88 protein-coding genes and 1 pseudogene (2 of these 89 cut by a window edge) are annotated in these 115,343 nt (G+C 43.3%); 33 read left to right on the top strand and 56 right to left on the bottom strand.

All coding sequences use genetic code 11. The features are described from left to right. The 4 genes from H4W00_RS04425 to pilG all read right to left on the bottom strand — a co-directional run. Window positions 1-143: the start of a methyl-accepting chemotaxis protein gene (locus H4W00_RS04425; RefSeq protein ID WP_209956414.1), read on the bottom strand. The gene continues 1,939 nt to the left of window position 1, outside the view; 143 of the gene's 2,082 nt are visible here — the first part of the coding sequence; the start codon lies at window positions 141-143; the stop codon falls past the left edge of the window. A gap of 157 nt (window positions 144-300) precedes the next feature. Further along, a complete protein-coding gene (locus H4W00_RS04420) occupies window positions 301-831 on the bottom strand; it encodes a chemotaxis protein CheW (RefSeq protein WP_209956413.1) in 531 nt (176 codons plus the stop codon). A gap of 3 nt (window positions 832-834) precedes the next feature. Then, complete coding sequence (locus tag H4W00_RS04415; RefSeq protein ID WP_209956412.1) at window positions 835-1,197, bottom strand: response regulator; 363 nt, start codon at window positions 1,195-1,197, stop codon at window positions 835-837. A 137-nt stretch (window positions 1,198-1,334) separates the two neighbouring features. Next, window positions 1,335-1,721: a twitching motility response regulator PilG gene (gene pilG, locus H4W00_RS04410; RefSeq protein WP_209956411.1), complete on the bottom strand. Its 387-nt coding sequence runs from the start codon at window positions 1,719-1,721 to the stop codon at window positions 1,335-1,337. A 637-nt stretch (window positions 1,722-2,358) separates the two neighbouring features. Between pilG and H4W00_RS04405 the strand changes: the two genes are divergently transcribed. The 7 genes from H4W00_RS04405 (at window position 2,359) to H4W00_RS04375 (ending at window position 11,458) form a co-directional block, all read left to right on the top strand. Further along, a complete protein-coding gene (locus H4W00_RS04405) occupies window positions 2,359-3,669 on the top strand; it encodes an efflux RND transporter periplasmic adaptor subunit (RefSeq protein ID WP_334684870.1) in 1,311 nt (436 codons plus the stop codon). Window positions 3,670-4,003: 334 nt separating this feature from the next. Beyond that, entirely contained in the window at window positions 4,004-4,726 is a 723-nt protein-coding gene (locus H4W00_RS04400; protein WP_209956409.1) for a response regulator transcription factor, read from the top strand. A gap of 105 nt (window positions 4,727-4,831) precedes the next feature. Further along, entirely contained in the window at window positions 4,832-6,991 is a 2,160-nt protein-coding gene (locus H4W00_RS04395; protein ID WP_209956408.1) for an ATP-binding protein, read from the top strand. A 399-nt stretch (window positions 6,992-7,390) separates the two neighbouring features. After that, complete coding sequence (locus tag H4W00_RS04390) at window positions 7,391-8,161, top strand: methionine ABC transporter ATP-binding protein (RefSeq protein WP_209956407.1); 771 nt, start codon at window positions 7,391-7,393, stop codon at window positions 8,159-8,161. A gap of 19 nt (window positions 8,162-8,180) precedes the next feature. Then, on the top strand, window positions 8,181-8,867 hold the full coding sequence (locus H4W00_RS04385) for a methionine ABC transporter permease (RefSeq protein ID WP_442793082.1): 687 nt from the start codon (window positions 8,181-8,183) through the stop codon (window positions 8,865-8,867). 335 nt (window positions 8,868-9,202) lie between these two features. After that, a complete protein-coding gene (locus tag H4W00_RS04380) occupies window positions 9,203-10,183 on the top strand; it encodes a MetQ/NlpA family ABC transporter substrate-binding protein (protein ID WP_209956406.1) in 981 nt (326 codons plus the stop codon). A gap of 426 nt (window positions 10,184-10,609) precedes the next feature. Continuing rightward, window positions 10,610-11,458: an aldo/keto reductase gene (locus tag H4W00_RS04375; RefSeq protein WP_209956405.1), complete on the top strand. Its 849-nt coding sequence runs from the start codon at window positions 10,610-10,612 to the stop codon at window positions 11,456-11,458. A gap of 308 nt (window positions 11,459-11,766) precedes the next feature. Here the strand turns inward: H4W00_RS04375 and ccmE are convergent, their stop codons facing one another. The 5 genes from ccmE to ccmA form a co-directional block, all read right to left on the bottom strand. Beyond that, on the bottom strand, window positions 11,767-12,267 hold the full coding sequence (gene ccmE, locus H4W00_RS04370) for a cytochrome c maturation protein CcmE (RefSeq protein ID WP_209956404.1): 501 nt from the start codon (window positions 12,265-12,267) through the stop codon (window positions 11,767-11,769). Window positions 12,268-12,537: 270 nt separating this feature from the next. After that, window positions 12,538-12,753 (bottom strand): heme exporter protein CcmD, encoded by a 216-nt coding sequence (gene ccmD / locus H4W00_RS04365; protein ID WP_209956403.1) that lies wholly within the window; start codon window positions 12,751-12,753, stop codon window positions 12,538-12,540. A gap of 34 nt (window positions 12,754-12,787) precedes the next feature. Further along, window positions 12,788-13,576 (bottom strand): heme ABC transporter permease, encoded by a 789-nt coding sequence (locus tag H4W00_RS04360; RefSeq protein WP_209956402.1) that lies wholly within the window; start codon window positions 13,574-13,576, stop codon window positions 12,788-12,790. A gap of 283 nt (window positions 13,577-13,859) precedes the next feature. Next, entirely contained in the window at window positions 13,860-14,636 is a 777-nt protein-coding gene (locus H4W00_RS04355; RefSeq protein ID WP_442966430.1) for a heme exporter protein CcmB, read from the bottom strand. A gap of 10 nt (window positions 14,637-14,646) precedes the next feature. Beyond that, the gene (gene ccmA, locus H4W00_RS04350) at window positions 14,647-15,282 is read right to left on the bottom strand and encodes a heme ABC exporter ATP-binding protein CcmA (RefSeq protein ID WP_209956401.1); all 636 of its coding nucleotides are present in this window, start codon (window positions 15,280-15,282) and stop codon (window positions 14,647-14,649) included. Between the two features lie 152 nt (window positions 15,283-15,434). On the opposite strand from ccmA, the gene H4W00_RS04345 reads away from it, so the two are divergent. The 3 genes from H4W00_RS04345 (at window position 15,435) to H4W00_RS04335 (ending at window position 18,473) form a co-directional block, all read left to right on the top strand. Beyond that, a complete protein-coding gene (locus tag H4W00_RS04345; protein WP_334684869.1) occupies window positions 15,435-16,535 on the top strand; it encodes a hypothetical protein in 1,101 nt (366 codons plus the stop codon). A gap of 73 nt (window positions 16,536-16,608) precedes the next feature. Further along, on the top strand, window positions 16,609-17,484 hold the full coding sequence (locus H4W00_RS04340) for a YbjN domain-containing protein (RefSeq protein ID WP_209956400.1): 876 nt from the start codon (window positions 16,609-16,611) through the stop codon (window positions 17,482-17,484). A gap of 74 nt (window positions 17,485-17,558) precedes the next feature. Further along, entirely contained in the window at window positions 17,559-18,473 is a 915-nt protein-coding gene (locus H4W00_RS04335) for a histone deacetylase family protein (RefSeq protein ID WP_209956399.1), read from the top strand. A 123-nt stretch (window positions 18,474-18,596) separates the two neighbouring features. Here the strand turns inward: H4W00_RS04335 and H4W00_RS04330 are convergent, their stop codons facing one another. Continuing rightward, window positions 18,597-19,370 (bottom strand): TSUP family transporter, encoded by a 774-nt coding sequence (locus tag H4W00_RS04330; RefSeq protein ID WP_209956398.1) that lies wholly within the window; start codon window positions 19,368-19,370, stop codon window positions 18,597-18,599. A 109-nt stretch (window positions 19,371-19,479) separates the two neighbouring features. Next, window positions 19,480-20,865: a bifunctional phosphopantothenoylcysteine decarboxylase/phosphopantothenate--cysteine ligase CoaBC gene (gene coaBC, locus H4W00_RS04325; protein ID WP_209956397.1), complete on the bottom strand. Its 1,386-nt coding sequence runs from the start codon at window positions 20,863-20,865 to the stop codon at window positions 19,480-19,482. A gap of 119 nt (window positions 20,866-20,984) precedes the next feature. Between coaBC and radC the strand changes: the two genes are divergently transcribed. From radC to H4W00_RS04305, 4 genes are all read left to right on the top strand, one after another. Then, the gene (gene radC, locus H4W00_RS04320) at window positions 20,985-21,668 is read left to right on the top strand and encodes a RadC family protein (RefSeq protein ID WP_209956396.1); all 684 of its coding nucleotides are present in this window, start codon (window positions 20,985-20,987) and stop codon (window positions 21,666-21,668) included. Window positions 21,669-22,009: 341 nt separating this feature from the next. After that, window positions 22,010-24,946 (top strand): acyl-CoA dehydrogenase, encoded by a 2,937-nt coding sequence (locus H4W00_RS04315; RefSeq protein ID WP_209956395.1) that lies wholly within the window; start codon window positions 22,010-22,012, stop codon window positions 24,944-24,946. A gap of 491 nt (window positions 24,947-25,437) precedes the next feature. Beyond that, window positions 25,438-26,814, top strand: coding sequence for a dicarboxylate/amino acid:cation symporter (locus H4W00_RS04310; protein WP_209956394.1), 1,377 nt, complete (start codon window positions 25,438-25,440; stop codon window positions 26,812-26,814). A 489-nt stretch (window positions 26,815-27,303) separates the two neighbouring features. After that, a complete protein-coding gene (locus H4W00_RS04305; protein ID WP_209956393.1) occupies window positions 27,304-28,680 on the top strand; it encodes a dicarboxylate/amino acid:cation symporter in 1,377 nt (458 codons plus the stop codon). A 118-nt stretch (window positions 28,681-28,798) separates the two neighbouring features. On the opposite strand, the gene H4W00_RS04300 is transcribed toward H4W00_RS04305, so the two are convergent. Beyond that, window positions 28,799-29,554, bottom strand: coding sequence for a TSUP family transporter (locus tag H4W00_RS04300; RefSeq protein WP_209956392.1), 756 nt, complete (start codon window positions 29,552-29,554; stop codon window positions 28,799-28,801). A 585-nt stretch (window positions 29,555-30,139) separates the two neighbouring features. Here H4W00_RS04300 and nhaA point away from each other — a divergent pair. Next, window positions 30,140-31,339, top strand: a complete 1,200-nt coding sequence (gene nhaA / locus H4W00_RS04295; RefSeq protein ID WP_209956391.1) for a Na+/H+ antiporter NhaA — start codon at window positions 30,140-30,142, stop codon at window positions 31,337-31,339. A gap of 142 nt (window positions 31,340-31,481) precedes the next feature. Continuing rightward, entirely contained in the window at window positions 31,482-32,864 is a 1,383-nt protein-coding gene (locus H4W00_RS04290; RefSeq protein WP_209956390.1) for an oxygenase MpaB family protein, read from the top strand. A 159-nt stretch (window positions 32,865-33,023) separates the two neighbouring features. Here the strand turns inward: H4W00_RS04290 and H4W00_RS04285 are convergent, their stop codons facing one another. Continuing rightward, window positions 33,024-33,821, bottom strand: a complete 798-nt coding sequence (locus tag H4W00_RS04285) for an NUDIX hydrolase (protein ID WP_209956389.1) — start codon at window positions 33,819-33,821, stop codon at window positions 33,024-33,026. 121 nt (window positions 33,822-33,942) lie between these two features. On the opposite strand from H4W00_RS04285, the gene H4W00_RS04280 reads away from it, so the two are divergent. Next, complete coding sequence (locus H4W00_RS04280; protein ID WP_327192382.1) at window positions 33,943-34,458, top strand: HPP family protein; 516 nt, start codon at window positions 33,943-33,945, stop codon at window positions 34,456-34,458. A gap of 534 nt (window positions 34,459-34,992) precedes the next feature. Then, window positions 34,993-35,556 (top strand): NUDIX hydrolase, encoded by a 564-nt coding sequence (locus tag H4W00_RS04275; protein WP_209956388.1) that lies wholly within the window; start codon window positions 34,993-34,995, stop codon window positions 35,554-35,556. Between the two features lie 788 nt (window positions 35,557-36,344). Here H4W00_RS04275 and H4W00_RS04270 read toward each other — a convergent pair. Continuing rightward, window positions 36,345-39,443 carry an insulinase family protein gene (locus H4W00_RS04270; protein ID WP_209956387.1) on the bottom strand — a complete coding sequence of 1,033 codons (3,099 nt, stop codon included), beginning with the start codon at window positions 39,441-39,443 and terminating at the stop codon, window positions 36,345-36,347. A gap of 353 nt (window positions 39,444-39,796) precedes the next feature. Here H4W00_RS04270 and H4W00_RS04265 point away from each other — a divergent pair, with 353 nt between their 5' ends. Together H4W00_RS04265 and H4W00_RS04260 are read left to right on the top strand one after the other, a co-directional pair. Beyond that, window positions 39,797-40,258 (top strand): universal stress protein, encoded by a 462-nt coding sequence (locus H4W00_RS04265; protein ID WP_209956386.1) that lies wholly within the window; start codon window positions 39,797-39,799, stop codon window positions 40,256-40,258. Between the two features lie 208 nt (window positions 40,259-40,466). Beyond that, window positions 40,467-40,934, top strand: a complete 468-nt coding sequence (locus H4W00_RS04260; RefSeq protein ID WP_209956385.1) for a universal stress protein — start codon at window positions 40,467-40,469, stop codon at window positions 40,932-40,934. A 497-nt stretch (window positions 40,935-41,431) separates the two neighbouring features. On the opposite strand, the gene H4W00_RS04255 is transcribed toward H4W00_RS04260, so the two are convergent. Continuing rightward, window positions 41,432-42,415 (bottom strand): LysR substrate-binding domain-containing protein, encoded by a 984-nt coding sequence (locus H4W00_RS04255; RefSeq protein ID WP_209956384.1) that lies wholly within the window; start codon window positions 42,413-42,415, stop codon window positions 41,432-41,434. Window positions 42,416-42,747: 332 nt separating this feature from the next. Between H4W00_RS04255 and H4W00_RS04250 the strand changes: the two genes are divergently transcribed. Further along, window positions 42,748-43,833: a YeiH family protein gene (locus H4W00_RS04250; RefSeq protein ID WP_209956383.1), complete on the top strand. Its 1,086-nt coding sequence runs from the start codon at window positions 42,748-42,750 to the stop codon at window positions 43,831-43,833. A 169-nt stretch (window positions 43,834-44,002) separates the two neighbouring features. On the opposite strand, the gene H4W00_RS04245 is transcribed toward H4W00_RS04250, so the two are convergent. From H4W00_RS04245 to H4W00_RS04225, 5 genes are all read right to left on the bottom strand, one after another. Beyond that, on the bottom strand, window positions 44,003-44,212 hold the full coding sequence (locus H4W00_RS04245) for a cold-shock protein (protein WP_062533834.1): 210 nt from the start codon (window positions 44,210-44,212) through the stop codon (window positions 44,003-44,005). Between the two features lie 274 nt (window positions 44,213-44,486). Continuing rightward, complete coding sequence (locus tag H4W00_RS04240; protein ID WP_209956382.1) at window positions 44,487-44,909, bottom strand: YbaN family protein; 423 nt, start codon at window positions 44,907-44,909, stop codon at window positions 44,487-44,489. 303 nt (window positions 44,910-45,212) lie between these two features. Beyond that, window positions 45,213-45,683, bottom strand: coding sequence for a hypothetical protein (locus H4W00_RS04235; protein ID WP_209956381.1), 471 nt, complete (start codon window positions 45,681-45,683; stop codon window positions 45,213-45,215). 673 nt (window positions 45,684-46,356) lie between these two features. Next, window positions 46,357-47,349 (bottom strand): hypothetical protein, encoded by a 993-nt coding sequence (locus H4W00_RS04230; RefSeq protein ID WP_209956380.1) that lies wholly within the window; start codon window positions 47,347-47,349, stop codon window positions 46,357-46,359. A gap of 131 nt (window positions 47,350-47,480) precedes the next feature. Further along, complete coding sequence (locus H4W00_RS04225) at window positions 47,481-50,447, bottom strand: valine--tRNA ligase (RefSeq protein ID WP_209956379.1); 2,967 nt, start codon at window positions 50,445-50,447, stop codon at window positions 47,481-47,483. Between the two features lie 322 nt (window positions 50,448-50,769). On the opposite strand from H4W00_RS04225, the gene H4W00_RS04220 reads away from it, so the two are divergent. Next, window positions 50,770-51,900, top strand: coding sequence for a formate/nitrite transporter family protein (locus H4W00_RS04220; protein WP_334684868.1), 1,131 nt, complete (start codon window positions 50,770-50,772; stop codon window positions 51,898-51,900). Between the two features lie 183 nt (window positions 51,901-52,083). Here H4W00_RS04220 and H4W00_RS04215 read toward each other — a convergent pair whose 3' ends face one another. The 7 genes and pseudogenes from H4W00_RS04215 to H4W00_RS04185 form a co-directional block, all read right to left on the bottom strand. Then, entirely contained in the window at window positions 52,084-52,998 is a 915-nt protein-coding gene (locus H4W00_RS04215; RefSeq protein ID WP_209956378.1) for a bile acid:sodium symporter family protein, read from the bottom strand. Between the two features lie 379 nt (window positions 52,999-53,377). After that, window positions 53,378-53,733, bottom strand: a pseudogene (locus H4W00_RS12560) (hypothetical protein); the annotation flags it as partial. 49 nt (window positions 53,734-53,782) lie between these two features. After that, window positions 53,783-54,256: a YbjQ family protein gene (locus H4W00_RS04205; protein ID WP_209956376.1), complete on the bottom strand. Its 474-nt coding sequence runs from the start codon at window positions 54,254-54,256 to the stop codon at window positions 53,783-53,785. A gap of 24 nt (window positions 54,257-54,280) precedes the next feature. Then, a complete protein-coding gene (locus H4W00_RS04200; RefSeq protein ID WP_209956375.1) occupies window positions 54,281-54,712 on the bottom strand; it encodes a YbjQ family protein in 432 nt (143 codons plus the stop codon). A gap of 67 nt (window positions 54,713-54,779) precedes the next feature. Further along, window positions 54,780-55,337, bottom strand: a complete 558-nt coding sequence (locus H4W00_RS04195; RefSeq protein ID WP_209956374.1) for a UPF0149 family protein — start codon at window positions 55,335-55,337, stop codon at window positions 54,780-54,782. A gap of 274 nt (window positions 55,338-55,611) precedes the next feature. Continuing rightward, window positions 55,612-55,848: a PA3496 family putative envelope integrity protein gene (locus tag H4W00_RS04190; RefSeq protein WP_209956373.1), complete on the bottom strand. Its 237-nt coding sequence runs from the start codon at window positions 55,846-55,848 to the stop codon at window positions 55,612-55,614. A gap of 139 nt (window positions 55,849-55,987) precedes the next feature. Next, window positions 55,988-57,475 (bottom strand): hypothetical protein, encoded by a 1,488-nt coding sequence (locus H4W00_RS04185; RefSeq protein ID WP_209956372.1) that lies wholly within the window; start codon window positions 57,473-57,475, stop codon window positions 55,988-55,990. 421 nt (window positions 57,476-57,896) lie between these two features. Between H4W00_RS04185 and serB the strand changes: the two genes are divergently transcribed. From serB to hemJ, 6 genes are all read left to right on the top strand, one after another. Beyond that, the gene (serB, locus tag H4W00_RS04180; RefSeq protein ID WP_209956371.1) at window positions 57,897-59,168 is read left to right on the top strand and encodes a phosphoserine phosphatase SerB; all 1,272 of its coding nucleotides are present in this window, start codon (window positions 57,897-57,899) and stop codon (window positions 59,166-59,168) included. Between the two features lie 145 nt (window positions 59,169-59,313). Next, window positions 59,314-60,318: a DUF368 domain-containing protein gene (locus tag H4W00_RS04175; protein WP_209956370.1), complete on the top strand. Its 1,005-nt coding sequence runs from the start codon at window positions 59,314-59,316 to the stop codon at window positions 60,316-60,318. Window positions 60,319-60,518: 200 nt separating this feature from the next. Then, window positions 60,519-60,902 (top strand): AciT family ciprofloxacin tolerance protein, encoded by a 384-nt coding sequence (gene aciT, locus H4W00_RS04170; RefSeq protein WP_334684867.1) that lies wholly within the window; start codon window positions 60,519-60,521, stop codon window positions 60,900-60,902. Window positions 60,903-61,088: 186 nt separating this feature from the next. Continuing rightward, complete coding sequence (locus H4W00_RS04165; RefSeq protein ID WP_209956369.1) at window positions 61,089-61,595, top strand: SCP2 sterol-binding domain-containing protein; 507 nt, start codon at window positions 61,089-61,091, stop codon at window positions 61,593-61,595. 254 nt (window positions 61,596-61,849) lie between these two features. Next, window positions 61,850-62,971: a biotin synthase BioB gene (gene bioB, locus H4W00_RS04160; RefSeq protein WP_209956368.1), complete on the top strand. Its 1,122-nt coding sequence runs from the start codon at window positions 61,850-61,852 to the stop codon at window positions 62,969-62,971. Between the two features lie 157 nt (window positions 62,972-63,128). Then, complete coding sequence (gene hemJ / locus H4W00_RS04155) at window positions 63,129-63,563, top strand: protoporphyrinogen oxidase HemJ (RefSeq protein ID WP_209956367.1); 435 nt, start codon at window positions 63,129-63,131, stop codon at window positions 63,561-63,563. A 208-nt stretch (window positions 63,564-63,771) separates the two neighbouring features. Here hemJ and H4W00_RS04150 read toward each other — a convergent pair whose 3' ends face one another. The 7 genes from H4W00_RS04150 to H4W00_RS04120 all read right to left on the bottom strand — a co-directional run bounded on the left by H4W00_RS04150 (window position 63,772) and on the right by H4W00_RS04120 (window position 71,296). Further along, window positions 63,772-64,638 carry a hypothetical protein gene (locus tag H4W00_RS04150; RefSeq protein WP_334684866.1) on the bottom strand — a complete coding sequence of 289 codons (867 nt, stop codon included), beginning with the start codon at window positions 64,636-64,638 and terminating at the stop codon, window positions 63,772-63,774. Between the two features lie 365 nt (window positions 64,639-65,003). Beyond that, complete coding sequence (locus tag H4W00_RS04145; protein ID WP_209956366.1) at window positions 65,004-65,495, bottom strand: hypothetical protein; 492 nt, start codon at window positions 65,493-65,495, stop codon at window positions 65,004-65,006. Window positions 65,496-65,581: 86 nt separating this feature from the next. Continuing rightward, window positions 65,582-66,298, bottom strand: coding sequence for a ribonuclease PH (gene rph / locus H4W00_RS04140; protein WP_209956365.1), 717 nt, complete (start codon window positions 66,296-66,298; stop codon window positions 65,582-65,584). A 261-nt stretch (window positions 66,299-66,559) separates the two neighbouring features. Next, entirely contained in the window at window positions 66,560-68,368 is a 1,809-nt protein-coding gene (locus H4W00_RS04135) for an AMP-binding protein (protein WP_209956364.1), read from the bottom strand. A 377-nt stretch (window positions 68,369-68,745) separates the two neighbouring features. Beyond that, complete coding sequence (locus H4W00_RS04130; RefSeq protein ID WP_209956363.1) at window positions 68,746-70,482, bottom strand: AMP-binding protein; 1,737 nt, start codon at window positions 70,480-70,482, stop codon at window positions 68,746-68,748. A gap of 294 nt (window positions 70,483-70,776) precedes the next feature. Beyond that, window positions 70,777-71,010 (bottom strand): hypothetical protein, encoded by a 234-nt coding sequence (locus H4W00_RS04125; RefSeq protein WP_209956362.1) that lies wholly within the window; start codon window positions 71,008-71,010, stop codon window positions 70,777-70,779. Between the two features lie 64 nt (window positions 71,011-71,074). After that, entirely contained in the window at window positions 71,075-71,296 is a 222-nt protein-coding gene (locus H4W00_RS04120) for a hypothetical protein (protein WP_209956361.1), read from the bottom strand. Between the two features lie 459 nt (window positions 71,297-71,755). Between H4W00_RS04120 and parC the strand changes: the two genes are divergently transcribed. The 3 genes from parC (at window position 71,756) to H4W00_RS04105 (ending at window position 76,692) form a co-directional block, all read left to right on the top strand. Further along, window positions 71,756-74,071 carry a DNA topoisomerase IV subunit A gene (parC, locus tag H4W00_RS04115; RefSeq protein WP_209956360.1) on the top strand — a complete coding sequence of 772 codons (2,316 nt, stop codon included), beginning with the start codon at window positions 71,756-71,758 and terminating at the stop codon, window positions 74,069-74,071. A gap of 95 nt (window positions 74,072-74,166) precedes the next feature. Continuing rightward, on the top strand, window positions 74,167-75,690 hold the full coding sequence (locus H4W00_RS04110) for a cryptochrome/photolyase family protein (RefSeq protein ID WP_209956359.1): 1,524 nt from the start codon (window positions 74,167-74,169) through the stop codon (window positions 75,688-75,690). A 153-nt stretch (window positions 75,691-75,843) separates the two neighbouring features. After that, on the top strand, window positions 75,844-76,692 hold the full coding sequence (locus H4W00_RS04105; RefSeq protein ID WP_327192364.1) for an HAD family hydrolase: 849 nt from the start codon (window positions 75,844-75,846) through the stop codon (window positions 76,690-76,692). A 270-nt stretch (window positions 76,693-76,962) separates the two neighbouring features. On the opposite strand, the gene H4W00_RS04100 is transcribed toward H4W00_RS04105, so the two are convergent. From H4W00_RS04100 to H4W00_RS04090, 3 genes are all read right to left on the bottom strand, one after another. After that, complete coding sequence (locus tag H4W00_RS04100; protein WP_334684865.1) at window positions 76,963-78,582, bottom strand: AbgT family transporter; 1,620 nt, start codon at window positions 78,580-78,582, stop codon at window positions 76,963-76,965. 670 nt (window positions 78,583-79,252) lie between these two features. Next, window positions 79,253-79,510 carry a hypothetical protein gene (locus H4W00_RS04095; protein ID WP_209956358.1) on the bottom strand — a complete coding sequence of 86 codons (258 nt, stop codon included), beginning with the start codon at window positions 79,508-79,510 and terminating at the stop codon, window positions 79,253-79,255. 167 nt (window positions 79,511-79,677) lie between these two features. Next, window positions 79,678-80,475 carry a 3-oxoacyl-ACP reductase gene (locus tag H4W00_RS04090; RefSeq protein WP_209956357.1) on the bottom strand — a complete coding sequence of 266 codons (798 nt, stop codon included), beginning with the start codon at window positions 80,473-80,475 and terminating at the stop codon, window positions 79,678-79,680. A 311-nt stretch (window positions 80,476-80,786) separates the two neighbouring features. On the opposite strand from H4W00_RS04090, the gene H4W00_RS04085 reads away from it, so the two are divergent. Next, window positions 80,787-81,929, top strand: coding sequence for an ABC transporter substrate-binding protein (locus H4W00_RS04085; RefSeq protein ID WP_334684864.1), 1,143 nt, complete (start codon window positions 80,787-80,789; stop codon window positions 81,927-81,929). A 107-nt stretch (window positions 81,930-82,036) separates the two neighbouring features. Here H4W00_RS04085 and H4W00_RS04080 read toward each other — a convergent pair whose 3' ends face one another. From H4W00_RS04080 to H4W00_RS04030, 11 genes are all read right to left on the bottom strand, one after another. Beyond that, a complete protein-coding gene (locus H4W00_RS04080) occupies window positions 82,037-83,272 on the bottom strand; it encodes an FUSC family protein (protein ID WP_209956356.1) in 1,236 nt (411 codons plus the stop codon). A 502-nt stretch (window positions 83,273-83,774) separates the two neighbouring features. Beyond that, complete coding sequence (locus tag H4W00_RS04075) at window positions 83,775-85,196, bottom strand: glutamate synthase subunit beta (protein ID WP_209956355.1); 1,422 nt, start codon at window positions 85,194-85,196, stop codon at window positions 83,775-83,777. A gap of 180 nt (window positions 85,197-85,376) precedes the next feature. After that, window positions 85,377-89,870, bottom strand: coding sequence for a glutamate synthase large subunit (gene gltB, locus H4W00_RS04070; protein ID WP_209956354.1), 4,494 nt, complete (start codon window positions 89,868-89,870; stop codon window positions 85,377-85,379). 845 nt (window positions 89,871-90,715) lie between these two features. Beyond that, a complete protein-coding gene (locus tag H4W00_RS04065) occupies window positions 90,716-91,825 on the bottom strand; it encodes a hypothetical protein (RefSeq protein ID WP_209956353.1) in 1,110 nt (369 codons plus the stop codon). 111 nt (window positions 91,826-91,936) lie between these two features. Then, a complete protein-coding gene (gene aroB / locus H4W00_RS04060; protein ID WP_209956352.1) occupies window positions 91,937-93,046 on the bottom strand; it encodes a 3-dehydroquinate synthase in 1,110 nt (369 codons plus the stop codon). A gap of 92 nt (window positions 93,047-93,138) precedes the next feature. After that, entirely contained in the window at window positions 93,139-93,705 is a 567-nt protein-coding gene (gene aroK / locus H4W00_RS04055) for a shikimate kinase AroK (protein ID WP_209956351.1), read from the bottom strand. Between the two features lie 165 nt (window positions 93,706-93,870). After that, the gene (gene pilQ / locus H4W00_RS04050; protein WP_209956350.1) at window positions 93,871-96,213 is read right to left on the bottom strand and encodes a type IV pilus secretin PilQ; all 2,343 of its coding nucleotides are present in this window, start codon (window positions 96,211-96,213) and stop codon (window positions 93,871-93,873) included. Between the two features lie 27 nt (window positions 96,214-96,240). After that, a complete protein-coding gene (locus H4W00_RS04045) occupies window positions 96,241-96,774 on the bottom strand; it encodes a pilus assembly protein PilP (protein ID WP_209956349.1) in 534 nt (177 codons plus the stop codon). Further along, a complete protein-coding gene (locus H4W00_RS04040; RefSeq protein WP_209956348.1) occupies window positions 96,774-97,484 on the bottom strand; it encodes a type 4a pilus biogenesis protein PilO in 711 nt (236 codons plus the stop codon). The genes H4W00_RS04045 and H4W00_RS04040 overlap by 1 nt, the downstream gene beginning before the upstream one ends. Beyond that, window positions 97,481-98,140, bottom strand: a complete 660-nt coding sequence (locus H4W00_RS04035; protein ID WP_209956347.1) for a PilN domain-containing protein — start codon at window positions 98,138-98,140, stop codon at window positions 97,481-97,483. Before H4W00_RS04035 ends, H4W00_RS04040 begins: the two co-directional genes overlap by 4 nt. After that, window positions 98,140-99,204, bottom strand: coding sequence for a pilus assembly protein PilM (locus H4W00_RS04030; RefSeq protein WP_209956346.1), 1,065 nt, complete (start codon window positions 99,202-99,204; stop codon window positions 98,140-98,142). Before H4W00_RS04030 ends, H4W00_RS04035 begins: the two co-directional genes overlap by 1 nt. Before the next feature lie 183 nt (window positions 99,205-99,387). Here H4W00_RS04030 and H4W00_RS04025 point away from each other — a divergent pair, with 183 nt between their 5' ends. Beyond that, complete coding sequence (locus H4W00_RS04025; protein ID WP_209956345.1) at window positions 99,388-102,036, top strand: penicillin-binding protein 1A; 2,649 nt, start codon at window positions 99,388-99,390, stop codon at window positions 102,034-102,036. A 159-nt stretch (window positions 102,037-102,195) separates the two neighbouring features. Here the strand turns inward: H4W00_RS04025 and H4W00_RS04020 are convergent, their stop codons facing one another. From H4W00_RS04020 to nusG, 8 genes are all read right to left on the bottom strand, one after another. After that, window positions 102,196-102,723, bottom strand: a complete 528-nt coding sequence (locus H4W00_RS04020; protein ID WP_209956344.1) for a DUF6586 family protein — start codon at window positions 102,721-102,723, stop codon at window positions 102,196-102,198. A gap of 205 nt (window positions 102,724-102,928) precedes the next feature. Next, window positions 102,929-107,158: a DNA-directed RNA polymerase subunit beta' gene (gene rpoC, locus H4W00_RS04015; protein WP_209956343.1), complete on the bottom strand. Its 4,230-nt coding sequence runs from the start codon at window positions 107,156-107,158 to the stop codon at window positions 102,929-102,931. Window positions 107,159-107,365: 207 nt separating this feature from the next. After that, window positions 107,366-111,484, bottom strand: a complete 4,119-nt coding sequence (gene rpoB / locus H4W00_RS04010; protein ID WP_209956342.1) for a DNA-directed RNA polymerase subunit beta — start codon at window positions 111,482-111,484, stop codon at window positions 107,366-107,368. A gap of 747 nt (window positions 111,485-112,231) precedes the next feature. Beyond that, entirely contained in the window at window positions 112,232-112,603 is a 372-nt protein-coding gene (gene rplL, locus H4W00_RS04005; protein ID WP_209956341.1) for a 50S ribosomal protein L7/L12, read from the bottom strand. A 125-nt stretch (window positions 112,604-112,728) separates the two neighbouring features. Further along, entirely contained in the window at window positions 112,729-113,256 is a 528-nt protein-coding gene (gene rplJ / locus H4W00_RS04000) for a 50S ribosomal protein L10 (protein ID WP_209956340.1), read from the bottom strand. A 557-nt stretch (window positions 113,257-113,813) separates the two neighbouring features. Continuing rightward, window positions 113,814-114,515 carry a 50S ribosomal protein L1 gene (gene rplA, locus H4W00_RS03995; protein WP_209956339.1) on the bottom strand — a complete coding sequence of 234 codons (702 nt, stop codon included), beginning with the start codon at window positions 114,513-114,515 and terminating at the stop codon, window positions 113,814-113,816. Further along, the gene (gene rplK, locus H4W00_RS03990; RefSeq protein WP_201556583.1) at window positions 114,515-114,946 is read right to left on the bottom strand and encodes a 50S ribosomal protein L11; all 432 of its coding nucleotides are present in this window, start codon (window positions 114,944-114,946) and stop codon (window positions 114,515-114,517) included. The genes rplA and rplK overlap by 1 nt, the downstream gene beginning before the upstream one ends. Window positions 114,947-115,040: 94 nt before the next feature. After that, a protein-coding gene (nusG, locus tag H4W00_RS03985; RefSeq protein WP_209956338.1) for a transcription termination/antitermination protein NusG crosses the window boundary here: on the bottom strand, window positions 115,041-115,343 show its 3' portion. It continues 228 nt past the right edge of the window; 303 of the gene's 531 nt are visible here — the last part of the coding sequence; its start codon lies beyond the right edge, outside the window — the gene reads right to left on this strand; its stop codon occupies window positions 115,041-115,043.

Here is a 115,343-nt window from a genome sequence, read left to right as displayed (position 1 = left end):
AATGAATGGATTAGCCAAATCAAACAGGCCACGCTCACCAAGGCAAAAAACCCTAATAAAACCTTCCATATATCATTAGGGCCTTTAGTATCTGGTGTTTTATTTTTCGTACCAGCTATAAGACTTTTCGTAACTTCCCTCATCGTGCTTATTCCCTTTCTAAACAGTCGTCTCAGTAGCGTTCTAAACGAATTTAACCATTACTATTATGCCAATAACAGCTGTCAGTAGCGCTTATATGCAGTACTATCAATTATTATTATAGGGTCGTTATAATCAACAATTTTTTATTATAGGTGGTTATATCGCAGCATCAATATAGCGAGGATCTCGCACCAGTAGACTGGGCATAAAGATGAACCAGTCTTGTTGGTTTTTAAAAAACTTACCATGACTATAAGGAGCAAATGGTGACTGACTGTCGATAGCTTCTGCTCGATACTGACCGCGATTAAACGGTTCAATACCCAACACTTGATCGACGAGTATTCCTGAAAACACGCTATCATTATCGATGACAATGACTTTACGCTGACTCATTTGCGGCATATGACTAGCAACCTGCAAAAACTGAGACAGATCGGTCAATGGCAATAAACGTCCACGAATATTAGCGATACCCAGCATCCAAGGCTGCACCAACGGCAAGGTAGTATACTCAGGCATCATCAGTATCTCTGATATTTCACCCATAGGTGCCACTAATCGCTGTCCACCAACCTCAAAAACCACACCTTGCCAATCGGATTTCTGCCCTCCTTGATGACCAGTTTTACGCGCGCGTGCCATGTCAGCCAAACGCAGAAGCTCAATGAATCCTCTGGAAGCCACCAGTTACTCCATAACTTTGCGAATAACGTTAATCAGAGCCAACTCGTCGACCGGCTTGGTCACATATTCTTTAGCACCTTGACGCTTACCCCAAACCCGATCAGTTTCCTGATTTTTGGTGCTGATCATGACCACAGGAATATGAGCAGTCGCTTGATCTCGAGTTATTTTACGAGTAGCCTGAAAGCCATTCATTTCAGGCATGACCACATCCATCAATATCACATCTGGTAAATGCTCAGCTGCCATCTGACACCCTTGTTCACCATTGCTCGCCTCTAACACTTGATAATTATTCTTAGCGAGTATGTCATGAAATTTTGCCATTTCAGATGGCGAGTCGTCAATGACTAAAATAGTAGTCATGAGTGTTCCCCTTATTTACGGATAATATCCGTCAAGATATATAATTCAAGCCGGCTAATGAGCTCATTTAGAACCATAACCAATATATTTTATAAATTTGTGCGGCTAATTTGCTACGCCCAGCCTAAGTGTCGTCTTTATATCTGTTGGCGATAATGACTAATGGCTTCAAACAGCTCGTCTTTGCTGAATGGCTTGGTCAAATATTCATCAGAACCGACAATACGCCCACGCGCTTTATCAAATAAGCCGTCTTTTGAGGACAGCATAATTACTGGCTTATTCGCATAATCAGGGTTATTTTTGATCAGTGAACAAGTCTGATAGCCATCTAAACGTGGCATCATAATATCGACAAAGATGATATCGGGGTTATGATCGACAATCTTAGCTAACGCATCAAAGCCATCAATGGCAGTAACCACTTCACAGCCAGCTTTTTGTAATAAAGTCTCTGCTGTACGACGAATGGTTTTTGAGTCATCAATAATCATGACTTTTAGGCCCGCAAAATTATTTTCCATTATTATTTTCCATTGTTATTTTCCATTATAGTTATCTTATGAACAATTATTTATTATTGTCACTATTTTTGATGCTTACTGTTGATTATTATTTTGAGCTGTAAAATAGCCCTTATTAAGATTTTGGTAGCTACTGGCTTTGCCGTATGAGCGGTGGCGCTAACTGTCATTACCTATTGCCGCTCTCCATGATAGTAAAATTTTATTAAACATCAAGTTATCATAGGCTACTATACGCAATTTATCATTAATTATCTTAGTAAACTCAGCAGTCAACATGACATTGCAGCCTAATAGCAGTGAGGCTTTATAGTAATATTACTTGGTAAAAATATGCTGAATTTAGGATATAAATACATCAGGCTATTTTGTAACGATGGTTTTAGCCCAACTCACTATATTTCCCCAGCTATTTAACGGGCTGAAGGCTAGAATTATCGTGTTCAAGACCAGGTTAAACCATCATTGAAAATATCTTGCTGACCCTGTTGCTGGTGTTTTCACAGTGTTGCTACTACCTACTCTCACTATCTATAGTGGCGCTTTAATAGTTAGCTATTGCGTTGTAGTTCCACCTGGTCTTATTTCACTATATAATAAAAAGACGTCTACGATGGTGATTGGTATGAAGTTCTTTATGTCTTGCAAAAATAGTGCTTATTTATTAAGTATTTTGCTGCTTGTTGCCTGCCAGCCACCGGCACCTGCTGATGAACGTCATACTATTCCTAAGAATGAGGCCATAGACACACCCTTTGTTATTAGTGCTGATAGCGTGACCATGACACCTGAGCATATTTTAAATATAAAGCCCTCACGTTATCAGCCAAGCCTTGGACTACAGGGCAATATTGAGCCTGTCAAACAGACACAACTTATGGCGGCACGCGCACTCAAGGTAGAACAAGTATTGGTCAAAAAAGGCCAATTGGTAGAAAAAGGCGCGCCATTATTAATGGTACGGCGCCAAATTGACACCAGCAAGCAGCTAACAGATACCAATGAAACAATCCTCAAAAAATCCGATTCCGTAAACGCCACTACCAAAAAATCAAACAACACTGCAGCTACTGATAACCAAGCAGCAAACCAAAATACTATAAATAGTGTCATAAGCAAAGACCACTCATCATCAGAACCATCGAAGCAGTTACCCAATACTGCACCAAACGATAAAAACAACACTAACGCCAACCAAGCTGCTGAACTAACAACAGACCGCAACCGTACTTCTGAATCCGTTAACCCTCAATCTACTCAGTCTAAATCTAATATTAGCCCCCGTATCACTGCAGCTGATAATATTACAGACGATGCGGCAAATTCCGAAAATTTATCTCAACTCATAATTATACGTGCCAGTTTTTCAGGGCGGGTGGATACCTTATATGCTCAAGCTGGACAGAAATTTGACCCTCGTGAGCCCTTGTTAACCCTTAGCGATGACACCGACCTACATTTTATTGCTACCTTGCCCCTCCAAGCTAAACCGCAGCTATCAGTTGGCCAAACAGTGAACTTCACTGCCCAAGGTTTGTCAGAGACATTTACGGGTCAAGTCAGTGATTTGGTGGCTAGTGATCGGCTGTTAGTCTATGTACACGTGGTGGAAAATGAGGCTAGCCGCAATACTCTCAAACCAGATATGTTTGTCACAGGCCGAGTCAATTATGGTCAGATAGAGGTAGGTGCTGTTGTTCCTGAACATGCGCTTCACGATGTCGACTTGACCACGTTACAAAAACCGCCGTATCAGCCTCTGACACCATTAGCCGCTAATGTATGGATTATTAAACAGGACCAACGCCTAGCGCGCCAACCTATTGAAGTGATCAATTATAATCCCAGTACAGGGCAGTATTTGATCGCAGGCATCAGCAATGACAGTCTGATTTGTTTGGCTGACTTGCCGATAGAGTCTGCTGGCAAAAAAGTCGTCGTTTCTTAATAAGTTTCGTTGTAGATTGTAGTTACAGTTACATTATGTAGAAACATTAACAAAGCAGGTCTTGTTTAATAAGGTCTTATTTAGGCAATATAGCTCTATTATTAGGCTATACAGTGAGTTACTGCCTTGCTAATCATTGAACCCCAGCTGTTGCTCACGACATAAAGAATAACAAGCGCCTATAACTATAATGCTTACAACGCTCAGCTCTTTGTTTAATATTTTACAAATAGCCACTTTTATATAATAATTGGTTTTACTTTAGCAAGAGCAGTTCTGTTTTGAGGTATAGCTAACCCTTTAATCCACTATAACGACCACTTGAGGACGAATCATGAGCAAGCAAATTCTACTAATTGAAGATGATCCAGATCTAGCAGAACTAATCAGTGATTATCTGTCCATGAATTACTACGATGTGCATCATGCCGGACTCGGACAAGAAGGTCTTGATATTTTAGAGACTAAAGAGCGCAATATTGATCTAGTAGTACTGGACTTAATGCTACCTGATATGGATGGCATGCAGGTTTGCCAAAAAATTCGTGGCAATAAAAACAACATGACCAATAAAGTCCCTATCATCATGCTTACCGCCAAAGGGGATACTACGGATCGCGTACTGGGCCTAGAGATGGGCGCGGATGATTATATGGCCAAGCCTTTTGAGCCACGTGAATTGTTGGCACGCATCAGATCAGTTATTCGCCGTCATGAGCAGCCCAATCAAGCTGATAGCCAATCAGATAGTTTAACTTTTGGCCGTTTGAGTGTCTTTCCTGATAGCCATGAAGTGACTATTGATGAGCAGTCGGTGCGTTTGACCACGCATCAGTTCCAGCTACTGCATTACTTTGCCACTCACTCGGGTAAGGTGCTGAACCGTGAGCAGCTATGGCAAGCGATGCCAAACGACGACAGTTCAGACAATATTGACCGCGCTATTGATGTCCATATTTCACGTCTGCGTGCCTTGATTGAGGACAACCCACGTCAACCAAAACGCATTATTACGGTGCGCGGGGTCGGTTATCAATTTGCGACGGACCAAGTTTAATCAAGCAAGAACAACTGATTAACAAAAGTTAGAATAAGTATCATTGCCACTATTGCTAGCCAATGGTATAAATTGATCTGAGCGTATGATAATAGAGATTGTTTAATGCAGCAGCTGGGTTTTCGCTCCGTATTTGCCAAGCTATTTGCCAGTGTTATGCTGGCACTTATTTTGTTCGCGGTAGCGATGGTGCTCCTCACGCAATTGGTACATGACAAAGATGCGGGTATACGCTCAGAGGTAGTCGCGACACAGATTTTGGGACAGATAGACCCTTTTTTACACGAGCTAAACATCGCTATTGGTAAGGACAATCGTCTACAAGCTCGCTTTATGCTAGCGGTAGTCAAAAAAAGCTTTGATATCTTTGATGAATCATTGCAAGCAAAAATGGGCTTATATGACAGTGAGGGTCATCTGCTCATGCAAACAGACAATAGTGATTTACCGCTAAAGCTACCAGCAAGCCCTTCTCTATTATCGCGTGTTTTTCCCTCGTTTTCAGACACCCCGACTATTCAGCAATCACAAGTATATAGTAGCACCGGCTATACCCTACTTTATGAATCACGCATGGTTCCCAAAAGCCCGGTACTGTCCGCTGCACTAAACCTATTTACCGGTACCTTGCTATTGCTGATGATTATGGCGGGTGTGCTGTGGTGGATTGCTCGCACCATGACTTGGCGTCTCAACCAGATGAGCCAGCAAATGACTCAGCTTGGCGACGGCGACTTTACCGTGCGGGTTAATGCACGCGGTAATGATGAAATTGCGTCCCTGGCCCGCGGGTTCAACCAAGCAGCACAAAAAATTGAACACCTTATCAATGCTAATAACTTGCTATTGGCGCATGCTTCTCACGAATTGCGCACACCCATCACCCGCATTCGTTTGCAAATTGAAATGATGGATATGCTTACCGTATCCATGCCTCTGGATACCAAGGCTAAATTCGATAAGCGAGCCCAAGCCGTTAATCGCGACTTGTCAGGACTCAATGACTTGGTCGAAAGTATTCTGTTGGTCAGTCGGTTAGATGCCGGTCATGTTATACAGCAAGTTGAGCGCTTAGATTTGTACGATTTGGTCAATCAAGAACGCCAGCACTATTCTGAGGCGACTCTAATCGGTGAGCATATTGCGATTGAAGGTCAGTCATCAATGTTGACTCATTTAATTCGTAATCTATTAAATAATGCCATGTTACATGGTGTACCACCGGTGACCGTCTTGCTCTATGGTGTACAAACTATGGATGAGGCAGGTATCGTACCTGATTATCTGTTGCAATCAATACTGTCCAGCAGTTTCGTTGATTACAATGACATAGACTATCATTATTACGATGAACTGATGAATGAGAGCAATCACTATGAAGTCGATGCTAACGGCCAACGGGTTAATATACAGTCTGATACTGAAGGTTTAGGCACCGTCGATTTAGAAAACTCAGACGAGGTAGCGGCACTATCCGCACCTGTTATTTATCGAAACGGCAAAACTTTAACCAGTGTTGATGATAATGATGACCACAAAGAAGCGAATGCTGCGACTGAAATGACTACTGAACAACATACTAAGAGCGATCAACCATCACTACCAGTCAATGAAACGCCCAAAACTACAATAGATATTTCACTTAGCAGAAATTATAATAAATTAACCACAGATTTGGCAGAAAAAATTAAAAAGGTCATTTGGAATGTGGTGCCAGATGCACCCACCGACGATCGCAACAACCACAACGCTCATATTAACCCAGAACCCTCTAATCCCATCAACGCGACCGTAAAACCTACGGATATTAGCCTCGATGATGATGATAAGAGTAGCAAGACCCCTCCTAAAAATGATAGTAAATCTAAAACTGATAGCAACTCTAAAACTGATAGTAACTCTGACAATGACAGTAATGCCAAAAGTGACGCAGCTACTGCTCCGCGTAGAGAAAACTTATTTACCAAGCATCTAAAAAAGTCTAAAGCTGAAACCTCGCCCGTGCTGCCGAAATATGCCGTACTGGCGGTAATTGATGAAGGTGACGGTATTCCTGAAGACAAACGCGAAGAGATCTTTAGTCCATTCGTACGTTTGCAGCAAAAAAATAAGGGCTCAGGCCTAGGCTTGTCCTTGGTTGCACAAATTGTTGCGACTCATCAGGGTCGTATCATTACGGATACTATTAACGGTCATACTAGATTTTTAGTTGTGATTCCAGTCAAATATGACGCTAATCGTAGCTACCAAGACAGTCAGCTGTAGCCAATAAACAGCCTGTATTGTCAACCGTTTGGTATGCTTGGTTCAACATGATCTATTCTTTCCGTACAGTTAGCTAAAGCAGACCAGCAGCGCACTCGTTGTTTACTTATTAAGAAAATTGGCGTCTTAAAATAACGGCGCTAGTATAGTTTTAGCCCCTATTTATGTCTCTGGAAGCCTCAGAAACTGGGCTCAAGTACCTCTCCTCTATAACATGACAATAATGCTGTTAGTGGCAATATTGTCATAAGCTTGTCACGGATGTGCATATCCAAAGCGCTTAATAATATGCTATATTACGGCCCCTTATTATATTGATATTGCCTTTGATACTGTTATCGCGCAATCGCATATTTAATTTTTCAACCGCTATTTTATTACTAATATTTCGAGCCTTCCATGAGTGACATGATCGTTCTAAATGACGTGACCAAAAGCTTTTTAAGCGACCGATCGATAAAAAACAAAGACGGTAAGCCACATCGGTTTACTGCTGTTGAGCCGACGTCGTTGTCTATACAGCAAGGTGAAATCTTTGGTTTAATGGGCTATTCAGGGGCAGGGAAGTCTACCTTACTGCGGCTGATTAACTTACTTGAGCGTCCTGATAGTGGTCAGGTGATTATCGATGGTACAGATTTGACCCAGCTATCTGCTAGTGACTTGCGTATTGCACGGCATAATATGGGTATGATTTTTCAGCAATTTAATCTAATGTCCAATCGCACGGTATTTGATAACGTGGCGTTCAATTTGACGGTTGCAGGCTATCCTAGCCGCGATATCCATAAGCGAGTAATGGACTGTCTTGAGATTGTAGACTTGATTGATCGTGCCAGCCACTATCCTGCACAGCTATCAGGCGGACAAATGCAGCGCGTGGGTATTGCACGTGCTATTGCGCCAAGCCCAAAGGTCTTGCTCGCTGATGAGCCCACCAGTGCACTCGATCCTGCTACGACCCGTAGCTTGTTAACCTGTCTGCGTGATATTAATGAGCAGCTTGGGGTCACTATTGTCATTGTCACCCATGAGATGAGCGTCATTCGCAGGCTGTGCCACCGTGCCGCACTATTGCACCAGGGGCAACTGCTCGAGGTCGCAGATATTCGTGATGGACTGATTCAAGCAACCACCCAGATTGGCCAAGGTTTAGTACAAGAAGACTAATGAGGCAGGAGAAATAAACATGTTGACTGGTGCTGAATTATCCGCCTCAATAGGTAAACTGATTGCGCTGCGTAAAGAAATTTGGCAAGCATCTTTTGATACCTTTATCATGCTCGGCATCTCGACCACAGTCGCTATTTTGATTGGTGGGCTGTTTGGGATATTCTTATTTTTATCTAGCGATCGGCAATTTTTACAGAACAAGACGCTATACGGTGTGCTCGGTAGCATCACTAACTTTATGCGCGCCTTCCCGTTTGTCATTCTAATGATTGCGATGAGCCCCTTTACTAAAATCCTCGTTGGCACCGGCATCGGACCTATCGCCGCCTCTGTAGTGCTAGCGATTGCCGGTTCGTTTTACTTTGCCCGCTTGGTGGAGCAGAACTTACGCGAAGTGCCACGCGGTATTATTGAAGCGACTGAATCTATGGGTGCGCGCCCTTTTACCATTATCAAGGTACTGCTAAATGAGGCGCGTTCAGGGTTGGTGCTATCGGTCACTATTCTTTGTATCAGCTTGCTGTCTTATTCCGCGGCCGCTGGTATGATTGGTGGCGGTGGTCTTGGTGATTTGGCGATTCGTTATGGTTATTATCGCTATCAGACTGAAGTTATGGTATTTATCGTCATTATGCTGTCAGTCATGGTGATATCGATCCAAGCCTTTGGTAATTGGCTGGCGACTCGATTGGATAAACGTTAACTTGTTAGATAAATGCCAAACACCACTATAGGCCTTCAGTCGCTTATATTCACCACTGATACCTATCAGTTACCTATCAGTTACCTGTCAGTTACCTATCGATTACCTAGTAATGGATACGATTGATGAATAAAACTCAGGATTCAGCGCCTATTATTCCTGTGTATAATGCTTGACTTTATAACTGACTAAGTTTACTTTTAACACTAATTTAGCATTACTTAACATAGCAGCATTACTACTGATAATGTTGCTTTTTTAATGGCTACCCTAATTCTATTTAAATCTAATACCCAGTACCCAGTACCCAGTACCTTTACTCTTGAGGAAACCCCATGAAATTAACAGATATCAGCCGTCAATTGGCGACCGCATTTGCCGCTGTTGGCGTATCAAGCTTAGTCTTAGTCGGCTGTAGCAACTCATCAGCACCAGAAGCGACTGCTGAAGAGCCAGTTACCGAAGGCTCGACTACCGAATCTTCTGCGACAACAGCAGCTAATGATATCGATCCTGATCATACTAAAATCATTATCGGCACTACCGAAGGTGACTTTGCAGACATGGTACGCAACCAAGTCAAAAGTTCACTTGAAGCTCAAGGCTACGAAGTGGAGCTAATCCCTTTTACTGATTATGTCCGCCCAAACCTAGCATTGGCTGATGGCGACCTAGACATCAATATTTTTCAGCATAAGCCATATCTCGACACCTTTAAAAAAGAAAATAATCTCGACTTGGTAGAAGTCTTCCAAGTACCTACTGCCCCACTTGGTCTTTATTCAGGCAAAAAAACCAGCTTGGATGAAGTTTATAAGGGCATGAGTATTTCTGCTCCTAATGACCCAAGCAACTTTGCCCGCGCCTTGGTAATGATGAGTGATTTGGGTTGGATTACCTTAAAAGATGATATCGATCCATTAACAGCTTCGAAAACGGACATCGCTGACAACAGCAAGTACGATATCAAAATCGTTGAGTTAGAAGCCGCCCAGCTACCACGTGCACGTGATGAAGTAGACTTTGCCGTTATTAATGGCAACTACGCGACCGATGCTGGTATCAAGCTGACTGAAGCGCTATTCCAAGAGCCAAGCTTTGCTTATATCAACTGGTCGGCAGTCAAATCTGCTGATGTGGGCAAAAAATGGGTTAAAGACGTTACTAACGCTTATAATTCAGAAGCCTTCAAAAAATATGCGCATGATACTTTCCCAGGCTATAAATATCCAAAAATTTGGGATCCTAAAGCTAGTGCGGCGACCACTACCGATGCAGCAGCTGCAAGCACTGCAACAAAAACTACTGCGCAGTAATTTAAATACCAGTCGCTTTTATTCTAATAGCTAAAATAAAAGCCACCTAGACACTGATAGCGCCAACGAGCTACCAGCGTTAAAGGGTTAGTATTTAGAAGTGTCAATAACGTCTATCATCAATCGATAATAGACGTTTTTTGTTGCCTGTATTTAGTGAAAACTTAGTCCCTTTTAATCCGTAAGATCAATTAATAAATGGGTTCGTGAAGGGTTTTCGTTACTAACAATGATGTTACGGCCTGTGTGTCCTTTGTAGGAAATCGTCACTCACCCTTTTGCTTGATGGTGATTTTTCTTATAGTAGTGGAGTTGAACTGAGTCTTATTATCAGATGCCAGTTCTTTTCATATATTCCATTATATTTATATAATCCATACATTCAACAATCAAACAAACTACTGCACTAATAATAAGGTTAATAATATGAATTCAAAAACCTATAATATTCGCACGGCTGGACAAGCTAATATTCCTGTACTCGGCCTAGGTACTTGGCAGTCAACTGGCCAAGACTGTATTGACGTGGTCAGCCAGGGCCTACAAATGGGCTATGAGCATATTGATACGGCACAAGCCTACGGCAATGAGAAGGAAGTAGGACAAGGTATGAAGCAATCAGGGGTTGCTCGTGACAAATTCTTTTTAACGACTAAGATATTTCCTGATGATTTAAAATTTCAGCCTGAAAAGCTGATTGCTGCTGCCAAGCGTTCGCTAGAAAATCTCGATACTGACTATGTTGACTTGCTGCTATTACACTGGCCTGATGATCGCGTGCCACTGTCTGAAACGATCCCCGCATTATGCGAGCTGCAAAAACAAGGTTTAACCCGCCACATCGGGGTATCTAACTTCAATATTGCGCATATTATTGAAGCAGAAAAGTATGCGGATGTCCCAATCGTGGTTAACCAAGTTGAGTTTCACCCGTTTATTAAACAACAAACGTTACAGACCTTTTTGAATAATCATCATATTTTATTACAAGCCTATTCGCCACTAGCACGTGGTGATGTGTTCGATAATGAAATCATCAAGGAAATTGCTGACAAACACGGTATTACTCCGGCTCAAGTGTCGCTTGCGTGGATCTTGTCAAATAAAGACCGCTTAGCCATTCCAAAAACCGCTAACCCTAAACATCTACAGGGTAATTTAGATGCTATTGATGTGCAATTGAGCGCTGATGAATTGGAAAAAATTAGCAGCCTTGCTCGTAGTGATGGACGAAAAATTGAACATCCTGACTATACGCCTGTATGGGACGATTGACCCTAACGGCATGATTAAAACAGTCTTAGTAGCTATTTGCTAAGCTAGTTACTAAGCTGGCAAATTACTAAGGTATAGTTAAAATAGCTTAAAACGCGACGGTACTGCTGGTATAAGCTTTTTGCAGCCTCTGTCTGTGTAGGCACAGCAAGCAAGAAAAACTTATGCCAGCAGTAGATTATGTATCGATATTACTTTTTATTGACTATATTTGCTAAGCTGGTAAATTACTAAGTTAGTAAATACAAAAACCCCACCGATATGATTGTCGGTGGGGTTTTATTTATTCTTCAACTTGCTAACGGTGATTATTGCTCTAGTATTTTGGTTTCATAAACAGGTTCAGCAGGATTATATTGCTCAGAGCTTGGCGTGGCACCCAGTCGGTTATTTTCTTTTAATGAATTGGCAACTTCTGGCGGCATATACTTTTCATCATGCTTAGCCAACACTTCACCAGCGACAAAAGTTTCACCTTGCATTTTGCCCGTTGCGACAATACCAGAATTCTCAGCAAACAAGTCCGGCAAAATTCCCTGATAGGTCACGGGAACAGTCGATTGAAAATCAGTGATAGCAAACTCGATGCTCAGCGGGTCATCTGGCGCACGCTGCACACTGCCAGCAACCACCATTCCACCAGCGCGTATACGTGTGTCTTGCGGGGCCTCACCTTCGGCAATAGCAGTAGGGTCAAAATAGTAGTCCGTTTTTTGCCCGATGGCATAAAGGATCAGCCCTACTGCGACTACTGCGCCTGCAAACGTAAACAGGACCCACATAAGTTTTTTGCGTCGAACGGCGTTCATACCCCTACCTCATTGATAAGTGATTGCTTTGCAAAACAGAAAAAGAGACTATCAAGGGCCCTTTTTCAGAATAAAATGTTTCAGAATAGATTAAATCGGATGTGCTTGTGATAGCTACATGGTGGCATTTTTTATACAAATCAATACGCCCATTGCATATTGAGTAAACTGAGTGGTACTCATATTAAAATATCCTGTGACCAGAAGAATGAATGCCAGTCTAATAGAGTTTTAACGGTCTTAAAGTCATGCTATGACCTTGGAATACCACTATAACGCGGAAGTTTTATTGCCCTTCTTGGGGACACGCTGAGCTTGTCTTACTTGCTGAATGGTCAGCTCTTTTATCAGTTTTCGTCTCTGCTTGCGGCTATAGCCAACAAAAATCAATACCATACCAACCGCAATTGCCCAGCACGACCAGACGAAAACCCCATGATCACCCATGGCAATAAACTCAGATATGCTATAAAAGTAGGGTTGCATGGCTTTCTCCTATCTGAATAATATTTTCTAACCGTTACTTATTTTGACTACGGATATACTCTTTCACCCACGCTTTGCCTTGATCCCGGTATAAAATCAAAGTATTGGTTCGATAAATAGCCAATGTTGCCACCAGCAGATAACTGCCAATAACCATAAATAGCAACGGCATCCACATATCAGCAGACATTTTTGGCGCTTCAGTCAAGGTAAATGTTGCGCCTTGATGCAAGGTGTTCCACCATTGTACAGAATATTTGATAATCGGTAGATTCACCGCGCCAACAATGCATAAAATAGCCGCTGCTTTACCCCGGTTGGCGGTATGTTCAAATGCGGCAAATAGTGCCATCACGCCGGCATATAAAAACGCCAAAATTAGCATTGAAGTCAGACGCGCATCCCATACCCAGTATGTGCCCCAGGTAGGTTTTGCCCAAATAGAGCCGGTTAGCAGACTAATCACGCACAATAAAAAGCCTATTGGCGCTAATGCTTGGGCAACAAGATTGGCCGTTTTAATTTTCCATACTAGATAAATCACCCCCAATACCGCCAGAGCAAAATAAATAGAAATAGCAAGACTGGCCGCTGGAACATGAATAAATATGATCCGGTAACTATTACCTTGCAAATAGTCAGGTGGCGCAAAAGCCAAACCCCAGACACTACCGATTATTAAGAAAATAGTGGCTAATATCGCCAGCCACTTTACCCAAGGCGCAAAGATACGAAAAAACTGTTTCGTACCGACAGTGACTAAGAAGCCTTGCCAGATACGCTGCCACAGGCTAGGAGATGAGACGTTATTCATATTGGGCATAGAAATGAACCTATTGCACAGCGTATTGGTTATAGCAGATAGACGCACGATTGTCTTATTCACTGGAGCTACTATCCGCGAACCTGCCGGCGTTAAACACTGGATAAAATCTATAAATGACTATTATAGCAAAATTGCCAATCTTCACCACGCTGTTAATGCGAAGCGTTTAAATAGCATAATTAGGTAATTAGTAAAGCTCAATAAATCGTTTTGTTTGCAGCTTCAAGCATTTATTTTAGCTTTATATTTATAAAAATATTATTAAATTATTATTAAAAGTCTAATTTAACCAAGCCATTTTTAAGGTGGTGGCAATGACCCACGGCATGACTAATACTGAAACAATGCTACCCGCTAATAATAACGCTAAAATAGGCAAACCGTTAAGACCTGTGGCAAATAAATCAACCGCGCCAGTCGCAAAAATTAATACTGGCAGTTGCATCGGTAGAGCAATCAGGGGCACAAGTACCGCACCGTTTTTGAGTGATAAGGTCAAGCTACTGGCCATAGCCGATAACATTAGCAACATCGGGCTCCCGGCCACAATAGAAGCCATCAGCACGCCAGTCTCAAGCCAGCTGAGCTGGAACAGAGGCACAGCAAGCAAGCTGAGCACCGCTACAATGCCACTACTAAATACCCAGTGAATAGCCAAACGAATCAGCACCCACAAGGGTAGCGATGCTTTTGCGACTACCAACTGCGCTAACGTACCATTATCAAGTGCTGGTTTAAACAAGTCATCGACGCCCATGACCAAGGATAGTAGAGCGGCAATCCACACCGCCGATACCCCAAGGCGCTGCAGTAATTGTGGTTCACTACCCACCGCTAGCGGGAATAAAGTAATAATGACCAAAAACAGCACCAAGGGATACAACCATTGTATCGCTCCTTGCTGCTTAACCTGCCATTCGCGTCGCCATAATTGTCCAAAGCTAATACTACGGGCAGCCGTATTTATTATGGCAGATTTACTAGCAATATTAGTATCACTAGCAGAACTATCACTAGCGGAACTGTCGTTTGCTACCTGTACTCGGCTGTCGGTCATCATCCGTCCCTTATACCACATAGTCTGACAAATCGAGCACTTGATTGACAACGGCCACTGACTGATGACTGGTCATCACTATCGCCCCACCCATACTGGCAAACTCGCGCAATCGAGTTTCCATTCGCGCCACCATATCAACGTCAAGCGCGGTAAACGGCTCGTCAAGTAACCACAATGGGGTCAACTGCGGGGTTAACAAATATAGGCGAGCAAGGGTAATCCGGCGCGTTTGACCCGCAGACAGATGACTTGAGCTGATGGTTTCAAAACCTTGCAACCCTACCCATGCCAACGCCTGATCGATATCATCATCATTGGGTGTGATACCATATAAATTCAGCAAAAATATCAGGTTCTGTGCTACCGTTAGACTCGGATGTATGCCCAGCTGATGCGAGACATATAATGGCTGGATGGGTAAACCTATTGTCCCTTGATAATAAACTGCACCAGTTGTTATTGGCAATAATCCCGCAAGTTGCATGAGCAACGTAGTCTTGCCCGTACCGTTCGCCCCAATTAAGTGGCAAATGCTACCAGCCGATAAGCTCAGTACTACCGCTTCACAGAGCGGTATTTCACCGCGCTGAACAGTCAGCTGGTCAAATTTTAGCATGGGTATAGACAAGGACGGCGCGGTCATCAAAACCTCTTATTATTGACTGAGCAGGCGGTAAATATCCACCAGAAACCCATATTGCGTTCGTGGCATAATACGCGATGCTCACTACGACATCACAGTATAACAAATTGTCGATTGTCATTATCTTAAAACAGAAGCAGACTTCAAAAAATATGCAAAAATCAAAAGACAGTCAACACTCAAAAGATGCCCAAAGCTCAGCGTCTGGTTCAGACTCTGCTATTACTGACCTATCAGCGACCTCCTCAGGCGCCGCATTGACAACAGACGGTTTAATTGAGGCTCAACTGATGTTCATGCAACACTGGTTACGCCAACAAGCTGAGCCTCTTGCTAATGAAGCATGGCAATGGTTAGGAGAGCAAGCACTCAGTCAGTATGTCAGTTGCGATGACTTGCAATACTTGCTTAATGACTGGTTACTGAGCCAGCCAATGAGCGAGGCCATGCGCACTGATATTCGTGATATTTTGCATACCCTCATTTATCATCCGATCAACGATAATATTCCCCTATCTGAGATTATTGACGACACGCAAGTTGAGACTATTACTAGCTATATGGGCAGTCACGAGCAGCAACGCAATCTTCTGATTCATAGTTTGATTGGCAACGATGCTTTCGCTGATTTATTAACTCAAACCCTTTATCACGCTATTAATGACTTTATGGAGAGCACGCTCGATAAAGCGGGCGGGGTAGGTAAATTAATGAAGCTTGGCCGCAGCTCTTTTGAAAAGGCTACCAATAAAAACCTCGATGACAAATTGCAGACTTACTTGCGACGTAATATCAAGGACCTCACCCATCGCGCAGAAGCCAATGCACAAGCCCACTTATCTAATGAAGAAGTCGCCCGTCTACTAGTGACTGGCTGGGCCGGTATCAAGGATCAACCGATTAGCCATCTACAAACGTACTTGAACGACGAGCCTGGCGATAGTAGCATCACTCATATCGAAGCCAGTGCGCAACAAAGTTATAACCGTTTGCGCGTATCACCTTATGTTCACAGCTTAGTGACTGCTGCCGTAGAAACCTGGTATGGCAACCATCAGTCTGATACCATCGCTACTGTCGCAGCGGGCTTAAATATCAGTGAGCAGGCCATGGCCCAATTGAGTACTGCCCTACTTCCTATTGCCCATGATGCCATCGATAGTCCATGGTTGGCCGCTCATATCCGCGAGATGTTAGAGACTTTTTATAACCAGCCTCATATTAAAGCAGGTTTGACTGTTAATAACCTCTAGTTGGCTAAACGCTCGCTTATTTATTTAGTAATAGCGTTTTAATATTTTCTATTTATCAGTTACCATAATCCTTATGAATAACAATAATAAACCCAGTCTATGGCAAAAAATTAAGCGGCTGCTGACCCCATCGGTAGCGCTTTCTGCTGCTGCAAAAACGCCGCAAGCTCATCGTGATAGCAAGCAGCCTAGTATTAAACACACTGGCAATGATTTTGATGCTCATCCTAGTGAAACTAGTAAGAATAACGCTCAGAATGCCAAACCTGAAGCCTTTATCGATAAAGGGCCTGTCAATAAAGCACCTATTAATAAAGCGCCTATCAATAAATCACCTATCAGTAAGGTCTCTATTAATGAAACCTCTATTAATAAGGGGACTATTAGTAAAGCGAATGATAAGGCGAACCCTGATAATGACGATGCACCAGCTACTAATTATCTAAAACGATATCTGCACGACAAACAATGGCACTATACCTATTATCGACCAAGGGTCAGCGATAGCCAGCAGACGCGCCACTTATCACTACGTATGAAACATAAACAACTGGACTGTGGCTATCTGTTTCGTATTCAAGAAGACAATGGCTTGTTAGCGCTGTATGGTATTTTACCGTTTTTGATCCCAGAAAGTCACCAAAGCGCAGCAATGCTCCTTATTGCTCAGATAAACTATGACATGCTGATTGGAAATTTGGAGATGGATGTCAATGATGGTGAAATACGCTATAAAAACGCCATTGATATTAGAGCTGTCGGTATGGACGACCCTATCATTGAGCATTTATTGCAAAGCGTGATTGCGATGACTACCGTGGCCTATGAGTTATTTAGTGACCTCATAAATACCCAAGATCCTGCACAAGATATGCCGACCTTACTCGGTGAGCTGCGTCAACAAGCTGATGATCGGACCTTCTTTTTACCGACCCAATTCGTTCAGTAAACCACATCAAAATATATCAACAAGCAACCTTTACTACTTTTACTAACATAGCCTTTTTAGGCGCGGTCAACACTATGCTAAAAATTGCCTACTCTGATATTTTTCGTTACTCGGTACCGGAAAAACATCGCTTCCCGATGCAAAAATACACCATGATTCCTGAGCGTCTATTGGCTGAAGGCACCATAAGCAGTGCTAACTTTTTTGCGCCATCACAACTAACCGAAGAAGAAATTCTAACCACGCATACTGCCGAATACTGGCACAAACTTAAAACCCAGACCTTGACCCCAAAAGAAGCACGTCCGATTGGCTTTGAGATGACCCCAATATTGGTTGATCGTGGTCGCTACATCGCCCACGCGACTTATGAGTGTGCCTTATACGCCCAGCAATATGGGGTAGCGATGAATATCGCTGGTGGCACACATCATGCGTTTGCCGATCATGGCGAAGGTTTTTGTGTGTTTAACGATGTCTGTATCGCCAGCAATTTGCTGCTGTCACGCGGACAAGCACAAAAGATTTTGGTGGTCGATTTAGATGTGCATCAAGGTAATGGCAATGCCAGTATTATGGCAGCTGAACCAAGGGTGTTTGTATTTAGTATGCATGGTGCAAAAAACTACCCTTTTCGTAAGGAAGTGTCTGACCTTGATATTGAGCTGGCGACTGATACGGGTGATGCAGAATATTTACAGATTTTAGCAGACACCTTACCGCGCTTAATTAATGAAGTCGCACCCGATATCATTTTTTATCAATCCGCGGTAGATGTATTAGCGACTGACAAACTAGGAAAGCTGGCAATGTCGCAAGAAGGCTGTAAGGCGCGCGATGAGTATGTCTTAAGACAAGCACAAGCGGCGAATATTCCAGTGGCAATTGTGATGGGTGGTGGTTATTCAGAGAATATCGAAGATGTGGTTGAAGCGCACTGTAATACCTTTCGGCTTGCCCAGCAGATATTTTTTAATCTAGCGATTTGATCTGTAATACATCATTGGAAATTAAGGCTATTTTTGTTCATAGCAATGAATATCTATGACTCACGCTTTTAACTGTCATAGTTTTATAAATATTCTGCTGTTATGACTGCCCTAATTCTATAACTACAATAGCCCCATAAATCCTTGCCAACCAACACGCAGGCCAAGCAAGGTTAAAATCAGTAAAATAAGCTGACGGAAGCGCGCTGGTGGCAGATAGCGTCGTAAACGAATACCAACTAATAACGCGACCACAGATATTCCACTTAATAGCGCAATCAATTGCCACTCGACATTACTGAGTGCCATGATGGGCTCACGCAAGACGATAATTTGTGCTATTTTCCCTAATAGATAACACATGTTACCGACTTTAGCGAGGGTGTTCTTATCATCGCTAGCAGACAATAGGTACATCATTAAGACTGTTGACATGGCATTGGTCGAACCACCAATAATGCCTGCACTGACCCCAACAATGATCAATACTGGCTTGGTATTGGGTAGACGAATTTGCTTGCCAAGTACCGCTGTTGCTACATAAAAAGCAATCACCGCGGCCAGTAACAATAGAATATAAGCGCTATCCACCCATAGCAATAACTTTGCACCCAAAATACTGCCCAGCAAACTGGTCAATGCCAATAACCAATAACGCCTGCCATAATAAGTAAAATTCTGCCAAATGCTACGCCCACCGCCAGTTAACCACGTCATCGCATTAAGTAATAATGACGGGAAAATCACCAGTACAATGGCGTGAGGTAATGGGTAAATACTGGCAAGCGCAGTAGTAGTTACCAAAGTCACACCCAGACCACTAATCCCATGTAATAGTGAGGCGAACGCGAAAATGACTAGTAGTAGCAATGTCTGGGTATCGTCGCTATAGGTCATGATATTTGCAGCTTAACATTTGGTATGTCATATTTATCATCGATTGCTGACTGCTAATATTAGGGTCATTGCCAATATGGCTTGTACCAGGGCGTATCCTCATACAGCATTAACTATCTTGGCGCTGCCATAACGTTTCGCCAATAATAGTTGCTAATTGTTGCGCAATCTTATTCTTACTGGTTTTCTCTAGCACTACTGAATCGTGTTCATAGCACTTAGCGAAGAATATTTGCATCGCATTGTCATCACTAGCAAAACCAATGTCCGCACGCGATACATCATTACAAGCAATCATGTCTAAGTCTTTTGTAATCAATTTTTCGCGGGCGTAATGCTCAACATCTTGGGTTTCTGCGGCAAAGCCCACTACGAACAGATCTGGATGCGCCAGAGAGACAGTTGCTAAAATATCTGGATTTTTTACCAAATCAAGCGACATAGTATCTTGAGTTTTTTTGATTTTTTGCGGTGCGGCCTGTTCAGTACGGTAATCGGCAACAGCAGCGGTAGCGATAAAGACATCAGCTGAGCGTATGCCTCTATAGTTTTCTAAGTGTTCGTCCGGCTCGCTATGATCGTCACTGCAGTCGCAGCCACCATGTTCATGATGCACGTGATGCACATGATCGTGCGACTCAGATGCAGAATGCTGATGCTCTTCAACCATCATAGTCGCTATAGCAGGATGAGTACCCGCTACACATTGCTGGGCAACGATTAGCATATCTTTGGCAGACAATACATTAATACGGGTGACATTCAGCGGGGTCGACAGTGATACCTTACCGCCCGCAATCAAGATGACTTCTGCGCCAGCCTCAACGCAGGCACGAGCTAGAGCAAAACCCATTTTTCCTGAAGAATGATTGGACAAATAGCGTACTGGATCAATTGCTTCAATAGTTGGACCGGCGGTGATCACTACCCTTTTTCCCGCTAGTAATTGCGGAATTGTGTGCTGCGCGCTAAATAAGCTTATTTCGGCCAATAGTTGCTCAGGTTCGGGAAGTCGTCCTGCGCCTACATCACCGCAAGCTTGCTCGCCACTTGCCGGCATAATAATTTGATAATTCATATCGCGTAGGGTTTGTACATTGAGCGTGACTGCTGGATGTGCCCACATTTGCTGATTCATCGCTGGGGCAATGATGACCGGCGCTGTAGTAGCTAAACATACCGTTGTTAAGAGGTCGTCCGCCATACCCATGGCTAGCCGTGCTAAGGTATTGGCTGACGCTGGCGCAATGACCACCAAGTCTGCCCACTTGGCCAGTTCGATATGACCCATACCCGCTTCGGCATGCTCATCAAGTAAGGACGTATGTACCTCGTTACCTGACAATGCTTGCAACGTTAACGGGGTAATAAACGCTTGAGCGCCGGTAGTCATAATGACTCGCACCTCGAACCCAGCTTTGACTAACAAACGAGTGAAAATAGCAGATTTATATGCGGCGATACCGCCAGTAATAGCAAGCACAATATTTGACATAAGCGGGGGCATCAATAACAAAAAGGAGATAAAAATTGCTCTCATAGTAACAACTATGAGATAAATTGTGTAAATTTTTCAGTATCTATCCGTAATAGACCTACTTTGGAGGAATCATAATGGCCATTAAAGACTGGCACGAAGATGACCGACCACGTGAAAAACTACTAAAATTTGGGGCGACTCACCTCTCTGATGCTGAAATTTTAGCGATATTTTTACGTACCGGTACCCAAGCACAATCTGCTATCGAGCTTGCTCGGCATCTGATTACCGAGTTTGGTAGTCTGGCTGAATTATTGGCTGCGCCTCAAGAAGTGGTGCTTGCTTGTCACGGTATCGGTCCTGCCAAATATGCGCAGATGTTAGCGTCGCTTGAGATGGGCACACGCTATCTAGACAGTAAGCTCAAAACCGGCCAGGCTTTGGGACGCTCACAAGTGGTCAAAGACTATATCAGCACTCAATTGCGTGGTGAACCACGTGAGGTCTTTGCCGTACTGTGCTTAGACAATGCGCTGAACCTGCTTAACTTTGAGATTTTATTTACTGGGGGTATATCGTCCTGTTCAGTTTGTATTAAGCATGTGTTACGGCATGCCATAAGCCACGCTGCCAGCCAGTTGATTATCGCCCATAACCACCCGCATACCGATTCACAACCATCAACCGCAGATAACTTATTGACCTATGAGCTAAAAAAAGCTTGTGATTTACTCGATTTATCACTGGTTGATCATATTATCGTTGGACGTAACGATACGCTCTCTTATGCAGAAAAATGCTTGGCACCTTTTGATTAATGGTGTGCGCCATCGTTACTGATACATATTATCGACACAGCGTAGCACTTTCACTCTTGATAGTTATCGAGACTCATTCCATATTAGTAGGTAGTTTTACGTCGGTAGTCCATAGCAAAATTTAAGTATACTGACTGATTCTTATCCTAATTTAGCTTACTATTAAACTTATTACCAAAAGGTGACGAGTAGCTTCAGTTTTTGTACCTCTACTCAAAATACTACGTTATTATTTGAATGTTGTTCTTTATAAAATATTTATAGATTGCTATAAGCTTAGTTCTCAGCATCTGTTGATTTGCATTGAAATTTCTTTATTCACGTTTTTTAAGGAGACAGTCATGACGATTGGCTTATTTATTTTAGCAATACTCATCCAGTTAGCCGTCGTCTTGGCCATTTTTTTAATGTCGTTATCACGAGTTAACGGTAGCATCGTTGCTATTATTACGGTGATAGTGACTGCCATCATTAGTCCTTGGTCGCTGATCTTAGGTATCCCATTAGCCCTGTTGTGCTTGGTGTTACTCATCGCACCTATTCGCCAGGCACTAATCACTAAACCCGTGTATAAGGCCTTAGGTAGCGCAATGCCCAGTATGAGCGACACTGAACGCGAAGCGTTGGATGCCGGTACCAGCTGGTGGGAAAAAGAGCTGTTTATGGGGGCGCCTAACTGGGATACCTTTGCCAATTATCCTTATCCGCAGCTGTCAGAGGAAGAACAGAGCTTCATTGATAATGAAGTTGAAGAGTTGTGCGCGATGCTTGATGAATGGAAAATTCATCATGAAGACCAAGATCTGTCACCCCAAGCATGGCGCTTCATCAAGGACAAAGGCTTTTTGGGTTTAATTATTCCAAAGGAATATGGCGGCCTACAATTTACCTCTTATGCGCAAAGTCGGGTCATGAGCAAGATTGCTTCACGCTCACCAACTGCAGCTGTCAGCTGTATGGTACCGAACTCGCTCGGCCCTGGTGAGCTGCTCATGCATTACGGCACCGAGGCACAAAAGCAGCACTGGTTACCTGGGCTTGCCAAAGGGGATGAGATACCTTGCTTTGGCTTAACGGGTCCTGAAGCAGGTTCAGATGCTGGCGCTATCCCAGATACTGGGGTGGTCTGTTATGGCATACATGATGGCGAGCAGACGCTTGGGCTACGAATGAACTTTTCTAAGCGCTGGATTACCTTGGCCCCTATCGCTACAGTGGTGGGATTGGCATTTAAGATGTATGACCCAGAAGGCCTACTTGGTGATACTAATAAAGTCGACTATGGTATTACTTGTGCCTTGGTACCGGCCAATCATGACGGGGTCATTATAGGACCACGACATTACCCCAGTGGTTCGCCGTTTATGAACGGTACAGTCGACGGCAAGGATGTGTTTATTCCGCTAGATTATATTATTGGCGGCGTTGAAAATGCCGGTCGTGGCTGGCGCATGTTGATGGAATGTCTGGGCGTTGGTCGCGGTATTTCATTACCTGCGTTATCAACCTCAGCCGGGGGTATGACTTATTTATCAGTAGGTGCATTTGCTAAAGTTCGCGAGCAATTCAAGATCTCAGTCGGTAAGTTTGAAGGCGTACAAGATGCCACTAGCCGCATTGCTAGCCAGACTTATATGCTTGAAGCCTTTCGTCATCTGGTCACTTGCGGACTGAACCAAGGTGGTACGCCATCAGTCATGACTGCTATGGCTAAATATTACGCCACCGAAACCATGCGCGACTTGGTTAATGACGGTATGGATGTGGTTGGCGGTCGCGCGATTCAAATGGGTCCACGTAACTTTTTGGCGATTCCCTATCAAGCTATTCCAGTTTCAATCACGGTTGAAGGCGCCAATATCTTAACCCGTTCCTTGATGATATTCGGTCAAGGCGCCATGCGTTGTCACCCGTATCTATTCGATGAGTTACAGTTATTACAAAGTGAAGATAAAGCTGGCGCACTGAAAGAGTTTGATGTTTTATTCTTTAAACATCTAGGCTACACCTTCAATCGTGGTGCCAAGGCCTTTATCGCAGGTTATGTCGGTGGTAGCAGTGATGCCCCAAGCTTTGCTGATACTTTCACCCTACCTTACTACAAACATATCAACCGTCTAAGTGCCAGCTTTGCCCTCACTGCCGATATGGCATTAGGCTTACTGGCCGGAGATTTAAAACGTAAGGAAATGCTCTCTGGTCGCTTGGCTGATATTCATAGCCACTTATTCATCGCTACTGCTGTACTACAATTTTATCAACATGGTAGTAAATCAGCAGCCGAACGTTTACATGCCGAGGTTGCGCTACAAGATAGCCTTTACACTGTACAAGAAGCTTTTATGTCGCTGTTTGCTAACTTCCCTAATCGGATGGCCGCCAACGTGGTTAGCTTTGTCACCTTTCCAAGTGGACGTATCTTTACCCCAGCCAGTGACGAGCTTAAGTGCAAATTGGGTGATGTCTTTATGGATGATTTTGAAGCCAATCCATTCCGCGATTACCTCAAAACTATGGTCTACTACAATACCGAGCCCGATGACAGTACTGGACGTATGGAGCACGCTTATCAAACCTTGCTTGCGGTTGAACCCTTATGGCAAAAGTTTAAAAAGGCCGAGCATAAAGGTAGTTTTGAAGGCTTAACCTTTGAAGACCACGTGGTGCATGCCAGCCAAAGCGGCGATATTACCGAAGAAGAAGCCGAACAGCTGATCAAGTACAATGCGCTACGTTTTGATTCGTTATTGACCGATGTGTTCGACGAGCATTTACTGCAAGCTCAAGAGCGTATCAATCCGCACAGTTTGGAGAATGCTGTCCATAAACTGACTGACTATGCACAAATCAAGCATGACGCCCAAGCTAGAGACGACACACTAGCTAAAGACGATAGGTTAACTGACAATGGAGAGACTGCCGCAGGAATTCATGAGCAAACTGGCGATGCCAATCCTGACCATGGCTACCAAACTGATGGTGACGTCAAAATGGTCGATGAGCAGCACACAACAGCAGAAATCAAAGCCCAAACCGATTTTTCTGCGGTCAGTCCAGAGGCAAAAGCACTGAATCCTCGCCACCGGGATGCTGAATCAACATTGAGCGAACGTATGAGTTACAACCATAGTCTTCGCACCCATGGTTCTGATGAGTTAAAAACTTCGGACTCGAACGCTATAGCGGATATCATGACAGAGGGTAAACCAGACAAAAGCTTGTCTGATAGCGCTAAGTTGAAAGATGGAATACGCCGTGAAGAAGATGATAAGGCATAAGACTTGACTGTTCTTATAGTTATAGGCTTCCCAAAACGTCGCCTTTGATAGTTTTATAGGCTTAACAACGGTTAGTGTAGAACTAAAAGCAAGATTGCCCAATAGCGGCAGTCTTGCTTTTTTTATGGCTGGTTTTTCTTTCTATATAATTTCCTCTATATAGTTAAAACACCTTAAAAACGCTAGGGTACTGCTGGTATAAGTTTTTTGCAGCCTCTGTCTGCGTAGGCACAGCAAGCAAGAAAAACTTATGCCAGCAGTAGGTCATATATCGATATTACTTTTCATTGACTATAGTACGGGCTTCTTTAATCATAAAAAATCTTACAGCATGGCCAACCGTCCTTTTATAGTGTTCTCAAAAATGTGATACTGAATAACAGTCCAAAAACTTATAAACGTAGCAGCAGTAGCATGACTAACCTGCATAGTCGCATTGATTTTAATCAGGTGCTTGCTACTGAGAATGGCGTACACCAAGGAAATACTTCATGTGGAAAAATATGGGACTGACGGGCAAAATTGTTATTGCCATGATACTCAGTATCATACTGGGTTTATTTTTAAACTATTCTGGACTAAATGGCGAAGGTAGCTTTGTTAATACTTATGTGATCAATGGTTTTCTCGCCATTGTGGGGACATTGTTTGTTAACTCCCTCAAAATGCTGGTCGTACCCTTAGTGTTGATCTCACTGATTTGCGGGGTATGCGGTATCGGTGATATTCGCTTATTGGGACGTATTGGTAGCAAAACTTTTCTCATTTATATGATGACTACCGCACTAGCGATTGCAACCGCGATTGGCCTTAGTATGCTGTTTGGTATCGGTAAAGGTATGACTATCGCAACCGAAGCGGTATTTGACGCCCAAGCAGCACCGCCACTGATTGATGTATTCTCTAACATCATCCCCTCCAACCCCATCAGTGCGATGGCGAACGGTGATATGTTGTCGATTATTTTCTTCGCTATCTTAATCGGTGTCAGTATTTTGATGGTTGGCAAACCAGCTCAAGGTTTGGTGCAGAGTTTGGAGCTTATTAATGAGGTCATCTTAAAAATGGTGACTATCATTATGAATCTAGCGCCATATGGTGTATTCGCGCTATTAACCAAAGCGATGACGGAGCTGGGTTTAGACTTGATTTGGTCACTACTCGGTTATATGGCGGTGATGGTCGGCGCACTTATATTCCACTTTTTTATTACTATGATGATTGTACTTAAACTGTTCTCAGGATTGTCCATTAAGACTTTTTTGGTCAAAATGCGTGAAGTGCAAATTTTTGCCTTTAGTACCGCAAGCTCGAACGCGACTATTCCCATTACTTTACGTACGGTAACCAAGCGCATGGGGGTCGATAACTCAGTAGCCTCATTTACCGTGCCTTTTGGCGCTACCATCAATATGGATGGTGGCGCTATCTTGCAAGGGACAGCGACTATTTTTATTGCCAATATTTATGGGATAGACTTAGGCATCACCGAGTATCTAACGGTCATTTTGATGTCAGTGTTGGCGTCTATCGGTACGGCAGGTGTCCCTGGTGTCGGCTTGATTATGCTGGCGATGGTGTTTACGCAAGTAGGCTTGCCCATCGAAGGTATTGGTCTTATTTTGGGAGTTGACCGTATCCTCGATATGTTACGTACCACAGTCAACGTCAGTGGCGATGCGGCAGTCACAGCTATTGTGGCAAAGTCTGAAGGTAAAATGGACTTAGCCATCTATAACGACCCCGATGCTGGTACAAAAGATGTGTTTGATGGGCATATCGATGAAAACAGTGAGCGTGAATTTTCGAAAGTCTTTAGCGATGATGTTATGGGCAGTGAGTACGATGGTGTTAAGCGTCGTCCCTAGTATTGAGGAGTGCGTATGCACGGATTGCGTAGGCTGCTTCTGAATCTCTAGAATCTTCACTATTGGCGGCTACAGATGCCGATAACAAACCTATTGGTACAACAGAATCACCGGCGGATAATGCTAAATGGGATGAGGGTCTACGCCGCGAAGAAGATGACAAAGCGTTATAGTTACCTTAGCTTTTAACGTTTTATAAATATAGAATGGTAAGCATAAAAATAACAAGCAAGATTGCCCAGCGTTGGCAATCTTGCTTTTTTATGGCTGATTTTTTCTCCTTTATGGGGTAAATTTTCTTAATTGATAAAAAAATCTTGCAGCATCCCTAACAATTATTTTATATTGTCTGCGAAAATGTGACACTAAGTGAAAGATTAAAGAATTCTATAGACGTAACAAGAGCAGTAGTACCGCTAATGGTCATAATCGCATTGATTTTAGCACCGCGCCTACTACTGAGAGTGACGTACACCAAGGAAATATGTTATGTGGAAAAATATGGGACTGACGGGCAAGATTATTGTTGCCATGGTGCTCGGTATTATACTGGGTTTATTTTTAAACTACTCTGGATTGAATGGCGAAGGCAGCTTCGTTAACACCTATATAACCAATGGTTTTTTTGCCATTATTGGCAAGTTGTTTGTCAACTCCCTCAAAATGCTGGTCGTACCCTTAGTGCTAGTCTCGCTGATTTGTGGGGTATGCGGTATCGGGGATATTCGCTTATTGGGGCGTATTGGCGGTAAGACTTTTTTAATTTATATGATGACTACCGCCTTGGCAATTGCGACCGCGATTGGCCTTGGGATACTATTTGGTATCGGTAAAGGTATGAACATCGAAACCGAAGCAACATTCGAAGCAGCATCAGCGCCACCCCTTCTCGATGTATTTTCGAATATTATTCCCTCCAACCCCATCAGTGCAATGGCGAACGGCGATATGCTGTCCATTATCTTCTTTGCAATCTTAGTTGGCGTTAGTATTTTAATGGTTGGCAAACCTGCTAAAGGTTTGGTTCAAGGCATGGAGTTAATAAATGAAGTCATCTTAAAAATGGTGACTATCATTATGAACTTGGCGCCATACGGTGTATTCGCTCTGTTAACTAAAGCGATGGCAGAGCTGGGTTTGGATTTGATCTGGTCACTGCTGGGTTATGTGGCCGTACTGGTTGGCTCATTGGCATTCCATTTTTTCATTACTATGATGATTGTTCTTAAGCTGTTTTCAGGCTTGGGCATCAAGACCTTTTTGACCAAAATGCGTGAAGTACAGATTTTTGCGTTTAGTACCTCAAGCTCAAACGCGACGATTCCTATTACCTTGCGCACCGTCACTAAGCGTATGGGTGTGAATAACTCAGTAGCTTCATTTACTGTTCCTTTTGGCGCGACCATTAACATGGATGGTACGGCCATTATGCAAGGGACAGCGACCATTTTTATTGCCAATATTTATGGTATTGATTTGGGCGTTACCGAATACTTAACCGTTATCTTAATGTCGGTGCTCGCCTCTGTCGGTACAGCGGGTGTTCCGGGTGTGGGTCTGATTATGCTGTCTATGGTGTTTGCCCAAGTCGGTCTACCCATCGAAGGTATCGGTCTTATCTTAGGTGTCGACCGTATTCTTGATATGTTACGTACCGCGGTAAACGTCGGCGGTGATGCCGCTGTTACCGCTATTGTGGCAAAATCAGAAGGTAAGATGGATTTGGCAATTTATAACGATCCAGATGCGGGTGCAAAAGAAGTATTCGATGGTCATATTGATGAAGATAACGAGCGTGAATTCTCGAAGGTCTTTAGCGATGGTGTTATGGGCAGTGAATACGATGATGTTGATCGACGCAAATAGTTAACGCTTAATACCTATTTGTCAGAAATCAAACAAAACCCCCAGCCGCTAGGACTGGGGGTTTTGTTTGGGAACAGGGTTTATAGAGGGTGTTTTACTTACCGATAATTTTATTGTCTTAACCAAAGACGTATTTAGTCACCATTACTAGGCATACCAATACAATCATCGGACGAATCAGCTTACTGCCGCCTTTCACCACCATATGTGAGCCAAAGTAAGCGCCGATAGTCTGTCCAACCATCATCGCCAAACCCACTTTCCAGAGCACATTACCGCCTAAGATAAAAAATATTAGCGAGCCCACATTAGTAGATAAGTTCAGCACCTTGGCTGCGCCCGTGGCTTCAATAATTTGCCGACCACGCAATGCCACATTACCAAGTGCAAAGAACATACCGGTTCCTGGCCCCATATAGCCATCATAAAAACCGATTAAAGGTGCCGCAATTTTTTGCCACACGCCTTCACTAATACGCGGCGCCGCTTCTACTTCGCCAAGTCTGGGCGCAAACAAAGTATAAATACCAATGGCCGCAATCAAAAATGGGATCAACTTTTCTAGCAAATCAGGCGGCGATAATTGCACCGCGATAGAGCCAATAATGGAACCGATAAAAGCGGCAATAATAGCCATTTTAATTTTTTTGGGCTGTACCACACCCTTTTTGATCATGGTAATGGATGCCGCCAACGCTCCCGAGGCCGCTTGTAATTTATTGGTACCCAAAGTTAAGATCGGTGGGATATTTGCCAACAACATGGCTGGAATGGTCAATAGGCCGCCGCCGCCAGCAATAGCGTCAATGAAGCCAGCAAGCGCTGCCACCGCGGTCAGCATTAAAATAATCTCTAAAGAGAGTGATACGTCCATGAAACTGACCTTGTAGAGAATCTATGATGAAAGTAGTCGCAGGCGCTGAAAATTTATTTCTGTAGTATAAACCTCTAATACCCTCATCAATGGGTAAAATATTTTTTTGAAAAAACACCTGTAAAACTATTAAAAGTGGCTCATTATAGAGTTAAAATCATAAGAAAAGATAAGAAGGTAACAAAGTCTGCTACATTTGTCATGAATACATAGCTACTATTAATGGACATTAGCGTGCCAGCGCTTTATATTCTATGATAATGATTGTCAGTAGTTTTAGGCTATTAAATAAATCAGCAAAGATTATTAAGTAGTAATCTAGAATGCGACACATCTTGTAGCAATGATAAATCCTTTAGAGAAAAAAGACTTAGCAGTAAGGATATTGAACCAATCACGACCGTGTTATCATCTATTGCCTCACCTTTAATAATACTGCGCAGTAGGCTAATAGATATTTTTTAACGCATTTTATTATTGATAGTAATGGGATTATGAGAGACTGAAGCCAATGGTCAGCGACATCACGGAGATGTGAGCAGACGATGGCTGAAATCTACAGTATATTTAACCAACGAGGATGACATGGCAATACGAAGAATTAAGGCATTTTTTGAGTCTGAGTCGGCAGGCGGGATCGTTTTAGCATTGGCTGCCGTTGCTGCAATGATCATTGCCAATACCCCACTCAGCGTTTGGTATAACAGTTTTATCCATGCCCCTATCGCCATACAATTTGGTAGTTTTGAGATTGCCAAAGACGCCAGTCACTGGATTAATGATGGTCTGATGGCAGTTTTCTTTTTTTTAGTGGGACTTGAGCTTAAGCGGGAAGTCTTAATTGGTGAGCTGTCTAATGTCAAGCAGATCATCCTACCTGCCGGGGCGGCAGTTGGTGGCATGGTCGTGCCTGCGATCGTCTACATACTCTTTAACTTTAATAATCCTGAATACTGGAAGGGCTGGGCGATTCCAGCAGCAACGGATATTGCCTTTGCAATCGGTATTTTAAGCTTACTTGGCAACCGCGTACCGAACTCGTTAAAAATATTTTTAGTCTCGATTGCAATTTTTGATGACATTGGTGCGATTTTAATTATCGCTTTGTTTTATACCAACGACTTATCTTTAGGCTCACTAGCGGTCGCAGGTTTATGCTTACCGTTTTTATTCTTACTTAATCGCCGAAACGTTACCAGCATTACCCCTTACCTGCTTATTGGCGTGATTATGTGGATTGCGGTACTCAAATCTGGCATTCATGCGACTCTAGCGGGCGTGGTCCTGGCACTATTTATTCCCATGTTTGATCGTACTGATCCTGAGCACTCACCGCTTGAAGAGCTCGAGCACGACCTACAAAACACCGTGTCCTTTGGTATTTTACCGCTATTCGCTTTTGCCAACTCTGGTATTTCATTGAAGGGTGCAGGTGTCGCTGAACTGTTCCATTCCGTACCGCTTGGTATTGCCGCCGGCCTATTCCTCGGTAAGCAAATAGGGGTCATGCTGATGTGCTGGCTCATCTTTAAGCTTGGCATTTCAACCATGCCAAAAGGTATGAACTTTAAGCAAATTTATGGTGCTGCATTATTATGCGGTGTGGGCTTTACCATGAGCTTGTTCATAGGTGGCTTGGCATTTGGCGGTGATACCCCACTATTTGATGAACGTTTGGGTATCATTATGGGTTCTATCGTGTCTGGTATTGCCGGCTATATTATGCTGAAAGTGACGCTAAAAGATAATGTTGCGAACACCTCAGTAGACCTAACACGTCACTAATAAGTAGCATAGACCTCTCAGGAATGAGTCTCAAGCTATAAGTTGAGACTCATAACCTCCTGCTAAAATATGAGCACTACCAGTCTGAATGCTAACGGTTATAAAATCTAACGCTCATTACCTCTGACTATGATGGTACATTATGGATATGAATCCAAGAACCCCTTCTCAAAGCGCCACGATAGACAGGCTGGCACATCATAGGTCAGGTCTAGCAAACTATCAACGGCATGGGCGTACTACCGACATTAATGACCATAGCGACTTGCAGGTACTGCGCCGTATTAAACGCTACTTATTGCCCAAAAACTTTACCATCTCACCGACTCTATTGGCTGAGATGGTAGAGGGGTACGATATTGGTGATCCGCTGGCCGACCAGTTAGCGGCTGATGGGGTACGCTTTGCCCGCCCTCTACAGCAATCAATAATGAAGGATGGCTTACTGAGTACAGCTACAAGCCACATAGACATAAGCTCTGAGACTAGCAGTCACCCAGCATTTATTGCGATGCAGGCACAGTTTAGCGAGCATCCTGACTGGTTCGATCCCAAGCTGGCACAAATTGGTGCTGTGGCCTATCGCCGTTATCCCTTAATGTTGATCTGGCTGTTACGTAACGTCGCACTGATGGCAGGCTACAGTATCCCTGCGTTGTCATTGCCACTCATTCAGACTGGTGCTTTGATGCACGATGCCTTGCCACGCCTGATGCGCACTTATGCTTATATTCTAGCAGTGTCTGAACACCCACAGCTGGACGCGAGCGTTCATCATCAACGCCAACCCATTTCTCAAGTATTGGCGATTGGCTCTGAAGGTTGGCGTCAGTCTATCAAAGTACGGCAAATCCATACGCTGGTACGACAAAATTTACTTAAAGGTAAACTATCTGCAGCGAATGGTGTCATACCCAATAGCGATCAGCATCACAATCCAGATGGCAGCTGGAACACCGCTTATTGGGGTGTTCCCATTAACCAAACCGATATGATCGCTACTCATTTACAGTTTTCGTTATTGATTATGCGTGGCCTAAGACTGCTTGGTGCGCGGATTAGTCCTGAAGAAGCTGAAGGCATCCTGCATCTTTGGAATCTAGCCAGCTACTGGATGGGAGTGGATTTAGAGCGCTTACCTAAAGATGAGGCTGCGTGTTGGGAGTGGTTATATACTTACTTGTCTATTCAGCAACTCGATTTTAAAATGGGCCAACCGCTAGCCAAAGCGTTGCATGACCTTCCCCGTCAACTGATGGGCGAAGACAATCGCCGCGGACGCTTTGTGGAGTTAGTCAATGCCAGCGTCACACGTACTTTGGTGGGCGACGATATTGGCGATGGTTTAGACTTACCCAAGTCCAAGCTACGTTTTGGGGTATTGTCTTCAGTGCCGATTCTGTTTGCCTTGGATACTGCGCGCCAGCACAATAATGTGGTTGCCGACAAGCTAGAAGCCTTCCGCGCCAAACGCCAAGATAATATGAACTGGTGGCTGAAGAAAAATGATGACTATTATAAGTAGCGTCTATTAAGAGACGCCACTAGCAATAAGCCCGACTATGATAAGTAGTAATCGGAATATTATAGCCAGTTACCAACTGCCCTAAACATATCTATAATAAAGCTCATAAGGGACATTGTAAAAAGTTACTCTGTTTTGGCTGTTATTAGCCAATGGTTATCAACGTGCCGCATTTTGTATACGATAGTACCATTCGAGCTGCCGATCAAAGCCAGTCTCTAGTAAGCTGGCCAACACCTTCCCTGTTAATCCCCAAACGGTCTCACCGTCGATCTGCCAACTGGGGGTTAATAAGGTCACCATCTGCTCTTGTAAATCGTCTTGCATGTTGTATTTTATCGCATACTCTACGGTAGGCTGGGTAATTAGAGTCTCAAAGTCTGCCCAAAAAATACGTGATATTTCTCCAAGCTCAGGCACTAATATCAGATCCGGTGCAATCAAGGCCACGATTGGACGCACACTCATGCCACTTTTTGAGGTCTGTATCGGTAGCTGACCGAGTAACTGTACTTTATTTGGCGGCAGTGCCGTCTCTTCAAGCGCTTCACGCAAGGCGGTGAATACGTTATTACCATCGCCTTCTTCATATTTACCACCCGCACACGATACTTCGCCAGCGTGGCTACTTAAGTGGACAGCGCGACGAGTCAGTAACAGCTTAGGGCGCGATTCATTGGTAATAGCCACTAATACTGAGGCGTCAGCAATCGGTGTCTGATATAGACGGTCTAAAATGCGGGCGCTGTGGGAGATGTCATCGATGCTGTCTACATTATTGAGGTTAGCGGAACTATCACGGTTATCGGGATTGTGAGTGATTGGTGATATCATTGCTTCCAGTAATAACTGAGTCTGCATTCGCTCAGCCAGCTGCCTAAGCATTGGCTGATGAATATAAGACGGCAATGCAACTTTTAGTTGATCGAAATGTTCAAAATGCCATGGTCTTACCATTATAATAATCCTGTATTTTGGTCTATGCTACACATGATCTGAGTTAAACATCAGTATTGAATATCGTTATAATGAGGCAAATATTCAGACTGATTATTATTATATTATTTAGGAAGCGATAGTGGATAAGATTTTTTCATTGAACAAGATGCAAGGTAAAACCGATGATTGCCCCCAGAGATTGCCATTGTTGATCATTGCAGTCGCCTGGGTTGGTGGTACGCTGGCAACAGCAGCACTCGCTCTAATCGGCGACTGGCAAAATATCGCTATGATTTTAGGCTCCTTTGGTGCCAGTTGTCTTCTTATTTTTGCTTATCCAGCAAGCCCTTTTGCGCAACCAAGAAACATCGTTGGTGGTCACATGATCACCACTTTCACCGGCTTATTATTCATGACTGTATTCGGTATTGAATGGTGGAGTCTGGCATTAGCGGTCGGTACCGCTATTGCGCTCATGTTGTTTTTTCGGGTACCGCATCCGCCTGCAGGTTCAAACCCACTAATAGTCATGCTTGGCGGGGTAAAATGGCACTTTCTAATCACGCCAACCTTAATTGGCGCAGTCTCTTTAGTGGTGGTCGCCTTGATTTATAATAATATCGGTAGAGGCAGGCATTATCCCAGGTATTGGTAGGCTTAGTTTTAAACAGCCTTGCTAAAACGTATATTGGCTTTTATCATAACCTAGACTAGCGCAATCTAGCCATAGCTGCATGTTCTTTATGTGACTGTCTATCTATAACCATTAACCATTATTATTTATCAATGGGTTAGCGTTAAACAAATCTACGCGAGAATAATCATAACGCTAGCATATTTTATGCTCGTTGACAGATAGTTTATTCTTGAGGAATAATGTATTGCTGTTATCACTACTCAGCATCGGACAAATCTGTGCTATCTTAAGGTAAAGGCTATTAATGATTGTCAGTGTGGCCACCTGTTTAAATGAATGGTCTTATTTGACTAGGCAACTTATTTAAAGCGATAATCACTACGATGTGGTAAAGATGACAACAAGCGCGCGAATCTGCACGTCTGAGAATAATGAATTACCCGTATTCTTTAATATGTCTACGCGTCATTATGTTTATGTCGTAAAAATAATGATGCCTAGATTACCCAAAGTTTTACTCTCTACTCCTTTCCATAAAACAAGGCAGTTGATATGCGCTATTGCTTAGAATGCGGTCACGAAGCTGAACGCAAAATACCCGCTACTGATAATATGCCGCGCTTGGTATGCCCAAATTGCAACTATATCCATTATGAAAATCCAAAAGTTATTTGCGGCTCGTTAGTGGTTTATAAAGATAGAGTACTGCTGTGTCGCCGTGCTATTGAACCACAGTATGGCTTATGGACAGTGCCAGCAGGCTTTATGGAAAATGGTGAAACTATCGCTGAGGGCGCTGCCCGTGAGAGCTTTGAAGAGGCTGATGCTGTAGTTATCAATCCGAATTTATACTGTGTTTATGATATTCCAGCCATTGGTCAAATCTATGTCATCTATTTGGCTGATCTAAAAGATGGTACCTATGGCATAGGATCTGAAAGCCTCGATTGCGCCTTATTTAGTGAAGAAGATATTCCTTGGGACACTATTGCATTTGAGGCAGTACGGCGCACGTTGACCAGTTATTTTGCTGATCGTAAACAGTTCGATAACCATGCTGATTTCCCTATTCACCAAGACCAAATCGGTAAAGACCAAAGTATCAAACGTTACTAAACCTAGGCTATTAAGTCTGAGTCGTTCGACACAAGCGCTTTACAAAAACTATAGTAAAAACCGTTTATGATAATTTCTTATAAACGGTTTTTTATTGCCTGAATTTAAATATTTAATATCATTTCTAAAGGCTCAAGATGACCAACGACAAGACCGCAAGCACTACAATCATTAGGTTTGAGAAGTCTGATAACGTTAGCCGTTGGGCTGGTGAGCGTAAGCGGTCACATAGAAGACTATGATGACCACGATGTTAAATACCACGATGATAAATCTTATTAAGAAAGACACCCAAGCATAAAATTTAGCTCAGTTAATAAATCTGGTAATGACATATACAGTCAATCCAATTTAAAAACAATACAGTGCTGCTGTTATAAATTTTTAGCAGCCTCTGTCACGCGTGCGAACAGCAAGCAAGAAAAACTTATACCAGTAGCACGCTGATACAAATGCATCTATTTCATTTTAGACCAGCTATAGCTAAAAGTATAAGGCGACGCGTAAAACAGTCAGCTTTTGAAACAATGACTCTACTCGGAGATATGAAGGACATGATCATTTGACACATTGATTGCTAGCAATAGCGGCTATTTACTGGTTGATACAATAGTCATCATGCGCCAAACGAACAAAAGCCGGCCATACCTAACATTAGGTATGGCCGGCTTGGTTAACTCTCGAGACTATGGCGCTGATAGTATTTAACTTTACTAAAAACTATCAGCGCTACCTTATTATCTATACGATCTTGTTATCTACACTAAGTACATGGTTTAAGTACATGGTTAGCTTTTAACTTTACAGACCGTAAAGCCTAGATTTTTGACCTCATCTTCTTTGTCATACGGTGCAAGTACGGCGCGTACATGCACTTGGCCTTGCAAGTACTGCTGGGCTACCCGCTGTAAGTCAGCAACAGTGACCTGTAAAATCTCTGCACGCATTTTACGTAACCAGGCTTCACCGCGATGATGAAGATTGGCAAAGCAGGCCTTGATAGCCTCGCCAGCTGGAGAGCCGGGTTTATCCATACCAGAGATGATACCTAAGATTGCTTCCTCTAACTGTTCATCCGTTTGCGGCTCATTGAGTAGCCATTCAATACTGGCATCAAAGTGCGCAAAAGTCTCAGCACAGTACGGATCGCGGTAACTAAAGAACTTAAAGGCACAAGCATTGGCATCGTAGCCCGCGCCGCCGCCATAAGCACCGCCGCGCTCACGGATGGCACTGTGCAGGTAACCATTACGTAAATAAGGCGCTAATACCATCAATGCTGCTGTGTCTGGATGATCTGCCGCAGGAACCGTATAAGCACTAGCATTATGATAAACGTTAGTCGCGACCAGCCATGCTAAGTCTTCAAAGTCGTCTTCAACATCGACCGTTGCACCACTTTCAATAGCTTTAGCCGTATTTTCTTCACCATTTAAGGCAGGATCTAGGGTTAGATCTGCAAATTCACTCGGGATATTTTTTGCAATGCCGGCTTCAGTACTAGTACCAATACTGGCAGCTTTCGCCGCTAACTCTGGTGCACGACTCTCTTGCCAGCTATTGACAATCAAATCACTTAACCGTTCAGTTTGCTCGGATTCGCAAATGATCACTGCATGTTTTGGCAAGCTGATTAGGCGCTGATGTAGATCCATCAAGCTGGTTGCCAGTTGATCCCACTGTGCTTCATCAGTTTTAGCATGGGTTAAGAAGTCTTTAAGCGCATTGAGTGCAGGTAGACCGCTACGTACGTACTCTAGCTGCGATTGACGACTCATACCACGACTGGCAGTTTGCATCGCATAAGCGTGCCCTGAACCGGCAAGATTCGACTGCCATCCTGATTGACGCTGCTGCAAGATTTCTTTGATACGGTCATGCTCAGTGAAGACGCTATGCTCCATCACCTCTTGGACCAAATCAATCGCTTCAGGCTTACGATTTAGCGCACGTGTTGCCACCACAAAGTAGCTGCTGATCGCTTGGCTATCGTCAATATTAGTACGTTGACTAACTCTAGCTGTCACACCGGATGAATGCGCGGCTTGCTTGGCTTGCAATTCATGGGCACTTAATGAGTCCGTACCCAGCTCAGACAATAAGCTTAGATAAATAGGCAGTAGTGGATGATTAATCACATCATTTGCCGGTAGCTGATCGGTATTTGCACTACCGATCGCATCGGTTAATGGCACGATTATTTGATAATAATATATACCGTTAGTCCCCGCTTCGTATTCAAACAAGGTACTGTCTTGACCACTTAAGCGTATTTGTTTTTGTGTGCCTTGCTTGACGCTAATATCAGCAGGCACGTCTTCTAAACCAACCTTTGGCAATAAACTTAAGTCATCAGGTGCTGCTTGGCGCGCTGCTAAATCTAAAGCTTGCTGTTTTAAAATAGCTTTATCGTCAGCAGTGAGATCCATCGCCATGGTATCTAAGCGGGTCTGTTCAGCCGCTGCCAAACGAGCCGTTTTTTCACTATCTGGCGTTAGGGTCACCCGTACCCGATGATTGTTATCTAGTAAATGCTGCTTGATTAAATTAGGCATCCACTGCGGATCTTTCACCTGTTCACGTAGCCAGACGAGATGCTCATCGACTTCCCAGATATCGATAGGGTTGCCATCATGAATCGCCGTGCTAAAGCCCTCTAGCATCAAATTAAGACCATAAGGGATGCTATCACCACCAATGTGGCGCTGATCTATCTCGATTTGATGCAAGATGGTTTCAATAGTCTCATCAGCAATGGGCTTATTAGCAACGTCGGCGAGCAAGTCCATAATGCCCTGCTCTACAGCTTCGGCATGTTCAGGTTCAGAACCGCGCAAACCAGTATAGAACACCATTTCATAATGGCTGTCATCAAGACCTAATAATGGGCTTGGTGCTTTGCCCAGTGGATGGCTGTCTAGATAGGCGCGTAATGGCGAGCCTGAATGTTCAATCAATACCCCTTCGAGTAAGCGTAAGGCCAAACGCTGTTTGGGATCAGTAATAGTCGGTAGTAACCAAGCAATCACATGATGGGTTTGATCCGGGCCTGCTTCGTCAGCAGTATAGGTATCAGTCGCCTGAATCGGTGCAGAGAGGCGCTGCTCAGGACGCGAAACATGTTTCTTACCACTTTCAAACTGTATAAGAGCATCGTCATGAATCTTTAATTGAGTCTCAGCTACTGGAATATTACCAAAGCTCATGATCACACTGTTAGACGGGTGATAATGGCTTTGATGAAACGCTACCAACTCAGGATGGGTCAAGTCTGGAATATCAGCAGGATCACCACCTGAATTATAATGATAGGTGGTGGTTGGGAATAAATGATGGGCAACCGCATGATACAGCTGATCAATCTCACCACTCATCGCGCCTTTCATCTCGTTAAAAACAATACCTTTAAACTGCGGCTTATCATCAGCATCTAGTTCGACCCGAATGCCTTCTTGAGCAAAATCGAGTGGATGAATATTGGGGAAAAATGACGCATCAAGATAGATAGCAAGTAAGTTAAAAAAGTCATTTTTGTTTTGGGTCGCGTACGGAAACGCAGTCCAATCGGCAGCAGTCATGGCATTCATAAAGGTATTTAGTGAGCGTTTAATCATTGAAAAGAACGGATCACGTACTGGAAACTTCTCAGAACCGCATAATGCCACGTGCTCTAGGATATGTGCCTCACCTTTTGAATCCATCGGCTGGGTGCGAAAGCCCACTAAAAAGGCATTTTCGTCACTCGGGTGCGCCAAGTGATAGTGCATTGCTCCCGTTTTAACATGCTGACTGATCAGCACATCTATCGATAGCGCGTCAATATGGCGATGTTCAAGCAGCTCAAAGGCAGGATGCAAAGTTAAATCAGCGGTAAATGTATCAGTCATAATGATCCTTGGGGCTTATTATATGGCTTATTTTTTATAAAATGTCGTTACCGCTAGATGGGGTTTATGCTTGGATAAGTCAAGGTAGCAAGCACGGCTTAGGCGCGGTTAGTCATCGTTTATTATAATAACCATTTATCAGTATTTTAAAGATGACCACGCTCCAAAGCTCTGAATATAAAACCCCTAAAGCACAATAATTTTAAAATGTCCTAAAATATAATAACTTAAAAAAATAACCCTAATTAAGTTATGGACTTATCCCTTAACAAAGCGTAGCAGCACTGTTACTATGGAGTTAAGAACTAATGAATTTAAAACCTTAGAGAATTAACTATAAAAAGGAATATCTTATGAGCTACCAACATATTTTACTAGTCACCGACCTATTACCTGATGCTGATGTCGTCGCACAAAGAGCCAAACGTGTTATAGCTGGCTCACCAGACGCTAAATTATCAGTGCTGCATATCGTCGAAGATGACATGGTACGCTTCGGCTATGAGCTAGTCCCCGCCTCTAGCCTATCCGGCGCAAAAGATGGTGAGCAGTGGCAAGAAGCACGAGCAAAGCTAGCCGAATTCCTAAATCGTAACGGCTTACATGCTTTCAATTCTGAAGTCACAGCAGCTATCTCCAATGACAAAGGTATCGTCAATTACTGCCACGAAAAAGAAGTTGATTTGCTTATTATTGGACGCCATGAGCGTCGCGGTATCGCCGCATGGTTGGTCGGTGCCACCGTGGATAATATCTTGCCTAATGCGCCTTGCGATAGCTTAGTCGTCAAACTCGATATGCCAGTGCCAACATAAAATGTGGCTCGCGTAAGTTAATGGCTGAAAGTTGATAGTTGATAGTTGATAGTTGATAGTAACGAGAACTATTAAAGATCTTTTCAAAACTCAAAACTATTATTCAAGCTACTAGCAAAGATGATGCACCTTTAACAAAGCATACTTAACAGCAACCATCGGTAGTGCTATAGTTAAGACTATCTCTATCTACTGCGAGGAGTCCCTTATGAGTTACCAACATATCTTACTGGTTACCGATTTACTGTCTGATGCCGATGTGGTCGCACAAAAGGCCAAACGCATCGTCCATAATCGCCCTGAGTCCAAATTATCTGTACTACATATCGTCAAAGACACCATGGTGGGCTTCGGCTATGAGTTAGTACCCGCTTCTAGCCTCTATGATGAGATCGATGATGAACGCTGCCAAGAAGCCCGGGTAAAGCTGGCACAATTTTTGGATCGCAATGAGTTGAATGTCGTGAATTCGGAAGTCACTACTGCTATCTCTAACAGCGAAGGCATCGTTAATTACTGCCATAAACATGACGTTGATCTGCTGGTTATTGGCCGCCACGAGCGTCACGGTATTGCAGCATGGCTCAGCGGTGCGACTGCGGATAATATCTTACCCAACGTCCCCTGTGATAGCTTAGTCGTTAGGCTTGATAAGCCCGTCTCAAAACGCAGTTAAGATTATAGCTAACTTATCAGGGCTATTTATTATTAGAACCTTGACTATTAGGCTACTTGATTACGCTGTAAAAACAAACATCGGGCGCATCCTAGTTATTTCTCTATGATGCGCTTTTTTAGTGCCAGGTTTTAATAATACCGCTAGTTATTTATGGGAGAGTTTGAGACTGCAATTTTATAAAGATACTGTTTATTTAACTTATTAAAATTATTCGAAAACCTTTGATCTCATTGTTTGTAAAACCTCAAATCGTTAACCAAGTTTCACCCAATCCTATAGTTAAAACACCTGAAAAACGCGACGGTACTGCTGCTATAAACTTTTCGCAGCCCCTATCTGCGTAGGCACAGCAAGCAAGAAAAACTTATGCCAGCAGTAGGTTATGTATCGATACTACTTTTCATTGACTATATCTGTAATAGATTTGCAGATTGCTTACTATAAAGCCTTCGTTCTATAGAGTCCTCGCCCTTTTGAATTTAGTTTTCTTGAATTTAGCCCGCTTGAATAATATCAATAAAAGTCTGCCAAATCGGACTTTGGTGACGGGCTTTGTGCCAAACCAACCACCAAGTACGCGCCAAATCTATCCCTGCTACTTTTACCTGTACTAACTCGCCACTGGCTAACTCTGCATCAATCACATGTTGTGACAAACAACCGAGCCCAATATCTGCACTGACCATGTGCTTAATCGCCTCTGACTGCTGAATGGCCATGATGACCTCAGCATCAGGCATATGTTGTAATAACTGCTCATCGATAATTTGCCGTGTCCCCGAGCCTGCCTCACGTACCAATAGCGGTAGCGTTGCCAATTGGGCGATGCTCAATCGATAACAGTCTGCACCGTCATCATGACCGTCATCATAACCATCAATATTACTCTCAATATTACTCTCAATATGAATGCCAATGCTGTCTAGCCATTTACTATTGCGCTTGGCGAAGATCATTAAGGTGTCCGTACGCCATGCACGCTGTTCGATAACTTTAGTATCGAGTGGCCGCGGTTTACCCTCCACCAGTGCAATATCAATATTTAACCGCTCAACCTCGCTGACCACTTCTTGGGTATTAGCAATATACATATCGACGTTAGCATCAGGAAGTACACCGTATAGCTTAGCCAATAATGGCGGCAATACGTAATTACCAATAGTCGTACTGGCGCCGATATGAATTTGCTCAGCATGGTGCTTATGATAGTGCTCAAGCGTTAGCGACTGTCCTAGGATGGCTTGGGCCTGGATGTAAACCGGATGGGCGTTAGGATGTTGGTTAAGTCTACGCCCGACCCGTTCAAATAGCGGCATTTGTAGTCGAGACTCTAGCTCTGTTAAAGCACTACTGACCGCCGACTGTGATAAATGTAACTGCTCACTAGCGCGGCTGGTGCTACCCGTTTGGTAAATACTGACGAATACCGCCAGCTGCTTCAAGGTAATCTTCGGTAAGGTCTGAACTGCTTTTTTCATTATTTTTATTCTTCCTTTGTTATAGCCTTATTTTTTGTAGCTTCCTTTTTATAGCACCACTTATAGCACCACTCTGCGACTCGTGAACTCATGCAAAATACTATCATTTAAGTAGATAAACTGGCTATTCAACCTAAATAATCGATAGTTTATATCTTATTAATCTGTTTTTATTATAGATTGACTTGCCCTATAATGTCCATTCATAAGCTTATGCACATTTAAATGACCTAATGATGATAGGTAATAATGACTTCATTAAGGTCTTAATAAATACTATCACTACCTTGCCAGTCTACAATCGAACAAATGCGTCAATAGGATCGTTAGTCATGAACGCTTTTACCCAATCAGTTGCCAGTTATTTTCCACGAGGTCAGCATCTTGCAGGGCTTATTGTCGTATTGCTCGGCAGCTTGTTTTGTTTGTGGCTAAATACTAGCTTAGATACCTGGACAAATGGCCGCATCGTTGGGCTATCTTCATTAACCTTAGCCATTTTGATTGGCATGGTACTGGGCAATACTATCTATCCTAAGGTCGCTGAACGTTTAAATGACGGGGTTTGCTTTGCAAAAGGGGAGATTTTACGGCTTGCCATCATGTTTTACGGTTTTAAGCTGACCTTTACCCAAGTCGCTAGTGTTGGCATGCCAGCGGTGATGAGTGATGCACTGGTGTTAACTTCGACGTTTTTATTAACCTATTGGCTGGGCACTAGATGGCTAAAAATCGATAAGAAAACCACGCTATTAATTGGCTCAGGCGCTAGTATTTGCGGGGCAGCAGCGGTCATTGCCGCAGAACCGGTCGTCAAGGCAGAAGCCCACAAAGTAACCATCGCAGTAGCAACCGTCGTAGTATTCGGTACTATCGCTATGCTGCTCTATCCATTCTTATACAGTCTAGGCTGGTTGCAGCCCTGGCTCAGTGCTCAAGACTATGGGGTCTATACCGGCTCAACCATTCATGAAGTCGCCCAAGTCGTCGTCGCGGGTAACGCGATCAGCCCTGAAGTTGGTGATACCGCGGTAGTCACCAAAATGATTCGGGTCATGATGCTCGCACCGTTCTTACTTATTCTATCGTTTGCGCTAACCCCTAGTGGCGATACTAAAGGCGGCAAAAAACTGTCATTTATGGCCCGCGCCAAACAAGTCAAGATACCTTGGTTTGCCTTTATATTTATCCTGATCGTACTGTTACATACCTGGCTAAATATATCTGTAAGCTTAGAGCGCACTATGGTGATGTTGGATGATCTACTTTTGACCATGGCCATGTTTGCCTTAGGCTTAACCACTCATCTAAGCGCTATCAAACAAGCGGGGGTTAAACCGCTACTATTAGGCGCGATCATGTTTGGCTGGTTAATTATTGGTGGTGGTCTGATTAACGTCGGTATTGGCTTTATTTAAAAATTTTCTATTCTACTTATGGACCTAACCTACTTGATCAACTTAACCATCGAGCACAATACTCTACGTAAATAGCAGACGAAAAAAAACGAACCCGGAGGCTCGTTTTTTTTCGCATATTGTAGTTGTCATTTACTTGTTGTAGTAAGCGATAACCACATTTTGCTAATTAGATAGCAACGATGTTATGTGCTTGTGGGCCTTTTTGACCTTGAGTTACTGTGAACTCAACTTCTTGGCCTTCAGCTAAAGTTTTGAAGCCTGAACCAGTGATTTCGCTGTAATGAGCAAAAACATCAGCACCGCTTTCTGGAGCGATAAAACCAAAGCCTTTAGCTTCGTTAAACCACTTAACTGTACCTTTCATAGTATCTGACATATTCATAATCCTAATTTTTTAATCTAATAATGGTCTAATGACCGACAACGCTTGCAAATAGCTACTGAACAATAAATATTAAAACGAAGGATTATAACTAATACTACGAGGTAATGATTTGGTGCAGAACTGCTCTTAAGCTTGTGCGTATTATAAGGGGCTTCTACCAATAGCGCAAGCCCTATCTGGCAATTAAGGTAATAGGTTACAAATGTACACCTGTTTTCACCCCTTTTAAGCCTCTCAGATGTCTAAGAATTGAAGGAGTTCTTGACTATGCGTCAGGTAGTCGGAACATGAATATTGCTACTCCAGTACAAATTACTGCGACCACCCAAGCCATCCACAGCGTGGCGTCTGGCAGTTTATAAAACAGCATACTGGTGGATATAGTCATCATAATCGTCGCTAGCCACTTAGCATAACGAGGCACAGCACGCTTATCTTCCCAGTCACGTACAAACTTGCCAAAGGACCGATGATTAATGAGCCAAAAATGAAAACGACGTGAACTGCGTGCCCAACATCCTGCCGCCAGTAGTACAAATGGCGCGGTTGGCATTACTGGCAGCAGCACGCCAATTATTCCTAATGCAAAAAATAACCAGCCTAATAGCAAGAACAGCCAACGCACCGTAGGGTTATTGGATTGGTTGGTCTTAGGACGGTAATAGAAGGTGCGTTTTTGTTCAGTCATGGCTGCGGTATCAAAAGGTGATAAATGGTAGGTAATGTTTATTACCTATATGAGTAGCTTAGCATGCAGTAGTTGACAAAACCGTGCAATACTGAATTTGAGTCGTTTTGCTATACAAGCGTATTATTGTTGAGTAGTTAAGTAAGTGACATGTCTTACGAAGCAGCTAATATTTACTGAACAACAAGTGTATCAGCTCAGGGGGAAACTACTATTTGATACGCTTGATTAAGTAAAAAAACCGCTTGGCATTCAACCTAGAGCGGTCTTCTATAGCAGGAATAAAGCAGTTATAAATATATTTTATACTAACGAAAATACGAAAACAATAAACGATAAGAAGTAACTGAGCATTATGACCACAACATATTTTTCATTCATCTGTTTGTCGTTAATATTACGTTTTCCTAGGGTGATACCAAGCTTTTCAATCGCTACCCCAAAAAAATAAACGGCCAACGAAAATAATATAACTTGGAAAAAGACACCAAGAAGAGTATTCATCACAGGAAATAAAACTTTAATCTTAAAAACTAACAGTAATAAAAAAGCAATTAACCCTGATATAGAGCCCTGAAAAAATATAATATCGTGCCAAGTTGCATCAGTTTTATAAAAGCTATTTTCGATATCAAAGCTACCAGGTATGGGTTTTCTAGCAATAGCCCCTCTTCTAACCACGGCCCTATAGGCATTTATCTTACTTACCGTAATAATAAGTAAAGAAGATGTAAGAATAACCCACAAAAAAACGTATAGATTTAGGATAATCATTGCTCCATGATTCGATGAAAGAACGGCTCGAATATACTACCTATATTATTGCTCTATACATTAACAAATTTTAATGCCTGAGTTCTAATTTGAGTAGACTCAAACGTCTGGATTATAAGGACTTACTTATCTGGTTAATCCAAGTTTTTCGTTAATACAGAGCTACTAGTCCGGCCGCTTTTACTGTAGTGACACTGTCGCTTACTGTACGAGCTACTACTATGTCGCTCAACTTATTTGCGACAGTTATTTGTTTAGTTTAACTGATACAAAGCTATTAATCTCTACCTCTATTGGACTTCTACTTCTGACATTCAATATTTTCAGTACTGTATCGTCGCTATTAGCCCAACTTAACAGTGAGCATGGCTCGTTGATGAGATAACTAGCGGCCATTCTATGCCAGTTGAAATATTTAAGAAAGCATACTTTGTTTACTGGTATAAAAAAAACGCTCACAATGCTATCTGGAACGGCTTTTGTATGCAAACCTTAAATTTACTAGGTTGGATTTGAGCCAAGTATCAACGGTATAGCTTTATCATAAGCGAGTATCTATATTGTTATCGCAATTCATTGCCTTTATAACTTAATTAACTTGTTTGATTCAACACCAACCACTTAAACAGTCGCTTTACTAATAAAACATATGTTTGGTGAAATACTTCAAATTCTAACCCAGTACCGAACTAACCGCCACCTCTCCTCTTAAATCATATACCAACACACTTATCCTTTTTACTAATTGCTGCTCTATCTCCGTATAAGCCTCTTTTTTAAACAAAGCCTTCGATCTCCTAGCTGCCTTAACATAGGCACTATTTTTATATAGAACCTCAGTTAGCTCATGATTGATAGTCGCTATCTCATTGAAGTAAACGTCTAATGTATGATTGCTAGCTTTAAGAGATGCGAGTATGTCTTCTAGTTTTTGCGAGTTATCTAGAATAGATGTTATCTTCTCTATGATTAACGTATCTTGATATCCAAAATTTCTGATATTAACGCGAGATTGTAGTGCAGAGAGGATAACTAAAGGTATGATTAACATGATTAAAACGATAACGTAGCTCATGAGTGTTGTACCCGCACCGCCCAAGGCTAGTATTAAGAACCAAATGACTAATATCGTTAATAACCCAGCCATAACACCGTTAAATATTGATATGGATGGCAACCACTGCCGCAATCGCTCTATTTTAGTAAAACCAAGACTATCGATCTTCTCTACTTCGATATCTATCTTGTCGGTAGACTTTATTTCTTCTATTAATATTTTTATATTTTCAGCATCATTGACTAAGCGGCTACTGTTTTTTAATTCTTTTATTATAAGAGAGATATTGGCTTCTAACTTAGCAATGCTAGCGTTGACCTGCTCTTGTAATTCAGTGACTTTGTTAAAAATAAAGCTATATTGCTCATAGGTATTATCATAGGAGCTTCTACTTTTTGTGGATTGCTCATGACTACCGCAAGTCAATAACAGCAGCATCGTACTTTTAAATTGACTCTCACAATACTCTTCTCTAGCAAAGGCTATAGTAGAATAAGTCTTTAGTTGTCTATACTTTGGAGAATCTTGTCGTGTTTTTCGATATAAGAAAAATATAGGGATAGCAAGTAGTAAAGCGATAATGACAAGCTTAAAAAAAACACTATCCATAAGCGTATTCCAGCTCTAATAAATTTATAAGTATAGTTGATGGGTTACCACTAACAAACATGGCTTATGATAACGCTCATCATAAGCCATGTTTTTATAAGGACAGTAGCTACCTGCAAGCTACGTACAACCTATAAATTCTTTAGCTGCTCCATCTGCGCCGTCATCGCGACCAATTGCCCTTCTAGCTCAGTCAATTTTGCCTTTTCAGCGTCAACGACTTCGGCAGGTGCTTTACTGACAAAGCCTTCGTTACCTAATTTGCGCGAGATACCTTCGGCTTGCTTTTGTAGCTTTTCATACGCTTTATCCAAACGAGTTAGCTCAGCAGTTGGGTCAATCAGTCCTTTCATCGGTACTAATACGCGCAGCTGTCCAATCATACTAGATGACGATAGAGGCACTTCATCGCCTGCTTTTAGAATGGTCAAGCTCTCTACTTTTGCCAGAGCTTTAAACTGATTGGCGATACGCGATAAACGCTCATCTTCAGCTAGTGAGATATTTTGTAGTAGAACTGGTAGACGTACCGCGTTGCCCAGTTTCATCTCGCCACGAATATTACGCACGCTAGCAATCAATTGTTGTAGCCAGGCCATATCAGCTTCAATCTGCTTACTGATTTGGGTAGTGTCAGTTTGCGGATAGGCGGCGATAACGATGCTGTCAGTGTCTTTACGATCTAATAGTGGCGCGATAGTCTGCCAAATTTTCTCAGTCAGATACGGCATAATTGGATGAGTAAAGCGTAGAGCAGTTTCTAGTACATGTAGCAGTACGTAGCGTATTTGCGCTTTGCGCGCGTCCGTCACCGAGTCATCATTTAGACTGGCTTTAGCAAGCTCAACATACCAATCACAATATTCATTCCAAATAAACTCATAGATATCATGGCTGACCATGTCCAGACGATACTGGGTAAAATGCTGATGAATATTGGCAACAGTAGAATTCAGACGGCTGATAATCCACTTTTCAGGCAACTCCCAAACTTCTGGTTTGGCCATTTGGTCGATAGGTAGCGCATTGCCTTGCCCTGCTTCAGAACTATCCACACAGTTCATCAGTACAAAACGGCTGGCGTTCCAAATCTTGTTACAGAAGTTACGATAGCCTTCAACCCGTTTGAGATCAAAGTTGATATCGCGTCCCGTGCTGGCTAAAGAGGTAAAGGTAAAGCGTAGCGCGTCAGTACCAAAGGCTGGAATACCTTCTGGGAACTCTTTACGGGTTTGCTTTTCAATTTTGGCCGCGTCTTTAGGGTTCATCATATTGCTAGTACGTTTAGTGACCAAGGCCTCAAGATCGATACCATCGATGATATCGATAGGATCAAGCACGTTACCTTTAGACTTAGACATTTTTTGCCCAAAGCTGTCGCGTACTAAGCCATGCACATAAACAGTTTTAAACGGGACTTGCGGAGTACCATCTTCATTTTTGACGAAATGCATGGTCATCATGATCATGCGAGCGACCCAAAAGAAAATAATGTCAAAGCCAGTGACCAAAACACTGGTCGGATGGAAGGTTTCCATTACTTTTGCATCCGCATTCTCATCTGCCCAACCTAAGGTACTAAACGTCCAGAGACCCGAGCTAAACCAAGTATCAAGCACGTCGTCATCTTGGCGTAAGCTGACCTCAGCGCCTAGGTTATACTTGCTGCGTACTTCAGCTTCATCACGCGCCACATAGATGCTGCCTGCGTCGTCGTACCAGGCTGGAATACGATGACCCCACCATAGCTGACGGCTGATGCACCAGTCTTGTAAACCATTCATCCATGCCATATACATGTTTTTATATTGCGCAGGGACAAACTCGATACTGCCATTTTCTACCGCGTCAATGGCAGGCTGAGCTAGTTTTTCAACCGCCACATACCATTGATCGGTCAACCATGGCTCGACGATAACCCCACTACGGTCACCGCGTGGTGCTTTGAGCGCATAGTCTTCGATATTTTCTAGCCAGCCTTGCTCTTGTGCTTGCTCGACCATCACTTTACGTGCCGCAAAGCGCTCCAGTCCAGCATATTCACTTGGGGTAGTTTCAAGCTCAGGGTCGCGAGTTTGCAGGTCAGGATAGACTTCCATTGCTGGCAATATATTGGCATGAGCATCAAGAATATTAATCAAAGGTAAATCATGACGACGACCAAGCTCATAGTCATTAAAGTCATGAGCAGGTGTGATTTTGACGCAACCGGTACCAAAGTCGCTTTCGACATAATCATCGGCAACAATAGGTACGACTCGACCAGTAATTGGCAAGGTAATGGTTTTGCCCACTAGATGCGCGTAACGTTCATCGCTTGGATTGACCGCAACTGCTGTATCGCCTAATAAGGTTTCAGGGCGGGTGGTTGCCACCACTAGATAGTTTTTGCCATCTTGGGTAGTAATGTCTTTATCGGTGAAATGATAGCGAAAATGCCATAAGCTGCCTTTTTCGTCATGGTTTTCCACTTCTAGGTCTGATAACGCCGTTTGGAACTTTGGATCCCAATTCACCAGACGCTTACCACGATAAATCAATCCGTCATCAAACAGGCGCACGAACACTTCTTTTACCGCATTAGACAGACCATCATCCATGGTAAAACGCTCACGTGACCAATCTACCGAGCTGCCTAAGCGACGGATTTGAGTGGTAATGTTATCCCCCGACTCTTCTTTCCATTCCCAGACTTTATCGATAAAGGCGTCACGTCCTAAATCATGACGCTTGATACCTTCAGCATTCAGACGACGCTCAACCACCATCTGAGTGGCGATACCCGCATGGTCCGTACCCGGCTGCCAGAGCGTATTGTCACCATCCATACGGTGATAGCGAGTCAAGGCATCCATGATAGCATTGTTGAAGCCATGGCCCATATGTAGGGAACCGGTAACGTTCGGCGGTGGCAACGCGATAGAAAACGACTCTTCTTTATCAAAGGTCGGCTGAAAATAGCCATTGTCTTCCCAGCCTTGATACATGCCGGCCTCAACCTGACTTGGATTATAGGCATTTTCAAGTTGAGTTAAAGCAGCTTGGATAGAAGTGGTTAAGTTAGTTTTGGTGTTTTGACTATTAGGGGGGTTACTCATAGGGCTCTCAAACTAAAAAGTGAATTGGTACAATAGTATGGTTATAAAAAAATGGTTGTATGAATGGTCCTTCATAGCAGGACCATAAACTGGATAGCTACTGCCAATCTCATACAATTTACCAACGCAAGCAGGCTTAAAAAAATAATACTTGCGATAGATAATAAACAGGATACTAATGAAATATACTGGTAGAAAAAAGATAATGAGATGATTTTATCTTATATAAGCAAACTTTGTTAGCTTCGGATGATTTTTCCTCACTCTATCGCACAAAGATCGTTTAGAACGACCCTTAATCACCTGATATAAGGAGATCATTATGTCTAATTATAAAGATAGCCTCACTTCTGACGCTACTCACAAAAATCATCAAGATATCGTTGACGGTAATGCTAACGGTTCAAATCACCAAATGGAACAGAAAAAATCATCAGTCGAAAATGAAGTTAATAACAGTGCAGAAGAAAATAACAACGACGAGATTGATGACAGTAACAATCAGTCCTCGGCCGACGTTACCAAAAACTTAGCAGACGACGATTTTTCTGAAGTGGTCAGTAACGAAGACAAAGAAACCATCAAAGAAGTCGCCAGTGATGATAACTTTAGTGCACCCAAAAGCTATGCCAGCATTTTGGTTGAACAATTCATGGATGCTAAAGAAACTTTTAATCGCTCGCTGGGCTCGTTATTTACCAGTGCTTTTACCGCAGGGCTGGAAATTGGTATCAGCTTATTTGTTATTTTAACGGCATTTGCGCTACTCAGCGACGTGTTACCTAGCCAATATGCGATAGTGTTGTCCTCCCTGTTATATCCAATAGGCTTTATTATCGTGGTCATTGGTCAGTCATTATTATTCACCGAACAGACCTCTTTATTAAGTTTGCCAGTGCTCAATAAAATCGAGCCGTTATGGAAGCTGCTACGCTTGTGGGGCATCGTTATCGCGGGAAATATTGTGGGTGGCTGTCTGTTTGCAGCGCTGATGATTGGCTTAGGTATTAATATGAAGTTGTTCAGCATTGCAGATGTTGACGCTTATGCGCAGCATGTTTTAGGCTATGAATGGTGGGTCATTTTTGGCAGCTCAATCTTAGCGGGCTGGATGATGGGCGTAGCCGCATGGCTAGTGACCTCAGCACGCGATACCATTAGCCGTATCGTACTGGTGTCATTAATTACCGGTAGTATTGGCTTTTTGGGCTTGCACCACAGTATCGTCGGCAATATTGAGGTATTTTCTGCCTTACTGTATGGCGATAGCGTCAGCTTAGGCAGTTATTTGTTATTTTTGTTGGTGGTACTAGTAGGCAATACGATTGGCGGGGTGGTGTTTGTGGCAGTGCTTAAAAACCGAATTTTTTTGTTTGAGATTAAAAAAGTTAAACAGCAAACCGAGGATGGTAAGAATGACAGCACAGCGCGGATGAATGCACGTCAACGGTAGTGTGTGGTTCTTAATTACGTGATAGTTGATTAACAACCATTTGATAATTGATTCTCACGTAATCATCAAGTAGTGTTCAAGATATTTATGCAAAAGATGCTCTAGCAACTATTAAAATATATCCCATAGCAAACTTTGCGAGGCTAAGTTTATTATGGGATTACTGTCATGGTTAACCAATACTTAGAGCATGCCTGCTGCCAAAGTATCACTCTCTGTTTGAGCTTTCTTATGCTTGGCGCTGAATATTTTTACTAAGATCCCGGCAGTAAAGAACATCACTAAAGTATAGATAGCTGGGGTCATTGACATGTCATAGTTGGACAATAAGGTTAATGCCATAAATATCGATAACGTACTGTTCTGTAAGCCTACTTCCATAGTGATTGAGGTTCTTTGTGCCAAGTTTAAGCCGAACAACTTACTTGAAAGATAACCAAGCGCCATAGTTGAGACGTTTAGGAGTAATGATACCGGTCCGGTCTCAATAAAGGCAGCAACGACGATATCTCTTTGGACATAGACCAAAAAAACAACCAAGAAGGTCAAAAATGTAACGCCGAATCTAGACACTAGTACTTGTGAGCTATCAGCTACCCTTGGCGCAAAACGTCTAATCAGCATGCCGATACTAATAGGCACGATGGTAATTACTACTAAGGAGACCATTGTTTTGACGATAGGTAACTGAAATTCGCTACCTGTGCCCATAAAATAAATCAATGAAAAGCTCAAAACAATAGGAATAGTAAAGACAGTTATAACACTAGCAATCGCAGTCATAGTTACTGATAACGCGACATCGCCTTTGGCCAAATAGGTAAACAGGTTTGATGTAGTGCCACCAGGACAAAGCACCAATAACATGACACCTACCGCATATTCGGGTCGTAGTGGCATGATGTTAGCCAGTGCAAAGCCAATGAGCGGTAACATGATCAACTGATTGGTTAAACCAATACCCACTGCTTTAGGATATTTTGCAACTCGTTTAAAATCGTTTGTGACAAGGGATAAACCCATCCCCATCATAATCAAAAACAGACAAATGGGAATAACGACTGAATTTACTAAGGTGACTAGCTGAACACTTTCCATAACTACATCCATGTAGATAGGACCTTTATATAGGTCAATAAATAAAATTTTAGTTAACACATGTTACTAAGTATTTAATTTAAGTACTTATTTGCAACCTATAGTAAAATTATTGGTCCTACAAATGTTTTCTGTGGGCTCTATAGTTTTTACCAGATTATAAAGGGGAAATGCGCGGAAGTGTGTACATGGTCATTTTGACGATTGCTTCACTTAATCCACATTTAAACTTGAGCTTATACCATTAAGGAGTAGTAAAAAAACCTTGTGCTTAGTGCTGGGTGAATTTTGGTGCGGATGGGTTTATTGATATCGTTATATAGAATTATTTCTATGCGAAATAATAAAGAGATTTTTAAGGAAATGAGGGTGAATAGCGGATGCGGCGACAATACTGGAGTCGCGCGAACACGTTTTCTACTAAATGGCGTAACTTGTATGAATAACTATCAGGTCTGGATTGGGCGGTGTGGCATTTTTTCTTGTAAGGATGACTGGTATCATACCGTACATACAATCTTGGTTTCTGATAGCGTCTGAATAATAACCTTTATCAGCATCACAGGATGAGTGGATTTGCGTAGTTGCTGCGTCACAGCTTCGTCTAATTGCTCTATACTCACCAAGCCTAGCTCCACTTGCATGCTAGTGACATAGCAGATAGCAACCATGGTCCTTCACAGTCACTTGTAGCGACTCCCAGAGATTATCGGTTAATGCGTGTCTTGCTGATATGCCTCATATTTTCTAGAATACTTGCTTGATTTTAGGCGATACCTGAAGGCTATTTAGCTTTTTCGATGTTTATTACCGCCGTACCATAAGCGATGGCTTCTACCATGCTACCCATCTGGTTAATATTACTGACCTCTAAACGCAAACCATAAATATGGCTGTAGCCTTTCATATGAGCTTGCGTGCGCATACGTACCAATGCTTCGCGCCGTGCTCGATCCAGCAGGGTCTCATATGTGGTTAGATTTTTGCCAAATAAGCTAAGCACTCGTGCAATCACCATTTTAAAATAATCTTGGGCGATAACCACGCTACCGATTACCAGCTCACCTTGGCTATTAGCCGGCAGGGTCGGTCGATAAAAGCGCTCGGTAGAGACGATAATATGGTTGAGCTCTTTTTCTGAAATACTCAACTGCGCCAGATGTTGACGCTCATGCCGCGCGCCAAAAAACCAACCGACCACAAATAATATAATGAGCGGCGCATAGTTAAACAGCATTTGGGTTATAGAGTTATTCATGGCAGGTCTCTTATCATAAAAAACTTAGCCAAAGGGATTGAAGCGCGGCAGATCTGCGGCTGGCGTTGGCGTTTGACTCTGTTGTTGTTCATATGGCGCAGTGGGTGGTTGATTTTGAAAAGAGTGGTCTTGCATCCGTACAACCTTGACCGCGGTGCCATAGACAAAAAGCTCAGAGGCACCTTGAGCAATACTAGAAGTCGAAAAGCGCAGGCCAACCACGGCATCAGCGCCCAAGGACTCCGCCTTTATGATCATCCGGTCTATCGCTTCTTGTCGCGATTCTTCTAACAGTTCGGTATAGGCGGTCAGCTCCCCGCCGACAATGTTTTTTAGACCAGCAAACAAGTCCTTACCGACATGCTTTGAGCGCACGGTGCTACCATAGACCACATCCAAACGCTCAGTGATTTGATAATTGGGTAAGTGTTCAAGATTAGACAGTTGCACGGTCATGGTATTACCTTATCAGTGATATTTAGGGTTCAAAGATAACGATTAGAGACAACAGTAATCTTTGATACTAGTCATTAGTATGGAACAATAAAAACAGCTCGGTTAAATTACCTTCGATACTATTGGCCATTTGTGCCAGTTTATCTTGATCAGCACGCATTTCTGCCAACTCTGGATCTTCATCATCAATGCCACTGAGTACAATCATTGGCAAGGTTAGTATGGCAACGTCTTCGGCAGTATCTTCAGCTTCGAACCAGTCGCTAGCGTCATCGCCATACATAACATCCACAAACCCAATCGACCACGCTACAATATCTGACTCATCAGAAAAATCGACTGCGATTTCTTCATCGCCGGCGTCTTCACCAAATGGTAGCTCGATGGGCTTCTCATTTTTGAGCTCATCCATAATGAAGGCACGCCAGCGGTGAATACCATCGATGACATTTTCTGGAATTTCTTTTACATGGCCTTCAAACAACGCATCTATCCAATTTGGTAGTGGTCGCCCAATGATAGTAGCGGTCAAAAAACCGTGAGTCGCGACACTATCGAGCACAAACGGGCTCTCTTGGTTGTCTAAAAAATCCAGTAATTCGTCAAAGCTCAGCGGGTTGCTCATGGGTCACTTGTCCTTGGTCGATAGCTTGCGTCGTGCGCAACAGACTATCTGTTAAATGCAATATGGTAAATAGTATACTAATAAAAGTTATTTTGATTAAACAGATGACATTAAATAATACTGTTAAGACAGTGGTTGTTATAAGGCTACCATTAAGAACCAACACTCATTGAAAATTAACCACGGAGTCTAACAAGCTTAGCACAGTTCAGTAATGACGCTCTGTTGAGCGCATGGTCAACATTGGTCTAACACTTAAGTATCATCTTAAGACTTAGATATCGTCATCATCCCAATCATCGCCATCAGCATCAAAATCATCTAAATCGTCTAGCTCATCTTTTAATTCTTTCGCCAAACGCTTCTCTTCTAATAAATTATCAATCAAACGTCGTTTCTCAAGGCTACTTAAACGTGTACGCACGCTCGTTTCTGCCTCTTCTACCATTTTGGCGTCATCATCATCAACAAAGTCACCATCAAAATCATCATCAATATCAGCGTCACTCATGACAAACTCCTGTTATTTAGGCAAAGGTGTAAAAATACGTCTTTATATATATGCCTTATAGAGTCTCTATAAAGCCTTGTCAACCTTTTTATGACAATCTCAATTTTAGTCTTAATTATGGGGGTGGCTATAGGATTATTTACTGGTTGTCACTTTCGGTCATTAGCACCGCATTCCGGACATCAGCCAGTCGCTGAATCATAGCATCATTACCACCATCAAATACCGCACACTCACGCTCATAGACAGTTGTCGGGCGCTTTAGGCTTTGTACTTGAACGTGGTTACCTATTTGCTTGAGTCCAGAATTAGGCAACAAGATGAGCATTTGCTCTTTTTTGCCCACACTTTCAAGCAGTTGGGTCATGGCATCGGCCTGAGCGCTGTCGCTAACCCCGGCTTTAACTGGTAACGCAAAGCGTGACAGCTCAATATGCTTATCATGGATAATCTTATTGAGCATTAGATACAACTTGCCCAGCATGACGCCAGCTAGTGCTACTTTAGCATGGCTATTATCAGCTTTGAGCTCTGCATAAGCCCCTTTTTCGTTAAAATGTGGCTCATTGATGGCGCTGACACCAAGCAGTAATGGCTGCTTGAGCAATTCAACGAGCGCTTGATTGAGCAGCTGAGTACAGAGCGCAAGATAGGGCATGCGCATCTCAGGCGCTAAGCGTTCCAGCATATTATATTCATCGTGAAATACAATATGTACGTTAACACTATCAAAAGCTCGGGTAGCAGATAGCTTAGAGGGGTTGCTTCTAAACCCATAAGCAACGCTATCAGTACCCGGTATCTGATCTTTTTCACCACTGGCTGCAGTACGATTAGTATCGTCGTCAACTGTATTAGTAACAGAGTCCACGATGTTAGAGTCAGTCAGACCTCCATGAGTCTGTTGTTCCTTTAAATAGGCGTTGAGCTCACTATGAATCGTAGTCGTGCTGACAGTAGCTTTATTATTATCATTAGCAGTAGTTTGACTGCCAGCCTGGTTGCGACCATCATCTACCCTGCTATGTTCGTTGTCCATCATACTGGTACCAGCTGACTGACGATCTTGGGTACGTTGCCCCTCTTGTCTAGAATGCTCGCGGTGTAAATCTTGAATATCATGACTCAGCGCATTGATTTGCTCTTTGGTTGGACGTGCAATATAACCATAAAGCAACCATAATAATAAATGTAGGAACAGTGAGCCGATAACAAATGGCCACTGCATAGCAATGATTTCACCTTTGCTAATATCCTTCAGGGTCAGTGACACACTACCAATAACGGCATCACCCTTGGTAGCTATTTGGCGGATAGTAGCACCTTGCTGCATGGGCGCATTCCCCACAGGCACCAGTACATCGTTATTATTATCTTTAATCAGTATCCGCGCGACATCTTGTTCAATCGTATAACGATTAGCAATGACACTGAGACTAACCCGATCTTTATTCTCTAAAGACAGGCGCGCTTCATCAATGAGCTGAGCGACCATTTGCTCGCCTTTTTGTGCGCGGCTTTTGGTCAGCTGCTGGTCGGTGCTAATTACTAGTAATAAGGTCTGTAAACAAAAACTAACCAAAACAATAATGGCAAACAACCCTTGCCGCGGCGCTAAATACATCATGATATATTAAACTTTTTTAGATAAAAGGAATTAAAAAACGAGACTGCTGCTCATTTTTTGGAAAAGTGTGCTGCTACCAATGTGCTGCTATAGTAGCTCAATTTAAGATGGCTTCATTGAAAGCTATGAGGGCTGACGTTGATGAAGCATACTCGAATCGGCTTTACTCGGCCCAATTGCGCCGTTAATAAATGGCCAGTTACTATTATCCACTATATCACCATAGAGGTCATCATAGGTTTAGCGGTTATCATAAATTTCATCTAATCGTTTTATTTTCACGACTGTAGGGTAATCACTTTTTTAGCTATAATTACAGTTAATATGCGTCTGTTGTACTTTGGCGGTCGTCTATAGGCGCTGCACGGTAAAGCTGTTATTATTCCTAATCTTATCTGAGCACACAAGGGACAATTGAGCCATGCCAAAAAATACACCTTATTCGTTACCAAAAGACAGCAAAGCATGGCAACAAGCCGTCGACTCTGTAGCGTCACTATTACCTGATGATACCAATTTGCAAGATTTTGACGCGCTGCAATCTCTGCCAGTCTTTGCTTTAATTGTGGTATTACCTGCACACGTGTCAGCACTTGATATCCATCAGTATATTCAGTCATGGGTCGATGAGCAGCCAAGCTGGCATCTAGTAACCGTAGCAGAAGATACTGAGGCGGCCTTTGTCAATATCACTATCGACGTTAAAGACGTTGATCCTGCTTATGTTTCTAATGCCACTACTAGCACTGACTCTACTAGCACTGACTCTAAGATCGCTGACAGTCAATCTAAAACTATAGCTGAACCGCCATTTGTGCCGGCGCAAGTATTTCGTTATCTATTAGTGCCCGTTACCGATACCCTCATGCACCCTGGCAAAAAAACCGCTGCCGCTCATATCATTGATGATCAGTTGACTACCAGCTTACGTCGCGACTTGGCCGAAAACTATAGCAAAGACTATCCTGATAGCAAAAAAACAGCCCTTGATGATCGTAATCTAGTCGATTGTCATATTTTGTCTATTGGTCATATGCTACGTACCCATAAGCTAGTCTGCTTTGATATGGATTCAACCTTGATTGAACAAGAAGTCATCGTTGAGCTGGCAAAAACCGCTGGCATCGGCGAAGAAGTCGCCGCCATTACCGAAGCCGCTATGCGTGGTGAAATTGAATTTGACGAGTCTTTTGCCCAACGTGTGGATTTGCTAAAAGGCATTCCTACTACTGTCCTTGATGAAATTTGTGCCCGTTTAACGTTATCAACCGGTGCACGTACGACTATTAGCGCCTTTAAGGCCTTAGGTTATCATACCGTATTGGTTTCGGGCGGCTTTACTTATTTTGCCCGTTATATCGCTGAACAGCTGGGTATTGATGAAGTACACGCCAACCATTTAGATGTTGAAGGCGGCGAAGTAACCGGTCATGTGCAGCTGCCGATCGTCAATGGCGCAAAAAAAGCCGCCATCGTGACAGGTATTGCCGAACGTTTAGGTATTGAGCTATCACAAGTGGTCTGTGTCGGTGATGGCGCTAATGATTTACCAATGATGGCCATTGCTGATTTAGGCGTTGCCTATCTTGCAAAGCCCATTGTCCAAGCGCGCGCGGATGCAGCGGTCAACGTCACTGGGCTTGAAGGTGTGCTTTATACGCTTGGCTACCCTGCGCTGATTCCCGCACAATAACCCGAGCAATAAAATAAAGACAGTCTATTTATCCACACCATAAGCTAGGTTAATGTTTATTTCGTTAGCTTAGCTTTTACGACTGGTGTACGCAGTGGCGCTAGTCTTTTATAACTTTTACGACTTTTTAACACAAGGAATGTCCATGACGGCATCACCCTCCCCACGTCCAGATTCGCCGTCGCCGAATCCTCAAGCCGAGACTAATCCCGTGCACAACGATGGCTCACAAAAAGACAGCCCTAAGCAGCTGCTAGGGGTCTATGTTAAAGGCATAGTAATGGGCGCAGCTGATATTGTACCAGGCGTCTCTGGCGGTACGATTGCACTGATTGCTGGTATTTACGAGCGCTTGATCAATGCGCTTGGTAGCATTGGCCCTAGTCTTTGGGGCGTATTTCGTCAAGATGGTGGTATCAAAGGCTTACTTGCTGTTTGGCGACGCGTTGATGCCACGTTTTTATTGTGCTTAGTATTGGGTATTGCGACCAGTCTAGTAACTTTAGCCGGTATTATTAAACATTTATTGGACAATCAACCACTGCTTATTTGGTCGTTTTTCTTTGGCCTAGTAGTGGCTACGGTCGTTATATTATTAACTGAGATTAAACGTTGGAATACCGCACGTGCCAGTTTATTTATTATTGGTATGGTCACAGCCGTTATTATTAGTAGTATGCCCATGCTGGCTAGCACCCCAAGCTTACCGTATTTATTTTTTGCGGGGGCGATTGCGATTTGCGCTATGATCCTACCTGGTATTTCGGGGTCGTTTATTTTACTGTTATTAGGCGCTTATGATACGGTGCTGGAAGCCGTACATACTTTTAACCTGACTATTATTTTGACTGTAGTCGCGGGTATGGCAAGTGGACTACTGTTATTTACCCATATGCTTAAGTGGCTGCTATCACGCTACTATCAAGGGACACTTGCGCTGTTAACGGGCTTTATTGCGGGCTCATTACTTAAAGTATGGCCGTGGAAAACGGATGCTTTAGGTACGTTAAATAGCGATGCAATAAACAACGTTGCACCATGGCAATATCCTACTGGTGCGCATTGGCTGACCACTTTGGGGCTGATGCTGTTGGGCGCCGTTTTAGTATCGTTGCTGTCTTGGTGGGGTCACCGCAGCAATCGCAGTTAACATATCGCTATGATTAACCCAATTTAGAAACAGCACGGTGCTACTGCGATATTTTTTATAAAAAATCCGAAGAAATTTGTACTAAACCAAACGTCAACTGTTGTCGCAAAGTCGCCCTGACCCCCTTTAGCTTTATTCCTTGAGCTTTCATAATGGTGTTATTGGAATTCACCTTATGAATAGCGAGATGAATGATGTTTATGACTGTATTTTCTATGGTAGGTGTGGGCACCTGGAGTGCTGGCGCGCTGCTTGGTTATGGCCTATTAGCAGGATTAATTGTAGCGCTCGCCCTATCACCACAGCGTTGGTTACTGTGGTATCTGTTTGGCGGCATGGTCTACTGGTTGGCAGTTGAATTTATGCAAAGTGTATTGCTGCAGTGGTTCACGCTGTCAGAGTGGCACAGCTATGTAACCGCAATGGGCATCAGTTGGCTGCCTTTAGGGGGTTGGGTCCTATTTCGAGCCATGCGTTATGATGATCTCAGTCAAACCGTACAGCGGCAGCGCGAACTAGAGGCGGCACGCTATATTGAGCATACCCCTGTGTACGATGACGACTATCAACCCCGTTTTCACTAGTTGCATCATAAAAACATCATAGGCTGGCGAGTGTTACACAATACTCAACGCTCTCTACGTAATTACTAAAGAACTGAAACGGGCTCATAGTTTATAATGCGGCTATACAAATGCGCCTATATAATTGTCGTAAAAATTGCTATAGAGTAGACTCTATTTCACTTCTCATTTTTTAGGAGTTCAACTATGTTTACTATTCCTGTTTTAGATGTCAAATCTGATCCATTAGATGTGTTACTGACAGTCATTGGCTACAGATTGTCAATGCTGACCGATAGTGATAACGAAGAGTTCAAATCACTATTGGCTGATCGTACAGTTATCATTGAGTTTGCCAGTCAAGAAGCGGACGTCGCACGTTACTTTAGCTTTGACAATGGCCAGTTTAGCCAACATAGTGGTCACGCTGATAAAGCGAATCTAACCATAAGTTTTAAAGATTCTATGACTGGTGTTAGGCTGTTGACTAAAGGCAGTCTTCCGGCCTTTATGACGGCAGTTCAAGAAGGTAATTTGAGTATAGAAGGCGATTACAGCCTGATGATGTGGTTCAATAAACTTGCCAAACACATCGTACCAGTTATTCCTGAAGAGCTTAAGCCTTATATCACCCGTGCCAAACCTTATGCTTATAAAGCGCAACAGTTTGCTGGACATTGGATCGGTATCGCTAAGCATAAGCTGGGTAAATAAGCGATTAAATAACCAAGAGTCTAAACGGTGAATGTACTCATAACTACTTGCCAGAACACCCCTGCTATTATTATTAAGGTTGCGGTATACTACGGTTACCGTAACTTTTTTTATGCATTAAATTCAGAGTTTATATAAGTTTGAGCTTTTTTAATTTTCAACTTATATAGATTCCTAGTTGATCATTTATTCATATTTTCTGTTTTTCATGGTATTTATTATACCTGGCACTTATTATAAAAAGGATTTAGCTCATGGCAGGATTGCTTTCAATCACAGAGCCTACTACCAGTACTACTCACATCGCAGCTGACTTTTTCGCGACAGCAACGTTACCATCTACATCTAGCGTACACAGCCGCGAACAGATTGCGCAGCTGTTTGATTTGCCATTGATGGATTTGTTGTTACAAGCCCAAACCATTCATCGCCAGCATTTTGTGGCCAATGAAGTACAAATTAGTACCTTACTATCGATTAAAACCGGTAACTGTCCTGAAGATTGTGGCTATTGTGCACAATCCGGTCATCACCGCGACAAGACCAAGCTACAAGCAGAAAAGCGCATAGACGTTGATAAGGTAATTGCTGCTGCTAAACGCGCAAAATCTAGTGGCTCATCAAGATTTTGTATGGGAGCCGCATGGAAGCATCCGAGTGCCAAAGATATGCCCTATGTGGTCGAGCTGGTCAAGGAAGTTAAGGCATTAGGGCTGGAAACTTGTATGACCTTGGGCATGCTTGATACCAACCAAGCGACCCAGTTGGCCGATGCAGGATTAGATTATTACAATCATAATCTGGACACCTCAAGACGCTACTATGAGCAAGTAGTCAGTACCCGCAGCTATGATGAGCGACTAGATACTATTAGCAACGTACGCAACTCAGGTATCAATGTCTGTAGTGGTAATATCGTTGGTATGGGCGAGAGCCGTGATGATCGGATCGACTGGGTACATGAGTTGCTAAAAATGCCGAAGGCACCTGAATCTATTCCCGTTAACTTACTGGTTCCTGTTTCAGGTACGCCCATTGGTGACAAAATATTAGCAGAGGGTGAGTTGTCAGTCCTTGAGTGGATTCGCACTATTGCAGTCACGCGTATTTGCTGCCCGAGCAGCTATGTAAGACTGTCCGCTGGGCGTGAGAGCTTATCGGATGCCGAGCAAGCTTTAGCCTTTATGGGCGGTGCTAACTCGTTCTTTTATGGTGATAAGCTGCTAACGACTGGTAATGCCAGCCAATCAGGCGACGACCGATTGATGCGTGAACTGGGCTTAACCAAGCAATTTGCGGCGCCAAGAGCACCTAAACAATTACCCGTCATTGATGCAATGAATGGTCATGAGTCACAAATGGTGTTAGCAGAATAAATTAAAGTGCGCTGATGGTATGCTGGCAGACTTTTATCATTTGCCAGTGCCAATGCCAATATAAGGTAAGCTTGCCAGCGTTGCAGCGGTGACAACATAGGTTTAGACTGGTCAGCGTTTATCGATAGTCAGAAACCGTATATTAAGAGATCAAGCTATGGCAGATTATTTCGACTGGATTAAAGCGGCGCATATTATTTCAATGGTTACTTGGTTTGCGGCAATTTTTTATCTGCCTCGCCTATTTGTCTATCATGCGATGAGTGACGACAAGATCAGTCACGAGCGTTTTATTATTATGGAGCGCAAGCTATATCGCGGTATCATGACTCCCTCGATGATAGCGACTTGGGGTTTTGGCTTGTGGATGGTGTTCTTGGGTTGGGACGCCTACAAAACCCAAGGCTGGCTCCACGTCAAGATTTTGTTAGTGGTTCTATTATCTGCCTATCATGGTGCTTGTGGTTTTTATCGTAAAAAGCTGGTCGACAAGCCACAATATAAGTCACATGTTTTTTGGCGCTGGTTTAATGAAGTACCCGTTATTGCCTTAGTGATTATCGTCATATTAGTGGTGGTTCAACCATTTTAAGACTGCCTTAACTTTAAGCTAACCTTCATGTTTTAATCTAAAAAGCGTCCATAACTTATTAGTTACGGACGCTTTTTTAACTCTGTTTTTTAACTCTGTTTTTTATATTTGTGTTTTATAGATAATGAGGCAGGTATCGCTGACTTACTACAGTAATATACACTTAATACGTCTAATTCAGCTGTCAACTCAGATTTTCTTGACCCTATTAGACACTAGGACGCATGATTTGATAGACATTGCTTAAGTCATAAACGCGATAACGTGCAGGCTCACGGCGCTGCTCGCCGGCATAACTCAATATCAGCGCCTGCTTGGCTGCTTCATCGACCCAGCCAACAAACAGTCCACTATGCTCAACACCATTGTAGCCATGATTAATATAATATAGCCAATCACCCACTTCGATATCACTACTATTGGCATAAGGCCCTTGTTTATAAGCACCTTTGTGCACAGTATCCTTGGTTACTCCTGCCCGATTAAATACTGCGTTGAGATAATCCCAACAGCCGCCCTGAATAATGGTGCGCTCATTTAGTGCCATAGTACGTGCGGTGCTGATGACCTCACGAGCGGCAATACTACTTTGGATCTCAGCGTTACTCAGCAGCGGCAGATACTCACTGTCAACGTTGTCATAGCTACCGGATAAAAACGCAGGCAGTACAGTTGCAGGCTGTCGTTGTACGTTCGGATAACGATAAGAGTTAGCCACAGCTGGTTTAGTGGGCGGCTCATATGCATACCCATTAGCAACTGGCTTGGCGGTGTTAAAAGTAGTAGTACTATCAATGCTTGGATAAGGGATACGCGCGCGTTGAATGGTTGAGCGAGTACTGATTCTAGCAGAAGGAACAATTGTCTGCGATGGGTTATAGCGAGCAGTTGATACAGTCTGGGTAGATTTTTGTGTAATCAGTGCACTCATACTATCGGCATGGACGTAACTCGTACTACCTAAAAACAGGGTTAGTAGTGCGACAACAGGTGCTTTTTTTATAGTAGTAAATGTTGTGATAGCAGACTGAGCAAATAATACATTACGCGAGGCAATAACCAGCAATGGTGGCATGACTAGATCCTTGTCAACTTGGTACATGGTACATGGTACATGGTACATGGTACATGGTAATCCAATTATCAGCTTGTAGTTATAAACCATTTAGACAAGCGACTGCAAGTACTATTAATAACTGTCGAAGGACAAAAGGTGGGTAAATCGAGGTAGAAGGTAAAATGCGAACACGGTATATCAAGAATAAAAGATTTAAATTGAAAGGATCTTATTGAAAATAACAATTGAAGGAATCTCATTGACATAGGCTGGGCGCTAAACCTAAAGTATAAAAGGTAGCGGTCAAAAAATGATCTTTGGATGTTAAGCTTTCAGAACGAAAACGTAACCGCTACTTATCTGGCTCGCTACTCATCTTAATCTCAATCACTACTCATCTTAATATTGGCATGACGCTTATTAAGCGGTTGACCTTGTAAGATAGCTTTAGTGGCCTGCGCTTCTGGCACGCTCTCAAAGCCGCTGATAGAGTATTTACGGACACTGTCGGCACCAAAAATCTGTAGCTGCTCTCCTTCTAGCGTTACTTTGTCGCCTTCTAGCAGATGAATATGTTCACGTTTACCCTGATTGTCATGTACCAGCTCACCGTCTTGCACCCATAAGATACCGCTACAGATATGACCAATCATGGCTTTTTTGTGCAACTGGCGTTTGCGATTAAAAATAAAACTACCAATAATCAGGAGAGCAAGTGCGCCAATAGACCATCGTACCGGCAGCAAACTCATCGCCATCGCTACCGCAACCGCGCCTACTAATAACGCCACGCCAAACCAAAACAGCCCATTGTCTAATGCTTGGGGCTGCCCTTGCAAGGTGATTTTTGCGCCGTCATCAGTTAGCTTGAGCATGGGTTACTACCTGTTACGGGGTAAATAGAGAGGGCTAAAAATACTATTAAATAGCCGTCGACGATGGCATTACCGATATTGCAAACCTACCAACCGAGCGCCGTCTTTTGCATAGCGATGAGCTCGGCAATACCTTTTTCGGCCAGTATTAACATGTCATCAGCTTGGGCACGAGTGAATGGCTTTTCTTCAGCAGTCCCTTGCAACTCGATAAATTCGCCTTTTTGGGTCATTACCACGTTCAAGTCGGTATCACAGCTGGCATCTTCTTCATAATTTAAATCTAAATAAGCGTCGCCATCTTTCATACCCACAGAGACTGCAGCAACTAGACCAATCAGAGGATCTGCTTTTAATTTTTTAGTTTTTTGAATGCTTTCAAGCGCATCGATGAGCGCAATAGCCGCCCCAGTAACACTGGCAGTACGGGTGCCACCATCCGCTTGTAAGACATCACAATCAAGATAAATAGTGTTTTCGCCAAGTTTACTCAAGTCAATCATGGCACGTAGACTACGGCCAATTAAACGTTGAATCTCTTGGGTACGACCGGACTGCTTACCGCGGGCTGCTTCGCGTTGATTACGGGTGTTGGTCGCGCGTGGTAACATGCCGTATTCAGCAGTAATCCAGCCTTTGCCTTTACCTTTTAACCAACGCGGCACGCCTGACTCGACACTGGCGGTACACAATACTTTAGTGTCACCAAAGCTGACCAAAACTGAGCCTTCGGCATGCTTGGTATAGTGACGCTCAAAGGTAATCGAGCGAAGTTGGTCAAGCTCACGGTTATCAATACGCATAAAAATTCCTAGTACGGTGTGGTAAAAGCGGTATTATAAAAACCAGCAGTTTGCGAGTTGAAGAATAGGGTGAAGAATAGATCAGTAAGTAGTTTGATATATAAATATCAGAGCAATTAATCGACTCAAAACTTGAGATATCCTAACGTGACAGCTGCGTAATAGCAAGATAAGTGCTTACTATTACGCAGTATTTTTGGCAGAAATTGACGCTAAAGAGCAGCATAAATAGGGTGGTAAAAATAACAACGCTACATTTGCTTAATCTAAGCCTTCCATCTTACGCAACTCTTTACGCAGAATTTTACCAACGTTTGATTTGGGTAATTCATCAACGAACTGTACGTGGCGTGGACGCTTATAGCCAGTAAAGTTCTTTTTACCAAAGTCGAGCAGCTCTTGTTCTGTTACCTCGCCTTTTTTGACCACAAAAATCTTAGGATCTTCGCCACGCTTTTCACTTGGAATACCAATTGCGCCGCACTCTTTGACCGCAGGATGTTCAGTCATAATTTCTTCGATTTCATTGGGATAAACGTTGAAACCGGAAACCAAAATCATATCTTTTTTGCGATCAACAATTTTGATAAAGCCTTTTTCATCCATGATGCCAATGTCACCTGTTTTTAGGTAACCATGCGCAGTGAAAGTCTCTGCTGTTTCCTCCGGACGATTTTGATAGCCGATCATGACTTGTGGACCTTTAACGCAAATCTCACCACGCTCACCAGTGGCCACTTCGTTCTCATCATCATCAATCAATACCACATCAGTGCTGGACGCTGGAATACCAATTTTGTTAGTAAATTCAGCGATAGTCATCGGGTTAAAAGCGACCACAGGTGACGTTTCAGATAGCCCGTAACCTTCGACAATAGGCAGGCCAGTAATTTTGTGCCAATCTTTGGCCACACTAGGCAATACCGATGTACCACCACCAATAGCGGCTTTTAGGTTAGAAAAATCTAATTGTGCAAAGCTGTCTTTATGTACCAAGCCATTAAATAGAGTATTTACCGCTGGGATAATCGAGGGCTTGTATTTACCCATTTCTTTAATCAGGCCGTCAAGATCGCGAGGGTTAGGAATCAATAAACCAGCATAACCTTGGTACATCCCATACATACCGCAGACCATAAATGAGAACACATGATACAGGGGTAGCGCAGTTAGAATAACATCCTCCGCATTAGCATCGTCTTCAAAAGCACTGTTTATGACAGCGCCAATCTGTAGCATATTAGCAATTAGGTTGCCGTGCGACAGCATCGCGCCTTTGGCCACACCGGTCGTACCACCCGTATATTGTAATAAAGCCACATCACTTAAATTTAAGTCAGGGCATTTATATTTGCTAGCCGATACCGCGTTTAGCGCCTGCTTAAAGCTGATGCTGCTCGGCAAGCTATAAGAAGGAATGATTTTTTTGATATGACGCGCGACTAGGTTGACCACCGTTCCTTTTACCAGTCCTAACATATCACCAAGATTACAGACGATGACCTGTTCGACTTGACCTTTGCTTTTCGCTTCTTGATAGGTCTTGGCAAAGTTCTCGACGATGAATAATGCTTTAGTACCGCTATCATCTAGCTGATGCGAAAGCTCACGGCTGGTATATAAGGGGTTAATATTGACCAAAATCATACCTGCCCGGATAATCCCAAGAGCAGCAATCGGATACTGCAAAAGATTAGGCATCATTACGCCTACCTTGTCGCCTTTGACCAGTCCTAGCGACTGTAAATAACTGGCGATTTGACGGCTATATAGATCCAGTTGCTTATAGGTAATCGACGCGCCCATACAGATATAAGCAGGTTTTCGCCCATAACGCTGAAAGTTACGCTCAAACACCTCAAGCAAAGAGGTGTTGTCATCTGGCATATCAATAGTGGCACTAATACCATAACGCTCATAGGCATTAAGCCACGGTCTGTCGCTAGGTATATTCGGCATGGTAGGAAATGCGTTGGTCTCAGCCATTGATTGTGCCTCTTTGGGCACTTTATCACTGTTGCTGTTGGCTGAGACACTGTCTGCTACTGCTTTATTGATATTGTCCGTCATAACTTTCCCTAAATGTTACCCTTGAAAATATAGAATAGTCTAATGCAGATGCAAATACAGTGTTCGTTAGTGACTGTTCGTTAGGCGAAAATCGTTTGCTGGCTTAAAAAGCCATTACATCCGCCACTAAACGGGTGGTTAATCAAGCACTACACGCAGCTCATCGAACAATTTTGCCAGGGTTATTGCAGCTGAATAGTGGCTAAATCGATAACCTTTTTTATTGAATGGCCAACAATATTCGCAGGCACTATAGCAGTTTTACCAAAAATTCTCTATATCTACCCTTGTTCCTCAGCGAAAAACGATAATAAAAATGACAAGGCAGCACTCAAGCCACCTTGTCATTGTTGTTATTAGTAATTCAGCTCTAACGATTATTTAGCCTGTTTATTCTCTTCGAGTTCACGCAAATCTTTATGTAAAATCTTACCAACATTGGTCTTTGGTAGCTCATCGATGAATTCAACATGACGTGGGCGCTTATAGCCAGTCAAATGCTCTTTACCATAGGCGAGGACTTCCTCTTTAGTAAGACTGTTATCTTTACGCACCACATAAATCTTCGGGGTCTCACCACTTTTTTCGTCTACGACACCAATGACACCACATTCTAAAATCTTCGGATGTCCAGCCATGACTTCTTCGACTTCGTTGGGATAAACGTTAAAGCCAGAGACCAAGATCATGTTTTTCTTGCGATCAACGATGGTCACATAACCAGCATCATCCATAATACCGATGTCACCAGTACGGAAAAATCCATCAGCCGTCATCGACTCAGCGGTGGCATCGTCACGTTTCCAATAGCCTTTCATTACCTGCGGACCACGGATAGTAATCTCGCCACGCTCGCCCAGTGGCACCTCATTACCTGCCTCATCTAAGATAGCAACATCAGTCGCTGGCAATGGCACACCAATAGTGCTACTAAAGGCTGGACTACTAATAGGATTGGCCGTGGCGACAGGAGAGGTTTCAGATAGACCATAACCTTGGACAATAATATTATTAGTTATTTGGCGCCATTTTTCTGCTGTCGAGCTAAGCACCGCCATGCCGCCACCCATCGTCACGCGCAACTTGCTGTGATCTAAAGCCTTAAATTCTTCATTATTGGCCAGGGCATTAAATAAAGTATTTACCGCTGGGAAAAGCGCGGGTGGATGACCTTTATACGCTTTTATTAAGCTGCCAAGGTCGCGTGGGTTGGGCACTAATAATCCAATACAACCACGATGAATACCGAACATACCGCAAAGCGTAAATGAGAAAATATGATAGAGCGGTAACGCAGTCATAATCACCGCCTGCTCACCACCTTTATCAAACTCATCAAAGGCACTACCTAAGAAAGTGTCGCACTGAATGAGGTTGGCCACTAAGTTCTTATGAGTGAGCATCGCACCTTTTGCTACGCCAGTGGTACCGCCGGTATATTGTAAAACCGCAATATCATCGAGCTCAATATTAGTTGGACGCTTGTATTTACTGGCAGGGCTTTGCTTGAGCATCGCTTTAAAGTCAAGACTGTTAGCAATCTTAAAATCCGGTACCATTTTTTTGACATGGCGAACCACGGTATTGACCATAAAGCCTTTTAGGGTACCCATCAAATCACCCATACCGGTGATGACCACGTGATCAACCACGTTACGACCGATGTCTTGATAGGTTTTAGCAAAGTTTTCAACTAAGAGTAGCACTTTGGCTTCAGAGTCAGTTAACTGGTGTTCGAGCTCTTTGGTAGTGTATAGAGGATTGACGTTGACCAAGGTGAAACCTGCACGCAGTACACCCAGAACAGATACGGGTAATTGCAACACATTAGGCATCATGACCGCGACTTTATCGCCCTTCACCAGTCCTAGCGACTGCAGATAAGTAGCGACTTGACGGCTGTATAAGTCCACTTCATGAAAACTCAGTTCAGAGCCCATGCATACAAAGGCCGTTTTATCGCTATTCTTCGCGAAACTTTTCTCAAAGATATCAATAAGCGAAGTATTGTCAGCAGGCATATCAATATCGTAAGTTAGTCCCAACTCGTCATAAGTTTTTAACCAAACCTTGTCATCGCGACGGGTTAAATTGTCTTGGCCTTGATTGTCCATAACCTTGTTTCTCCTGATGAATTATACCAATTTTAGTAAACTGTGCTTTGCCACTCAACATACACACTTTATACAAGCTACTCAACGTAAAAGATTGGCACTTGAGTTTCTAAAGTCACTTGACGCATAATAAAAATATTTATATCAACTACTTAATCTAATATTATAAAAATATATACTACTATTTTTTATTACCAAATAGCTATTTATCGTCTGTTGACTTTGTAACAATTATTTATCTAGAGCGCTTTATATTAGTGTTTACTGTAGGCTCTAGGGTATCAGCAAGTTTCGCTAGCTGTACAAAACCACGACGCAAAGTATTCGGGTCACTTGCGGTTTGAAGGTAGCGATAAGCTCATCACTCAATACCTTTTTGGCCTCTAAAAAACTGTCGATATAGCTGTAATTACCATTGCCACTATCGGCCATTTGCTCCATCATGTAATCATTCAGATTACCGCGACCAGACCCGATAGTGGATAACGAGATACCACGATTGCGATTGATCTTTACCAAATCTAGCATCTCATCAACAGCACTAATACCAATATTAAAATCATACCAATATTAAAATCACCATCGGTCAGTGTCAAGATACGCTTGATACTGCGTCTTTTAGTGACTTATTGGCTTCATTATGAGCGATCTTGAGCGCGTCTTCACCATTGGTATCACCGTCAGCTTGTAAGCCGTTAATCGCTGCTTGGATAATAGGTTCAACGTTGACTTGGCCAGGGGCAATGTATCTTGCGACTGCATCGACCCTGACGTATCGGCTAAAAACCATTAAATTAACTATACTTAACTTCATTTATAAAATCTATCAGTAAAACTGTAATTGTCGCGTCATACTCTGTCGTCTACTATATCGAGCACCTTTTTAATTACTGCGATTTCCTTTACGATAGCGTTATCTTATTTTTATAATCGTCAGGGCTATTAATCGCGCCATTATGTGGCATAAGTAACTGCTGGTGCGGCCGTTATATAGTGCTGACTGTTTATGCGATTTACTATTTATTTAATGCTAGCCACTTTTTATGCGATCCTATCATTAGCCTATTTTAAAACAGATACCGCATAGCTGAAGCAATGGCCCTAGCATTTAGAATAGCGAAGCCTTGGAGTAAGCGAGAAAATTTGCCAGTCGCGCGAATTTATGTATTATGATTATTCTATCTAGTAGTCAATACATAACTTTATAAGCGTCGCCCTATTTGCATTACCTATTTTTTAGTACCTATTAAAATTAATAAGCGAAAATTATTTTATGCCTGATGTCATTGATAACACCATTAGCTCTACCGTCCCTAGTGAACCTATGGACAGCCGTTCTGTCGCGGAGTTTGCCGAACAAGCCTATCTAAACTATGCCATGTACGTGATCATGGATCGGGCGCTACCGAACATTGCTGATGGTCTAAAGCCAGTGCAACGGCGTATCATTTACGCCATGAGTGAGCTGGGCCTTAAATCGACTGCTAAGCCCAAAAAATCTGCTCGGACAGTTGGTGATGTCTTAGGTAAATATCATCCACACGGTGACAGTGCTTGCTATGAAGCGATGGTGCTAATGGCGCAGCCGTTCAGCTATCGCTATCCACTCATCACTGGTCAAGGTAATTGGGGCAGTCCTGATGATCCCAAATCCTTTGCAGCAATGCGCTATACCGAAGCCAAAATGTCGGCCTACGCCAATACCTTATTGGCAGAATTAGCGCAAGGAACAGTCGAGTGGCAAGATAACTTTGACGGCACCATGCAAGAGCCGACTACCTTACCTGCGCGCCTACCTAATATTTTATTAAACGGTACCACAGGAATCGCTGTTGGTATGGCAACCGATATTCCGCCGCATAATCTTAACGAAGTGGTACGTGCAGCCATTCGTTTGCTCAAAAATCCTGAGCTATCAGTTAAGCAATTAACCCAATCGATACCAGCACCTGACTTGCCTACTACCGCTGAAATCATTACTAGTAAAAAAGACTTACAAGCAATCTACGAAAGTGGACGCGGCAGCTATAAAATGCGCGCCACTTACCATATCGATGATAAAGAAAAGAATTTAGTCATCATCGATGCGCTGCCCCATCAAGTATCGGGTAACAAGATCCAAGAACAAATAGCTAAATTGATGACCGATAAAAAACTACCTTGGGTCGTCGATATTCATGATGAATCCGATCACGAAAATCCGTGCCGTATTGTCCTAGAATTGCGCTCAACTCGAGTTGATGTGCAACGAGTTATGAGTCATTTGTTTGCCAGCACGGAGCTTGAGAGCAACTATCGCGTCAACATGAATATGATTGGGCTCAACGGTAAACCACAAGTCAAAAACCTGAAAGAGATATTAGAAGAATGGCTCATTTGTCGCCGTTCAGTGGTCATGCGTCGGTTGCAATATCGTCTGGATAAAATTGATAAACGCTTGCATATCTTGGCAGGTCTACTGGTTGCTTATCTCAATATTGATGAAGTCATTCGTATTATTCGAGAAGAAGACGATCCGAAATTAGCTTTGATGCAAGGTTATGATTTAACAGACATCCAAGCCAATGCCATTTTAGATATACGCTTGCGTCAACTGGCAAAACTTGAAGAGTTTGAGCTCAGACGCGAGCAAGATGGACTGGCAGCTGAGCGCGCCATTATTCAAGAGTATCTCGATAATCCTGATAGCCTCACCGGTTTAATCATCGATGAGCTTACCGAGGATATGAAGACCCACGGCGACAGTCGCATGTCACCACTGGCAGAACGTGAAGAAGCGCAAGCGTTAAGAGAATCAGACTTGGTACCCAGCGAGCCGATTACTGCGGTACTATCCAAAGCGGGTTGGATACGCGCAGCCAAAGGCCATGAGGTTGATCCTACCGGTATGAGCTATCGTTCAGGCGATGCTTACCAAGCGTACGTCCGTGGTAAATCGAATGAGAGAATCTATGTACTCGACAGTACTGGACGCAGCTATAGTATTGACGCGCATAGTCTTGCCTCGGCTCGTGGTCAGGGCGACCCACTCACTAGCGTATTAAAACCGCCTTCAGGGGCTACCTTTGAGCAGCTACTTACTGGCGATAGTAATCAGCGTATTATCTTAGCAAGCTCACAAGGCTATGGTTTTATCAATACTATAGGCAACCTTGATAGCAATCAAAAGGCAGGGAAAAACGTCATTAACCTTGCTGCTAATAGTCGACTATTACCTATCACACGCATTGATGCTCAAGTTGATGGAAATACAAATTCGGAGAACGGCAGTACGCCTTCTATTGAAGGTAATTCTACTCCCGACCATATTGCCGTCGTGACCAATGCTGGATATTTATTAATCTTTGCCCTGAGCGATTTACCTGAACAAGCTCGCGGTAAAGGCAATAAGATGATTAATCTAAAAGATAAAGAAGAGGTGCTAGTCATCACACCACTACGTAAGCAAGACAGTCTGGTTATTACAGCTGGCAAGCGCCATGTGACCTTAAAGCCGATGGACTTAGCCAATTACACTGCCAAACGTGGCAGTCGTGGTGGTCAACTACCACGGGGCTTTCAGAATGTGACGAGTGTTGAGGTTGGGTAGGTGAGTGTTTTAAGTCTTAGAAGGCTGAGCTAAAAGCCCAGCCTACAACCAATTCCTCTAAATAAACATTACCTTTAAAAAATCAGAGTCTGCCAATGAACAAAAAAATCAGTCTAATCTTCCCGCATCAACTGTTTGCTGATACCTCTATTTGGCAAGAGGACTGCTACCTGATCGAAGAAGATCTATACTTTACTAAATATCCCTTTCACAAGCAAAAGCTGGTACTGCATCGTGCTAGCATGAAGGCCTATGAGCAGACCCTGATTGCTGCGGGTAAGCGGGTACATTATATAGAATCAACCCATGAGCACAGCGATTGTCGTAAACTGATTGCCAGCTTTGTCAGTGCAAATGATGAACCTGATAATAAAGAGGCCATAGAAAAGATCTATTGCATCGACTTTGTGGATGACTGGCTAAGAATGCGGATTCAAAAAGTCATATTAGACGCAGATATCGGCTTTGACGTTTCCCCTACACCAATGTTTTTAAACCCTCTTCCCGTATATTGCGACTTCTTTAAAAACAAACGCCTGTTTCATCGTGACTTTTATACTCAAGCACGTAAACGAGAGAATATACTATTAGACGATGAGCAAAATCCTGTCGGTGGACAATGGTCATTCGATGAAGACAACCGCAAGAAGTATCCGCGTAAACAAACGCCACCTTCCCTAACTTTTCCAAAGCTTAACGATTATTACAGCGAGGCGATGACTTATGTTGAGAAGCATTTTAGTAAGCATTATGGCGAGATAAATCCTGACTTTCGCTATCCAACTACTCACACGGAGGCGGAAGAATGGCTAGAGAATTTTTTATCCAAGCGCTTTAAGGACTTTGGACCATTTGAAGATGCCATGGTCGATAGCGAGCATGTATTACATCATAGCGTACTGACTCCAATGCTAAATACGGGTTTATTAACCCCAAAACAAGTGATCTCACGCGCCTTAGAGGTTAACGAAGAGTATGATATTCCTCTCAACTCTCTTGAGGGCTTTATTCGGCAAATTATTGGTTGGCGCGAGTTTATGTACGGCCTGTATGAATCGGTCGGCCACCAGCAACGTAGCACGAACTTTTGGGGCTTTACCCGCAAAATACCAAAGAGCTTTTATACTGGTAATACCGGTATTGTCCCTATTGATGAAACCATTAAAAAGGTGCTGAAAACTGGCTACGCGCATCATATTGAGCGTTTGATGCTATTTGGCAACTTTATGCTATTGTGTGAGTTTGAACCTGATGAGGTGCATCAGTGGTTTATGGAGCTATTTATCGACGCTTATGATTGGGTAATGGTGCCCAATGTCTATGGTATGAGTCAATTTGCAGATGGTGGATTGGTAGCGACTAAGCCCTATATTAGTGGTAGTAATTATATTAATAAAATGAGTAATTATCAGGTCAAAGTAAAAGGTGAGTCTGTCGAATGGGCGCAGATATGGGATGGGTTGTTTTGGCGCTTTATGCACGTACATCGTGACTTTTTTAGTAAGAACCCGCGCATTGGTATGCTGCTAGCCCTGTGGGATAAGATGGATAAAGACCAACAGCAACAACATCTCGATAATGCCGAGCAATTTTTGACCAAGCTTGATGCTGGCGTTTAACGAGTGAACAGTCCTAAGATAGATTGTTAGAAGTCAAAAATTATTGCGCAGTAAGTAAGGAAAATTTTACCAATCACTCGTTACCCTATAGCCATGTATTTCTCACGACTTGCTGTAGTAGTATTTGGATCAATAAAAAATAATAGGATCATCATGTTTATTAAAGATAAAGTTGCCCAAGAGCTTATGAATAGCTCATTTCCTACGCCTAAAATCATATTTTTTGACATTGACGATACGTTGAGTCGTCAAGGTGTCATTGCTGAGCATAATAAAGCAACGTTGGAGCAGCTGGCCAAGACTGACATTAAGCTGGTGATTTCGACTGGACGTTCCAAGGCAATACTACCTGCTGATATTTTGGCTTTGCTTGAAGCTGAGGTATTAGATGCCATCATTTGTATGAATGGGCAATATAGCTTTAATAACGATGGCATGATCAGTCATTACCCATTATCAGAAGCTCAGACCAGTAAAATTGTGCAGCTGTGCCAAAAAAGCGACCTCATTCATAAGTTTGACTCGGCGACTCATATTGCATGGTCAGACGAAAACGAACGACTGCGTGAATACAACGCTATAACACCCAACTCTATCTTTGACCCAGAGTATTATAAGTCAAACACTATTTATCAGTGTTCGGTATTCTTTAACAATCAAGAGGATAAAATGCAGGATGTTGATTTTGCCCAAGATGATTTAAAGCTGGTTCATTGGCATCATATTGGCGCAGATATATTACCAGCCGAGGCGTCAAAAGCCCGCGGTATTATAGATCTATGCCAGCATTACGCCGTAGATGCTAGCGATTGTATGGCATTTGGTGATGGTATGAATGACTTGGAAATGTTCGACTTGGTCGGTTATGCCGTGGCAATGGGGGATGCTCAGCCTGCTCTTATAGAGCGTGCAAATTTTGTCACCGGTACTATTGAAGAGCATGGTATACAAGCGGTACTCAACCACTTACATATAGACCAAAGCTTAGATCAAAAATTATGAAAAAAGGCGCCAACTAAGCTGTTGAAGCTTTTGTCCACTTATAAACCAAAAACCCTTGCCAGTATCTAGCAAGGGTTTTTGTCTGTTTAAGATTCAGCAGCTATAGTTAAAATACCTTAAAAACACGACGGTACTGCTGCTATAAGCTTTTTGCAGCCTCTGTCTGCGTAGGCACAGCAAGCGAGAAAAACTTATGCCAGCAGTAGGTTATGTATCGATATTACTTTTCATTGACTATATTTATCTAACTGTCTATCCAACTATAAATGACTATCTCGCTGGGTAAAAAGTCTCTGAACCAGGTCCGACTGGCAGACCCAATACAAATACCCAAATGCTGAACAAAATCACCCAACCAATCATAAACGCTATGGAATAGGGCAACATCATAGCCATTAGTGTCCCGACCCCAGTATCTTTTTTATACCGAATCGCTACCGCCATAATAAGCCCAAAATAGCCTAGCATTGGCGTGATGATGTTAGTCGTTGAGTCACCAATCCGATAGGCTGCTTGAATCATCTCAGGCGCATATCCGGTCAGCATGAGCATAGGCACAAAAATAGGTGCGGTAATTGCCCATTGTGCAGATGCCGACCCTAACATTAAGTTGACGACCGCACAGATTAAGATAAAACCAATCAATAGCAAAGGTCCAGTTAAGCCTATATCAGTGAGGAAGGTCGCCCCCGTTACTGCCACCACTGAACCAAGATTCGACCAGCTAAAAAAGGCGATAAACTGTGCCGCAAAGAACACCAACACAATATAAATACTAAGCGAGCTCATTGCATGGCTCATTGCGTCAACCACATCTTGATTGTTTTTCAGGCTACCAGTAATTTTGCCATAAATATAACCCGGTACCGCAAAGAATACAAAAATAAAGACCACAATGCCTTTTAAAAATGGCGAACCTGATACCAATCCAGTCTCGGCATTACGCAATACGCCATCAGCAGGTACAATGGTCCATGCCAGTAATAAACAGAATACCAGCATGCTTATGCCAGCCCAGATTAACCCCTTTTTCTCAACTGACAGTAAGCGCTCAATTTTAGTCTCTAATACTGAAGGATCGCCAGCACTATCAGGATTATATTCGCCAAGACTAGGCTCAACAATTTTTTCAGTCACAAAGTAACCAAGACCAGTGATCAAAAAGGTACTGACCATCATAAAGTACCAGTTGGCCTCTGCCCCAACGGTATATACCGGGTCAATGATGCGTGCTGCCTCTTGGGTAATCCCTGATAACAAAGGATCTACCGTACCAAGCAATAAGTTGGCACTATAACCACCGGATACCCCAGCGAATGCGGCTGCCAATCCCGCTAATGGATGTCTACCAAGCGAGTGAAATATAACTGCCGCAAGTGGTATCAATACCACATAACCAAGCTCAGAAGCAGTGTTTGACATGATGCCCGCAAAAACAACAGTTAGAGTCACCATCTTTTTCGGTGCATTCATCACTAGCCCGCGTAAGGCTGCTGATATCAAGCCAGAACGTTCGGCTATACCCACTCCTAAAAGCGCCACTAGCACCGTACCGAGTGGCACAAATCCAGTAAAATTGGAGACCAAGTTCTCGACAATACGCGCTAAGCCATCACCGTTTAGCAAATTGACCACTTGAATAATGCCATCTTCACTACGCCCTTTTGCCCCTTCTGGTCGTGGGTCAATCACTGACACTCCTAGATAGGAAAGCAGCGCCGACAACACCAGTAAAAACACTGACATCCAGAGAAATAAAATCACAGGATGCGGTAGCAAATTACCCAGCCATTCAACCCCCTTTAAAAAGCGCTGCATGCGAGAGTTTTGGACGTTTGCTTCAAAATTATTGTCTGGTGGCATATCGTTCGGTGAACTGTCTTCTTGCATTGGTCATTATCCCTATTGCATATTTTGGTAAATTGACTGCATTGCAAGTACTACAAAAATTACAGGCAAAAGTTTAAATTCAAACATCAGTCTATAGTAAAAACAAACTTTTAAAATGAGTTGTAGCAACTATTAGTAATATTTAATAAAAAACTAAAAGCTTATAAAAAATATAAGCCTTGAAGAGTAAATTAAGCGGGGCTGTTGTTATAGAATATCAGCTGACTATAGAGGGCTATCGCTGTGGATGATATTACTAAGGATCAACTATAATCAGAACGATATCCTCACCATTTTTTGAAAGTCATGTTTAAAGGTGATGTGTTAAAGATGTTGTTTTAAAAACATGTGCTTATTAGCTGTACTTTTAGATACTATATATTACCTTAACTGTGATATGAGGTTATGGTAGCACTACCCTATACCTTGAATAGCATTCAAATGAAGACTATAGATAAGCTATATTTGCTATTGACCTTGTTTGGGTCGTACAAAAAAACGTATTGTGAAATACACTTTATAAGACGTCTCTTGCGGGCTTGAGCAAGGGCAGAAAAATAGTAATTGTTTTAGGGTTCTCGGATTTTATGTCATTACGCCCAGGCTAAAACTTAATTATGAGCCTTTTTTTACTGACCTCGTTTTTTTGTTGACCTCCTAATAGTCAACATCAACCTGCAACCCGACCATATACCCAACCGCCAAGCTTATAAAGTGCGACAGCAATCAAAATAAAGATTAAAGCAGCAATGACACAAGCTAACCATACTGGAACGCCAGTCATAAAAACAATCGTAAAAGCCACGCCCAAATAGGCTTCTAACGGCCAGCTTATAATAGGGACGGACATGCCCGCATTGAATAAGGCCATAACGGCAGACAAGCCTATAGCAGCAGTGATAATTCCAGCGATTTTGCGGTTGTTCATCTCGTATCTCTTATACAATGATAGTGAACCAACTCAAAGCCATTGCGGTCTCATAATCAGTTGATGCGCTGATTGTATAATTTTTACTCGTTTGCCTTGTATCATATTTATACTTGATTCATTAAAGGTCTCATTGGGTTAGCGAGTACTTATCCTTTAATGCATTGCTACGGCATGGTCAAACCGCCATCAACTGCAATAGATTGTCCGGTAATAGCTAGACTCAAGTCAGACGCCATGAGCAGTACTGAATTGGCAAAGTCTGCGACAGAAGTCGCTTGCCGTAGTGGCGTGGTGGTGGCGATATAATCAAAGACTTCTTCCGTAGTCAGGCTACTGGCATCAGTAGTCTTCAGTAGTCCACCTGCCAGCAAATTAACGCGAATGCCATATTGACCCAGCTCCGCAGCTAAGTTACGGGTCAAACCTATCAAGGCAGATTTTGCGGTAGTATAGTCGTAATAAGTCACTACTGGGTTATAAACCAGGTTGGTTGAAATATTGATAATCTTACCCATCTGCTGAGATTTCATTTGTGGCAATACCGCTTGTACTGTATTGACTGCACCTTTGACGATGCCGTCTATTTGCTGGGAGAAATGTGCCCATTCAACGGTCTCAATACTGGTGTAATCAGCACTGGGATTAAACTGATAGTGGGGCAAAGCATTATTGACTAGTACATCAATACGTCCGAAACGCTCGATCACTTCACTAGCCATTGCCTTCATTTTTGATAAATCGCTAACATCGCCTTGATAAGAAAATGCTTGTCCACCTGCCTTTTCAATGCCAGCCACTACCGCCTCGGCAGCCTCGTTACTATTAAGATAATTCACACAAACCATCGCCCCAGCTGCCGCCATTTGCTGAGCAATCTGCGCGCCAAGCCCACGACTTGCACCAGTGACAATAGCAACTTTACCCGTGAGAAGTGCCGGAATAGAAAAGTCAGTCTGACTCATAATGTTTTATCCTTTATGTGTTAGTAGCAAAAATTCCATTTAAATAGCAATCACTGCTCATTCTAAATCAAGCAGTAAATAGCGCTAATCATAGCATGGTTCACCGATATCATTGACGAAGGTAGTCTGCACTACCCTATATACTTATTACTTTTGATATATGGTCAGCGCTATGGTGTTACTCTAGAACAAAGCCAAGCGGTTGCCCTTTAAATTATCTAGCGGAATAACCATAACAGTATGGTCAGTAATGACCTGCCTGTACCATCTGCCCATTTTTTACTCATTTGTCTTATTTTAGGAGAGACGTTTTGCCCCGTTTATCGTCCCATCTGCCTACTACTAATAATAGTAGCGCCTCTCGCAACCCTATCCAAATGTTACCCAAAGCCCTGTTATGCGCTGCTATTGGCATGACGCTTGCCAGCTGTAGTAACTCTGACAATATAGCCACCGATGGTACGACTGCCAGTGCTGAGACCCTGAATCTGTATAACTGGTCAGAATATATGCCGCAAGAGATTCTCGATGGTTTTGAAGAAGAAACCGGCATTAATGTTAATTACACTACCTTCGACTCTAATGAGGCCATGTACGCCAAGCTAAAACTGCTCGATGATTCAAGCCAATATGACCTTGCTATTCCTTCCACTTATTATGTTGAAAAGATGGCAAAAGAGGGCTTGCTTCAAGAGCTGGATAAATCAAAATTGAGTAATTTCAGAAATCTTGATACCTCGTTCACCAACACCAAGGTTGATCCTGAAAATAAATACTCAATCCCTTATATGTGGGGCAGCACCGGACTTGCTATTAATGGCGATTCGATCGATCCTGCTACCGTCAATAGTTGGAATGACCTATGGCGTCCTGAGTATAAGGGTCAAGTCATGCTGATGAACGATATGCGCGAAGTGTTTGGCATGTCGCTACTAACGCTTGGCTACTCGGGAAATAGTACCGATCCAGACGAAATTGAAGCAGCCTACAATAAGCTCATAACGCTAATACCGAATGTTAAAACCTTTAATTCAGATGCCTCGCGCATGCCCTATATTGAAGGCGAAACTACCATTGGTATGACCTGGAATGGTGAAGCGGTGATGGCTAATAACGAAGGTCTGACCAGCTTGGTTTATAAATATCCAGCTGAGGGCGCAATACTATGGATGGACAACTTTGTCATCCCCAAAAATGCCAAACATGTGGACGCGGCGCATAAGTTTATCGACTATCTAATGCGCCCTGAAAACGCCAAAATTGTGAGTGAGGAAATTGGTTATGCCTCCCCTAATCTGGCGGCACGTGAGTTGATGACTGATGATGTCAGAAATAATCCAGTGATTTATCCTAGCAAAGAAGTTCTGGCCAAAGCGGAATTCCAAGAAGATGTCGGTGATGACGCGCTACAAGTGTATCAGCGCTATTGGGATAAGCTAAAAACCAGTCGTTAATCACTATTATTTCTGAGTGACTGGCTGACAAATAACTGGTAATAAGATTCCAGTCAAAAAGTTACCAACGAAAAACGCTGACAGTCAACTGCCAGCGTTTTTTGCATTTATAAGTGTAAATCAGTCTCACCGCCATGCTCATTGATTCGACGCTGTTCGCGGCGCTGATAACGAAGGCCCGAGGCCGCAAACCAGCTCGGCTTGGTGGTTTGTAAGAGATCACTCAGTAGCTGTAACTGAGCTTGCAAGGTTTGAGTTAACCAAAAATATCCTTGCCACTCAAACGCTAAATGCTGCACGCTCGGATATTCAGATACCGCAATACGGGTAATAGGCCGAAAAACTTCATCACTAGGACTACGTAGCACTGCCGCCATATTTTGCATGGCTTGGGTCAGCTCATTTTGATAGTGCATCAATAAAATGTGATTGTCGTGATCAAGCTCAATACTAGCCAAGCGTGGCGCGGCGCTCAGTAGTAAATCAATCGTGCCAATAATATTGCGATGAGTACGCTGGATGGTCTCTAGCGTCTCTTTTTCGATCCCTGATTCACTCGCCGTAGCATCGATGTGCGGGCGCACCGCCAGCAGCCGCTTATTAATCTTTTGTAACGCTTTAACTAAGGATTTATTAACCGGTACGTCAGGTATAGAGCTGTTCGCAGGATAAATGAGACTTGCCAAACTAGTGGCCTTGGTGTACTTAAAAGGCTTAGGGATGAGCACCTCAGCATCAATATGATTGCCGACGCCTGCATATAAGTTACTACAGGTCTCAAGGTTGCTAGCCAATAAAAATCGCCACATTAAAGTAGACTTCAGCGGTAAAATTAAAGTCGCCGCTACCGCAATGCCAGTACCGAGTAAGATATTAAGGGCGCGGTATAGACCGTCTTGACCAATATTACTTCGGTCAGGACTTGAGACAATCATCAGCATCGTGATGCCAGTGAGCAGGCCGATATAACCCAACTGCTTGACCGCTATATAACCTATGATGCCACTTATCAGGCCAATGAGCGCATAATCTACCCACAACCATGCGCCCACATTTTGGCTAAATAACAAAACACCAAGTGCGGCACCAATACCTAGTAACGTGCCAAGTACGCGCTCTTTCGCCTTGGTGTAGATGGCACCTTGATATTGTAATAGGCCCAAAATGATAAAGACAGTAATGGTCGTCCATTCGCCATGTGGCAAACCAGTGACTTTATTGATCGATAGCGCGAGTATAACGGCTATACCCAAACGTATAGCATGCAAGACATCAGCGTGCTGATAGCGCGCATAAGGCTCAGTAAGTGGAGCAGTAAATCGTTGCCAAAGGGTCAGTTTCACGCAGGTCTACTCTTTTTTTAAGTGAGTTTTAAGTGAATTTTAAATAACGGTTTTAAGTAACTGTTTTTAAGTAATGGCTCTTAGATGATGTTTTTTAAGTGAGAAACAATTCAAAAACTAAATATTTTTGCGAACGGATAACATGCTGGTAGAGCCATGACTCTCAGAGAGTCACTATTTTGGCACAGCAACTGTTTTAACAGAGCCGCTATCGTTAAAATACCTTAACAAACGCGACGGTACTGCTGCTATAAGCTTTTTGTAGCCTCTGTTTGCGTAGGCACAGCAAGAAAAACTTATACCAGCAGTACGTTATGTATCGATATTACTTTTCATTGACTATAGCTACGGCAAAGTAACTGCCTTTGAAAAATGACTAACAAAAAAATAACGCCTGTTACCTATTAAAAGATAAAAGACGCTAAAAATCAAAGCATGCTAGCACATAATACAAAAAACTTGCTCATTCGCTAGTGGTTTGGCTGACCCTAGCGAATGAAGGTTATACCTCTAAAAAGTCTAGTATGCCTTCGGCAGCTTCACGACCTTCCCAAATAGCAGTCACTACCAAATCAGAGCCACGTACCATATCGCCACCGGCAAATATTTTAGGGTTATTGGTTTGGAACTTAAAAGTCTGTTCTTCCGCGGCTAATACCCGGCCGGAGCTGTCCATCGACACTTGCTGTGTGTCGAACCAATCGGCAGGACTGGGGCGAAAACCGAAGGCCATAATTACCGCATCACAAGGAATAATCTCCTCAGAGTTAGCAATCGGCTCAGGACGGCGGCGGCCACGGTTATCAGGCGCACCTAAATGAGTAGTGACTACTTTCACCGCATTAACCTTGCCGTTTAAGCCAATGATTTCGGTTGGTTGACGATTAAATAAAAACTCGACTCCTTCTTCTCGAGCATTGACCACTTCACGACGTGAGCCGGGCATATTTTCTTCATCACGACGATAGGCACAGGTTACTTGCTCCGCACCTTGGCGAATACTGGTGCGGTTACAGTCCATCGCCGTATCACCGCCGCCAAGTACTACTACTTTCTTACCTTTGAGGTCGATATAGTCTTCTGGATCTTTTTCCCAATCATTACAGCGATTAACATTGGCAATCAAAAAATCAAGTGCGTCATAAACACCGTGCAATTCCTCGCCAGCAAACCCACCACGCATATAAGTATAAGTACCCATACCCATAAAGACGGCATCATAATCAGCTAATAGCTCATCGATACTGACGTCGGTACCGATTTCGGTCTCAAGGCGAAACTCAATGCCCATACCTTCGAAAATCACTCGGCGATTGCGCATGACGTCTTTTTCCATTTTGAACTCAGGAATACCAAAGGTTAATAAGCCGCCAATTTCAGGACGCTTATCAAAGACTACTGGCGTGACACCATTTCTAACTAATATATCTGCACACCCTAAACCTGCGGGCCCTGCGCCAATAATAGCGACTTTTTTGTCCGTCCAAACCACGTTAGACATATCTGGACGCCAGCCCAGCGCAAAAGCCGTATCATTGATATATTTTTCCACATTACCAATAGTCACTGCGCCAAAGCCATCATTAAGGGTACAAGCACCCTCGCATAGACGATCTTGAGGACAGACGCGGCCGCAGACTTCAGGTAAAGTATTGGTGCTGTGGCATAACTCTGCAGCTTGGAATATCTGCCCTTCGGTCGCTAATTTCAGCCAATTGGGAATATAGTTATGTACCGGACATTTCCACTCGCAGTACGGGTTACCGCATTCAAGACAACGATGCGATTGCTGCGCAACTGATTCACTTTCAACCGGTTTATAAATCTCAACGAACTCGGTGGCGCGGGTGACGATATCTTTTTTGGTCGGCTCAAGCCGTGGCACGTCTAAAAACTGAAAATCATTATCTAAGCGTTTTGCCATGATGAAAATCTCTTCTATAGTGGGCGGTGACCAGTAGCAAAGGCGGCATTTATCAGAGCAGTTATTGACCATAATTAATCGATCGAAAAACTATCTGCCACCTTTAATACTCTCACTTACCTGCTTAAAATATATGAACGGCAACTGTGCCTTAAAATATTTGGCCTGTCAGCACCAGTACTATTGTGGGTCTGCCATCGTGCTCTTCAGCAAGCTAACAATGCTCGCCGCCTTGGGCTTAACCAGATAGAACTTGCGCACATAGTGTTCAAAGTCAGCTAATATAGCTTGACCCCATACACTGCCAGTTTTGTCCACGTGACTTTCAATCACTTGTTGCAAATAAATACGATGCTCTTCGGTCTGCTCGCTTGAGATACGATTGAGGTCAATCAGCTCATGATTACAGCGATCAAAGAAGTCGCCTTCCATATCGAGCACATAAGCGAAACCGCCGGTCATCCCTGCACCGAAGTTAAGCCCAGTACGCCCAAGTATGGTAATAATGCCGCCCGTCATATATTCGCAGCAATGATCGCCCGTGGCTTCGATGACCGCATGCGCGCCCGAATTACGTACCCCAAAGCGCTCACCGGCAGTACCAGCTGCGTATAACTTGCCACCAGTAGCGCCGTATAGACAGGTATTACCAATAATGGCGGTGTCTTGAGCCAAAAAGCTCGAACCTTTAGGAGGATAAATGACAATCTCACCCCCTGCCATGCCTTTACCAACATAGTCATTGGCATCACCTTCCAGCTCAATATTTAGGCCACCCGCATTCCAAACGCCCAGACTTTGTCCTGCAGTGCCAGTCAGGCGCAACTTAATAGGCATCTCGTTCATACCCAGATTGCCCCATAGCTGAGCAATCTCGCCGGAAATACGCGCGCCAATAGAGCGGTCACAGTTACCAATATTATAGCTATAATCACCACCATTTCCTTGGCGAATATTCAGTAGCATATCGCTAATCATACGCTCAGCCAGCAACCCTTTATCAAACGGTTCATTACGCGCCACTTGACAGGTCTGCGATGCACCGGCACTTGCTGGATGACTATATAATAATGGGGTCAAGTCAAGATGACGCTGCTTATCAGTGGTGCCTTCTAATATCTCAAGCAAATCGGTACGACCGACTAGCTCTTCCATACTATGTACTCCCAGTGCTGCTAGCCACTCACGGGTTTCGGTCGCGACAAACTTAAAGAAGTTAATCAGCATCTCCGCTTCACCAATAAAGTGCTCATCACGTAGCTTGGCTTTTTGAGTGGCCACTCCAGTAGGGCAGTTATTAAGATGACAAATACGTAAATATTTACAGCCGACGGCAATCATTGGGGTCGTACCAAAACCAAAACTTTCTGCACCTAGTATTGCCGCTTTTACCACATCAAGGCCAGTCTTGAGACCACCATCGGTTTGGATACGTATTTTGTGACGTAAGCCGTTAACTCGTAGCGACTGATGAGTCTCAGCTAAGCCTAACTCCCACGGCGAGCCAGCATGATGGATAGAGGACAGCGGTGAGGCCGCCGTACCGCCATCGTAACCTGAGATAGTAATCAAGTCAGCATAGGCTTTTGCCACACCAGTAGCGATAGTACCTACTCCCGGACGTGAAACCAATTTCACCGACACTAAAGCATCAGGATTGACTTGTTTTAAATCAAAAATCAACTGTGCTAAATCTTCGATAGAGTAAATATCGTGATGCGGCGGTGGTGAAATTAAAGTCACTCCCGGCACTGAATAGCGCAAACGTGCGATCAAGGCATTAACCTTACCACCCGGCAGCTGACCACCCTCACCGGGTTTGGCACCTTGAGCTACTTTAATCTGCATCACTTCAGCCGAGCGCAAATAAGCCGGTGTGACCCCAAAACGACCTGAAGCCACTTGCTTGATTTTTGAATTGCGTAAGGTGCCATAACGCACAGGATCTTCACCGCCCTCGCCTGAGTTTGAGCGGCCCCCAATGGTATTCATAGCCATGGCAATGGCTTCATGGGCCTCAGGTGATAGCGCCCCTAGCGACATACCAGCAGAATCAAAGCGCGTTAGAATCTTTGCAATGTCTTCGACCTCATTAACGTCGATGGGGTTGTCGGTCTTCAGCTGCAATAAGTCACGTAAAGTGGCGACGGGACGACTATTTACCAAATCCGCATAGTGACGGTAGTTATCATAATTGCCGGTCCGTACCGCAGTATGTAAGCTATTAATTACCTCAGGATTAAAAGCATGATATTCTTTATTAAAGATAAACTTGAGCAGGCCCCCTTGATCAAGCGGTGCCCGGCGTTTAAAGGCATTGGCAGCGAGTTGCGCTTGGTCGGCTGCTAAATCCGCAAAAGTTGCGCCCTTAATACGACTTTGCACCCCTTTAAAGCACAGCTCAACCACGGGCTCAGACAGACCAACCGCTTCGAATAATTGCGCACCACGATAAGACACAATAGTAGAGATACCCATTTTTGATAGGATTTTCAGCAAGCCTTTATCTAAGCCTTTACGGAAATTCACCCGAGCTTGAATTGGATCACCTAGCAGTTCACCAGTAGCCACTAAATCATCAATGACGTCATAAGCGAGATAAGGATAGACGCAGGTCGCACCAAAACCGATCAACACGGCTATTTGATGAGAATCACGCGCCAATCCGGTCTCAACGATTAGGTTGGCATCAGTACGAATGCCTTGAGCGATCAAGTAATGATGTACTGCGCCAGTGACCATGATGGCGTTAGCGGGTACTTTGTCAGCACTAATCTCTTTATCAGACAATACAATCAGCGCATGACCAGCACGAATAGCACTGGCTACTTGCTGACAAATTGACTCGATAGCGGTCGCTAAGTCTTGACTGGACTCATAATTTAGATCTATACGTGCCATTTGAAAAGCAGGATCATCTATGGTCTCAATCTGCTGCATTTTGCTGGCGGATAATACCGGCGATGATAAAATCAGACGATGCGCATCTTGGGCAGAAGGCGAGAATACATTGGTCTCAGCGCCTAGACACGTTTGCAGTGACATAACGATAGACTCGCGTAGCGGATCAATTGGCGGGTTGGTCACCTGCGCAAACTGCTGACGGAAAAAGTCACCAACGTGGCGAATCTGCTGTGATAGCACTGCCATTGGCGTATCATCGCCCATTGAACCAACTGGCTCTTGACCATTTTCAGCATTTGGACGGATGATTTCAGTACGTTCTTCATTAGTGATGTGATACATCTTTTGCAAGGTTTTAAGCTGATCGCCGCGACATGATTGTGCTGCTAGCTGTTCTTCCAAACGCTCATCATCACGGATACGAGTCGCTTCTTCACGCAGCCATTTACGATAGGGATGGGCATTTTTAAGTGAGTTACCTATGGCCTGGGTATCTAGAATTTGACCCGTTTGAGTATCAATAACCAACATCTGACCAGGACCAACTCGGCCTTTGGCTAGCACATCTTTTGGCTCATAATCCCAGACACCAACCTCTGAGGCAACAGTAATGTAGCCGTTTTTGGTGGTAACCCAGCGCGATGGACGCAGACCGTTACGATCAAGCATGCAGACTGCATAGCGACCATCTTGGATAACCAGACCTGCCGGCCCATCCCAAGCTTCCATATGTTGTGAGTAAAACTCATAAAACGCGCGTAAGTCCATATCCATACTGTCAACGTTTTGCCACGCTGGCGGCACAAGGATTGACATAGAATGAAATAGACTCATACCGCCAGACATCAGGACTTCAAGCATATTATCTAAGCTTGATGAGTCCGAGCCGCTACTGTTAACCAGCGGATGCAGCTCACCGATGTTAGGTAGTTTGGCTGAGGTTAATTTTGGCGTACGGGCCTCAGACCAACTGCGGTTACCAGTGATAGTATTGAGCTCACCATTATGCGCAAGATAGCGAAACGGCTGTGCTAATGGCCAGCGCGGCAAGGTATTGGTCGAAAAACGTTGATGAAATACTACAATATGTGAGGCCAAACGCTCATCTTGTAAGTCGGTGAAAAACGCCGGCAAATCTGACGGCATGACCAGACCTTTATAGATAATAGTCTGGCAATTCAATGAACACACATAAAATAGCTCATCATCAACCAGGCGTTGCTCTGCTTTTCTGCGTGCGACAAATAACTTACGGTTAAAATCATCGGCGCTTAAGTTTTTATCACCAGCACTGTCAGCATTTGAGTCGGCAGGTGCACTGACAAATATCTGCTTAAAAGCGGGCAAGGTTTCAAGACCGATCTCGCCAACGATGTCCAGATTAACGGGCACGTCACGCCAGCCAGCAACCATTAGGCCTTGGGCAGTAATTTCTTCGCCCAGTACCTGTTGACTATGCTGCGCTTTGGCATCATCTAAATTGGTGAATACCATGCCAACGGCAAAGTTATCGGTGATGTCTAATTGCTGCTCACTAGCAATAGCTTTAAAGAAGTCTCGCGGTGTGGACAATAATAGACCACAACCATCGCCCGTCTTGCCATCAGCCGCGACGCCGCCGCGGTGGGTCATGCAACTTAAACTATGAATAGCGGTCTTTACTAGGTCGTGGCTGGCTTCTCCCTCAATGTGAGCGATTAAACCAAAACCACAGTTATCAGAGAAGTCGTCTGGGGTCGCCAGATGGGTGTGGGATGAGATCATTGACATAGCTAGTCCTTTTAAGTGAGCGGGCAGCCTATATATCCAATGCGGACAATAAACTGAGCACCGCAAGCAGAACGGGCTGTTACTTAATATTCGTACAAACGGATTAATAAATGGTACGCTAAGCAATAACTATTTGCGCTTTGGGACTGTTAAAATAATTACCACTCTCACATTTATTTAAGTGTCAACGTACTAACGGAACATCAGTAATAGCGGTTGGAAAATAAATGACCGACATACTACTGATTTAAGGCTAGTGCGGTAATCATCGACTGTCATTTTTCAGTAGCGCAAATCAATATGACACGCGTGGCAAACGACAACCGAATAATTGAGTACCTAACTCTTGACATCAAGCCTAGTACGGCACTCGCTTACGTTTGAATATTAGACGCTCTATATTCAAGCGCTTTAACCACTCTGAAAAGAGGAATAACAAGAGAGGTTGTGCTACTTGCGGTGTGTTTAATCCAGACTGCAAGTGGCAGCGCATGAGACCACAACACTATAGTTATAACAGTTATAATGAAACCATAGAGAGTAAAAACAGAGTCTGCCTATTGTACTTCTAAGAAAATTTACTATAACTATACAGAGCGTCGCCCACATCCATACTAATTAATGATTAACGAAAAATCTAGTCTTTTTTCTAACTTTCTCGTCATATGTATCACTACACTTTTTATTTATTTTATCTAGAGAACACTTAGTCGAAGCTTATTTTTCGCCATAAAAAGCCCAGCAAAAGTTCTGTTTGATGGGCTTTTATCGTTGTTGATGCTGGTGTTTACACTGGTTAAGACCTAGCGATATTAGCCATCATATTAGCTGCTTAATACTACTATTTAATTGGCCTTTTCTTGTATCAACTCCTTAATACTGTCGCTATTATTCTTAGTAGCTGCAGAGTTTGCAGGTTTATTGCCTGAGGTTGCGCTGTCGCTTGAGTTACTCGCATTACTAGGCGGTTTAGGGGTAGCGACTGCTGGTGGCTTTTTCAGCGTGCTATTATCAGTCCCAGTTCCTATCGACTTTTTACTTTCTTGTTCAGATTTGCGCGAATTATCATTATTTTTAGGGGTAGATCCAGATGAATTTTGCTCATCAGGCCCAACAGTACGCTCTTCAGTAAGCGACAAGGTTTCTGACGTATCGTTTGACTGACGAATACTTTCAATACCACCGCCATTATTGTTGGTTTGTTGATTACTAGGGTTACCGTCGTTATCTGTCGCTACGCCATTAGCATTGTCTCCAATGCTAGATTGTGCATTTTGACGAATGGGTACTTCACGCTTAGTGGGTTGCAAATTGACAGAACGCGTGCGTCTAGCGCTTAAGTCTTTTACAGGATCTGGGCGTTCGTAATTATCGATAATTCCGACGTAGCGACTGATTTCTTCAGGTAGCACACGTACATTATCAGGCAAGCCAAAATCTATTAGTTTGGCGGCACCCACGGCCTCCTGCGGACTACTCATCAGGCCGTAAGTGAGCATGTAACGCAGCTGATCGTCATCATCACGATAACGGAAATAAGAGAACTTTTTACGATCTTCACGACCTTCTAGATAGTTGGCAATAACTTCGTTTTCACCGACATTCATTACCTGTACTGTCCAGCTCCCCTTATTAGCCAGTAGGTAGCGCTTATCTTTGAACTCATCAGGATAATTGCGCAGATCACGAACGGTGGTATCAAAATTAAGCGGTTGGACATTGGTATCAAGTTCATGCAGAGCTGCTACTGATAAGGGTTGTTCAAGCTCAGTACCTATCATTTGCGGTGTGGAGATCGGTGCATTTTCGATTTTAGCTCCCATCGCTGGGGTCTGACTAACCATCCAAATTAAGGCGGTAATAACACCCAACAACAAGGTCATTATTAGCCAAAGTAGTGCTTGACGGCGATATGACTGACGATCAGAGTGAGTCGTCGAGCGTGATGCTGCCATGAATGTATCCTTGGTAATAGATGATTAAGCCCACTAATAAAAAATACTAAGACAAGTAATGATAGCAACACTGCTAATATATCTACTTTACCTCCCTAGCATTCTAACGCTTTATGAATGCTGCTGAGACAATACGTCAGTAAGTAGTTGCTCATCAAAGTCGTTGGTTAACACCGCATTTCCTAGTGATTTTAACAAAATTAGACGGATTTGTCCGTGTTTTACTTTTTTATCATGGCCCATCAAGTTCAGGGCAGTTTGCACCGCGATAGGTGGCGGTGTAGTAGGCAAGTTAGCCAAGGTTAAAACGCGCTTAATGCGTGCCACTTCATCGACACGCAACCAGCCCATTTTTTGTGACAGCTCAGCCGCCTGTACCATACCTGCAGCGATCGCTTCACCATGTAGCCAATTTCCATAGCCCTCATGAGTTTCAATCACATGGCCAAAAGTATGACCAAAATTCAATAACGCTCTTACACCAGCTTCTCTTTCATCTTGTGCCACCACCGCAGCTTTATACTCACAACAGCGCTTCACCGCCTCGCCCAGTACAGTTAAATCTAAAGCCATCATCGCTGGTAAATGCTGCTCTAACCATGCTAAAAAATCCACGTCCATAATCAATGCGTATTTAACCACTTCAGCAAGTCCTGCCGATAGCTCACGTGCAGGCAGGGTTTGTAAGGTACTCATATCAGCAAGTACCATTTGCGGTTGCCAAAAAGCACCAATCATGTTTTTACCTTGCGGATGATTGATACCGGTTTTGCCACCGACGCTTGAGTCTACTTGCGACAATAAGGTGGTTGGAATTTGAATGAAATTGACCCCACGCATAAAACTTGCTGCCGCAAAACCTGTCATATCACCAATCACGCCGCCACCCAGTGCGATTAGCGTCACATCACGGTTGAAATACTGCGCCATCAGTTCATCATAAATCTGATTGATACTGGCTTGGTTCTTATGTTGCTCACCATCTGGCAGCACACAAACCCTGACTGTGAAATGCTCTGACAATTGCTCTTGTAGCGGCTGTAAATATAAAGGCGCAACCGTAACATTAGTAACAATTAATACCTGTTGACCTTTAATATAAGGCGCAACTTGCTCAGCCATAGTACTTGTTGCACTGCTGCTTTTTTCAGTAATGATAATTGGATAGTCATGACTTTGAGAATGCACTGTTAAGCCATCATGGAGCGGTGGGGTTGCCATGAAATATTCCTTAAGCATCGGTAATGGGGTAGCTTTAATAAAGTGATTTTAACTGAGGATCTTTGTTAATCCAGTTTATGGTTTCTTTAAAGTTATTCTTCAACATTTTGTGGGTCTATCATAGTAGGTACTGATCCACAAAATGATCCGAGCTGCTGCAATAATTGATTCACCATATGCCGGGGATAAGTATGGCCAGTAGGCATAATAATATGCGCTATCTGCCGGTACAATGGATCACGAACAATATAGAGCTCTTGTAGTATTTTTCTGGGATTAGGCTGCTGTAATAGTGGGCGTGACTTATCTTTAGCGGTGCGCACCATTTGTACATCAACTGGCGCGTTGAGATAAACGACTATACCACGTTGCTGCAAAAATCCACGATTGTCGGCACACATCACTGCACCGCCACCAGTCGCTAATACAATGTGCTTTTTTTGGGTCAGCTCATCTATAGCTCGGGTCTCGCGTTCACGAAAACCTACCTCGCCTTCTTTAGCGAATATCCACGCGATATCAGCGCCCGTTTGCGACTCGATATACCAATCACTGTCTACGAACGTGCGCCCTAACTGTTTGGCGAGCAATCGGCCAATGGTAGTCTTCCCTGCTCCCATCGGTCCTACTAAAAACACCGACGGCAATTCCTCAACCATAATACTCACTCAGCTAAATTAACTATCATACAACGTCATCAATATTCTGGCTAGTAATGAGCCACGATTATTATCAGTAAAAATTGACTCGTAATAAAAATCAGCTCAAAAAAAGCAAGCACATAGGCTTACTTTTTTATTCTACTAAACATCAACGGCCTCACATCAGTCTAAACGACTGACACCGTCATTAATGAGTTTGGGTGTCACGAATATCAGCAGCTCTTCCTTAGCATTATTGCGTACATCCCTGCGAAACGCACGGCCAATATAAGGTAAATCACCTAAAAACGGCACTTTATCTACCCCGTTATTGGTACGATTCTTAAAGACCCCACCAAGGACGATGGTCTGACCATCTTCTATAATGACATTGGTTGAGATAGAGTCTTCGGCGATAGCAACCTGATTGTTAATGATAGTTGGCGTGCCGTTGGTAATCACCAGTTTCAAACCAATTTTACCGTCAGGTGTAATATTTGGAGTCGCTTCTAAGCTCAACGCTGCTTCTTTAAAGCTAGTGGTGGTCGCGCCACTGGCTGAAGCCTCTTGAAATGGAATTTGTGTTCCAGAAGAGATTTTTGCTGTTTGTTTGTCTGCAGTCAAAATTTTGGGCGTGGAGATAACCTCACCGCGATTGTCCGCTTGTAGTGCTGATAATTCAAGATCTAGCATGACATCTGACAAGCTAAGAAGGCCAAATGCTATACTTCCTGCAGGGTTACTGACGCCAAGATCGACGTTTAAGTTGTCAGGACGAGTGATGTCGTATTTCGGATAAGACACCGTTTGACCGTTAACGGTCGTAGTCTCTATATCAAAATCTTTTAGGTCTGTTAAAGTTTGATTACTACCACCAACCAATAAGTTACGATTGGTAGCTGCACCATTAGATAAAATACCCCAACGTACCCCAATCTCTTTACTAAAGCTATCGGTGGCGCTGACAATGCGCGCTTCAATCATTACTTGGCGTACAGGGATGTCTATTTTGCTAACAAGTTTATGAATATTCTCAATACTTGCTGCCACATCCTTAATAATCAAAGTATTGGTACGATTATCGATGGTTACCGTACCCCGATTCGATAGCAGCGTATTATTGTCATCAAGACGATTGGTGGTCGTGCCAACACCACTATTACCAGCGGGTCCACTACCATCAGAAATGAGGTTCAGCACATCTGCCACTTTAGCGTAGCTCAAACGGATATACTCCGTTCGTAGCGGCTCAAAAGCTTGCACTGCTCGTTGAGCTTCTAGCTCCTGCGCTTCTTGTTGCGCAAGTTCAGTGGTTGGCGCAATTAAAATAACGTTGCCGTTCTCGCGTTTGTCCAAATTCTTACTTTTTAGAATAATATCAAGCGCTTGATCCCAAGGCACATTAATGAGGCGCAAAGTGATATTACCCGCTACCGAATCACTGGCGACGATATTCGTGTTAGTGAACTGCGCTAAAATATCTAAGACACTACGAACTTCAACATCTTGGAACTCCATAGATAATGCTTCACCGCTATAGACTTTTTCTTCAAGTGTCGGTTCACGTAGCAACTCAGGCTTACTGATAGCAATGTTGAGCTGATTGCCTGACTGGTAGGCTTGATACTCATAATCACTGGTCATATTAATAGTGACCACCGCATTTTGTCCCTGGTTTTTAGTATCAATACTAGTGACAAGACCACTATTAATATTCAGTCGACGTAATAAGTTCCGAGGCACCGTACTACCAGTCAGGCGCACTACTAGCTTATTACCTTGGCGTTGGACGTCCACTGGAATAGCTTCATTAGCAAGAACGATACTGACATTACCGCCACCATTACCGCCGCCATTACCCTCTGCTACAAAATTAAGCGCTGTCAAACCATCATAGCTATACTGCTTACTTACTTGCGAGGCGGCAAGTCTGGGATCTAATAGAGGATTAACCCGTACCACCATAGTATCAGCAGGCACTTGATTCTTAACGACCGTAGAATCAGATATAACAGGAGTAACTACCATGCTACTACTCTCAACAATTGGAGTGATCACTGTAGTAGTGGTTACCACCGTATTATTACTGGCGATGAACCGATTGGGATCGCTGATAGTGAGTAATAAATCATTACCATCAATAGCGGTAGTATACTTGCCCACTTGTTTTAGGCCGATAACAAGACGGGTAGTACTATCGTTGTTTAAGGAGGTAACGTCATTGATCATACCGATATTGTAGTCAGTAAAACGGCTGACCAGCCCATTTTGAACTTGTTTAAAATCTAGTACTAACCGGCTAGGATCCTCAAGCTGGTAGGCTGCAGGTAGAACCGGTGCGCCTGCAAACCCCAAACGCATCTGCGTGACTGCCGGTGCAGTTTGTATCACAGAGATATTATTGATACGCTGCTCGGCATAGGCGCTGCTGCTCATCGCCATCATACTCACAGCCAACGTAGATATGGTCAAGGTAGAGGATACGCAGTTGCTCATCATCATTATCTGGTTATTGCGTACGGTCATTATTTATTCCTCAAAAAATGTGCCGACCTAATTTATAGGAGAGACCAACGACTGGGGTCTTTCAATGAACCCTGCGCGGCTGTCTGGTACAATTTCAATCAAATTAATCTGGGTCGACGTAACTTCAACAATACGTCCGTCGTTTAAGCCAAGATAATCACCCACTTTAACACTAGCAACCGAACCATCAGGACGCTGCACTAATGCATATTGTTGGCCTTCAGGCGAAATTAACATACCACGAAAGGTCAGTTGCGATAGCTGGTACTGTTCGAGAGGTTCTTTGGTGCGCGTGATATCAGGGCGCACGCCATCAATAGAGGTAGTAGGACTTTGCACATTGACCAAACTTGGTGGCAAAAACGGGCTACGCAACATGTTAGCACTATAGACAAAGTCTTCTACCAGCTCAGATTTTGGTGGCGGTTCAATGGGCTGAGCAGGCTGGTTGCGTATATCAGCCATTGCCTGCTCTGCCATGCCAATACGATCGCTACAACCAGTCAGCGATAGGACAGTAACACTTAGCATCAGTAGCGTGGGCAATTTTCTGATAATCATCAGTTGCCTCCTGCAGTAGTGTCAGTCTCGCCGCCTTCAGGAGTGACTTCTTTTGAGCGGTAGGTCTTCGTCTGTAATACTAAATTGAGTTCCGGTAGGACATCTAAAGATGGCTGGGGATTACTGACTTCAAAATCATGCATGGTAATAATACGCGGTAACGCAGCAAGGCCACTAATAAAGTTACCAAATTGATGGTACTCCCCTAACGCCGCTATACGTATAGGCTGTTCAATAAAGAACTCATTTTCGATCTCAGCTTCTACAGAAATATCTTGAAAACGTATATTACTGCCGACCCCGGTCATATTAATGCCTTCTACCAGCTCTGACACGCGAGTGTCTTTTGGTAGCTGATCGAGTAAGGCATTGAACTCAGTTTCCATCTGTATGACTTGTGCTTGATAAGCCTCTAGATGGCGGGCGCGCGATTGTTTTTCACGGTAACTATCAAGCAGGGTTTGCTGCTCACTTTCAGCAGCTGTGATCTCATCGATTTTACTGCTAATCGGTAACGCCCATGACAACGCTGCAATGAGAGCAATGATGAAGCCAATCACTGTTATCTTAACGGATAGTGGCCAACTGCCATAGTTTTCGGTATCTAGTGACTCAAAGCTACGCCGAAACTCATTAAAATCAAACGACTTTTTAGTGCGTAAAGCGGCTTTGTTGGTTTTAACTGGGCTTTTTTTGCGGCTGAGTTTCATAGCTTACCTCCAAGCCCAGTGCTGCCATCAATATCAGCAGGTACGGCAGACTCAGACTGTACTTTTGTAGTCACCACGAACTGCACATAGCTGTCCTCAGGATAAATCGGACGCGGCTGCTCACCAGTCGTACCCCTCTCGTTAAGGGCAGGAGCAGTCTCATAAGCACTTATGTTTTGCTGAATATTACTGACTGCCGAATCACCCAGCCACTTACTGCTATCCAGATTACGAATCAAGCTTGATACAATGTTCGGATTGTCCGCCAAACCCGTTAGAGTCAATAAATCGCCTTCACGCTTGAGATTATTTAGATAAAGTGCAGGTGGTATGGCTTTGGCAAGGTCATCCCATAATCGAACAGGTACCGGACGTAAACCCTGCAAATCTTGGATAACCTGCATACGTGAGATAATATCTTCGCGGCGCTGCTCCAAACTATCAATATCGGTGAGCACAGTATCTAAGCGGCTATTTTCTTGTGTAATCAAAGCATTGGCAGCACGCTGCTCATCGAGCTCATTGTTAAAATAACTCCACGACGCAAAGGCGACTAATAACGCCAGTAAAGTAACGGCGACCACCAGGGTAATAAATTCTTTGTTGCGACGTTCGCGCTCTTCTTGTCGCCACGGTAACAGGTTAATACGAGCCATTAGTCAAAGCTCCTTAGCGCTAGACCGCAAGCAGCCATTAAACTTGGGGCATCAATTGCGAGCTGCTCACTATCCACCTGCGGACCGATAGTCATATTGATAAATGGATTGGCGACGCTGACAGTTACGCCCAGCTTCTGTTGTACCATACCGGCCAAACCTGGGATAGAACTGCTACCACCTGCGAGCACTACATGATCAATACTGCTATACTGACTCGAGGAAAAATAAAACTGCAACGAGCGGGTAATTTGTTGAATGGCATTTTCCATAAAAGGCGTTAGCACTTCAGGATAGTAGTCGTCAGGCAATGTGAGTTCACGCTTGCTAATGGTTGCTTCTTCAGAGGTTAGGCCATAGCGATTTTGTATCGCCTCGGTCAGCTGCGCACCACCAAATAACTGCTCGCGGCTGTAAACAAATTCACCGTTTTTAACGACATATAGAGTGGTTTGATTGTGTCCGATATCAACCAAGGCCACCAACTCCGACATATTTGGTAAATTATCTATCATCAATCCAAAAGCACGCTCAATAGCATGCGTCTCTATGTCCATAATTTTAGTTTGCAGACCCCCAAAAGTTAGGGCATCAACTCGTTGATCCACGTTTTCTGAGCGCGAAGCAGCCAACAGCACTTGTACCATGTCATCATTGATCAAAGAAGGGCCTAGGACTTCAAAATCCAAATTGACATCTTCGAGTGGATAAGGAATATATTGATCAGCGTCTAGGCGAATTTGGGCCTCGCGTTCAACATCATTGAGCACCATGTCCATATCTATGATTTTGGTAATCACTGCTGAGCCTGAGACCGCAGTTGCGGCATTGCTACCGACGACCTGACAACGCCGTGCTAAGTCGGCAATAATATTTCCTACTTCTTCAGTATCTACGATGAGTTTGTCGACTACCGCGCCTACAGGCAACGGTTCGATACCATATGATCTTAGATGAAACATCCCTTGCTGACGCTGTATATCAACCAATTTTACTGAGGTGGCACAGACATCCATCCCAATTAAATGTCTACTTTTAGAAGAAAATAGCCTCACAAACTCCATACCTTATGTGAAATGCAAAATTTGATAGTTAGTTGTAATATTTGAATACAATAAGTTACTCAATAGATAGACTAAAGTGTTTAAAGAATAAATCAAGGTCAATTACACATTTAGTATGACCTGCTTATTTTGTTCAAGGTATAATCATCTACTTGTTGCAAATCTTAATTAATAAGTCTTATTATGACCAAAAAAAATGCTATCGTTCGTCTCATTAACTTTTTGGTGGGGCTTTTCATTGCCTGTCTAGCACTGGCCGTGATCTTAGCACTGGCGGTACCTATCGGATTTTATGGTATGGCGATGTACATATCACCAACCCTACCTAGCATCCAAGAGATTAAGATTGCAAGTTTAGAAATGCCACTACAGATCTACAGCCGCGACAACAAACTGATTGGTCAGTATGGTAATCGTTTGTCCCTGCCCATCACTTTTGAAGAGATTCCTAGAGACCTAACCCATGCTTTTTTGGCGGCAGAAGATGCTTCCTTCTTTCAGCATAGCGGTATTAGTATAAAAGGCTTGGGTCGTGCGGTTACCGAAGTGGTTACTGATGATGATAGCCAAACCGGCGGCTCAACGATTACGATGCAGGTGGCCAAGAACTATTTTTTGAGCCCAGATCGCACCTTAAATCGCAAGCTTACTGAGCTGTTTTTGGCCCGTAAAATAGAAGACGAGCTGAGCAAAAATGATATTTTGACTCTCTATGTCAATAAAATTTACTTAGGTGAAGGGGCCTATGGTGTCCGCGCCGCTGCTAAAAAATATTATAGCAAGTCCTTGGATAGCCTTACTATTGCTGAAGTAGCCATGCTGGCAGGTCTGCCAAAAGCCCCTTCGAAGTATAACCCCGTTGCCAATCCTAGCCGCGCACTTATTCGGCGTAACTGGATTATTGGTCGCATGCATGAACTTGGTTATATCAGTAAAGCTCAACATGATGAAGCCATTAACTCCCCAGTTGGTATTAATCTATACCAAGAAAAGCTGGATGTTAATATGCCGTATTTGGCAGAAATGGCCCGTTATGCACTGGTTAGCCGTTATGGTAAGCAAGTAATGAATGGTGGGTGGCGAGTACGTACTACAGTAGATAGCAAAGCTCAGTCAGATGCGGAAGCCGCTATACTAACAGGGCTGGTCGCTTATGATCATCGTCATGGCTGGCGTGGTCCTGAAGCCAATGACGAACCGCTTGAAAATTTCCGCCGTTACGCCAACATGTCTCCTGCCAAAGTCACCAAAATCAATTCTCGCAGTTTTGAGGCGACCATACTCTCTGGTGAAAGTGTGACCGTTAGTTGGTCAGGTATGAGCTGGGCACGCAAACATTTTTCGGCGGATCGAATCGGTTACTATCCCAATAATGCCGGGCAAATCGTCAGTGAGAACGACATTATTCGATTGATACCAACCGCTAACGGTAACTGGCAGTTGGCACAAATACCTGATATACAGGGTAGCTTAGTTTCTCTAAATCCTGAAAATGGTGCAGTCAACGCTTTAGTTGGTGGTTTTGACTTTAACCACAGTAAATTTAACCGGGCACTGCAAGGTTGGCGGCAGCCAGGTTCAACCATTAAACCACTGGTCTACACTAGTGCGCTAGAAAAAGGCTACCGTCCCGATAGTATTGTCTCAGATCGTCCTCTTCAGGTAGGTGATTGGAAGCCTAAGAACTCTGATGGCCGTTTTTTAGGGGACATTACCTTGCGCCGTGGCCTATATCTGTCTCGTAATCTGGTCTCTATTCGTTTACTGCAAGCCATTGGTATTTCAGATGCTCGCAACTTATTAGATCAGTTTGGTTTGGATAAAGAAAAGCTACCAACAACGCTGTCATTGGCGCTTGGTACTGGACAAGCAACCCCGCTACAAATGGCCACCGCCTATGCGACCTTTGCCAATGGTGGCCACCGTATTCAACCTTATTTTATTGAACAAATTTATAACTATGATAATAAGTTGTTGTTCCAAGCCAATCCACAGCAGGCTTGTGCTTTATGCTTTAATGAGCAAATCGATAAGCGCAACCAAACTCTAATTGAAGAGCGTGACAACCTTATTGAAGCAGAAAAATTAGCTGCTGAAGAACAGAAGTTAGAAAATAGTGAAGGTCAAGAACCAGCTAATGCTCAACAGAACAATAAGGCTATTAATCTAAGTCTCTATGATGCCAGTCCAGCAGCAGATCGTTTAAAAGCACCAACGGTGCAGTATATACCTGCCACTCAAGCACCGAGAATCCTAAAACCACAAGTGGCTTATGATATGGCAGATATTTTAAGAGATGTGGTGCAACGTGGTACTGCTGTTCGTGCCCAGGCTTTAGGACGTGATGACATTGGTGGCAAAACTGGTACGACTAACGACGCTAAAGATGCTTGGTTTGCAGGGTTTCATCCTACCAATGCTACTGTCGTATGGATGGGCTTTGATCGACCATCAACCCTTGGTCGCCGTGAATATGGTGGTGTGGCAGCGTTACCGGTATGGATAGACTTTATGAAAGCCCAACTCAAAGACACTCCGTATCAATGGGTATCAATCAGTAACCGTGCCAAGTCAAAAAAACAACAGCAACAAGTAATAGAAATGACTGACGATGGTATTGTCACTCGTGATAATGGAGAAGGTAATGAGAGTGCCGCCGCAAAGCTGGTTAAACCGACAGCTCAACAACGCAGAGCGCCTGAACCCAAACCTACTGCAGAGTCGGATAATTCAGAAAAGCCAGAGCAGACAAAACCTACTAGTGAGACTAGTGTTCCGAAGAACCTATTAACCCCAACTCCGGCCAAACGCATGCCACCAATGCCAGAATAAGCTAATATAGTCAATGAAAAGTAATATCGAGACATAACCTACTGCTGGCATACGTTTTTCTTGCTTGCTGTGCCTACGCAGACAGAGGCTGCAAAAAGCTTATATCAGCAGTACCCTAGCGTTTTTAAGGTATTTTAACCATAGTATGCAAGTCGGCTTTTAAAATTCCACCATACCTGCGCGCAGTTGCTCAATAAGCTCTAAAAATTGCTGCCGCCATTCACGTATCGTTGCGTCATCCGGTAACCATTGATTCGACAAAGTAACCACGTTAACGATCAAATCTTGTGACTCCTTCCCAGCCGTACTAACACTCTCATCGACTGAATTATCAGGCAAGACCGCGTATAAACAACGTTGGTAAGCACGTTCTATATTCGCTAAGAACCCTTGCTGTTGTAATTGCTGTAGGCGCTGTACTTCTGGTGAGACTTGCGTACGCTCGCTAAGTGCTTGCTCGATATCTGCTAAGGTTGGCGCTGTCATGGTTAAGCCATAAAAATGCCCTAATTCTTGTAAGAATGCTAAAAAAGACCCGTGTAAATGAAAGATGGCGGTCTCACATTGGGCTTGATAATGCTGCTTATCATTACTACTGCCTGCAGCTTGACAGGCTAAACGACAGAAATAGAGCTTTTGATTGGTACGATCCGCCTGATATTTGGCAACGCGAGTTTTACCTGCCATACGCCTTTTATCCTTATATTAATGATGAGCTCATATTAATCAAAAACAGCCACGACTTATAAAGCTGATTTTTTAGTGTACTATTTTCTTGGCTATAATGACGATTTTTTTCACTTTTTTAAGGGTATAAAAAAGCCAGCGACGAGGCTGGCTTTTTTATATCATGCTTACTGTTCGGCTTGAGCCTATCTAAATTAACGTAGAGTTATTCAGACTGGCTGCCTTGATTCAACTCTTGAGCAAAGGCTTCATCAAAGCTAGAGAAGTCTTTACTATCGCTGTTAGCAGTTGTCATATCAAATGCTGCATTAATATCTTTGTCATGTAGTTTCTGTTCTGCTTTTTCTTTACGCGCTTTATGATAGGCAAGACCAGTACCAGCAGGAATCAAACGACCAACAACTACGTTTTCTTTGAGACCGCGTAGCTCATCCACTTTACCTGTAACGGCAGCAGCAGTTAGGACACGGGTAGTTTCTTGGAAAGATGCCGCTGAGATAAAGCTCTCAGTCGCTAGACTAGCCTTAGTAATACCAAGCAATTGACGCTCATACTGGATTGGGAATTTATCTTCTGCAACCAGCTTAGTATTCATTGCTTTTAAATCAGCATACTCAACCTGATCACCTTTGAAGTGGCTTGAGTCGCCACCATCGGTGATTTCAACTTTACGCAACATCTGACGAATAATAACTTCGATGTGCTTGTCGTTGATTTTCACACCTTGCAAGCGGTAGACATCTTGTACTTCGTTAACGATGTAGTCAGCAAGTGCCGTTTGGCCTTTCAGACGCAGGATATCATGTGGGTTTTGTGGACCATCAGCGATCACTTCACCGCGCGCTACCGTCTCGTTTTCAAAGACGTTAATTTGACGCCATTTTGGAATCAGCTCTTCATGAATCTCACCGTCTTCATTGGTGATAATAAAGCGATTTTTGCCTTTGGTTTCTTTACCGAAGCTCACGACACCAGTCATTTCTGCCATGATAGCGTGATCTTTTGGACGACGTGCTTCGAACAAATCAGCAACCCGTGGTAGGCCACCGGTAATATCTTTAGTACCTGAAGACGCTTGTGGTACGCGGCCCAGAATTGAACCTGCAGCCACTTCTTCACCATCGCCAACTCGAATGATAGTTTCAGCAGGTAAGAAGTAAACCACTTCTTTGCCAGCGTCAGTATTCAAGATAATAGCTGGACGTAAGTCTTTTGCTGAACTTGAACGGTCACGATTGGCAAGAATCTCAAACGAGCTCATACCAGTGGCATCATCAACTTTTACAGTCGCTGTCAGACCATCGGTAATATCACTGAAGCGTGCTTTACCCGCAAATTCAGTAATAATAGGATGCGTGTGCGGATCCCATTTAGCGATAGTTTGACCACCTTCAACATGATCTTCGCTTTTCACTAATACGCTTGAGCCATAAGGTACTTTATAACGCTCACGCTCGCGACCTAACTCATCGGTTAATGCGATTTCCGCTGAGCGCGATACGATAACCAAATGGCCATCAATATGCTCAACGGTTTTCATATTTTCAAAATGTACTTGGCCACCATTACGGACAGAGATGCTGTTGTCCACAGAAGCTGAGCTCGCTGCCCCGCCCACGTGGAAAGTACGCATGGTTAACTGGGTACCGGGCTCACCGATAGACTGGGCTGCCATAACACCGACTGACTCGCCGATATTAACTTTATGACCACGGGCCAAGTCACGACCATAGCACTGTGAGCAAACGCCATGGGCGATGTCACAAGTAATCACTGAACGTACCCAGATATCATCAATCGCATTGTCATCGAGTACATCAACCCAATGCTCATCAATCAAGGTACCGACTGGTATCAAGATTTTATCGACGTTATCGTTATAAGTCACATCACGAGCGGTCACACGGCCTAATACCAAGTCGCCAAGCTTTTCAATGATCTCGCCACCTTGAATGTGCGGCGTCATGAGCAAGCCTTGGTCCGTACCACAGTCATCACTAGTGATAACCAAATCTTGTGCCACGTCAACCAAACGACGGGTTAGATAACCTGAGTTAGCCGTTTTCAATGCGGTATCAGCTAGACCTTTACGCGCGCCATGAGTCGAGATGAAGTACTGAAGTACGGTCAAGCCTTCACGGAAGTTGGCTTTAATCGGGGTCTCAATAATTGAGCCATCCGGCTTGGCCATCAAACCACGCATACCCGCTAACTGACGAATCTGTGCGGCACTACCACGAGCACCAGAATCTGACATGATAAAGATAGAGTTAAAAGACTTCTGTTCTTCTTTTTCACCCTTGGCATTAATAACAGTATCAATGGCCAGGTTATCCATCATCGCTTTAGCGACTTTGTCATTAGTACGTGACCAGATATCGACTACTTTATTATAGCGCTCACCAGCAGTCACAAAACCTTGCTCGAATTGATCTTCAATTTCACGAACTTCAGCTTCAGCAACTTCGATGATTTGTTTTTTCATCGGCGGAATAACCATGTCATCTAGACCAATCGATACCCCAGATAGTGTTGCTTGTGCGAAACCAAGATACATTAATTGGTCAGCGAACATAACACTGTCTTTAACACCCATCTTACGATAGCAAGAGTTAATCAAGCGCGAGATATTTTTCTTAGTCATCTCTTGATTACACTCTTCAAACGCCATACCTACCGGCATGATGTTCCAGATTAACAGGCGACCGGCAACCGTATCTTTGATGCTGATCTCTTTAGTGTGATTGCCTTCTTCATCGATATGGGTTTCAGTAACCCGCACTCTGATTTTGGCGTTCACATGTAAATCGTTAGAGCCGATCGCACGCAATGCTTCATTGACGGTGGCAAAAATCATGCCTTCGCCTTGCGCGTTCACTGATGAGCGGCTAATGTAATACAGACCTAATACCACATCTTGTGATGGTACGATGATTGGATCACCATTAGCAGGTGACAAGATGTTATTGGTAGACATCATCAAGGCACGTGATTCAAGCTGCGCTTCTAGAGTCAATGGCACATGAACCGCCATTTGGTCCCCATCAAAGTCAGCGTTAAAGGCAGTACAAACCAGCGGATGCAACTGGATCGCTTTTCCTTCGATTAATACTGGCTCAAATGCTTGCAAGCCCAAACGGTGAAGCGTTGGCGCACGGTTAAGAAGTACTGGATGCTCACGAATAACCATCGCTAGCATATCCCACACTTGTGGCTCTTCACGTTCGACCATTTTCTTGGCCGCTTTAATCGTGGTTGCCAAGCCGTGTGATAACAGCTTGTTGTAAGTAAAGGGTTTGAATAGCTCAAGTGCCATTTTCTTCGGCAAACCACACTGATGCAAACGCAGCGTTGGACCAACTACGATGACCGAACGGCCAGAGTAATCCACACGTTTACCCAACAAGTTTTGGCGGAAACGACCTTGTTTACCCTTGATCATATCAGCCAAAGATTTCAACGGGCGTTTATTACTACCAGTAATCGCGCGACCACGACGACCGTTATCAAGCAAGGCATCCACTGATTCTTGTAGCATACGTTTTTCGTTACGCACAATGATATCAGGGGCACTTAGCTCAAGTAAACGCTTCAGACGGTTGTTACGGTTAATAACGCGACGATAGAGATCGTTTAGATCTGAGGTTGCAAAACGTCCGCCTTCTAGTGGTACGAGCGGGCGTAAATCTGGTGGTAATACTGGCAAGATGGTCATCACCATCCATTCAGGTTTATTATTGGAATCACGGAAGGCTTCTAATAATTTCAGACGCTTAGACATCTTTTTAAGCTTAGTCTCAGAACCTGTTTGCGGAATGGCTTCACGCAGCTCATCAATCTCAAGATCTAAGTCGATATCTTTTAACAGATCGCGTACGGCTTCGGCACCCATCTTAGCAACGAATTCATCGCCGAATTCTTCTAGCGCTCTGAAATAATCTTCATCATCAAGCAATTGATACTTTTCTAAGCTGGTCAAACCTGGCTCAGTAACGATGTAGCTTTCAAAATAAAGAACCCGCTCGATATCACGCAAGGTCATATCAAGTAATAAACCAATACGGCTGGGTAATGATTTTAAGAACCAAATATGCGCAACCGGACTGGCTAGGTCAATATGACCCATGCGATCACGGCGTACTTTAGCAGTAGTGACTTCAACGCCACATTTTTCACAGATAACGCCTTGGAATTTACGACGCTTATACTTACCGCATAGACATTCAAAGTCTTTTACCGGTCCAAAAATTTTGGCACAAAATAGACCGTCACGCTCAGGCTTAAAGGTACGATAGTTAATGGTTTCAGGTTTTTTAACTTCACCATGCGACCATGACTTAATAACGTCAGGTGAGGCTAGAGTAATTTGAATACTATCAAACTCATGGTTACCATTGCTGGTAGGGCTTTGCATGATATCGAGTAAATCTTTCAAGTTGCTTCTCCGTTATCTTTATAATCATCTGTCAGTGTCAGGCCAATGAACTATTAGTGCCATATAACACAGCGCTGACAAAATGAATGAAGGCAATGAATAGGGTTGAGATAAATGGCTAAAAGCAGCAGCGATGGGCCATGCTGCTTTTAGCTAACCATTAAGGTTACTGACTGGCTGAATTAATGTTAATTCAGCCAGATATTCTTAATGGGTTTGTTTTAGCTCAATATTGATACCCAATGATTTGATTTCTTTGGTCAATACGTTAAACGATTCAGGCATACCTGGATCCATACTTTGCTCGCCATCAACGATGTTTTTGTACATACGAGTACGACCTTCAACGTCATCCGACTTCACCGTTAGCATTTCTTGCAAGGTGTAAGTCGCACCATAAGCTTCTAGTGCCCACACTTCCATCTCACCAAAACGCTGACCACCGAACTGAGCTTTACCACCGAGCGGCTGCTGCGTAACTAAAGAGTACGAACCGGTTGAACGCGCATGCATCTTGTCATCAACCAAATGGTTAAGCTTGAGCATATACATGTAGCCGACGGTTACTTGACGATCAAACTTCTGACCAGTACGGCCATCATATAAAGTCTGCTGACCATCTCTTGACAGACCAGCAAGCTCTAGCAAGTCTTTGACTTGATGCTCATGCGCGCCATCAAATACCGCAGTACCCATTGGCACACCGCCACGTAAGTTGCCTGCTAGCGTTATGATCTCATCATCAGTTAAGCTATCAAGATCTACGCTTTCGCCACCAACTTTGTTATAGATTTGGTCTAAGAAATCACGCAGCTCTGTGATTGCTGCTTGAGCTTTGAGCATGCCATCAATTTTCTCACCCAAGCCTTTGGCTGCCATTCCTAAATGGGTCTCTAGTACCTGACCGATGTTCATGCGTGATGGTACGCCTAGCGGATTCAGTACGATATCTACCGTGTTGCCATGCTCATCATACGGCATATCTTCGACCGGCATGATACGTGATACCACCCCTTTGTTACCATGACGACCCGCCATTTTATCACCAGGCTGGATGCGACGTTTTACGGCCAGATAAACTTTAACGATTTTTTGTACGCCATGCGCTAAATCATCGCCAGAAGTTAATTTGCGTTTTTTCTCAGCAAACTTGCTATCGATATCTTTTTGCTTGTCGACTAAATATTCGGCAATCTGGGTTAGACGCTCAGAAATTTCTTCTTCGACCGGTTGAATATCAAGTAAAGTCTCAAGACTCATATCTTTCATATCAACAGCGGCCATAACGGTACCCGCTTTCAGGCCAGAACCACCGCTGACTTTTTGGCCATCGAGTAGATTACCAATACGTCCACGGGCTGCTGCTTCAAAGATACGCAGCTCTTCTTTCAAATCTTTACGGTAGCTATCGAGCTGTGATTTTTCAATCGCTTTGGCGCGAGCATCTTTTTCGACGCCGTCACGGGTAAAGACTTGTACGTCAATAACCGTACCTTTGCTAGATGTTGGTACACGTAGTGAGGTGTCTTTAACATCAGCGGCTTTTTCACCAAAGATGGCCCGGAGCAATTTCTCTTCTGGCGTTAGTTGGGTTTCACCTTTTGGCGTCACTTTACCCACTAAAATATCACCAGAATCTACTTCAGCACCGATATAAACGATACCGGCTTCATCAAGACTTGATAAAGCGGCTTCACCAACGTTTGGAATATCGCCAGTAATCTCTTCCGTACCAAGCTTGGTATCACGTGCCACACAAGTCAATTCTTGAATATGAATAGTGGTGAAACGATCTTCTTTGACCACTTTTTCAGACAGCAAGATTGAATCTTCAAAGTTATAACCATTCCACGGCATAAATGCGATGCGGATATTTTGACCCAATGCCAACTCACCAAGATCTGTTGAAGGACCATCAGCTAAAATGTCACCGGTGGCGATATCATCACCTTGGTTAACAATAATACGTTGGTTGATACAAGTATTTTGGTTAGAACGGGTATATTTAATCAAGTTATAGATATCAATACCGGCTTCACCAGCAATCATCTCATCTTCATTAACGCGTACCACAATACGTGAGGCATCAACATCTTCAATCACACCGCCACGCTTAGCGATTACACAGACACCAGAGTCACGCGCAACATGGCGCTCCATACCAGTACCTACTAGCGGCTTATCAGCACGTAGAGTAGGAACGGCCTGACGCTGCATGTTCGAGCCCATTAAGGCACGGTTAGCATCATCATGCTCCAAGAATGGAATTAAGCCTGCTGCTACCGATACCACCTGACTTGGTGACACATCCATATGGGTCACTTTTTCGGGTGGCATACGGACAAATTCGCCGTAGCTACGAACGCTGACCATCTCATCGCTCAATAGGCCATCTTCGGTCATTGGGGAGTCAGCCTGTGCAATCACAGTACCCACTTCTTCAATCGCTGACAGATATTCGATGGTATCAGTCACTTTACCATCGACCACTTGGCGATAAGGGGTTTCTAAGAAACCAAAACTGTTAGTCTTAGCAAAGATGGCTAATGAGTTAATCAAGCCAATGTTTGGACCTTCAGGGGTCTCAATCGGACAGACACGACCATAATGAGTGTCATGTACGTCACGTACTTCAAAGCCTGCACGTTCACGAGTCAAACCACCAGGTCCTAGTGCTGATACACGGCGTTTATGGGTAATCTCAGACAACGGGTTGTTCTGATCCATAAACTGTGACAACTGGCTTGAACCAAAGAATTCTTTAACCGCAGCCGCGACGGGCTTAGAGTTAATCAAATCTTGTGGTGATAAGTTATCTGATTCCGCTGAGCTTAAGCGCTCTTTGACCGCACGTTCAACCCGTACTAGGCCAACACGGAATTGGTTTTCTGCCATCTCGCCAACTGAACGAATACGGCGGTTACCTAAGTGATCAATATCATCGACTTCACCGCGACCATTACGAATCTCAATCAGCTCTTTGAGCACATTGACGATATCACCGTTGGTCAAAACACTGCGCGCACGCTGAATATCAGGGTCGGCAGTATCATCAAACGCTAAGCCTAAACGGCGGTTAAATTTCATACGGCCGACATTAGATAAGTCATAGCGATCAGCGTTAAAGAACATGCTATCGAAGAGCTTCTCAGCGGTATCAACCGTTGGTGGCTCACCTGGACGCATAACTTTATAAATCTCAATTAGCGCTTCTTCACGGCTTGAGGTACTATCAGCGCGTAAGGTATCGGCAATATAACTGCCTTGATCAATATCATTGGTGAATAGAATGCTGATTTCTTTGATAGATTCACTGGCTTCAAACGAGCTTAATTTGACCAACAATTCATGGTCAATAAGCGTGTTGGCTTTAGCGATGACTTCATCATTAACGATGATATCTTCTGCTAAAATACGCTCATATAGGTATTCATCAGGTACCGAAATCTTAGTCATACCCGCTTCTTCAAGCTGACGGATACGGCGAGCATTAATACGTTTGCCTTGCTCAACGACCACATCGCCTGCAGGGGTTACAATGTCAAACTGTGCCATTTCACCGCGTAGGCGGTCAGCAACCAGATCAATCTCAAACTGCTCTTCGCCTCTATAAACGGCTACTTTTTCAAAGAACAGATCTAAGATTTCAGAGGTACTTAGGCCTAGTGCACGTAGAATAATAGAGGCCAATAGCTTGCGACGACGGTCAATACGGGCAAAGACTAAATCTTTAGCATCAAATTCAAAGTCTAACCAAGAACCACGGTAAGGAATAATGCGGGCGTTATACAGTACTTTACCACTTGAATGTGATTTGCCTTTGTCATGGTCAAAGAACACACCGGGTGAGCGATGTAGCTGAGATACGATAACCCGTTCAGTACCATTAATAATAAAGGTACCGTTATTGGTCATTAATGGCATCTCACCCATGTAGACGCTTTGCTCACGGATATCTTTAATGGCTGCTTTACTGTCTTTATCTTTGCTGTCTTTATCTTTGATAATTAAGCGGATTTTGACCCGCATTGGTGCTGCGAAAGTTGAGCCGCGTAGAATACACTCACGCTCATCAAACTCAGGGGTACCTAGGTAGTATTCAACGAATTGTAGCTCTGCGTTACCAGAGTGACTTTCGATAGGGAAAATAGAGGAATACGCAGCTTGCAGACCGGTATTCTCACGAGCTTTTGGCTTTTTGTGCTCTTGCAAAAAGTGCTCGTAGGAATCTACTTGGATAGACAGTAAATAGGGAATGTCCATCACAGTAGGTAATTCAGCAAAACTTTTGCGAATACGCTTTTTTTCAGTATAAGAATATGCCATCGAGAGTCCTTACAGTAAACGTGAAAACAAATTAAAAGCGCGGCTAGCATGCATAAATACTATGCAGACTTAGCGACGTAAACGATAATAAAAGAAACGGTTGTTAATGCTTAGCTCATTATACTGAGCAACTAGTACGTACTTATCAATGAATGTGCATTCAACACATCATGTTTAGTCTTAAAAGCAACACCTAGGTACGATGATATGAATGCTGACATTGAAAATTTCAATGTTATACATTTTTAAATATCGTATCCTCAGATGCTGCCGTTTGAATAGTAATGATTCAATCTGTAACTTGGCTTAAGTTGCCATTAATAACGGCAATGGATCATGTATATGGGCTATTTATAATCCTAAGTAATATCGTCGCTGATATCTACCGTCTATGAGCCCATTTACTGACAGTGAAATCATGCTAGACTACTGGGGACCAATAGCTTTTAGAATTAATAATAATTGGGATGACTATAAATTTTAGAATCAATATGAGCGATAATGTTAATAGGAAAGTATATAGACGCAAAAAATTGCCAAACATCCATCTATTGACGTTTAGCCTAAATTAATCTGGTTTCAAAAACTTGGATGTGTGCTTGCATGTATATCGTCTGTCCTTTTGATGGGTATCCACCGCGCTAATGCATACGTAAGTTGGCAGACACAAAAGGTCAAGCTATTAATTATAATAAAAAAAAGCTGGCAATGCAAGGCATCACCAGCTTTTTTTGTACAGTGTTAAACTTATTTTAGTTCAACAGTTGCACCAGCTTCTTCAAGTTTCTTTTTCAACTCTTCGCCATCAGCTTTAGAAACAGCTTCTTTGATTGGTGTTGGAGCACTTTCAACCAAATCTTTCGCTTCTTTCAAGCCAAGGCCAGTCGCTTCACGTACTGCTTTAATGACAGCAACTTTTTTCTCGCCAAAGCTGGCAAGAATAACGTCAAACTCGTCTTGTTCTTCAGCAGCAGGACCGTCAGCAGCAGCAGCAGGTGCAGCAGCAGCAACAGCAGCAGTTACGCCGAATTTTTCTTCCATGTCGCTGATAAGCTCAACGATATCCATTACTGACATTTCAGCGATTGCGTTTAACACATCATCTTTAGATAGTGCCATGAGAACTCTCCGTTATCTGATAAAATTAATTGATTCTAATATTGCTTAGGCTGCTTGCCAAATTTTAAAATAGGGTTGACAATAAAATACAACCGACAATATTAAAGTTACGTTAAAACAAGCAATTAAGCAGCTTCTTTTGCGTCTTTAATTGCTGCTACGGTGCGAACAAACTTACTAGGAACTGCGTTCATAGTTTGGACAAGCTTGGTCACTGGTGCATTCAAGGTAGCCATCAAGATAGACAACGCTTCGTCGCGAGTTGGAAGCTTCGCTACGCGTTCTAGATCTTCTGGACCAAATAATTCACCACCAACTGATACCAATTTGGTTTCAAGGGCACTGTTATCTTTACTAAAATCAAAAATGATTCTAGCTGCAGATCCCAAATCTTCCATTGAAAAAGCCAAAAGTAATGGACCAGTCAGACTGTCTGACATGCACTCAAAGCTAGTACCTTCAAAAGCGCGTTTTGCTAGGGTATTTTTTACCACTTTCAAAACCACACCTTGTTCACGGGCTTGTTCGCGCAGCTTAGTAAGCTTTGCAACACCAATACCATGATACTCGGCAGCTACCGCTGAGTACGCCTTAGCAGCAACTTCAGACACTTCAGCCACAACTTGTTGTTTTTGCTCTAGCGTTAATGCCATAAGTTTGCTCCTTGATCTTATCAATCGCCTTAATGCTTAAGCTTTTAACTGTTTAGATTTTGACACCTTAAACTTTTAAAGACATAGACCTTAAAGTGAGATTGACTTGATACGACACATTACCAATAAGCCAAAAAAAAGCTAGTGCTTATTAATTGGGTCATATTAGTAACGACTGATTACGGCACCGTTATCAGAATGACGTTGAGTGATAGATTAATGCTGATATTTTGATAGCTAGTATCTCAATAACAGCACTGCCCTATCCGCTCCGGTCTTAAACTGTGTGGGCCACCGTCTGCGTAGGCTAACTAAGATTTTTATCTAGCGTCGATTAAAGAAACAGCTTATGAGTATTTTCAACAACGTTAAAAGCTGTTAAGAATACTTCTAAACCGCTTTCTACCTACGGTCTTAGACAGCGTAGCGATTGCCACGCTGACCTAATTCTTTAAAATTTATTGGTACTTACTATTCACAACATCTTATTTAGAATATTTAGATAATAAGTACCTGTATTATTTACTTAATATTATTTACTTAAATATTTACTTATCTTATTTATTAACACGATGAGGGATAGGATCAATAGTGATACCTGGGCCCATAGTGCTTGAGATAGTAATTTTTTTGATAAAAATGCCTTTAGAGGTCGCAGGCTTGGCACGCTTTAGATCAGCAATTAACGCATGAGCATTTTGCATCACTTGTTCAGCGGTAAAACCAACTTGACCGATAGTGGTATGGATAATACCTGCTTTATCAACACGATATTGTGCTTGACCGGCTTTAGCATTGGTTACGGCTTCTGCAACGTTAGGCGTTACGGTACCGACTTTAGGGTTAGGCATCAAACCACGTGGGCCTAAGATCGTACCTAATTGACCAACAACACGCATGGCGTCAGGAGCAGCGATAACCACGTCAAAGTCCATGTTACCGGCTTTGATTGATTCTGCTAAGTCTTCAAAACCAACGATGTCAGCGCCCGCTGCTTTAGCAGCTTCGGCAGCAGCGCCCTGTGCGAACACAGCAACGCGCTTGGTTTTACCAGTACCCGCAGGAAGGTTAGTAGCGCCACGAACGACTTGGTCCGATTTACGTGGATCAACACCTAAGTTTACCGCAATATCGATAGACTCTTTGAATTTTAAAGCGGGTAAATCATTTAGAATCTGTACGGCTTCTTCAATAGTGTATAATTTTTCGTTTTCGATACGGCTATTGATTTCTTTTTGGCGTTTGGTTAGCTTAGACATTATATACCCTCCACGGTAATACCCATTGAACGGGCAGTACCAGCAACGGTACGAACAGCAGCATCAAGATCGGCAGCAGTTAAGTCTGCGTTCTTGGTTTTAACGATCTCTTCGAGTTGTTCACGGTTCACTTTACCGACTTTAGCGGTATTTGGTGTGCCAGAACCTTTAGTAACGCCAGCGGCTTTACGTAGTAAGAACGCAGCTGGTGGTGACTTCATGATGAAGGTAAAAGACTTATCGCTATATACCGTGATCACAGTTGGGATCGGTAGACCTGGCTCTTGGCTTGAGGTCGCAGCGTTAAATTCTTTACAGAACGCCATGATGTTCACGCCTTTTTGACCCAAGGCTGGACCAATCGGTGGTGAAGGATTTGCTTTGCCCGCAGGCACTTGTAGTTTGATATAGCCATCAATCTTCTTAGCCATAACTGTCTCCTAAATGGGTGATAACGCCAGCTTCACTATAATACGTCATTAAGACAGTATCTCGTTCAGCAACAGCTCCCCGGTTTATAAATGTTTAGTCTAGTTTTTCAACTTTACTAAACTCAAGTTCGACCTGGGTGGGTCGATTAAATACGTTTACGGTCAAATGTAGTTTAGACTTTTCGTAATCCACTCTTTCCACCAACCCTTTAAAGTCAGTAAATGGACCATCAATAACCAATAGTTCTTCACCCGGCTCAAATAAAGTTTTTGGACGTGGATCAGCTTCAGTCTGGTTCAAGCGGTTTAAAATACGATCGGCTTCTACTTGAGTAATAGGTGCAGGAGTTTCTGGTGTACCACCAATAAAGCCCATAATACGAGGGCACTCTTTAAC

It is taken from the genome of Psychrobacter sp. PL19, assembly GCF_017875835.1.
GTDB lineage: Bacteria > Pseudomonadota > Gammaproteobacteria > Pseudomonadales > Moraxellaceae > Psychrobacter.
This window is presented reverse-complemented; position numbering and strand designations above follow the sequence as displayed.

Excerpts from the sequence above, each read along its gene's own strand:
- radC (WP_209956396.1), top strand. The coding sequence starts at position 20,985 with ATGGCCATTAAAGACTGGCACGAAGATGACCGACCACGTGAAAAACTA.
- H4W00_RS04230 (WP_209956380.1), bottom strand. The coding sequence starts at position 47,349 with ATGGATAGTGTTTTTTTTAAGCTTGTCATTATCGCTTTACTACTTGCT.
- H4W00_RS04220 (WP_334684868.1), top strand. The coding sequence starts at position 50,770 with ATGTCTAATTATAAAGATAGCCTCACTTCTGACGCTACTCACAAAAAT.
- H4W00_RS04265 (WP_209956386.1), top strand. The coding sequence starts at position 39,797 with ATGAGCTACCAACATATTTTACTAGTCACCGACCTATTACCTGATGCT.
- H4W00_RS04245 (WP_062533834.1), bottom strand. The coding sequence starts at position 44,212 with ATGTCAGATACTATGAAAGGTACAGTTAAGTGGTTTAACGAAGCTAAA.
- H4W00_RS04330 (WP_209956398.1), bottom strand. The coding sequence starts at position 19,370 with ATGACCTATAGCGACGATACCCAGACATTGCTACTACTAGTCATTTTC.
- H4W00_RS04415 (WP_209956412.1), bottom strand. The coding sequence starts at position 1,197 with ATGACTACTATTTTAGTCATTGACGACTCGCCATCTGAAATGGCAAAA.
- H4W00_RS04255 (WP_209956384.1), bottom strand. The coding sequence starts at position 42,415 with ATGAAAAAAGCAGTTCAGACCTTACCGAAGATTACCTTGAAGCAGCTG.
- H4W00_RS04190 (WP_209956373.1), bottom strand. The coding sequence starts at position 55,848 with ATGAGTGACGCTGATATTGATGATGATTTTGATGGTGACTTTGTTGAT.
- ccmA (WP_209956401.1), bottom strand. The coding sequence starts at position 15,282 with ATGACCGCGCCGTCCTTGTCTATACCCATGCTAAAATTTGACCAGCTG.
- aroB (WP_209956352.1), bottom strand. The coding sequence starts at position 93,046 with ATGGCAACCCCACCGCTCCATGATGGCTTAACAGTGCATTCTCAAAGT.
- H4W00_RS04215 (WP_209956378.1), bottom strand. The coding sequence starts at position 52,998 with ATGGAAAGTGTTCAGCTAGTCACCTTAGTAAATTCAGTCGTTATTCCC.
- H4W00_RS04075 (WP_209956355.1), bottom strand. The coding sequence starts at position 85,196 with ATGGCAAAACGCTTAGATAATGATTTTCAGTTTTTAGACGTGCCACGG.
- H4W00_RS04395 (WP_209956408.1), top strand. The coding sequence starts at position 4,832 with ATGCAGCAGCTGGGTTTTCGCTCCGTATTTGCCAAGCTATTTGCCAGT.
- H4W00_RS04185 (WP_209956372.1), bottom strand. The coding sequence starts at position 57,475 with ATGATGTATTTAGCGCCGCGGCAAGGGTTGTTTGCCATTATTGTTTTG.
- H4W00_RS04305 (WP_209956393.1), top strand. The coding sequence starts at position 27,304 with ATGTGGAAAAATATGGGACTGACGGGCAAGATTATTGTTGCCATGGTG.
- rplK (WP_201556583.1), bottom strand. The coding sequence starts at position 114,946 with ATGGCTAAGAAGATTGATGGCTATATCAAACTACAAGTGCCTGCGGGC.
- H4W00_RS04045 (WP_209956349.1), bottom strand. The coding sequence starts at position 96,774 with ATGATTATCAGAAAATTGCCCACGCTACTGATGCTAAGTGTTACTGTC.
- rplA (WP_209956339.1), bottom strand. The coding sequence starts at position 114,515 with ATGTCTAAGCTAACCAAACGCCAAAAAGAAATCAATAGCCGTATCGAA.
- H4W00_RS04025 (WP_209956345.1), top strand. The coding sequence starts at position 99,388 with ATGACCAAAAAAAATGCTATCGTTCGTCTCATTAACTTTTTGGTGGGG.
- H4W00_RS04130 (WP_209956363.1), bottom strand. The coding sequence starts at position 70,482 with ATGGACAATCAAGGCCAAGACAATTTAACCCGTCGCGATGACAAGGTT.
- H4W00_RS04100 (WP_334684865.1), bottom strand. The coding sequence starts at position 78,582 with ATGCAAGAAGACAGTTCACCGAACGATATGCCACCAGACAATAATTTT.
- H4W00_RS04225 (WP_209956379.1), bottom strand. The coding sequence starts at position 50,447 with ATGAGTAACCCCCCTAATAGTCAAAACACCAAAACTAACTTAACCACT.
- H4W00_RS04020 (WP_209956344.1), bottom strand. The coding sequence starts at position 102,723 with ATGGCAGGTAAAACTCGCGTTGCCAAATATCAGGCGGATCGTACCAAT.
- rplJ (WP_209956340.1), bottom strand. The coding sequence starts at position 113,256 with ATGGCATTAACGCTAGAGCAAAAACAACAAGTTGTGGCTGAAGTGTCT.
- H4W00_RS04345 (WP_334684869.1), top strand. The coding sequence starts at position 15,435 with ATGCAAAAATCAAAAGACAGTCAACACTCAAAAGATGCCCAAAGCTCA.
- H4W00_RS04110 (WP_209956359.1), top strand. The coding sequence starts at position 74,167 with ATGAACAAAAAAATCAGTCTAATCTTCCCGCATCAACTGTTTGCTGAT.
- nhaA (WP_209956391.1), top strand. The coding sequence starts at position 30,140 with ATGGCAATACGAAGAATTAAGGCATTTTTTGAGTCTGAGTCGGCAGGC.
- H4W00_RS04335 (WP_209956399.1), top strand. The coding sequence starts at position 17,559 with ATGCTAAAAATTGCCTACTCTGATATTTTTCGTTACTCGGTACCGGAA.
- H4W00_RS04400 (WP_209956409.1), top strand. The coding sequence starts at position 4,004 with ATGAGCAAGCAAATTCTACTAATTGAAGATGATCCAGATCTAGCAGAA.
- H4W00_RS04150 (WP_334684866.1), bottom strand. The coding sequence starts at position 64,638 with ATGCCACCATTGCTGGTTATTGCCTCGCGTAATGTATTATTTGCTCAG.
- H4W00_RS04200 (WP_209956375.1), bottom strand. The coding sequence starts at position 54,712 with ATGACCGTGCAACTGTCTAATCTTGAACACTTACCCAATTATCAAATC.
- coaBC (WP_209956397.1), bottom strand. The coding sequence starts at position 20,865 with ATGTCAAATATTGTGCTTGCTATTACTGGCGGTATCGCCGCATATAAA.
- H4W00_RS04260 (WP_209956385.1), top strand. The coding sequence starts at position 40,467 with ATGAGTTACCAACATATCTTACTGGTTACCGATTTACTGTCTGATGCC.
- H4W00_RS04355 (WP_442966430.1), bottom strand. The coding sequence starts at position 14,636 with ATGACCGACAGCCGAGTACAGGTAGCAAACGACAGTTCCGCTAGTGAT.
- H4W00_RS04340 (WP_209956400.1), top strand. The coding sequence starts at position 16,609 with ATGAATAACAATAATAAACCCAGTCTATGGCAAAAAATTAAGCGGCTG.
- H4W00_RS04090 (WP_209956357.1), bottom strand. The coding sequence starts at position 80,475 with ATGAGTCAGACTGACTTTTCTATTCCGGCACTTCTCACGGGTAAAGTT.
- H4W00_RS04270 (WP_209956387.1), bottom strand. The coding sequence starts at position 39,443 with ATGACTGATACATTTACCGCTGATTTAACTTTGCATCCTGCCTTTGAG.
- H4W00_RS04040 (WP_209956348.1), bottom strand. The coding sequence starts at position 97,484 with ATGAAACTCAGCCGCAAAAAAAGCCCAGTTAAAACCAACAAAGCCGCT.
- H4W00_RS04235 (WP_209956381.1), bottom strand. The coding sequence starts at position 45,683 with ATGATTATCCTAAATCTATACGTTTTTTTGTGGGTTATTCTTACATCT.
- H4W00_RS04360 (WP_209956402.1), bottom strand. The coding sequence starts at position 13,576 with ATGCCCAATATGAATAACGTCTCATCTCCTAGCCTGTGGCAGCGTATC.
- H4W00_RS04125 (WP_209956362.1), bottom strand. The coding sequence starts at position 71,010 with ATGCTAGATTTGGTAAAGATCAATCGCAATCGTGGTATCTCGTTATCC.
- H4W00_RS04290 (WP_209956390.1), top strand. The coding sequence starts at position 31,482 with ATGGATATGAATCCAAGAACCCCTTCTCAAAGCGCCACGATAGACAGG.
- H4W00_RS04030 (WP_209956346.1), bottom strand. The coding sequence starts at position 99,204 with ATGGAGTTTGTGAGGCTATTTTCTTCTAAAAGTAGACATTTAATTGGG.
- H4W00_RS04035 (WP_209956347.1), bottom strand. The coding sequence starts at position 98,140 with ATGGCTCGTATTAACCTGTTACCGTGGCGACAAGAAGAGCGCGAACGT.
- H4W00_RS04195 (WP_209956374.1), bottom strand. The coding sequence starts at position 55,337 with ATGAGCAACCCGCTGAGCTTTGACGAATTACTGGATTTTTTAGACAAC.
- bioB (WP_209956368.1), top strand. The coding sequence starts at position 61,850 with ATGGCAGGATTGCTTTCAATCACAGAGCCTACTACCAGTACTACTCAC.
- H4W00_RS04405 (WP_334684870.1), top strand. The coding sequence starts at position 2,359 with ATGTCTTGCAAAAATAGTGCTTATTTATTAAGTATTTTGCTGCTTGTT.
- H4W00_RS04240 (WP_209956382.1), bottom strand. The coding sequence starts at position 44,909 with ATGACTGAACAAAAACGCACCTTCTATTACCGTCCTAAGACCAACCAA.
- aciT (WP_334684867.1), top strand. The coding sequence starts at position 60,519 with ATGACTGTATTTTCTATGGTAGGTGTGGGCACCTGGAGTGCTGGCGCG.
- H4W00_RS04380 (WP_209956406.1), top strand. The coding sequence starts at position 9,203 with ATGAAATTAACAGATATCAGCCGTCAATTGGCGACCGCATTTGCCGCT.
- H4W00_RS04145 (WP_209956366.1), bottom strand. The coding sequence starts at position 65,495 with ATGCTCAAGCTAACTGATGACGGCGCAAAAATCACCTTGCAAGGGCAG.
- rph (WP_209956365.1), bottom strand. The coding sequence starts at position 66,298 with ATGCGTATTGATAACCGTGAGCTTGACCAACTTCGCTCGATTACCTTT.
- gltB (WP_209956354.1), bottom strand. The coding sequence starts at position 89,870 with ATGTCAATGATCTCATCCCACACCCATCTGGCGACCCCAGACGACTTC.
- H4W00_RS04375 (WP_209956405.1), top strand. The coding sequence starts at position 10,610 with ATGAATTCAAAAACCTATAATATTCGCACGGCTGGACAAGCTAATATT.
- H4W00_RS04105 (WP_327192364.1), top strand. The coding sequence starts at position 75,844 with ATGTTTATTAAAGATAAAGTTGCCCAAGAGCTTATGAATAGCTCATTT.
- serB (WP_209956371.1), top strand. The coding sequence starts at position 57,897 with ATGCCAAAAAATACACCTTATTCGTTACCAAAAGACAGCAAAGCATGG.
- H4W00_RS04065 (WP_209956353.1), bottom strand. The coding sequence starts at position 91,825 with ATGGCAGCATCACGCTCGACGACTCACTCTGATCGTCAGTCATATCGC.
- ccmD (WP_209956403.1), bottom strand. The coding sequence starts at position 12,753 with ATGCAACCCTACTTTTATAGCATATCTGAGTTTATTGCCATGGGTGAT.
- H4W00_RS04120 (WP_209956361.1), bottom strand. The coding sequence starts at position 71,296 with ATGAAGTTAAGTATAGTTAATTTAATGGTTTTTAGCCGATACGTCAGG.
- H4W00_RS04205 (WP_209956376.1), bottom strand. The coding sequence starts at position 54,256 with ATGAATAACTCTATAACCCAAATGCTGTTTAACTATGCGCCGCTCATT.
- pilG (WP_209956411.1), bottom strand. The coding sequence starts at position 1,721 with ATGGAAAATAATTTTGCGGGCCTAAAAGTCATGATTATTGATGACTCA.
- H4W00_RS04315 (WP_209956395.1), top strand. The coding sequence starts at position 22,010 with ATGACGATTGGCTTATTTATTTTAGCAATACTCATCCAGTTAGCCGTC.
- hemJ (WP_209956367.1), top strand. The coding sequence starts at position 63,129 with ATGGCAGATTATTTCGACTGGATTAAAGCGGCGCATATTATTTCAATG.
- H4W00_RS04285 (WP_209956389.1), bottom strand. The coding sequence starts at position 33,821 with ATGGTAAGACCATGGCATTTTGAACATTTCGATCAACTAAAAGTTGCA.
- rplL (WP_209956341.1), bottom strand. The coding sequence starts at position 112,603 with ATGGCACTATCTAAAGATGATGTGTTAAACGCAATCGCTGAAATGTCA.
- H4W00_RS04390 (WP_209956407.1), top strand. The coding sequence starts at position 7,391 with ATGAGTGACATGATCGTTCTAAATGACGTGACCAAAAGCTTTTTAAGC.
- H4W00_RS04165 (WP_209956369.1), top strand. The coding sequence starts at position 61,089 with ATGTTTACTATTCCTGTTTTAGATGTCAAATCTGATCCATTAGATGTG.
- rpoB (WP_209956342.1), bottom strand. The coding sequence starts at position 111,484 with ATGGCATATTCTTATACTGAAAAAAAGCGTATTCGCAAAAGTTTTGCT.
- aroK (WP_209956351.1), bottom strand. The coding sequence starts at position 93,705 with ATGGTTGAGGAATTGCCGTCGGTGTTTTTAGTAGGACCGATGGGAGCA.
- H4W00_RS04385 (WP_442793082.1), top strand. The coding sequence starts at position 8,181 with ATGTTGACTGGTGCTGAATTATCCGCCTCAATAGGTAAACTGATTGCG.
- parC (WP_209956360.1), top strand. The coding sequence starts at position 71,756 with ATGCCTGATGTCATTGATAACACCATTAGCTCTACCGTCCCTAGTGAA.
- H4W00_RS04300 (WP_209956392.1), bottom strand. The coding sequence starts at position 29,554 with ATGGACGTATCACTCTCTTTAGAGATTATTTTAATGCTGACCGCGGTG.
- H4W00_RS04175 (WP_209956370.1), top strand. The coding sequence starts at position 59,314 with ATGACGGCATCACCCTCCCCACGTCCAGATTCGCCGTCGCCGAATCCT.
- H4W00_RS04275 (WP_209956388.1), top strand. The coding sequence starts at position 34,993 with ATGCGCTATTGCTTAGAATGCGGTCACGAAGCTGAACGCAAAATACCC.
- H4W00_RS04135 (WP_209956364.1), bottom strand. The coding sequence starts at position 68,368 with ATGACGGACAATATCAATAAAGCAGTAGCAGACAGTGTCTCAGCCAAC.
- pilQ (WP_209956350.1), bottom strand. The coding sequence starts at position 96,213 with ATGACCGTACGCAATAACCAGATAATGATGATGAGCAACTGCGTATCC.
- H4W00_RS04310 (WP_209956394.1), top strand. The coding sequence starts at position 25,438 with ATGTGGAAAAATATGGGACTGACGGGCAAAATTGTTATTGCCATGATA.
- H4W00_RS04250 (WP_209956383.1), top strand. The coding sequence starts at position 42,748 with ATGAACGCTTTTACCCAATCAGTTGCCAGTTATTTTCCACGAGGTCAG.
- ccmE (WP_209956404.1), bottom strand. The coding sequence starts at position 12,267 with ATGAACGCCGTTCGACGCAAAAAACTTATGTGGGTCCTGTTTACGTTT.
- H4W00_RS04095 (WP_209956358.1), bottom strand. The coding sequence starts at position 79,510 with ATGAACAACCGCAAAATCGCTGGAATTATCACTGCTGCTATAGGCTTG.